This window comes from Nostoc sp. T09 (assembly GCF_002154695.1).
Classification (GTDB): domain Bacteria; phylum Cyanobacteriota; class Cyanobacteriia; order Cyanobacteriales; family Nostocaceae; genus Aulosira.
This window is the reverse complement of record NZ_MTAV01000135.1, coordinates 1-88,535: the sequence shown is the minus strand read 5'-3', so window position 1 is coordinate 88,535 and position 88,535 is coordinate 1. Positions and strand designations below refer to the sequence as shown.

Annotated in this window: 77 protein-coding genes and 1 pseudogene; 53 read left to right on the top strand and 25 right to left on the bottom strand. The window is 40.7% G+C overall.

Annotation, left to right across the window (positions count from 1 at the left end; all coding sequences use genetic code 11):
• Positions 1-12: 12 nt before the first annotated feature.
• Complete coding sequence (locus tag BV372_RS25630; protein WP_086689315.1) at positions 13-234, bottom strand: CTB family bacteriocin; 222 nt, start codon at positions 232-234, stop codon at positions 13-15.
• A 434-nt stretch (positions 235-668) separates the two neighbouring features.
• Here BV372_RS25630 and BV372_RS25625 point away from each other — a divergent pair, with 434 nt between their 5' ends.
• Positions 669-1,319, top strand: a complete 651-nt coding sequence (locus tag BV372_RS25625; RefSeq protein WP_086689314.1) for a response regulator transcription factor — start codon at positions 669-671, stop codon at positions 1,317-1,319.
• A 343-nt stretch (positions 1,320-1,662) separates the two neighbouring features.
• Here BV372_RS25625 and BV372_RS25620 read toward each other — a convergent pair whose 3' ends face one another.
• The 4 genes from BV372_RS25620 to BV372_RS25605 form a co-directional block, all read right to left on the bottom strand.
• A complete protein-coding gene (locus tag BV372_RS25620; RefSeq protein ID WP_086689313.1) occupies positions 1,663-2,466 on the bottom strand; it encodes a hypothetical protein in 804 nt (267 codons plus the stop codon).
• 161 nt (positions 2,467-2,627) lie between these two features.
• Positions 2,628-3,845, bottom strand: coding sequence for a M20 family metallopeptidase (locus tag BV372_RS25615; RefSeq protein WP_086689312.1), 1,218 nt, complete (start codon positions 3,843-3,845; stop codon positions 2,628-2,630).
• A gap of 144 nt (positions 3,846-3,989) precedes the next feature.
• Positions 3,990-4,685, bottom strand: a complete 696-nt coding sequence (gene bioD, locus BV372_RS25610; RefSeq protein ID WP_086689318.1) for a dethiobiotin synthase — start codon at positions 4,683-4,685, stop codon at positions 3,990-3,992.
• 452 nt (positions 4,686-5,137) lie between these two features.
• Complete coding sequence (locus BV372_RS25605) at positions 5,138-6,841, bottom strand: serine/threonine-protein kinase (protein ID WP_086689311.1); 1,704 nt, start codon at positions 6,839-6,841, stop codon at positions 5,138-5,140.
• Positions 6,842-7,925: 1,084 nt separating this feature from the next.
• On the opposite strand from BV372_RS25605, the gene BV372_RS25600 reads away from it, so the two are divergent.
• A complete protein-coding gene (locus BV372_RS25600) occupies positions 7,926-8,945 on the top strand; it encodes a ribose-phosphate pyrophosphokinase (RefSeq protein WP_086689310.1) in 1,020 nt (339 codons plus the stop codon).
• Between the two features lie 76 nt (positions 8,946-9,021).
• On the opposite strand, the gene BV372_RS25595 is transcribed toward BV372_RS25600, so the two are convergent.
• Positions 9,022-9,606, bottom strand: a complete 585-nt coding sequence (locus BV372_RS25595) for an HD domain-containing protein (protein ID WP_086689309.1) — start codon at positions 9,604-9,606, stop codon at positions 9,022-9,024.
• A gap of 157 nt (positions 9,607-9,763) precedes the next feature.
• Between BV372_RS25595 and BV372_RS25590 the strand changes: the two genes are divergently transcribed.
• Positions 9,764-10,321 (top strand): Uma2 family endonuclease, encoded by a 558-nt coding sequence (locus tag BV372_RS25590; RefSeq protein ID WP_179198231.1) that lies wholly within the window; start codon positions 9,764-9,766, stop codon positions 10,319-10,321.
• Here BV372_RS25590 and BV372_RS25585 read toward each other — a convergent pair.
• Entirely contained in the window at positions 10,316-11,623 is a 1,308-nt protein-coding gene (locus BV372_RS25585) for a serine/threonine-protein kinase (RefSeq protein WP_086689307.1), read from the bottom strand. The two genes, BV372_RS25590 and BV372_RS25585, sit on opposite strands and share 6 nt — an antisense overlap.
• 363 nt (positions 11,624-11,986) lie before the next feature.
• Here BV372_RS25585 and typA point away from each other — a divergent pair, with 363 nt between their 5' ends.
• Positions 11,987-13,777: a translational GTPase TypA gene (typA, locus tag BV372_RS25580; protein WP_086689306.1), complete on the top strand. Its 1,791-nt coding sequence runs from the start codon at positions 11,987-11,989 to the stop codon at positions 13,775-13,777.
• A 360-nt stretch (positions 13,778-14,137) separates the two neighbouring features.
• Here typA and BV372_RS25575 read toward each other — a convergent pair.
• Positions 14,138-15,016: pseudogene (locus BV372_RS25575) on the bottom strand (type IV pilus twitching motility protein PilT); the annotation flags it as partial.
• 246 nt (positions 15,017-15,262) lie between these two features.
• On the opposite strand from BV372_RS25575, the gene BV372_RS25570 reads away from it, so the two are divergent.
• From BV372_RS25570 to BV372_RS25555, 4 genes are all read left to right on the top strand, one after another.
• A complete protein-coding gene (locus BV372_RS25570) occupies positions 15,263-16,420 on the top strand; it encodes a DUF58 domain-containing protein (protein ID WP_086689305.1) in 1,158 nt (385 codons plus the stop codon).
• A gap of 223 nt (positions 16,421-16,643) precedes the next feature.
• On the top strand, positions 16,644-17,009 hold the full coding sequence (locus BV372_RS25565) for a ferredoxin thioredoxin reductase catalytic beta subunit (RefSeq protein ID WP_086689304.1): 366 nt from the start codon (positions 16,644-16,646) through the stop codon (positions 17,007-17,009).
• A complete protein-coding gene (locus BV372_RS25560) occupies positions 17,006-17,404 on the top strand; it encodes a DUF309 domain-containing protein (protein ID WP_086689303.1) in 399 nt (132 codons plus the stop codon). The genes BV372_RS25565 and BV372_RS25560 overlap by 4 nt, the downstream gene beginning before the upstream one ends.
• A gap of 565 nt (positions 17,405-17,969) precedes the next feature.
• Entirely contained in the window at positions 17,970-18,869 is a 900-nt protein-coding gene (locus tag BV372_RS25555; protein WP_086689302.1) for a polysaccharide deacetylase family protein, read from the top strand.
• A gap of 178 nt (positions 18,870-19,047) precedes the next feature.
• On the opposite strand, the gene BV372_RS25550 is transcribed toward BV372_RS25555, so the two are convergent.
• The 4 genes from BV372_RS25550 to BV372_RS25525 form a co-directional block, all read right to left on the bottom strand.
• Positions 19,048-19,650, bottom strand: a complete 603-nt coding sequence (locus BV372_RS25550; protein WP_086689301.1) for a glutathione binding-like protein — start codon at positions 19,648-19,650, stop codon at positions 19,048-19,050.
• Between the two features lie 769 nt (positions 19,651-20,419).
• Complete coding sequence (locus tag BV372_RS25540) at positions 20,420-21,784, bottom strand: pentapeptide repeat-containing protein (protein WP_256973448.1); 1,365 nt, start codon at positions 21,782-21,784, stop codon at positions 20,420-20,422.
• Between the two features lie 647 nt (positions 21,785-22,431).
• Entirely contained in the window at positions 22,432-23,874 is a 1,443-nt protein-coding gene (locus BV372_RS25530; protein WP_086689297.1) for a pentapeptide repeat-containing protein, read from the bottom strand.
• A gap of 238 nt (positions 23,875-24,112) precedes the next feature.
• Positions 24,113-24,889 carry a pentapeptide repeat-containing protein gene (locus BV372_RS25525; protein ID WP_086689296.1) on the bottom strand — a complete coding sequence of 259 codons (777 nt, stop codon included), beginning with the start codon at positions 24,887-24,889 and terminating at the stop codon, positions 24,113-24,115.
• Positions 24,890-25,110: 221 nt separating this feature from the next.
• Here BV372_RS25525 and selD point away from each other — a divergent pair, with 221 nt between their 5' ends.
• The 20 genes from selD to BV372_RS25425 all read left to right on the top strand — a co-directional run bounded on the left by selD (position 25,111) and on the right by BV372_RS25425 (position 43,704).
• Positions 25,111-27,384 (top strand): selenide, water dikinase SelD, encoded by a 2,274-nt coding sequence (gene selD, locus BV372_RS25520; RefSeq protein WP_086689295.1) that lies wholly within the window; start codon positions 25,111-25,113, stop codon positions 27,382-27,384.
• Between the two features lie 94 nt (positions 27,385-27,478).
• Entirely contained in the window at positions 27,479-28,975 is a 1,497-nt protein-coding gene (locus BV372_RS25515) for a glycosyltransferase family 87 protein (RefSeq protein ID WP_143845278.1), read from the top strand.
• 208 nt (positions 28,976-29,183) lie between these two features.
• Positions 29,184-29,786: a TVP38/TMEM64 family protein gene (locus BV372_RS25510; RefSeq protein WP_256973447.1), complete on the top strand. Its 603-nt coding sequence runs from the start codon at positions 29,184-29,186 to the stop codon at positions 29,784-29,786.
• Between the two features lie 7 nt (positions 29,787-29,793).
• Complete coding sequence (locus BV372_RS25505; RefSeq protein ID WP_086689292.1) at positions 29,794-30,783, top strand: glycosyltransferase family 2 protein; 990 nt, start codon at positions 29,794-29,796, stop codon at positions 30,781-30,783.
• A 263-nt stretch (positions 30,784-31,046) separates the two neighbouring features.
• Positions 31,047-32,291, top strand: coding sequence for an ABC transporter substrate-binding protein (locus BV372_RS25500; RefSeq protein ID WP_086689317.1), 1,245 nt, complete (start codon positions 31,047-31,049; stop codon positions 32,289-32,291).
• 7 nt (positions 32,292-32,298) lie between these two features.
• Positions 32,299-33,249, top strand: a complete 951-nt coding sequence (locus BV372_RS25495) for a branched-chain amino acid ABC transporter permease (protein WP_086689291.1) — start codon at positions 32,299-32,301, stop codon at positions 33,247-33,249.
• A 7-nt stretch (positions 33,250-33,256) separates the two neighbouring features.
• Complete coding sequence (locus tag BV372_RS25490) at positions 33,257-33,859, top strand: Uma2 family endonuclease (RefSeq protein WP_086689290.1); 603 nt, start codon at positions 33,257-33,259, stop codon at positions 33,857-33,859.
• A gap of 37 nt (positions 33,860-33,896) precedes the next feature.
• Positions 33,897-34,829 (top strand): branched-chain amino acid ABC transporter permease, encoded by a 933-nt coding sequence (locus BV372_RS25485; RefSeq protein ID WP_086689289.1) that lies wholly within the window; start codon positions 33,897-33,899, stop codon positions 34,827-34,829.
• Positions 34,826-35,338 (top strand): hypothetical protein, encoded by a 513-nt coding sequence (locus BV372_RS25480; RefSeq protein ID WP_086689288.1) that lies wholly within the window; start codon positions 34,826-34,828, stop codon positions 35,336-35,338. The genes BV372_RS25485 and BV372_RS25480 overlap by 4 nt, the downstream gene beginning before the upstream one ends.
• A 3-nt stretch (positions 35,339-35,341) precedes the next feature.
• Positions 35,342-36,127 carry an ABC transporter ATP-binding protein gene (locus BV372_RS25475; RefSeq protein WP_086689287.1) on the top strand — a complete coding sequence of 262 codons (786 nt, stop codon included), beginning with the start codon at positions 35,342-35,344 and terminating at the stop codon, positions 36,125-36,127.
• Between the two features lie 15 nt (positions 36,128-36,142).
• A complete protein-coding gene (locus BV372_RS25470) occupies positions 36,143-36,892 on the top strand; it encodes an ABC transporter ATP-binding protein (RefSeq protein WP_086689286.1) in 750 nt (249 codons plus the stop codon).
• Between the two features lie 68 nt (positions 36,893-36,960).
• Positions 36,961-37,281: a hypothetical protein gene (locus BV372_RS25465; protein WP_143845276.1), complete on the top strand. Its 321-nt coding sequence runs from the start codon at positions 36,961-36,963 to the stop codon at positions 37,279-37,281.
• A gap of 152 nt (positions 37,282-37,433) precedes the next feature.
• On the top strand, positions 37,434-37,997 hold the full coding sequence (locus tag BV372_RS25460) for a Uma2 family endonuclease (RefSeq protein ID WP_086689284.1): 564 nt from the start codon (positions 37,434-37,436) through the stop codon (positions 37,995-37,997).
• A gap of 18 nt (positions 37,998-38,015) precedes the next feature.
• Entirely contained in the window at positions 38,016-38,447 is a 432-nt protein-coding gene (locus BV372_RS25455) for a DUF2262 domain-containing protein (RefSeq protein WP_086689283.1), read from the top strand.
• Positions 38,448-38,649: 202 nt separating this feature from the next.
• A complete protein-coding gene (locus BV372_RS25450) occupies positions 38,650-39,297 on the top strand; it encodes a histidine phosphatase family protein (RefSeq protein ID WP_086689282.1) in 648 nt (215 codons plus the stop codon).
• 89 nt (positions 39,298-39,386) lie between these two features.
• Complete coding sequence (locus tag BV372_RS25445) at positions 39,387-40,439, top strand: glucokinase (RefSeq protein ID WP_086689281.1); 1,053 nt, start codon at positions 39,387-39,389, stop codon at positions 40,437-40,439.
• 42 nt (positions 40,440-40,481) lie between these two features.
• Positions 40,482-41,084 (top strand): hypothetical protein, encoded by a 603-nt coding sequence (locus BV372_RS25440; RefSeq protein WP_086689280.1) that lies wholly within the window; start codon positions 40,482-40,484, stop codon positions 41,082-41,084.
• Between the two features lie 260 nt (positions 41,085-41,344).
• A complete protein-coding gene (locus tag BV372_RS25435; RefSeq protein ID WP_086689279.1) occupies positions 41,345-43,039 on the top strand; it encodes an alpha/beta hydrolase in 1,695 nt (564 codons plus the stop codon).
• 159 nt (positions 43,040-43,198) lie between these two features.
• Positions 43,199-43,423, top strand: coding sequence for a hypothetical protein (locus tag BV372_RS25430; protein ID WP_086689278.1), 225 nt, complete (start codon positions 43,199-43,201; stop codon positions 43,421-43,423).
• The gene (locus BV372_RS25425) at positions 43,420-43,704 is read left to right on the top strand and encodes a type II toxin-antitoxin system mRNA interferase toxin, RelE/StbE family (RefSeq protein WP_086689277.1); all 285 of its coding nucleotides are present in this window, start codon (positions 43,420-43,422) and stop codon (positions 43,702-43,704) included. Before BV372_RS25430 ends, BV372_RS25425 begins: the two co-directional genes overlap by 4 nt.
• Before the next feature lie 171 nt (positions 43,705-43,875).
• On the opposite strand, the gene BV372_RS25420 is transcribed toward BV372_RS25425, so the two are convergent.
• Positions 43,876-44,463: a hypothetical protein gene (locus BV372_RS25420; RefSeq protein ID WP_086689276.1), complete on the bottom strand. Its 588-nt coding sequence runs from the start codon at positions 44,461-44,463 to the stop codon at positions 43,876-43,878.
• A gap of 559 nt (positions 44,464-45,022) precedes the next feature.
• Here BV372_RS25420 and BV372_RS25415 point away from each other — a divergent pair.
• The 5 genes from BV372_RS25415 (at position 45,023) to BV372_RS25395 (ending at position 49,059) form a co-directional block, all read left to right on the top strand.
• Positions 45,023-45,904, top strand: a complete 882-nt coding sequence (locus BV372_RS25415; protein ID WP_086689275.1) for an SDR family oxidoreductase — start codon at positions 45,023-45,025, stop codon at positions 45,902-45,904.
• A 122-nt stretch (positions 45,905-46,026) separates the two neighbouring features.
• Positions 46,027-47,526, top strand: coding sequence for a glycosyl hydrolase family 57 (locus BV372_RS25410; RefSeq protein WP_086689274.1), 1,500 nt, complete (start codon positions 46,027-46,029; stop codon positions 47,524-47,526).
• Positions 47,527-47,714: 188 nt separating this feature from the next.
• Positions 47,715-47,993 (top strand): pentapeptide repeat-containing protein, encoded by a 279-nt coding sequence (locus BV372_RS25405; protein ID WP_218776768.1) that lies wholly within the window; start codon positions 47,715-47,717, stop codon positions 47,991-47,993.
• Positions 47,994-48,287: 294 nt separating this feature from the next.
• The gene (locus tag BV372_RS25400; protein WP_086689273.1) at positions 48,288-48,773 is read left to right on the top strand and encodes an allophycocyanin; all 486 of its coding nucleotides are present in this window, start codon (positions 48,288-48,290) and stop codon (positions 48,771-48,773) included.
• Positions 48,774-48,879: 106 nt separating this feature from the next.
• On the top strand, positions 48,880-49,059 hold the full coding sequence (locus BV372_RS25395) for a chlorophyll a/b-binding protein (RefSeq protein WP_086689272.1): 180 nt from the start codon (positions 48,880-48,882) through the stop codon (positions 49,057-49,059).
• Between the two features lie 353 nt (positions 49,060-49,412).
• Here the strand turns inward: BV372_RS25395 and BV372_RS25390 are convergent, their stop codons facing one another.
• Positions 49,413-50,771 carry a sensor histidine kinase gene (locus BV372_RS25390; protein ID WP_086689271.1) on the bottom strand — a complete coding sequence of 453 codons (1,359 nt, stop codon included), beginning with the start codon at positions 50,769-50,771 and terminating at the stop codon, positions 49,413-49,415.
• Positions 50,772-51,343: 572 nt separating this feature from the next.
• Here BV372_RS25390 and BV372_RS25385 point away from each other — a divergent pair.
• The 4 genes from BV372_RS25385 (at position 51,344) to BV372_RS25370 (ending at position 57,019) form a co-directional block, all read left to right on the top strand.
• Positions 51,344-52,399 (top strand): permease, encoded by a 1,056-nt coding sequence (locus BV372_RS25385; RefSeq protein ID WP_086689270.1) that lies wholly within the window; start codon positions 51,344-51,346, stop codon positions 52,397-52,399.
• A 134-nt stretch (positions 52,400-52,533) separates the two neighbouring features.
• Positions 52,534-53,328: a TIGR03943 family protein gene (locus tag BV372_RS25380; protein ID WP_086689269.1), complete on the top strand. Its 795-nt coding sequence runs from the start codon at positions 52,534-52,536 to the stop codon at positions 53,326-53,328.
• A gap of 70 nt (positions 53,329-53,398) precedes the next feature.
• Positions 53,399-54,895 (top strand): Ig-like domain-containing protein, encoded by a 1,497-nt coding sequence (locus tag BV372_RS25375; protein WP_086689268.1) that lies wholly within the window; start codon positions 53,399-53,401, stop codon positions 54,893-54,895.
• A gap of 525 nt (positions 54,896-55,420) precedes the next feature.
• Positions 55,421-57,019 carry a hypothetical protein gene (locus BV372_RS25370; RefSeq protein WP_086689267.1) on the top strand — a complete coding sequence of 533 codons (1,599 nt, stop codon included), beginning with the start codon at positions 55,421-55,423 and terminating at the stop codon, positions 57,017-57,019.
• A 102-nt stretch (positions 57,020-57,121) separates the two neighbouring features.
• Here the strand turns inward: BV372_RS25370 and BV372_RS25365 are convergent, their stop codons facing one another.
• The gene (locus BV372_RS25365) at positions 57,122-59,263 is read right to left on the bottom strand and encodes an NAD(P)/FAD-dependent oxidoreductase (protein WP_086689266.1); all 2,142 of its coding nucleotides are present in this window, start codon (positions 59,261-59,263) and stop codon (positions 57,122-57,124) included.
• A gap of 160 nt (positions 59,264-59,423) precedes the next feature.
• Here BV372_RS25365 and BV372_RS25360 point away from each other — a divergent pair, with 160 nt between their 5' ends.
• Positions 59,424-59,657 carry a hypothetical protein gene (locus BV372_RS25360; RefSeq protein ID WP_086689265.1) on the top strand — a complete coding sequence of 78 codons (234 nt, stop codon included), beginning with the start codon at positions 59,424-59,426 and terminating at the stop codon, positions 59,655-59,657.
• A gap of 179 nt (positions 59,658-59,836) precedes the next feature.
• Here BV372_RS25360 and cimA read toward each other — a convergent pair whose 3' ends face one another.
• Positions 59,837-61,531, bottom strand: coding sequence for a citramalate synthase (cimA, locus tag BV372_RS25355; RefSeq protein WP_086689264.1), 1,695 nt, complete (start codon positions 61,529-61,531; stop codon positions 59,837-59,839).
• Between the two features lie 486 nt (positions 61,532-62,017).
• Here cimA and BV372_RS25350 point away from each other — a divergent pair, with 486 nt between their 5' ends.
• From BV372_RS25350 to BV372_RS25335, 4 genes are all read left to right on the top strand, one after another.
• A complete protein-coding gene (locus BV372_RS25350) occupies positions 62,018-62,383 on the top strand; it encodes a hypothetical protein (RefSeq protein WP_086689263.1) in 366 nt (121 codons plus the stop codon).
• 118 nt (positions 62,384-62,501) lie between these two features.
• Positions 62,502-64,475 carry a glycine oxidase ThiO gene (thiO, locus tag BV372_RS38230; protein ID WP_086689262.1) on the top strand — a complete coding sequence of 658 codons (1,974 nt, stop codon included), beginning with the start codon at positions 62,502-62,504 and terminating at the stop codon, positions 64,473-64,475.
• Positions 64,476-64,653: 178 nt separating this feature from the next.
• Positions 64,654-64,833 (top strand): photosystem II assembly protein Psb34, encoded by a 180-nt coding sequence (gene psb34 / locus BV372_RS25340; protein WP_086689261.1) that lies wholly within the window; start codon positions 64,654-64,656, stop codon positions 64,831-64,833.
• A 716-nt stretch (positions 64,834-65,549) separates the two neighbouring features.
• Positions 65,550-67,064 carry a tetratricopeptide repeat-containing serine protease family protein gene (locus BV372_RS25335; RefSeq protein ID WP_256973446.1) on the top strand — a complete coding sequence of 505 codons (1,515 nt, stop codon included), beginning with the start codon at positions 65,550-65,552 and terminating at the stop codon, positions 67,062-67,064.
• Between the two features lie 97 nt (positions 67,065-67,161).
• Here BV372_RS25335 and BV372_RS25330 read toward each other — a convergent pair whose 3' ends face one another.
• Entirely contained in the window at positions 67,162-67,782 is a 621-nt protein-coding gene (locus BV372_RS25330; protein WP_179198230.1) for a COP23 domain-containing protein, read from the bottom strand.
• A gap of 323 nt (positions 67,783-68,105) precedes the next feature.
• Here BV372_RS25330 and BV372_RS25325 point away from each other — a divergent pair, with 323 nt between their 5' ends.
• Together BV372_RS25325 and BV372_RS37880 are read left to right on the top strand one after the other, a co-directional pair.
• Entirely contained in the window at positions 68,106-70,316 is a 2,211-nt protein-coding gene (locus BV372_RS25325; protein WP_086689259.1) for a tetratricopeptide repeat protein, read from the top strand.
• 322 nt (positions 70,317-70,638) lie between these two features.
• Complete coding sequence (locus BV372_RS37880) at positions 70,639-70,833, top strand: hypothetical protein (protein WP_256973444.1); 195 nt, start codon at positions 70,639-70,641, stop codon at positions 70,831-70,833.
• 118 nt (positions 70,834-70,951) lie between these two features.
• Here BV372_RS37880 and BV372_RS25315 read toward each other — a convergent pair whose 3' ends face one another.
• From BV372_RS25315 to BV372_RS25305, 3 genes are all read right to left on the bottom strand, one after another.
• On the bottom strand, positions 70,952-71,869 hold the full coding sequence (locus BV372_RS25315; RefSeq protein WP_086689258.1) for a hypothetical protein: 918 nt from the start codon (positions 71,867-71,869) through the stop codon (positions 70,952-70,954).
• Between the two features lie 98 nt (positions 71,870-71,967).
• Positions 71,968-72,630 (bottom strand): RES family NAD+ phosphorylase, encoded by a 663-nt coding sequence (locus BV372_RS25310; protein ID WP_086689257.1) that lies wholly within the window; start codon positions 72,628-72,630, stop codon positions 71,968-71,970.
• A gap of 451 nt (positions 72,631-73,081) precedes the next feature.
• Complete coding sequence (locus BV372_RS25305; RefSeq protein WP_086689256.1) at positions 73,082-73,699, bottom strand: antitoxin Xre/MbcA/ParS toxin-binding domain-containing protein; 618 nt, start codon at positions 73,697-73,699, stop codon at positions 73,082-73,084.
• Positions 73,700-73,902: 203 nt separating this feature from the next.
• Between BV372_RS25305 and BV372_RS25300 the strand changes: the two genes are divergently transcribed.
• A complete protein-coding gene (locus tag BV372_RS25300) occupies positions 73,903-75,393 on the top strand; it encodes an NACHT domain-containing NTPase (protein WP_086689255.1) in 1,491 nt (496 codons plus the stop codon).
• Between the two features lie 67 nt (positions 75,394-75,460).
• Here the strand turns inward: BV372_RS25300 and aroQ are convergent, their stop codons facing one another.
• From aroQ to BV372_RS25285, 3 genes are all read right to left on the bottom strand, one after another.
• A complete protein-coding gene (gene aroQ, locus BV372_RS25295) occupies positions 75,461-76,183 on the bottom strand; it encodes a gamma subclass chorismate mutase AroQ (protein ID WP_218776767.1) in 723 nt (240 codons plus the stop codon).
• Positions 76,184-76,343: 160 nt separating this feature from the next.
• Positions 76,344-77,222 carry an NAD(P)-dependent oxidoreductase gene (locus tag BV372_RS25290; RefSeq protein ID WP_086689253.1) on the bottom strand — a complete coding sequence of 293 codons (879 nt, stop codon included), beginning with the start codon at positions 77,220-77,222 and terminating at the stop codon, positions 76,344-76,346.
• A 343-nt stretch (positions 77,223-77,565) separates the two neighbouring features.
• Entirely contained in the window at positions 77,566-78,774 is a 1,209-nt protein-coding gene (locus tag BV372_RS25285; RefSeq protein ID WP_086689252.1) for a class I SAM-dependent methyltransferase, read from the bottom strand.
• 412 nt (positions 78,775-79,186) lie between these two features.
• Between BV372_RS25285 and aroC the strand changes: the two genes are divergently transcribed.
• From aroC to BV372_RS25255, 6 genes are all read left to right on the top strand, one after another.
• Positions 79,187-80,275: a chorismate synthase gene (gene aroC, locus BV372_RS25280; protein WP_086689251.1), complete on the top strand. Its 1,089-nt coding sequence runs from the start codon at positions 79,187-79,189 to the stop codon at positions 80,273-80,275.
• Between the two features lie 130 nt (positions 80,276-80,405).
• Positions 80,406-82,196: a hypothetical protein gene (locus tag BV372_RS25275; protein ID WP_086689250.1), complete on the top strand. Its 1,791-nt coding sequence runs from the start codon at positions 80,406-80,408 to the stop codon at positions 82,194-82,196.
• Between the two features lie 108 nt (positions 82,197-82,304).
• Positions 82,305-82,559: a SemiSWEET transporter gene (locus BV372_RS25270; protein ID WP_086689249.1), complete on the top strand. Its 255-nt coding sequence runs from the start codon at positions 82,305-82,307 to the stop codon at positions 82,557-82,559.
• A 157-nt stretch (positions 82,560-82,716) separates the two neighbouring features.
• Complete coding sequence (locus BV372_RS25265) at positions 82,717-84,363, top strand: radical SAM protein (protein WP_086689248.1); 1,647 nt, start codon at positions 82,717-82,719, stop codon at positions 84,361-84,363.
• Between the two features lie 11 nt (positions 84,364-84,374).
• Positions 84,375-84,563: a CPXCG motif-containing cysteine-rich protein gene (locus tag BV372_RS25260; protein WP_086689247.1), complete on the top strand. Its 189-nt coding sequence runs from the start codon at positions 84,375-84,377 to the stop codon at positions 84,561-84,563.
• A gap of 19 nt (positions 84,564-84,582) precedes the next feature.
• A complete protein-coding gene (locus tag BV372_RS25255; protein WP_086689246.1) occupies positions 84,583-85,029 on the top strand; it encodes an SRPBCC family protein in 447 nt (148 codons plus the stop codon).
• Between the two features lie 36 nt (positions 85,030-85,065).
• Here BV372_RS25255 and menH read toward each other — a convergent pair whose 3' ends face one another.
• A complete protein-coding gene (gene menH, locus BV372_RS25250; protein ID WP_086689245.1) occupies positions 85,066-85,899 on the bottom strand; it encodes a 2-succinyl-6-hydroxy-2,4-cyclohexadiene-1-carboxylate synthase in 834 nt (277 codons plus the stop codon).
• 70 nt (positions 85,900-85,969) lie between these two features.
• The gene (locus tag BV372_RS25245) at positions 85,970-86,374 is read right to left on the bottom strand and encodes a metal-sensitive transcriptional regulator (RefSeq protein WP_086689244.1); all 405 of its coding nucleotides are present in this window, start codon (positions 86,372-86,374) and stop codon (positions 85,970-85,972) included.
• Between the two features lie 475 nt (positions 86,375-86,849).
• On the opposite strand from BV372_RS25245, the gene BV372_RS25240 reads away from it, so the two are divergent.
• Positions 86,850-88,064, top strand: a complete 1,215-nt coding sequence (locus tag BV372_RS25240; protein ID WP_086689243.1) for an HhoA/HhoB/HtrA family serine endopeptidase — start codon at positions 86,850-86,852, stop codon at positions 88,062-88,064.
• A gap of 109 nt (positions 88,065-88,173) precedes the next feature.
• Positions 88,174-88,416 carry a type II toxin-antitoxin system Phd/YefM family antitoxin gene (locus BV372_RS25235; protein ID WP_086689242.1) on the top strand — a complete coding sequence of 81 codons (243 nt, stop codon included), beginning with the start codon at positions 88,174-88,176 and terminating at the stop codon, positions 88,414-88,416.
• Positions 88,417-88,535: the final 119 nt, after the last annotated feature.

The window sequence follows — 88,535 nt, the reverse complement described above, 5'->3', positions numbered from 1 at the left end:
TACTCTTGAGAGTTAGAGACCTAATCCAATAAAGTGAACAGCACTAGTATTGATTTTTTGTTTTGCTACTGTGGAAGTTGTCGAACTACCGCCAGGTCCAGACTGGGTATTTTGTGCAACTAGTAAAGTGTCGGACTTGAAATTTGTAGTATCAAACAAAATATCTGCACCACCTGCAACTACATCTAATTCTTGTTCAGATAATTCGATAGCGGCTTGATTTTCAACTGACATGATTTTGACTCCTTTATTTGTATGATTTAGAGTTAGTTAGAATCGAGGTAAAACAAATTTTTTATTGCTTTGTTTGTTGCCCTCTGTTTTGTTTGTTCTAACTGTATTCATAGTAGGATGGCTGCCAGGAATAAACATCTGAAAAACGTCTTGAATCCCAACTCTGCAAAATAGCTAACTTATCTAAGACCTTCGTTGATACCATAGGTATATATATCTAAAACTTTCGTCATAGAGCCGCTGACAGTCTCTCTACTGCTTGACCACTCGAATTATCCATAGCAAAGGCATAGAGGCTGTTGAGTGCCACTTCAGAAATTGTTCATGTTGCAGTTGAAGATAATACTTTAAGGTGCATTACAAACCACGATAGAGTTACAACTGCTTTAAAAGGCGCTTTTATCTAACTTTTTAGTTCTTCTGAGGTGTCCATTATGATTCGTGTATTACTCGTAGAAGACCAAGCTCTGATCCGCGAGGGAATCAAAGTTATGCTCAATTTGGAGTCAGACTTGCAAGTAGTCGGAACTGCTGATAATGGTGAAACTGCTATTGAGCAAGCTACAGTTTTGCAACCCGATCTTGTTTTGATGGATATTCAAATGCCTGTAATGGATGGCAAAGCTGCTACACGCATTATCTGCGATCGCTTTCCCACTATTAAAGTATTAGTCTTAACCACCTTTGATGACGATCAAAATATTGCCGAGGCAATGAAAGCAGGAGCTAAAGGTTATCTACTAAAAGATATGCCATCTGAGGAACTGGCGCAGGCGATTCGGTTTGTGCATAAGGGTTATACCCAAATGGGACCAGGGCTATTGGAAAAAATGCTTGCCAAAGTACCAGCTTCAGCGTCAGTTAGCCAAGAGAAAACACCACAGCAGAACTTAACTGCTCTTACTAATCGAGAACAAGATGTTTTGCGCTTGATTGGTATAGGTGCAACTAACCGTGAAATTGCCGAGAAACTTTATATTTCCGAAGGTACGGTTAAAACTCACGTCACCCACCTATTCAATCGTTTGAATTTGAAAAACCGATCGCAACTGGCAATTTACGCTAACTCTATCTTTGGAGAGTGATATTTATATAGTAATCAGGTTTGATTAGTGAAAAAATTCCCGACACTTGCCCTTTAAGCACTACCACGCTGTCGTCTTATTTCTTGCCTAATGCTTACCTCTGGGACTAATTTCACACATCAAATATGACTGCTAAACTGCATCTACCTTTAAAACCGTAGTTTTTTGTCATGTTAGTCTAGTTCAGTAAACTTTAACTATTAGCCTTGGTGGTGTCAATTCCAAAACGGGATGATGAAGAAGCAGGATATTCAAAATATGTGGGTAATGACAAGGCTTCCAGGCTGAGGGGTTAATGTCTAGCTTCACAATCAAGCGAGAATCCTATAATCAGCCAGCATAATTACATTGAACCCAATACCACACCCCAAAAATAATCCTCAAAAGGACCTTTACCCAAGTCGATGTGATATTTATTCTCCCAAGAATAAACATCCATGTTGAAACGTCCCGTATCATTTGACCACAATAAACCCCTTTGGGTTGAGATATTCCCTAATATAGTTATCCAATGATTGGGGTAAGGCAAAAAGGGTTTATCACCACTGCCAAGTAAACCTTCAGCGGTAATTAAAGCAAAAGCTACACCACCAGAGGCGATAACTTGTGCCGCTGTATTCAAAGCTTCAGTTTCACCATATATATATGTATGGATGTACTTGACTTGGCGATAGCTTAAAACTTCACTCGTCCAGCCTTTAATTTCCCAAGATTTCGTCATCCCAGCCAAATTGCGGAGAATATCAGGTGCATCTGGTTCAACAGGGAAAATGAGATTTTCTGACTCCCGTAATGTTGCCAATACCATCCAATCTGCTTGACTCATCCGCAGTCTACCTTGACTTCGCCGCAATCTTTCTGTAGCTTGAATACGTTTAGTTTGCCCTTGAAAACTGCCAGTTTCAAACAAGCTACGGCAAATTTGCACATATCTCAGTGGTTGTTTGCGAATCAGTTCAAACAAAATTGATGCTGGTCCGCAAAATGGTTGTCCCCCTTGGTTAACTTGAAATGGATCGTTGAGGCGAATTTTAATTTCCGCCAGCACTTGCTTTTTATCCAAATTAGCCCACACACTAGGGGCATTGGATTTTTCAAAGTCTCCTAGTGCAGCAATAATAGATGGATTTAAGGATTGGGAAGCCATGATATTTAGTGAAAAAAAGTTAGGGATTAAGTCCTAATAACTTCACAAGTTTCAATACCTTAGTTTTTCATTAGCCCACGGAGATGGGCTTGGTTTGTATAGTCAAGCCAGTGCGATGAACAACTGGCGTGCGAACTCCATTCGGTAAGGCTTCAATTGGCTTAATTTAAAAACTTCTCCACGCACCTAATAAATATTTCTACACCCATTGGTAATGCAGTTTCATCAAAATCAAACCGGGGATGATGATGAGGATAAGCCAAGTCTTTTGCAGGATTAGCAGAACCAAGGAAGAAATAACAGCCAGGAACTTCTTGTAAGAAGAAGGACATATCTTCACCACCCATCGTTTGGCATTCTGGCACTATACCTACAGGGGTTTCTACCACTTCTACTGCAACCGATCGCACTAATTCTGCGATACCTGCATGATTAATTACTGGGGGATAAAGTGACACATATTCAAAGTCATAACTTGCACCATGACTTTGGCACACTCCAGCAATTATCTGCTCAATACGCTGTTTAAAAAAGCCTGCAAAAGCTGGGTTAAAATACCGAACTGTTCCTTTCATATTTGCTGTATCAGCAATCACATTGTGTGCTGTGCCAGCATGTAACGCGCCTATAGTCACAACAGCTGAATCAATTGGATTCACGTTACGTGCCACGATGGTTTGTAAGGCATTGACAATCTGGGCTGCAACTACAATCGAATCTACAGTTTGATGTGGTATTGCGCCGTGTCCGCCTTTGCCCAAAATTGTACATTGGAATAATTCTACAGCTGCCATCAATGCACCAGCCCGGACACCCACTGTCCCCAGGGGCAAATTATTCCACAGGTGTAACCCAATAATGGCATCCACATCAGGGTTTTTCAGTACCCCAGCCTCAATCATCGGTTTTGCACCTCCCGGCCCTTCTTCTGCTGGCTGGAAGATAATTTTGGCAGTGCCGCCAAAATCCTCACGATGCTGTTGTAGATAGTAAGCTGTACCTAATGCGATCGCTGTATGTCCATCATGTCCGCAAGCGTGCATTACTCCATCATGCTGGGAGCAATAAGGCACTTCATTAAGTTCTTGAATTGGCAAAGCATCCATATCTGCCCGAATTGCCAAAACCTTTTCGCTAGCGAGTTTGTTACCTTTGATAATCGCAACAATGCCAGTTTGAGCAATACCAGTTTGATGCTCAATTCCCCATGCTTGTAACTTCTGTGAAATAAACTCGGCTGTGAGTTTTTCTTTAAAACCCAACTCTGGTTTTTGATGCAATTGCCGCCGCCATTCTACCAGTTGAGCTTGTAATGAGCGAATCGAGAGCCGGACGTGAGATAAGTCAACAGAAGCAGGATTTGGGAAGATGGAAACCATTGTGAAGAAAAGCTTAGGTAAACACAGCTAACTTAGGCTATGTTTCCAGTGTGACATTCTGCAATACTTACTGCAAGCGAAGTCAACCCCTACGGGAAATTCAAAATTCAAATCAATCTCCGCGTCATCATAGTAATATTTCCCCTAACTATGAAAAGCAGAGATTTCTGGAATAATCCCTAAATCTAAATCTGAGGCTACTTGCGCTAGTTTATCCAAATCAGCCAGGTTATCTAGATGAGGTAAGCAGCCTAAAACGGGGATGTTGGTGAGTGATTGAATCAAATCTAGTGGCGTTAAGTCCGCTATTTCTGCATCCGAACGCGGTTGTACGCAGTTAAGAACAATCCCTTTGAGATTTACCCGTGCTTGTCTAGCTAATGCTACATTAGCCACTGCATGAGCGATCGCTCCTAACTTCACTGGCACTACTAAAACTGTTGGTAAATGCCAATCTCCTGCTAAATCTGCTACTGTCAATTCTTCAGTAATTGGTGAGCCTAAGCCCCCTAAAGATTCTACTAGGACGAAATCGCGACGCGATCGCAAGTTAGACAAAGCTTGCCAGACTACAGATAAATCTACTCGGCGATTTTCTTTGGCGGCGGCGATCGGAGGTGCTAGCGGTGCTTGAAAGTACAACGGTGTAATTTCTTCCGCCGTTTGCTTCAGGGAAAACAGCTTTTGATACCATTCGCGATCGCCTTCTCCCGATTGAATCGGTTTCATAATTCCCCAATTACGCTGAGGAAAGTACTTTCGCCAATAGGCTGCTAACGCTGTTGTTAAAACAGTTTTGCCAGCCTCAGTATCAGTGCCAGTAATTAGTAGTGTATTCAACAATTTCTTTTAGAAGAGTCAGTTATTAGCTTGTATACTTATTGTTTATAATAGTTAAAATTATGTTTTTTTACAACTAATTTATTAGTTAAAATCTGCAAACTTTTAATAAATAACAATTATTGTAATTTATTTTTATTATCTCCTTCTTAAATCAAGCTAATAGTTTTCAAATACTCACTAATTGTCAATATTTTGGGTTTAGCCAATTGAAGCAGACCTTTACTAGTAAAACTGCTTTGTTTTGCTAACTCCGAAATAAATATATAATCTGGGATTTAGCTGTGCTGCCCTTACATTATCTTAGTAGCTACTGCCGCTGTTTCTTTGGACGGGCAATAGAAATAATCTGGAATTCACCTATAACTTGCCTCCTTCTCCATATGTGACCCACATAATTTTATAGATAATTCAAAACTCTAAATTACTGTCTTTAAATACTACATTGATATTTAAGTTCCTGGGCTAGTAATTGGATTAGGTATGTTATTTGGTTGCTCATTAGAAGTAGGAGTTGGGGTTGGTGTAGGAATGAGGATGGGTGTCTGTGTAAGAGTTGGTGTTGGGGTTGGTGTAGAAGTAGGTATAGGTGTCTGTGTAAGAGTTGGTGTTGGGGTTGGGGTAAGTGTCAGCGTAGGAGTTGGTGTAGAAGTAGGTGTATCCCTAACTAGTTTTTCTAATGCAACATTGAGACTGTAATCACTCTCGGCAATTCCTGGTTCTAGACTTAATTGAATGGTATATCTACCAGTCACAGGCAATCTGCCTTCATAGGATTGAACTTGATTAGCCAGATTATCAATTGGTTGTTTCCTAGCATCTAAAACTGAAAGAACAATGCCAGTACCTTGCTGAAGAACTGTAGCTAATTTTTGCCCTTTTTGCCCAGAAAAACTGTACTGAACTATTTGATTTTCTTTAAGCGTATTTTCTACTATAGCTGTATTGGATGCTCCAAAATTGAGGCGCTTACTCAAGACAACAGGTTCAGTATTAGTAGGTGTAGGTGTAGGTGTTAATGTATTGCCACCAGAAATCACTGGTGAAGGGAAAGTTTGTCCTGGTGTTTCTTGTGGTGCTTGGGACTGGCTGCGAATAGAACTCACCAACGCCCATGAACCAACTCCTGCTAAGATAACTACTGCACTGCCAATTGCCCCAATTGCTAAAGGGTTATCTAAGACAGAGCTATGATTGTTTGGTGGAATGGCAGGTGCAGGCCTATTAGGCGAAGGCGATGGTGCTGGGTTCGGCTGACGACCACCACCAACAGCAACTGTCTGTATATTGGAGACATTAGGGTGAGGGACATTAGTTTGACCAACTGCTTGTAATGCTTGGATGACCTCAGCAGCACTTTGATAGCGATCGCTTGGTCTATAATTCAACATCCGATTAATAACTTGGGCAAATTTGGGATTAACTCTGGCCCATTGTTGCCAATTCCAAGTTAGTTGATTGTCATTAAATAATTCTGAGGGTTCTCGACCAGTTAGCAGAACTATCGCTGTGACTGCTAGTGAATACAAATCGCTATTAGGATAAGCTTGCCCTGTTTGCATTTGTTCACTAGGAGAATAACCTAATTTGCCTACAGTGGTGACTGGCGCAGTGCTATTTGGGGATTGCATTCGAGTTGCGAGTTCTTTAACTACCCCAAAGTCAATTAATACTGGTTTAGCATCACTATCTCGTAAAATGATATTTTCTGGTGAGATATCTCGGTGAATAATTCCTCGACTGTGAATATGCTCCAATACAGGCAGTAAGGAAAGCATCAACTGTACTACTTCTTGTTCTGTCAAAGTTTGATTAACAGCTTGGCGTTCCGATAGTATGGTTCGGTAGGTTTTACCTGCAATATAGTCTTCTACCAAAAACAAGCGCTGATCTTGTTCAAATCTTTCCCGGAATTTCGGCACTTGCGGATGCTCTATTTGATATAAAATCGCCGCTTCTCGGTGGAAAAGTTCTTGTGTCTTTTCCCAGACAGAGGTTCCAATTGTTATGGGAATTAATTCTTTAATTGCACAAAGTTCATCAAAACGCCTTTGGTCTTCTGCAAGATAGGTTCTGCCAAATCCCCCTTGTCCAAGAATCTGAATAATCCGGTAACGGTTTTGTAAGACAGTGCCAACTGTAATAGGTGGTTGCATAATCGAATAATTAAGTGTTATGGCAACTAACTGAGAAGGAAGTCTCCACAAAGATCGGTCTAAGCAGTGACAACATTTACTTGCGGCGATATTCTACCCTAGCTTATAGGTAGTTATGGTAACGGCACTCTGCTTCATCCATTTTGTACAGAGTTTGCCAACCCAGAAAACTTTCCTCAACCTGCTTAGCTATGCAATACATGGCGCGTCGTCAACTTCTGTTAGCCAACCTCCTGTAGGGTAAGCTTGAACTTCCCTACCAGCCTGATTAATACTATCTCAACTTTATTTATACACTCTTTTCTCAGTACCTAAGTGTGAACCATCTGAGAAAAACACAAGCTAAAGTTGCTAGCGTGTGACTGTGAATATTACAAAGCAGTCATTAATAGTATAGGAATCTGTGATGATTTTTGAAAAAAAAACGACCTACTGTTTAATATTCCATAACAGTATTGCTTATTGCCTGCCTATCGCGCTGGCGCTGCGCGAACGCGCAGCGTCTCGCAGAGAAGCGCACCACACAAGTAACTTGATGAATCGAATCGGACTACTATAGTACAGTGCGGCAGAAATAACTAACCAGATGAAAATGTCTCAAAAGCCTGTATTCATATTGTATTTTTAGACACTTAAAAGCTGGCTTCTGCGTAGCGTATTCGATATTCTGAGGATTTTATTGTGTAATTTATTACCAATTAATAAACCAAATTTGCAGATTGTATCATAAAACATTTGCCTGCTTCTTTGATGTTTTTTTATTAGGGTGCGACTATATAATATCCCGGAGTAATTTCGCTGAAACTGTAAAAAGTTTATTCTCAGCCACAACAATAGGTGCGTAAAAGCAGCAATCTCCCAAACCAACCTCGGAAAGCTGGTGTTTTTATTCTACACAGCAAAAAATCCGAATAATGGGCCTAGTTAATATAGTTGTTGTTCAGTTAAGCTATCAGTGGTTTGTTTACCAAACTTACTCAAAAATTAGCAAATCATAATTTTTAGGAGAAATGTTTTAACTTTTACAGATATTTTTTTACACTATTCCGGTTAAATTTGCTAAATTGCTGATGTTAAGATTGCCATGAATGCACATCGAGGATCTGCTGTGCTCAGTTCTGCAACTTTGTCCAAATTGCAGCCATCTGCAACAGGACTGAATGAAAATAATCGCCTGCGGCTGTTTTCTGGCTCTGCCAATGTACAACTGTCTCAAGAAGTCGCTCGTTACCTGGGCATGGACTTAGGTCCCATGATCCGTAAAAGGTTTGCGGACGGCGAACTGTATATTCAAATCCAGGAATCGATTCGGGGTTGTGATGTTTATCTCATCCAACCAAGTTGTCAACCTGTGAACGATCATTTAATGGAATTGCTGATTATGATTGACGCCTGTCGGCGGGCTTCTGCACGCCAGGTGACAGCGGTAATTCCTTACTATGGTTATGCCCGCGCTGACCGGAAAACGGCAGGACGAGAATCAATCACTGCTAAATTGGTTGCTAACCTGATCACTCAAGCAGGTGCCAACCGTGTTCTGGCAATGGATTTACACTCAGCCCAGATTCAGGGATATTTCGACATACCTTTTGACCATGTTTATGGGTCACCAGTTTTACTAGATTATCTGACGAGTAAGCAACTGTCAGATCTAGTAGTTGTTTCTCCTGATGTTGGTGGTGTAGCCCGGGCAAGAGCATTTGCGAAGAAACTGAACGATGCTCCCCTAGCGATTATTGATAAACGTCGCCAAGCTCACAATGTCGCCGAAGTCTTGAATGTAATTGGTGATGTCAGGGGTAAAACGGCAGTACTAGTGGACGATATGATTGACACTGGGGGCACAATTGCCGCTGGAGCAAGGTTACTGCGTGAAGAAGGGGCGCGTCAGGTATATGCCTGTGCAACTCATGCGGTGTTCTCTCCACCAGCCGTTGAGCGCTTGTCTAGTGGCTTGTTTGAGGAAGTGATTGTCATTAATACCATTCCCATACCAGAAAGCAATCGTTTTCCGCAACTGGTAGTGCTTTCAGTGGCTAACCTACTCGGAGAAACCATCTGGCGGATTCACGAAGATAGTTCAGTAAGTAGTATGTTCCGCTAGCAAAAAAAGGACTGTTACCCCTGTTACAGTTGTGCGTAAAAAAGTATGAAGTATGAAGTATGAAATTTTCCCAGCTTCATCCTTCAGCTTCATTTTTGTGGAATACCAAAGCTTCTAACTCTAACACCACCCGTTCCAATTCTTCCGCAATTGCAGGTGACCCGATACTCTTGAAGGTATCGACAACTGTCCGATAGTACCAAAGAGTACCTTCTTTACCTCCCTGAAAGCATTGCCAAAGTGAATCGTTTAACACGCGGTAATCTTTGAGAATTGACCGGGCGTTATAAAGTTTATCCGCGGCTGACACCAGCAGCACTGATGAAGATGCCGTGGGAAGATGAGCAATATATGCTTCTTTGCGCTGTCGCCAAGGCGGTTTGGGTGTAGTGTCGGCATCAGTACAACCATCGACAATTGCTGTAACATTGTCTCCAAAACGGCGGCGAATTTCTTCTCTAGTTGCTGCACCGCCTTGGTCTTCAATCGCATCGTGTAAAAGGGCGGCGATCGCTTCATCTTCATTTGCGCCGTATTCTAAAGCAATACTGGCAACACCTAATAAATGAGCAATGTAGGGGATACCAGAACCTTTACGTAATTGCTTGGCGTGGAGTTCGGTAGCGTAGGTGAGGGCTGCGGTAAAGCGTTCGGAAAGCATTGTATTTTAAAAAGTTTTATTGATCGCACTGTAGCGGAAAAATTGGGCGATCGCATCAAGCAAACCGTCAAGTTGCTGAACATGCCGTGTAGGATATTCAGCTTAAAATTAAAGTGTCTATCAAGCTTGCCCTAGCATTATGAACAGCGAAAGAGTAATGTTGCAGTCTTTCTATACTGTGACAGATGACCAATTAATGCTGATGAGTTCGCAAAACCCAGAACTGCGGTTTGAACGTAATGCTGATGGAACAATAGAAACTATGCCACCAACTGGAGGAATTTCTGGTAATCGAGAAATCAAAGCCGGAGCTTATTTGTTAAATTGGGTAGAAAGTCAGGATCTAGGTGAAGTTTTCAGTTCAAGTACAGGTTTTAAATTACCAAATACTGCTGTGCGTTCTCCTGATGCGGCTTTTGTAGCTAAAGGACGCTTACCAGAAAAGTGGGATGAGCAAGAAGATCAGTTTATTAATTTAGCACCCGACTTTGTGATTGAAATTCGTTCTCAAAATGACAGCCTGGAGAAACTCAAAGCCAAAATGGCAGAATATATTGCTAATGGTGTGCGTTTAGGATGGTTAATTGACCGTCAACATCAGCAAGCTTTAGTGTATCGTCAAGATGGTTCAATTACTCAATATCCAGCGACAGCAACTTTGAGTGGTGAAGAGGTTGTAGCTGGGTTTACGTTGCTTTTAAAAAAGTCATTATAAATTTGCACTCTTACAGGCTTTATCCATCATTTCCTTTGCTAATGGGTGATAACCATTGTTATTTAAAAATGCTAAAGGTGACTTTTTTACTTGATAGCTAATAGCTTCATCTGTTGTTACCAACCTAGCGAAGTGCTCACAATTCCATCCTAAAACCCCATAATGCCAGTCCTTAAAGAGTTCATAAGCAATTAAGCATCGATCAAGCACTTCCTTTCTATCTAAGAATTTTACATTTCTTGCTGTTTTAGCCTTGTGTGGAATTGGAAATACAGCAAATCCGTTTCCACCAAAGTTAAACGCGTGAGTGTTAGAGATAGTTATGTGATAGTGCAATGTAGGATCTTTTCGATGATCTTTGTGATGTATGAGTAATCCGGCCTTGAGGCTGTCATAGTCTACATGACCAGAAAATTCCTTGATAATATGGTCTGTTGATTGAGAATTAACAATTTTGATAGTAGGAAAGTTGACATTAGCACTTTTAAGACTGTGAATATTCAAAAGTGAAAGCCACTCCTTAATGGACTGAGGGCGATTTTCTAGATTTACCTCCATACCCTTGAGAATTGCCAGATTAACTCTTTCACTGAGACTAGAATTAATACTTTTTGGTTCTTCTAACAGCGTACCAATTGCTCTGATTGGAGCGATTGTTGGTATTTCTCCAGTTAACAAAGAATACAGTGTTGCAGCCAAAGCATAAACATCTGTAAAAGCACCTCGTTTTGCGCGCTTGTCATATTGCTCAATTGGCGAAAACGCATCAGTTACCATTTGTGTATGAGTCTGAGTCAAATTCTGAGAAAATTCCCGCGCAATCCCAAAATCAATTAATACCGCTTCTGATTTACCACCACGCAACATAATATTTTGCGGTTTCACATCCCGATGCAGCAAACCATTATTGTGAACTACAGTTAGCGCCTCACCAATCTGTTGAATGTATCGTAATGCTTCCGCCTCTGGCAAAATACCTTGATGCTCAACTCGATGGGCTAAATTTTCCCCATCTATGTATTCCATAACAATGCACCATATGGTATTCTCATGGATTACCTCATCAATTTGCACAATATGGGGATGATTGCATTTAGCTAGTTTTATCGCCTCATTAAGAAAGTCTTGCTGAAACTTGTCAAAGTCGGGGCGGCGTTGAACTTTATCATTCAGGGTTTTGATAACTACGAAGCGCCCATTGTTACCTCTAGCGCGGTAAGTTATACCAAAGCCACCTTCACCCAATTCTTTTTCAATTGTGTATTTACCGCCCTGCAACTGCTGTCCTGATGCCCAAACCATAATTAAAAATATCGAACTTATGCTGTCAATTTTGGCACATCGGTAAATAATTGTCTGTTAGCCTAACTTTTCCATACTCAGAAGTTAAAGGGTAATTACTACTGTCATAAAAATCTACTTACTTTTAAATCACGAGAATTATTACTGAGTAAATATTCAAAAGCTAAATACACAATCCAGCCTGCCTAATTTTATGGCTGGGAAAAAGATGTAAAATGCCCCGGAATTGTGACGATTACGCTAGAATTGTTAAAGCTTCTTTACAGAGTTTGTACTTTATCCTCAATTCTGTTAAAACAGCCTGGCATCCTAGCATTAAGATGTACATCTAAAAACCCTTTCTAGAGTTCACCAAAAGTTTCTATGACGCTCCCAATTCGTAACGTCGCCATTATTGCCCACGTTGACCACGGCAAAACCACCCTGGTTGATGCACTCCTCAAACAATCCGGCATTTTCCGAGAAGGTGAAGACGTTCCGGATTGCGTCATGGACTCCAACGCCCTGGAACGAGAACGGGGAATTACAATTCTGTCTAAAAACACAGCGGTTAGATATAAAGACACCCTAATCAATATTGTCGATACTCCTGGACACGCTGACTTTGGCGGTGAAGTTGAACGAGTACTTGGCATGGTAGACGGATGTCTCCTGATTGTCGATGCCAACGAAGGGCCTATGCCCCAAACACGCTTTGTACTGAAAAAAGCTTTGGAAAAAGGTTTGCGCCCCATCGTTGTTGTCAACAAAATTGACCGTGGCCAAGCTGACCCCCACGTTGCTGTTGATAAAGTGTTGGATCTGTTCTTGGAATTAGGAGCAGATGAAGACCAGTGTGATTTTACCTATCTGTTTGCCTCCGGTATGGGAGGTTATGCCAAAGAAAGCATGGAAGCAGAAGCGGTAGATATGCAACCTCTGTTTAATGCGATTCTGCAACACGTTCCACCACCAGTAGGCGATATCAACAAGCCCCTGCAATTGCAAGTCACAACCCTAGATTATTCTGAATACCTGGGACGGATTGTAATTGGCAGAATTCACAACGGCACTATCCGTGCTGGACAGCAAGCGGCTCTAATTACAGAAAATGGCACAGTTGTCAAATCCAAAATCACTAAGTTGATGGGCTTTGAAGGCTTGAAACGGGTGGAAATGGAAGAAGCGACCGCAGGTTATATCGTGGCGGTGGCTGGTTTCGCTGATGCTTACATTGGGGAAACAATTACCGATCCGAATGAACCGCAAGCTTTGCCACTCATTAAAGTGGATGAACCAACCTTGCAAATGACCTTCTGGGTGAATGATTCGCCTTTTGCAGGTCAAGAAGGTAAGTTGGTGACATCAAGACAAGTGCGCGATCGCTTATTGCGTGAACTCGAAACCAACGTTGCTTTGCGGGTTGAAGAAACCGATTCTCCCGATAAATTCCTAGTTTCCGGTCGTGGAGAACTCCACTTGGGTATCTTAATTGAAACCATGCGTCGGGAAGGTTTCGAGTTTCAGGTATCTCAGCCACAGGTAATTTACCGCGAAGTCAACGGTCAACCTTGTGAACCTTACGAACTTTTAGTGTTAGACATTCCTGCTGATGCTGTGGGTAGCTGTATTGAACGCCTGGGACAACGCAAAGGCGAAATGCAAGATATGCAACCAGGTAGTGGCGATCGCACCCAGTTAGAGTTTGTTATTCCCGCCCGTGGCTTGATTGGTTTCCGTGGTGAATTCATGCGGATGACTCGTGGTGAAGGCATCATGAACCACAGCTTCTTGGACTACCGTCAACTCAGTGGCGACATTGAAGCCCGTAACAAAGGCGTTTTAATCTCCTTTGAAGAAGGCGTTTCTACCTTCTACGCCATGAAAAACGCTGAAGATAGAGGAGCATTCTTTATTACTCCTGGTACAAAGGTTTACAGAGGTATGATTGTGGGAGAACACAATCGTCCGCAAGACTTGGAACTAAATATCTGTAAAACCAAGCAGTTAACCAACCACCGGGCTGCTGGTGGCGATGAACTAGTACAACTGCAAGCACCGATCGACATGAGTCTAGAACGTGCTTTGGAATACATTGGCCCAGATGAATTGGTGGAAGTTACACCCAAATCGATTCGCCTACGGAAGATGTCGAAGAAATTGGTTAAACGCTAAGTAAAGCCATAACTGAATTAAGTTTAGAAAGCCCACATATGTGGGCTTTTTGTTTTTGATTTATTTTGAATAATGCAACTAATTTACCAACTTTTAAAGAGGTTTTTTAAACAAAACTATTCAGTAGAATTACGTTTTTTTAAGAAAATAGATCTATTGCATTTGTAATACCAATTCAAATAATGTTTGCGATAGATAAATTCTTTGTAGGGGCACGGCGTCAGTAAGATAATTTGATATACCAAAAGATTGTGGGTGCCGTGCCTCTACTCATCTGTCGCTTTTTTCAAAATGGTATAAGAATTAACAGTCGAATTAAATTCGTATTAAGAAATATTACTTTTAATGTTATTGAAAATTAATAATAGCGACCAGAGAATCAAGAATTTGCACACGCATGATTGCTTGCTCATCAGGATTATAGAGATTGAGTAAGCGATTAATTGCGCTAATCGTATCTTTAGAGTGGAGAGTTCCCAATACTAAATGACCAGTTTGTGCAGCTTTAATAGCTGTATCAACAGTCATGCGATCGCGCATTTCTCCAACTACAATTACATCTGGATCTTCTCGCAATACCGACCGCAAAGCATCATGAAAATCATGGGTATGCAAACCTACTTCACGTTGGCTGATTAAGCAACTTTGGGAGGTATGAACATATTCAATTGGGTCTTCAATAGTGATGATATGTTTTTGTGCTGTCTCGTTAAGATAGCGAATCATTGCCGCTATTGTGGTGGACTTTCCCGATCCAGTCGGACCTGTAACTAAGATTAATCCTTGTTTTTTATTAGTAATATTTTTAAGAATGGATGGTAGCCCTAAATTATCAATGGTTGGAACATGCAGTGTAATTAACCGCAGTACCATTGCACCCCCAGTTAAGCTATCAAAACAGTTGACACGACAGCGCAAAAATCCCGGATAAACAATTGCCGTATCCAGTTCTTTAGTTTCTGCAAATCGCTGTTTTCCAGATGGGGTCAGAATCTCGCTTAAGTACGCCTCAAATATTTTTGGCGTTACTACTTCTCCTAACTCATAAACCTCCATCTGACCGCGAATCCGGAATCGAGGCAACTCTCCAACGCGAATATGAATATCACTGGCTTGCTGGATATGAGCATCGCTTACCATCTTTTGAATGGAGACCACCTTTTTCTGTGCTTGAAAAGGGGGAGGAGGTGGTGGTGGTAGTTGGGGAATAAGAAACTCAGATGTCAGCGTGTTTTCCATTAGTGCTTCCTGTCGCAAATATCAGGTAAAAAGCAACGGTTAAACTTAGCCTAGACACAAAAACTAGTCGGTTACCCAAACTAATAGATTAACCGATTCTACTTAAGTCAACCGTATACTTACTTAGATTTTCAATCTACAACATACTTAAGTAATATTTTTGCTTTTGAAATGGTCTTCACCAATTCTTTAGTGAAACCATGAATTTCTATGAATTTCAGGCATGGTTGGGCTAGAAAGGAAATTATGAAAATCATCACACCCACCAATAACTGGTTACAAACCCGCGCTTGTGCCCCTGCATACAGCGGTTGGGTTCTAGCAGGAATAGCTATCTGTTTTTTTGGGGCTGCTATCAATACAATGGCTGGTTGGCTATATGCTATTAGCGGAGTCAGCTTTGCCCTGTTGACTGTAGCAGCTATCTTACCACCGCGATCGCTTGTAGGTTTGACTGTCAAACGCCGTCCCATCCAGCCTGTGACCGCCGGAGATGAACTAACTGTAGAAATAGAAATCCACAATCAGACACAGCAGCCTGTTAACTTGCTGCAAGTCGAGGATATGTTGCCCTTCGTTTTGGGCAAACCAGTACAAAAGGCAATAGAAACAATTCCTCCCCAAGACCATCATCGTTGGGTATACTACCAACCAACCCAGCGCCGGGGTGTCTATCGCTGGCATACAGTCGAACTGGTCAGTGGTGCGCCTTTAGGATTGTTCTGGTGTCGCCGTCAGCGTGAATGTGCTGCCACAGCGATTGTCTATCCTAGTGTGTTACCCATGACTTACTGCCCCCTAGTTGATGAAATGGGGCAAGAAGAAAGCTATACCAGTCACCTGCGTGGCCGACCCCAACAGACAGAGACAACAGGGCTGGTGCGATCGCTACGTCCTTACCGTCTAGGTGACCCGATCCGTATGGTTCACTGGCGTACCAGCGCCCGCTACGGGGAATTACGAGTACGGGAGCTAGAAATTGTTACCAGTGGGCAGGAGATAATTATTGCCCTGGACAGTGCAGCTAACTGGGACGCAGAAAATTTTGAACAAGCCGTAATCGCCGCCGCATCACTGTATTTTTATGCCCAGCGTCAAAATATGCAGGTACAACTGTGGACAGCATCTACAGGTTTAGTCAAAGGCGATCGCATAGTTCAAGAAGCCTTAGCAGCAACTACAGCCCAAGAAGATGCTAACAGACCTATCCTGGAAGAGTACCCTTTGATTTGGCTGACTCAAAACCCTCTCAGCCTCTCTTCCTTAGCTTCAGGCAGTCGCTGGATTTTGTGGCAGAATACCTCTTCACCAGCAGAACCAGTAGGAGTTAATCGGGATTATCCTGGCATCATTGTCCAAAGTGAGCAAGCACTGCAACCTCAACTGCAAAAATCATGGCGTTAAGTAGGGGTTGCAAGTTTAATTTGTACAAAATTTTAATATATGCCGCAAGTTAAGCTTTTCTGATTACTCAGATTCTTTTTGATCCCAGTAACCCAGACATACAAGCCTTAGAGCAAATGTTAGTCAATTTTAAAAAATCAGGTTGGGGAAAAACACCCACTAATAGCCCTATGAGGCTGATGTACAATGCAAAGAAATGTTTAAATTATGAGTGGCCGATCTAATGATGTCATCAGAAGTTAATACAAAATCCAGCGATAAAAGCCTAGAGGCAATGCGGCATTTTTCTGAACAATACGCCAAGCGTACTGGAACCTACTTCTGTTCTGAACCTTCTGTGACGGCAGTTGTGATCGAAGGGCTAGCCAAACATAAAGACGAACTTGGTGCGCCTTTGTGTCCTTGCCGCCACTATGAAGATAAAGAAGCTGAGGTACACGCCACCTATTGGAACTGTCCTTGTGTGCCAATGAGAGAACGCAAAGAATGCCATTGTATGCTGTTTCTCACCCCAGACAACGAGTTTTCAGGAGACAAGCAAGAAATCACTTTAGAAGCAATCAAAGAAGTACGAGAAAGCATGGCATGAATGAAACTATGCCCCAAGAGTTTTGGCAAGGTGTAGAACAGTTCAATTCTGGACAGTTCTACGCCTGTCATGACACTTTAGAGGCTTTGTGGATTGAAGCCAGCGAGCCGGAAAAAAGCTTCTATCAAGGGATACTACAAATTGCTGTAGCGCTTTATCATTTGGGTAATCATAACTGGCGAGGTGCTGTAATTCTACTGGGAGAAGGCAGCAATCGTCTGCGACGCTACCCGTTAGATTATGCTGGCATCGATTTAGAAGCATTATTGAACCATAGTTTGGCATTGTTGCAAGCATTACAGCAAACAGGCCCAGATAAGATTGCTGCTGAGGACCTGGATGAAGCTGACACATTGCCTTTGCCCAGGATTGAGTTAATCAATGACGAAAAATAAGCAGCAAAGATGCGAGATCTAACAAGTGTAGTTTTTTAGAATAACTCTGTTGCCAGGAGGACAAGGGAAAGCGAGGAAGAAACCTCTACAAGATTTCCCTAATGTCCTCCTTATCTTCACCAATTTTTCCTATGCGAAAGTTAGCTTTTTGCTACTTGGGAAGCTCAAGAGAATTTTACCCAAGTTTTAAAGGCGATCGCTAGTTTTATTAAAAGGTCTGTCCTATACCGTCGTCACTTAATTAGGTCATATCTTCGCCATAAGTTTGTGATAACTTCGTCAATAAGACGTGCAATATTTAACCTATCTAAATTTATTCCTTTTAATAAGGTGCCTGTACCTGGCTTTTACAGATAAATAAATAACTTATACACCCCATGTTCCACAAATTTTCAGATGAAAGTTTTATTTATAGATATTAGCTGGTCTCTTGAGTAAGGTAGGTTTTCAAAGTCAGGTGTCTACATTTGAAACAAGCACACCAATTATCCTATGGCTTGTCAGCCAAGGCTGATAAAAGTGAAAAAAATGCTCAAAATATAGATGACTATTTATGGAGATATAAATGCAAAAAAATAAATCTTTTCTCTATTCACAAAAAATATTAATTACGCTGCTTATATTGATCGTTAGTTTTAGTTTTGGTTTGCTAACACTTATCAAACCAAAACTTTCAGCAGCACAGAGTAGACAACATCATGATACAGCTGACTCCGACGGAATTCAGCAGCGTCTTGAGGAATTCAAGGAGACAATGCTCACAATTTTACAGCAACAAGCACAAGTAAAGGGCTTATCTTATGTTGTACCATCACGTTTTCAAAGAGCAACAATTGAGGCGGCAAAACTCACTTCATCTGAGAAAGTAATTGCTCTCACATTTGATGATGGTCCTTGGCCTGAAAGTACCACTCAAGTGCTAAATATTCTCAAAAAAAATAATATCAAAGCTACATTTTTTGTTATTGGGCAGAACGTAAAAAATTATCCAAACTTATTGAAACGAGAAAATGCCGAAGGTCACGTAATTGGCAATCATACTTGGCATCATTGGTATCAATTCATGAATCCACAGACAGCAGCTTATGAAATTGACCACACAGCAGACTTAATTAATCAGATTACCGGAGTTAAAACAAATTTATTTCGCCCACCAGGGGGATTTATGCACAATGGAGTGGCTGATTACGCTAGAAATAGTAAATACGCTATTATTCTATGGTCATCTGACTCTGTAGATTACTCACGTCCTGCTGTACCAAGGTTAATCAATAATGTGTTCAGGAAGTCTAAGCCTGGTGGTATTGTGCTGATGCATGATGGCGGAGGTAATCGCTCAAGAACTGTGCAAGCTTTACCAGAAATTATTGCCAAATTTCGCAAGGAAGGTTACCGCTTTGTAACTATTCCTGAACTGTTACAAATGGAAGATAAAGACCAAAGCGTTATTGCCAAGAAAAAATAATTTTTGATACTACAAGGTACTCTACCTATATCTCAGTAATTTAGATTAGCGATCGCATCTGTAGTCAAAACATTTTGACATTTTATAATTCAAGGTTATTTAAATTAATCAGAATATTAGGTTAATTTGGGTTGGGAGATTAAATAATAGTATTTATCTCCCTTATCTTCTATTCTGCTTAAGGCACGAGCATTCCACGTTGCACGGCTGGACGCTGTCCTACAGTTTCAACCCACCTTTTAAGATTTGGATGATTGTCTAAGGTTAAACCTTGCATTTGATAAATTGCCATCCAAGGATAAGTTGCAACATCTGCAATCGAATAGTCACCGCAGATAAATTCATTGTTTGCCAATTGTTGATCCAAAACGCTATAAATTCGTAGGGTTTCCTTTTCATAACGTTCAATGGCATAGGGAATCTTTTCTGGTGCGAACCTTTTAAAGTGATTGAGTTGTCCAAACATTGGCCCTACACCCGCCATTTGGAACATTAGCCACTCCAACACTTGAAAGCGGTCTTTTTTGTCAGTTGGTAGTAATTTAGCTGTTTTTTCTGCTAAGTAAATGAGAATAGCACCGGATTCAAAAACTTTGATATCGGTTTCTTGGTCAACAATCGCTGGAATTTTACTATTCGGATTAATTGCTATATATTCGGGTGCAAATTGCTCTTGTTTTGTGATGTCGATTTTGTGGACATTATAAGGCAATTCTACTTCTTCCAACATAATGGAAGCTTTACGCCCGTTAGGTGTGGTGAAGGTATATAAGTCAATCATGCGATCATACCCTGGAATATTCGCGATCTCCGAGGGTAGTGTACCTTAAATTTAAGTTATCTATATCTAAAAACTACATATTCTTTAATTAAAATAACAAAATATTTGCTAAAGAGTTTATATACAAAGCTTAATTAAAAATTTTAGATATTTTTTTGAATAAATATAAAGATTAATTCATGATTTTCATAGACAATTACGTGGCACAATGACCAGAGGAAATAATTAATTGCAATCTCATTATTTTTAAATTGATAAATTTACTGACAAAAGCTTACCGATTATAAAGATACAAAGACTGACTTATCGTTTTTCTAGCATTTGAATTTTATAGTACTGTTTGTTGCTGCTATTTAGAAAATCGAAAATAGTTATGTACGAGCGCTCAGATGGGGAAAAAAGCCAGTTTTATTTCAAAAAAATTCGCAAACTTCTTTTATTAATTGTATTTGCCATCATAGTACTGGCTTGTGGCTTTAATACTGCCCTTGTACTATTCTCCTATATCGATGGAAATTCAATTTTTACTAATCGCTATCCGACTTCAATTCCAGGCATAGACGACCAATTTCAATGTGAAAACAGTAATAGAACCTGGCGTAATCATAAGTGTTGGGACTATAAACACGATCCTTCCTTCTGATGGCAAGTGTAGCGCTACCCTACTGTAATTCCTCTAAAAGGAATGTACAAGTCAGCCTGTGAAATCAGCAATATACCTTCGTTTGCTATCTACTTGCTTAGAGGAGAATTTCCTTTAAAAGCACATTCAAGTTTCGGCTTCTGAGACTGAAAGATCAGCTATGTGTTGGCACCAATGTTCAGGTATTTCAAGATTTGCTGGCAGAAGAGTTGTGCGATCGCCAAACGCTAATTCAAGCTGCTGTGATTCTAAGTTTTCACATCTAGTCATATCGGCTCCAAAAATTCTAGCTTTTTGAAGAATTGCCTGATTTAAGTTAGTACCTGTTAGGATTGCATCTTGTAGGTTAGCTTCATAGAAATTTGCTTGCTCTAAATTAGCTTCATAGAGGTTAGCTTGCTGTAGGTTAGCTGTGCTGAATAATACACCTTCTAAGTTAGCTCCAATCAGTTTTGCACCTTGCAAGTTACTACCAATCAGGTTTGCTCCTAATAGGTTGCTTCCCTCTAAATTTGCTCCTTCTAAATTAGTGTCGCAAAGAATAGCTTCTTCTAAATTAGCGTTATAAAGGCTCGCTCCTTGTAAGTTGGCATCATAAAGAATTGCACCTTGCAAGTCAGCTTCATACAGTACTGCTTTAGATAAATTAACTTTTCTCAAAACAGCTTCTTGCAGATTAGCTTCTGGGAGTATCGCTTTTTGCAAGTTTGCTTCATAAAGAACTGCCCCACAGAGATTTGTTTCTGTTAAGTTTGCCTCAGATAGATTAGCTCCTATCAAGTTTACCCATTGTAAATTGGCTCCAATTAAAATGGCTCCAGCAAGATTGGCTTCCATCAGATCAGCGCCACTGATATCTATATCGCGTAAATCTAATTTTTTATTTGCCAAATCATGCAGTGTATTGCGTCTGCCAATTACGGTCAGGGCTGTTTGAATATCTGTAGGAATTTTTTCTGGTAAATTATCCTCGCCTTTATCCTGTGTAGAGGCATTTTCTCTAATAAAAGCAGCAAGGATTTCCATAATTGTCCAATGATTTTTGGGGCAATCTCTGGCAATTCTTTCTAGTGCATATATCGCAGCAAACCGTGTTTCTATTTTTTCATTGCCTAGATGTTCGATAGCTTGATAAAACCTTTCTGTAACTAAATTTTCTGTTTTTTGCTCTGTATATTTGATATCAATTTCTATTTTTTTATCATGCTCCATAACATCCGAGAAAATTTGTGCTATTTCAATTCGATCCATTGCTAGAGAGAGTTTAGAGGTATAGTAGGCATTGATACTGATTGCTATTACCCAAGAAAATATAGCAATTAATGTTATTACTTGAGTGATAGCTGCAATTTTTTGATGATTTGACAGCAAGGGAAAATTAAAAAATAAGAAATAATTTAAACTAAAAGAAAAGCTAAATATAGCTGTTATATATATGAAGAAACTAGTGAGTCCATCTGTCTTGAATAAAGACATATAATTAGTCTTCATCTCTGACTCCTTATGTAATTTAGCTTATCTATACTATTATTTGTAGTTCTCTTTTAGTACAGTAAAAACACGGACTTAATTAACTAATCAATTTGTTGTCAAAAAAATCTATATAGATTTACTTACAAATAACAGTAACTACTATAATTTTGCAAAATAAAACCCCTTTCCACAGAAAGGAGTTAGTATTGAGTGTTTGCTGATCAATAGTATGCAGAACTATCGCCAATGCGATGGGGCTTGTATATCATCTGCTAGACGAGTTGTGCGATCGCCTATTGCTAATTGAATCTGCTGTGATGTTGATTTTTATCGCCCTGAAGGTTTGCTGCTTGTAGAGAGCATCTATCTAGGAACGTGTTAAAGCTTTAGTTCTATAATCTAACCTTTGCTTTATTGATAACCCTTGAGTATTGAAAAATGCAAAATCAGAAAATAAAAATATAAATACAACAGCCGCTAAAAATAGAATAAATATAACTGCTAAAATTATCAACCAACCTTTAAGAGTGTCTGTATTGTTATCAGACATATATTTAAGATTATTTTTGAAGTTCCCAATTACTACGGGGAAGTTCAGTATAAAGTATACCTTTTGTTTGCAAATGGCAAGATGCATCCTGATAACTAATTGATGCGGAGTTACGTTAACCAGGTTGCCGCCAGTGAATTGGGGTTTCGACATAATCGGGTAGACGAGTTGTGCGATCGCCAACTGCTGCTGTAATTTGTTGTAATTCTAAATTTTTAGCACCTGTCAAAATTGCCCCTTCTAAATTGACATCACAGAGATTTGTCCCAAAGAAGTTAGCTCCCATCAGATTTGCCCCGTGGAGGTTGGCTTCATAGAGGATTGCTCTAGAAAGATTTGCTCCTATAAGGTTTGCTCGATGCAAATCAGCTTCCGCTAGGCTGGCTTCGGAGAGGTTGGCAAAAAATATTTCTGTCTGCTGGAGTTTAGCTGCGTTCAAGTTAGCCCCTTGTAGGTTGGCTCCATTTAAGTTAGCTCCTTGTAGGTTAGCTCCAATCAGACCTGTAAGGTATAAGTTAGCTTTACCAAGCTTTGCTCCTTGCAAGTTAGCGAGAAATAACTTCGCTCCAGAAAGGTTGGCAACTTTTAAGGTTGCTTGTTGTAAGTTGGCTTTATAAAGATTTGCCCCTTGCAAGTTAGCTACACGCAGACTCGCTCCTGTAAGGTTAGCTCCCCGCAGGTTAGCCGCAGACAAATTGGCTCGATTAAGATTTGCCCCTTGCAGGTCGGCTCCACGCAGGTTTGCTTTGAGTAAATTGGCTTCATAAAGAATAGTCCCTGAGAGCTTGGCACCACTCAGGTCTGTACCTGCTAAAGCAGCTCCACGCAAATCTGCACCACACAGGTCAGAGCCTCGCAAATCCATTCCTTCTAAGTTAGCTCCTAGCAAGTCTGCCCGTTTAATATCTATATTGCGTAAATCTAGTTTCTGATTTACCTTGTCTTCCAGATAATTACGCCTACCGATAACTGTCAGAGCTACTTGAATATCTGTACGAATTTTTGGTGATTCTTCATGGAAATTCCGATCTAACTGCTGTGTACGCAAATCTATGGGTGCTACATCTTCTTGCCTTGCTTTACCTTCATAGATAGGGGTATTCTCACGCACAAAAGCAGTGAGAATTTCCATGATTGTCCAGTGTTCTTCGGGAAATTCCTGCGCGACTCTTTCTAAAGCATAAATTGCACCTGTGCGGGTTTCAGTCTTCTCGTGCCCAAGCTGTGCAATTGCTGTCATAAACCGTTCTGCAATTAGCTTATCTTGAGATAGTTTGGCATTTTGGATGCTAAGTTCAATATTTTTTTCAGCAGCGATCGCACTTTTATGTAAAGCTTGGGCACGCTTGGCTCCATAGTAAGCATTAGCAATCAACCCTAATCCTGAAAAAATTATTGCTGTCGTCGCTAATGCTTGAATTCCATATTCTATTTGTTGTGGAATTGACAACTCCCGAATATTGGAAAACGCAAAGACAATGACAGTCAATAAGAGAGCAAATATAACTGTTATCACTATCAACCAATTCAAGAGTACGCCTGTCTTCTTAGCAGACATAGCAGAAATATTCCTCACTACTCAGGATTATTACTTATATTCTGAGGTTTAAGAGTATAGCATTTAGCTTAAAATTTGTATATGTATCATAAGGCTTAATTGATCCTACTATTACTTAAGGAGTTAGATATTAAGCAATAGGCCAATTATGCGATCGTCTACTTTGCAACCACTTAATAGCTAAAATACTTGATTTAATTCAGTTTTTATTTAAAGTTTAGGCAAAATTTTAAATTTCTTAGGCATCACCAAGTTGAGTTCTTGGTATATTTACTCCAGAAAATTCTATCTCCCTCAAGTTTGCCTCATTGAGTATGGCATCATTGAGAATTGCTCCATCTAGCTTTGCTCTATATAAGCTTGCGCGATTTAAATTAGCTCCAGAAAGGTTTGCACCAGAGAGATTAGCTGCACTCAAAATTGCCTCTTTGAGGTTAGCGCCAGAGAGGTTAGCTCCAGAAAGGTTAGCCGCAGTGAGGATTGCTCCATGCAGATTGGCACTACAAAGGTTTGCTCCTGCAAGATTAGTTTGATAAAGGTTTGTCTGCTCTAAATTTGCCCCAGAGAGGTTAGCTCCTCTAATGTCTGTGCGGCTCAAATCCAGTTGGTTACTTTCTATATCTTGTTGAGCATTTCTTTTGGCGATAAGCGTTAGGGCTGCTTGAATATCAGCACGAATTGTTAATGCTGGGTTTTCGTTAACTTCTTCTTGAGGCTGATAAGGAACATTATTTCGGACAAAATTTGTGAGAGCTTCCATGATTTTCCAATGGAATTTTGGCTCTTTCTGGGCGATTTGGGCTAAATCATCAAATACAGCCAGATTGATTTCTCTATTTTGGCGTTCAAGCTGTTCAATTGCTAGTTTCAAGCTTTGTGTATAAGAATAATTTGGAATAAGTTCTAATTTTTTCTGGTTAGCAAATATCGCTAGATAGATTTTTTCTAAAATTATTATCTTTCTAGGGATGTAATTTTTTGCCGTATCGTAAGCACTTGTAACTACTTTGAACATACCCAAAATTATTTTTAATAATTAGATGTTACTTACTACAAAAACACCAATCTAAATACTAAGTAAGTATACCATTAATCAATGCAAGTACTCTTTATACTTTGTTTAGCAATAATCAGTAATATATAGTAGTCAGAGAAATAAATCACATAAACGAAGATTTTAATGACGTGACTTATGCGCTCACAATAGATAAACCAACATTTTACTAAAGTGTCCAGATGCAGCAAGATAAAGAGCCAATATTGAAAGATTTAGTACTGATTGGTGGCGGTCACAGCCATGCAATTGTGCTGAGGATGTTTGGTATGAAACCTCTGCCTGGTGTGCGTTTGACCTTGATAACTACAAATTCAGATACACCTTATTCAGGAATGTTGCCAGGACATATTGCTGGTTTTTACAGTCACGATGAATGTCATATAGACTTACGACCATTAGCCAAATTTGCCCAAGCACAGTTATACATTGATCAAGTTATTGATCTGGATTTAAAAAATAATAAAGTAATTTGTGCTAACCGTCCTGCTGTCGATTTTGATGTGCTGTCCGTTGATATTGGCAGCACTCCAACTCCAATATCTGTATCAGAGGCGGCAGAATATGTAATTCCAGCAAAACCAGTGTCAAAATTACTGCAACATTGGTATCAATTATTGAAAACTGTAAGAGAAAATCCTCAAGAACCGATTAGCATTGCGATCGCAGGTGGTGGTACAGGCGGTGTAGAATTGGCGCTGTCAATGCAAGCACACTTACAGCAAATTTTACAGAATTCAGGGGCTTGGGAAATTCATTTATTCCAGCGCGATCGCCAACTGATGCCCAAGCATCATCCATCAGTGGGGCAGCAAGTTAAGCAAATTCTCATGAACCAGGGTATAAAACTACATTTAGGAGAAACTGTCTGTCAAGTCGCGCCTCTTACACAGAAGGGAAATCAAGAGGTATTGCAAATTAAATGTGAATCTGGGTTGACAGTAGAGTGCAACAAAATTTTTTGGGTAACCCAAGCAGCTGCACCTCAGTGGTTACAAAAGACGGGGCTGAGGACTGATGAGCAAGGCTTTATTTTGGTACAGGACACATTACAATCGCAAACTCACCCCCATGTATTCGCCGCAGGTGACATTGCGACAATCGTCAATCATCCTCGTCCAAAAGCTGGGGTATTTGCTGTGCGACAAGGTAAGCCTTTGTTTGAGAACTTGCGAAGGTATTTATTAGGTAAACCTCTCAAACCGTACAAACCACAAAAAAAATATCTAAGTTTAATTGGTACAGGACATGGACAGGCGATCGCAACAAAAGGTGCATTCACTTTACCACCTCATAAACTATTGTGGCGCTGGAAAGATTGGATTGACCGCCGCTTTATGGAACGCTTCCATAACCTGCCAGAAATGAAGCAAAATTCTCAAAATTCAACTCCTCACTCACTCAGCACTCAAATACGTTGTGCTGGATGTGGTTCTAAAGTTAGCAGTAACATTTTACAAAGCGTTCTGTACCGCATTCAGCAAGAACAGCCTATTAGAGAAGTTAGAAAAGATATCATCATTGGTTTAGAAGCACCAGATGATGCAGCAGTAGTGCAGATATCAACTGGTCAATTGATGGTGCAGACGCTAGATTATTTTCCGGCTTTAATTAATGACCCTTATATTTTTGGGCAAATTAGCGCCAATCATTGCTTGAGTGATATTTTTGCAATGGGGGCTGTGCCTCATAGTACATTAGCGATCGCTTCTATTCCCTACGCTGCACCAGAGAAAGTCAGCGAAACTCTCTACCAATTATTATCGGGTGCTGTCAAAGTAGTTAATCAAGCAGGCGCACCTCTGATTGGCGGACATACCAGTGAAGGTACAGAACTAGCTTTTGGCTTAACTTGCAACGGTGTTGTCAATCCCCACAAGTTGTTGCGTAAAGGCGGTATGCAACCCGGACAAGTCCTGATTTTAACCAAAGCACTGGGAACCGGAACTTTATTTGCTGCTGATATGCGTCGCCAAGCTAAAGGTCGTTGGATTGATGGCGCTGTTGAGTCAATGCTGTTGTCAAATCAAGCTGCTGCTATATGTTTATTGCAACATGGAGTAACAGCTTGTACTGATGTCACAGGCTTTGGTTTATTAGGTCACTTGATGGAAATGGTGCAAGCATCTGGTGTTGCAGTGGAATTACAACTTGACGCTATACCAGTATTAACTGGCGCAACCAACACATTAGAAGCAGGAATTTTTAGCTCCCTGCATTCAGATAATTTACAAGCATCAAGTTATATTCATAATCTAATGGCAGTTGAGTCTCAGCCCAAGTATCCCTTGTTATTTGACCCACAAACATCTGGCGGTTTATTAGCTGCTATTCCAAAAGCACAAGCTAATAGTTGTTTAGCTGCACTTCAAGCTTTGGGATATAAGCAATGCAGCATTATTGGGAGTATCAAGCCACAAGTGGTTCAGACACAGCCAATTACCGTAATTACTTAACTTTGCGCAAATAGAAGTTAATGAACAGCAAACGTTTATAAACTAGCCAGTAATTTTCCTGATGACTTATGTATAAATATTTATTACTGTATTAGTGAAGAAAAAACCTAATTATTCAATTCCTATGATCAGTTTAGGATTTTGGAATCTAATTATATTAATTGCAGTAGCTTTAGTTCTTAAAAGTAATTGGCGGCTAGATGATGAAAAGCAAGGCTGGAATAATTCGTTATTTTTACAATACCCTTTTATTAAACAGCTAGGGCAATTTTTGCATAAACCTATTGTTAACTTTATAATTCAAGCTTTTGTCGTATTAATTGTTACAAGGCTTCTTATTTATACAGGTTGGCTTGTTCATTTATTTGCGACTTATCCAGAGCCACCTTTTTGGGATTTTAAATGGTTTTATGTGGCAAGTAAATTAGCTCACGAGCATTTAAGCCCTTTTAAACCCGAGATTTTTAGTGAATGGTTCTGTAATTTAACAAAAGCTTGTGGGAGCATTCCACCGTTTGTCTATCCACCGAATATTATTCCTATTATCTGGTTTCTGGGTTATTTTTCGATCAATACTGCATTCACCATCTGGACTGTCATGCATTTGGTAACAATCGGGTTGATTTTATGGGGAGCAGATATCCTGTTGGAATCACGCTCGCGGGCTTTTAGGACAATTTGCATGATCGCAGTTGCGTTAATTTATGGAGTAATTCGTGATCTTCAAGTTGGGAACCTTGCTATTTTCATTGCAGCTCTGGTTTTATGGATGTTTATCTTGGCTAAGAAAAATCAAGATATTCCAGCAGGAATTTTTTTGGGCGTTGCCGTTTGTAAACCAACGTTAGCTGCTTTATTCGTTTTGTATTTTCTTCTAAAAAGAAGATTTACTCTAGTTTTTCTCTGTGTTATTACATCAAGTTTTCTGATATTTATAGGCCTATTATTGACAGGCAATTCCGTAACAGAATTTCTACCTGATGCTGCGCGGGGATTTTCAATCTGGATAAATGATCCGTCAAATAGCCCATATCTTTCGATGAGTCGCATTGATTTAAAGGTCATTGGCCCTAGATTTTTCCCTAATAACCAATTCATTGCAAAGCTTTTATCTAATTTAATTGTGCTGCTAACATTTGGTTATGTGGGTTGGTATTGGTACAAACAACAATCACAAATCGGCTGGTCAAAAAATATTTATCTATCGGAAATTGTATTAATTTCATGCTTGAGTATTGGCATGAATTATTCACAGCAAACTAGTTCTGTGATGTTAATACCTGCTGTGGTTTACTTGCTCAATGATTTGCTGTTTCAGATCAGGTATGAAGTATTTGCATGGAAAAGAATGTCTGCTTGGTTAGTAGGTGTTTGTTGCTTACTAGTGCAAACAGGCTTCATTCATGATTGGGTGCTCATCCCTCTAGCAAATAATTGGAAATGGAAAGCAGGCGAGTTACCCTACATCCTGAAAGTGACTATATTGGCACTACCAAGCTATGCTGTTTTAGGGATCACACTTAGTATTTTAGTCTTAGCAATTACATCACTGAATCAAAAACAGTTTTCTGAATTTGATACTTTGAAGTAGGTTCCAAATTATAACCTTAGTACTGCTAATACGGGAATACCTATGCTTAAAGAGAAAGTCAAAAATCACAAAAATCTGGTTTCATACTTTTACACTGTCTTGAATGGTAGATTAATTTACGCCAAGCTGTACTAGCATTAATGTATTTATGCTAAATTTTAAAACCAGTTTTATCTTATTGTTTTTAGTTTGCCTGGTGGCAACGATATTGACAGGATATTTTTTAGGAGGAATTAATCCAGATTTAATTCAGTCGTGGTTGAAAAACTCTGGCATTTGGGCACCCGTTACTTATATTGTGATTTATGTAGTAGCAACCATTCTAGTTTTACCTTCTACGGCGCTGAATTTAACCGGAGGAGCGATTTTTGGTCCTTGGCTGGGTACATTTTGGACAAGTGTTGCTGCGATTGTGGCTGCGATCGCTTCTTTTATATTTGCACGGACAGTTGGACATGAAGCCGTTGCTAAAAGACTAGCAGGACGTTGGCAAGCGATTGATGCGGAAGTGCAGCAAGGAGGAGTATTTTATATGTTTGCCATTCGCCTAGTGCCAATTATGCCCTATGGTTTGGTAAATTTTGCTGCCGGTTTGACATCAGTGAGCTTCAAAGATTACTTGATTGGCACGATTTTAGGAACAGTTCCAGGAGTATTACCATTTGTTTTATTAGGTAGTTCTGGCTTAAAAGCAATCCGTACCGGAGAGGTTATGCCATTGGTTGGTGCTTTGGCATTGCTAGGAATATTAGTGGCTGGATCTACCTGGTATCGCCGTCATCGCAGTTTTCCCTTTCGTCGCAAACCTTAAGATAATCATGCTACCTAAATACTCTTTTATCGTACCGATCTACAACGAAGAAGAAACTATTGAAGAAATGTATCGCCGGATTTCCCTGGTGATGAATCGGATGGATGGTCCGGTAGAGTTGTGTTTAGTGAATGATGGTAGCCGCGATCGCTCTTTACAAATGATGCGAGAATTGCATCAAAAAGATCCGCGTGTGGTTTACTTAAGTCTGGCGCGGAATTTTGGTCATCAAATTGCTGTAACAGCAGGGCTAAATTTTGTTCGGGGACAGGTGGTTGTGATTCTGGATGCCGATTTACAAGATCCACCAGAATTGATTCCAGACATGGTAGAGAAATGGCGACAAGGATATCAAATCGTTTATGCCCAACGCATCCAACGTCGTCAAGAAGGTTGGTTTAAGCGCTTCACAGCCTATGCTTTTTATCGGATTCTCAAAAATCTGGCAGATGTAGATATTCCCACAGACACGGGGGATTTTTGCTTATTAGATCGTAAAGTTGTAGACGTCCTGAATGCAATGTCAGAGCGCAACCGCTACATTCGGGGATTGCGAGCTTGGGTTGGTTTTAATCAAATAGCTATTAAATTTGAGCGAGATCCGCGTTTTGCAGGGGATGTGAAATATACATTTCGTAAATCTCTAGCACTGGCAATTAATGGATTGGTTTCTTTTTCTAAAGTACCGTTGCGGCTTTCAACTTACATGGGATTTTTAGCCGCGATAGTTTCATTGTTCATGTGTGTGCTGGTTTTGTACTGGCGACTTTTTGTACCTCATTCTCCCTTAACAGGAATGGCCATTATCATGATGGTTATTTTCTTTTTAGGAGCAGTACAACTATTTAGTATTGGCATTTTGGGTGAATATATTGGGCGCATTTATGAAGAAGTTAAGCAAAGGCCCCTATATACCTTAGCGGAAGTGGCAGGTTTTTATGAAGAGCATGAGGATAGCCAAAAACCCATGAGTGTGGTTAAAGAAAAATTGTTCTAAAAAGAATAGCAAATAAGACTTACGCACACTCTACGAATTCTTGGCGTTCTTGGCGTTTTGGCGGTTCGATAAATTAAGGTTTTTGGTGATTTTTGCGTAATTCCTGGTAAATTACCAATGTGACAATCGTGCGATCGCCACTAATATCAAAAAAGCGATCGCCAAACTTTGTTCATCAAACTTTAGGCATACATAACTACTTGGAATCTGCATCTGTCTGTGGTCAAATAAAGATGATTCCAGAAATAGATTATCTTTCAGCCATGAAAAAATCCGCTGCGCTAACAACTACATTTTTTGCCACTTTGACTATGGTGCTAACAGCCTGTGGTGGAGCTAACACTGGGTCGAATGTAGGCAATAATGCCCAAAATCAGGCTACAAATAACAATACCTCCACAACGAATACATCTGGTGTAATTCCTATAGGTATTGCTTTTGCCCAAACTAGTAACGTAGCTTTACTTGGTCAAGAACAAGTTGCTGGAGCCAAAATCGCTGAGAAATATTTTAATGATAAAGGTGGTATTAACGGTACTCCAATTAAATTAGTATTTCAAGACACTAGCGGTGATGAAAATGGAGCAATTAATGCCTTTCAAAGTTTAATTAATAAAGATAAAGTTGTCGGTATTGTGGGACCAACTTTGTCACAGCAAGCTTTTAGTGCTGACCCTGTTGCTGACCGTGCTAAAGTACCAGTGCTGGGAGCATCAAATACTGCTAACAAGATTCCGGAGATTGGTGATTACGTAGCTCGTGTTTCTGCACCAGTTTCTATTGTCGCGCCTAATTCAGTTAAAGCAGCACTCAAGCAGAACCCCAAAATTAAAAAAGTTGCTGTTTTCTTTGCTCAAAATGATGCTTTTAGTAAATCAGAGACAGAGATTTTTCAGAAAACTGTGAAGGATCAGGGTTTGGAATTATTAACAGTACAAAAGTTCCAAACTAGTGATACAGATTTCCAAAGCCAAGCTACAAATGCGATTAATCTTAAACCAGATTTAGTAATTATTTCTGGTTTGGCTGCTGATGGTGGTAACTTGGTCAGACAACTACGGGAACTGGGTTATAAAGGCTTAATTGTTGGTGGTAATGGTATGAACACTTCCAACATTTTGCCAGTATGCAAAGCACTTTGTGATGGTGTACTGATTGCTCAAGCTTACAGCCCAGAACATCCAGGCGAAATTAACTCGACATTTCGTAAAATCTATACTGACCAATACAAGAAAGAACCACCACAGTTTAGCGCTCAAGCTTTTGCCGCAGTTCAAGTTTATGTAGAAGCACTCCAAGCTTTAGATAAAAAAACCAAAGTCAACAAATTAGCACTGCCACAATTAAGGAATGAATTAAACAAACAGCTACTAGCTGGAAAATATAATACACCTTTAGGCGAAATTGGGTTTACTCCCGTCGGTGAGGTTGTCCAAAAAGATTTTTATGTAGCTCAAATCAAAATGGACAAAGATGGTAGTCAAGGTAAATTCGCATTTTTAAAATAGTTGCTATATGGATATAAATCTGTTTCTGCAACAATTCTTAAATGGGCTATCTATTGGCAGCGTTTATGCAATTTTTGCCTTGGGATACACCCTCGTTTATTCGATTTTGGGCATTATTAATTTAGCTCATGGGGCAGTTTTTACGCTGGGTGCATATTTCACCTATGCACTCATGGGCGGGACTTTTGGATTTAATGGCTTGCTGGCTAATGCCACACTACCTATAAAATTACCATTTGCGATCGCCTTAATTTTAGGCAGCAGTCTAGCCGGATTGGTTGGCATAGCTATGGAACGGATTGCTTTCCAACCTCTACGCCGTAAAGGATCTGACCCCTTGCTGACGGTGGTTTCCAGCTTAGGTGTGGCGGTAGTAATTGTTAACCTCATCCAATATTTAGTAGGTGCAGAAAGTTACACCTTTCCCGCAGGCGCTTACGGAAATTTACCAGCTTCGATTAACTTTGGTAGTCCAGAGAATCCAATCCCCATCCGTAGCGTGCAGATAGTAATTTTTGCTGTCTCTGTGATATTTGTAGCAATCCTTACCTATTTTATCAATAGCACTAAATATGGCAAGGCAATGCAGGCGATCGCAGAAGATCCAACTACCGCCAGTTTGTTAGGAATTAACACCGATGGCTTTATTGTGCTGACATTTTTCATCAGCAGTTTTTTAGCAGGTTTGGCGGGAACTTTAGTGGCTTCTAGCGTCAGTATTGCTGGGCCATATTTTGGCATTGCTTTTGGTTTAAGAGGTTTAGCAGTGATTGTCTTAGGTGGTTTGGGTAGTATTCCTGGTGCAGTGCTAGGAGGTTTATTAATTGGATTAGTGGAAGCATTTGTACCTGGTGAATACTCTGGTTATAAAGACGCTGTAGCATTTGCAATTTTGTTTGTCATGCTATTAGTTAGACCCCAAGGTTTGCTAGGAAGACGATTTATTCAGAAGGTTTAAAGATTATATGACGACATTTACTAAACAGAAATTAACTTTTGATCAGTTTCTTGAACAGTGCCCAGAAGAAGGTTTTTATGAACTTGTAGATGGAGAAATTGTAGAAGTGCGTTCAACAAGAAATCATGATGATGTTGCTAACTTGCTTTTATTTGCTTTCAATGATGAAATCAGGCGACTAAATTTAAATTATGTTGTCAATAACACAGCAGTATTTAAAACTAAAACTGCTGAAGGCGTAGAACAAGGACGCAAGCCTGATGTCAGTGTCATAGATAGAGATATGTGGCGATCAAATCGTGCTGCTTACTCTGCGCTTGAAGAACCTATCCAGTTAGCTGTAGAAGTGACATCAACTAATTGGGAAGATGACTATATTGATAAATTGGACGAATATCAACGTTTAGGTATCACAGAGTATTGGATTGTAGATTACTTAGCAATAGGACTAAGAGAATATTTAGGCAATCCCAAAGTTCCAACTGTATTTGTTTTTCTATTAGATGCTAATGGAAAATACCAACGCAGTCAATTTAGAGGTTCTGACAGGATATTGTCTGTAACTTTTCCCGAATTGACATTGACAGCAGAGCAAATATTAACAGCTTAAACGTTAACTTTATTCAGCCTCATCACAATGTTTTAAAATGTCTGAATTTGTCTCTACTTACGGTTCGCTAATTGTCTCTATGGTATTAGGGGCATTATTGGGGCTATCACTTTACTTACCATTGATGGCTGGACAACTATCTTTGGCAAGCCCCGGATTTTATGCTTTAGGTGGTTATATTGCCGCCATTCTATCTACAAAAGTTTTTACATCTAGCAGTAGTTTTTTTCCGATTCCGCTGTTATTAATCGAGATGGTAATTGCTGGTGTAGTGTCCGGTTTATTGGGTGCAGTCATAGGGATTCCGACATTACGGTTACGAGGAATTTATTTAGCGATCGCTACTATTGCTTTTGTAGAAGTTCTGCGAGTTCTCTCCCTCAATTTGGAAATTACAGGCGGTGCTGTTGGGATTTTTGGCATTCCTCAACCCTTCCAAACTCAAATCGAATATTTATGGATTGCTTTGCCATTACTTATAATTGCAATGGTATTGTTTTACCGTTTAGAACGCATTAAGGTAGGTAGAGCATTTACTGCTATTCGTGAAGATGAATTAGCCGCAGGTGCAATGGGTATTAATCCCACTTACTACAAAGTTTTAGCATTTACATTAGGGGCAATCCTTGCAGGCGTTGTGGGGGCAATTAGCGCTCACTTTCTCAATACTTGGAATGCTCGTCAAGGTACTTTTGATGCGAGTATTATCTACTTAACTTTTGTCTTAATTGGTGGTTCTAGAACTTTTTTAGGTTCGATAGTAGGAGGAATGGTATTTACAGCCTTACCAGAAATCTTACGCAGCTTAGCCGATACAGGTGGATTACCTAATTGGGTAGCACAATTTTTGCGTGACGGAAGATTAATTATTTTTGGATTACTAATTGTAGTGGGAACTATATTTTTTCCTCAAGGTCTGGTAACACCGGATGTCTTCAAAAAACGCAAAGTAAAAAATAAGCAAGTATGAAAAAATTTAAAAAACTCCATAAACTAAAAGCCTTATTAATAGCTGCGATCGCTTTACTATTCTTATGCACCACAACCCAGGCTCAACCAGTTAAACCTGTTGCCAATACTTCAGCCAATCCCGATTATGTAAGGGCATTATTTACAGCAGATAAATTTTTATATGCCTGGAAAACCAGAAATGTTACAGAAGGAGTAACTTTTGTTTCTCCTGCACTTAAAAAGAAAATATCTAATGATGAGCTAGCTAGTTATATATCTGGTACATCCAGCCCCAGTCATGCAGCTTTTGAAATTAATTCTGGTAAAAAAATATCAGATAGCAGATATGCTTTTGAAGTTAAACTTTATGAATATCTTTACTCAGCAACACCTGAGTCTCAAAGCTGGAAGTGTCCGCAGTCATCCAGAATTGTGCTGATTAAAACTGGAGTTGATAACCCTAAATTCCGTGTCGGGAATTGGTTAGTTGATGAACTACCTGCAACTTGTGAATTACAATTACGCTAAACAATGTCTGAAATTATTGCAGAAAATAATATTGTCTTAGAAGCAAAATCCTTGACTCGTAGGTTTGGTGGTTTAGTGGCTGTAAATAATGTATCTTTTGCAGTCAAAAAGCATGAAATTTTCGGGCTAATTGGCCCTAATGGTGCAGGGAAAACAACTTTATTTAATTTGATCACAGCCTTAATTCCACCTTCTGATGGTAAATTAATTTATAAAGGTATAAATATTTCGCAATTACGTCCTTATAAAATTGCTGGTTTAGGTATCGCTCGTACCTTTCAAAATATTCGCCTGTTTGGTGAATTATCGGCGTTAGAAAATGTCATCATAGGCGGGCATTTGCATACCAAAAGTAATATGATTAAAGGAGTTTTAAAATTACCACCAGCACCTATTGAAGAATCTAAAAGTAGAAAAAAAGCTTTAGAATTATTAGAACTGGTGGGATTGAGCGATCGCGCTGAAGAAAAAGCCAAAAATTTTGCTTACGGCGATCAACGACGCTTAGAAATCGCCCGCGCATTAGCCTTGGAACCGCAGATTTTACTCCTTGATGAACCAGCTGCGGGGATGAACCCCAGCGAAAAACAGTATCTCAGCGAATTTATTCGCAGTCTTAGGGAGCGCTTTAACTTAACGATCGTACTGATTGAGCATCATGTACCCTTAGTTATGGGATTGTGTGATCGCATTGCTGTTTTAGATTTTGGACAATTAATCGCTTTGGGTGAACCCGCCGTTGTTAGGGACGATCCCGCCGTAATTGCAGCTTATTTGGGAAGTGGATGAGGATTTTAACCGCCGATGAACGCCGATGAACGCCGATATTTAACTGATAAAGAAGATTTTACGATTTTAGAGGTTCAAGACCTTGATGTGAATTATGGCGGTATTCAAGCTCTAAAAAAGATTAATTTAATCATTAAAAAAGGCGAGGTAGTAACTTTAATTGGTGCTAACGGTGCTGGTAAAACTACTACTCTCCGGGCTATATCCAAAATAGTTAATCCTAGAAGTGGACAAATTATCTACAGTGGACGGAATATTACTCGCCGTCAAGCTTATGAGGTGGTTAAACTTGGTATCGCCCATTCTCCTGAAGGACGGAGAGTATTAGCTAGACAAACAGTTTTAGATAATTTGTTATTAGGTGCTTATATTCGCAACGATCAAAAAGAAATTAAAGCAGATATTGAGCATCAATATGAGCTATTTCCGCGTTTATCCCAAAGACGCAATCAACTAGCAGGAACTCTCAGTGGTGGCGAACAACAAATGTTAGCGATCGCTCGTGCTTTAATGAGTAGACCACAACTATTACTTTTAGATGAACCTAGCTTAGGTTTAGCACCTGCGATCGTCCGAGAAATTTTTACTATTATTGAAAATCTTCGCGCTACGGGCGTAACTATTTTATTAGTTGAACAAAACGCTAACTTAGCTCTACAAATTGCCGATAGAGGATATGTTTTAGAAGCAGGTTCTATTACTTTAACGGGTGCAGCATCACAATTAATTACTGATGAGCGAGTTAAAAAAGCTTATTTGGGTTAGTATCATATTTTGTACCAAGCCATTTGTAATCGATTCGTCTAGATGCCACCTCTGAGGTAATTAGAATTGTGTCTACTTTGTTCAAGTATTCAACATTTGAAAGTTTCCTTGAAATAGTACGTTCACGACCAGGTTTGTATCTTGGCAGAAAATCTTTATCGGCTTTATGGTCTTTGCTGCTAGGTTATGAAATGGCGGTTATTGAACATAATATTCCTGAATCAGAACAATTTAATCGGAAGTTGGAAAAAGATTTTAATAATTGGTTATGCAAAAATTATTCTATGGGTAATTCTATATGTTGGTATATATTCGTCATAACTGAAACTAAATCTGAAGCAGAAGCATTCGATAGATTCTTTGAGCTTTGGGATGAGTTTCGTAAATAAATGATACCGTTTCTCAATGAAGATGCGCTTAATTAGCCCACGTAGGTGGGCTTTGTTGAAGTAGCCCCAGGCTTCTAGCCTGAGGGCGAGATAGCGCAACTTCACATAGAATTAGTATGACATCTGTATAGTAGTTTAAGCGGTACGAGTATATGGTACAGTTACCAACCAAACCTCTAACTTTAGAAGAGTTTTTAAAACTGCCAGAAACTAAGCCAGCTAGTGAATATATCAATGGGCAAATTATTCAAAAACCTATGCCACAGGGAAAGCATAGTAGACTTCGATGTCAATTATTTAGTTATATCAATGCTTTAGTCAAGCCTCAAAAAATTGCTCTAGCCTTTCCAGAATTACGCTGTACCTTTGGCGGACATTCAATTGTACCTGATGTCGCTGTATTTGCTTGGGAAAGAATTCCTGTAGATGCAAATGGAGATGTAGCGAATGTCTTTGAAACCCATCCAGACTGGACAATTGAGATTCTCTCACCCGATCAAAGTCAGACTAAAGTAACTGGAAATATTTTGCATTGTCTAAAATATAGTACTAGTTTAGGTTGGCTGATCGATCCAGATGAAAAGTCTGTTTTAGTCTATCCCCCAAAACAGCAACCAGAACTTTTACAAGCAGAAGAGGAAATCTTACCAGTTCCTAATTTAGTTTCTAACCTGCAATTGACTGTAGAACAGTTATTTGCATGGTTAAAGTTATAGGCTAATCAGAAACTAGTAATGTCTAAAAAAACAATAAAAAATGAAGTTTTAGGTGAATTAGTTTGGGATAGCGACCTCGATTGCTGGTCTAGTAAAGTTGAAATTACCCCTGGAAATATTGTCAATTTGAGTGTTGACATTGAGGATGTAGAAACATCTGCTGTTATCGAACGTGCTTCTCATTCTTTCACCCGAATTCAAAAACAAGAAGTCAACCTTCGTCGGTGTGCAGCCAACCAACTTCTCGACCTATACAATCATACCTGGAATGATGGTGATGAAATTGACTGCCCAACTTTCATGAAACTGATAAAGCTGGAAGAAGTCCACTTTAATTCCAACGGTAGCGCCAACCTTTACTATGATGATGGCGATCTATTTTGGGGGCACACAATTATTTTATCGATTGATTGTGACGGAGCTTTTAAAGACGCTAACATTGCAGGCTAATACTACTACGTGGAAATTAAAATTGGTTTTTTCCTTCTATGCTGTGTTTTTGCGTAAGAAAAATTGATATACGTTTGATATTCCGCCAAGTTAATTAACTTTTTACAAAACATTACAATATTTATCATATATTTAGATTTGTAGCCCAGTTTTTGGGTGTCAACTTCTGTTGCGAATTATATTTGCCTGAATAATCAAAGCCATGAGTCAAATCATCTGGATCGCAAGACACGCCAACCGCCTCGATTTTGTTAACCCTGATTGGTTTCTCACCGCTGAAAGACGCTACGATCCACCTTTATCTGAGGATGGTTTCATTCAAGCAAAGCAGCTAGCTAACCGCCTGAAAAAAGAGAAAATCAGCCATATTTTTGCTTCTCCCTTTCTGCGAACTGTACAAACAGCGAACGCAGTTGCAGAAGTACTAGATCTACGGATTAAATTAGAAACTGGTTTGAGCGAATGGCTAAATCCCGCTTGGATGACAGAAGAACCCGAAAGACTCTCAACTCCAGCTTTAGCAGAATTATTTCCCAGAATTGATCTTACCTATACTCCGCATATTGCAGCCAAATATCCCGAAACACAAGCACAAGTACGGGGACGTTCTGGGCAAACAGCTAGATGTCTAGCGACTGAATTCTACCCCGCTAATATCCTGTTGGTAGGTCATGGCGCTTCTGTGCTAGGCGCGGCTATGGGATTAGTAGGCGAAATTGCCAAAATGGAAGTGAAGGCTTCTTTATGTTCTTTAGTCAAAGTAGTGCTTCAAGACTCAGAATGGTTATTAGAACTTAAAGGGGATACTTCTCATCTAGTCGAGGTAGAAGAAGTAATTCGATTTGTTTGAATCCCTGATAGAGATTTTAAATCCTGGCTTCCGCTAATCTAGATACATTGCCATGTACTGAGAAAGTCACTAAATTACTGATAAATTTTATGACATTATTACTAGCGGGAGATATTGGCGGTACGAAAACTATTCTGCGGTTGTCTGAAACCACAGATTCACCAGGATTTCATGAAACCTCAGATTCGCATCTGTTACGCAATATTTACGAGGAAAGTTATCACAGCCAGGACTTTCCCGATTTAGTGCCAATAGTTCAGCAGTTTCTAGCCAAAGCTAAGGCATTGACACCGCAAAAGGCTTGCTTTGCGATCGCCGGTCCAATAGTTAACAATACTGCCAAGCTGACCAATTTAGCTTGGTATTTAGATAGCGAACGTCTACAACAAGAATTGGGGATTGCCTCTGTTTCCCTGATCAATGACTTTACTGCCGTTGGCTACGGTATTTTCGGCTTAAACAACAAAAATTTGCTGACTTTACAAGCTGGGAAACCTAAACTCGAAGCGCCTATTGCCATTATTGGTGCTGGCACTGGCTTAGGGCAAGGATTTTTAATCAAGCAAGGAGAACACTATCATGTCTTTCCTTCAGAGGGCGGACACGCCGACTTTGCCGCGCGTACCGAGTTAGAGTTTCGGCTGATGAAATACCTGATGGATAAACATGATATCCAACGCGTTTCTGTAGAAAGAGTCGTTTCAGGTCAGGGAATTGTCTCAATTTACCAATTTTTACGCGATCAAAAAATTGCTGCTGAATCACCCGATATTGCCCACATCGTTAGAATCTGGGAAGAAGAAGCAGGAAAAGCAGAGAAAAGCGTCGATCCTGGTGCGATTATTGGCACTGCTGCACTACAAGGACGCGATCGCCTTTGTGAACAAACCATGCAACTGTTTGTAGAGGTTTATGGTGCAGAAGCCGGAAATCTTGCCATCAAACTTCTACCTTACGGCGGACTATATATTGCTGGTGGCATCGCTCCTAAAATCTTGCCTTTAATGCAACAGGGTAGTTTCCTATTAAATTTCACCCAAAAAGGAAGGATGCGTTCCCTCCTCGAAGAAATACCGGTGTATATTATTCTCAATCAACAAGTTGGGCTAATTGGTGCTGCTTTGTATGCTGCTAGGTTATAACAGCTGGCATCGGTGATATCAGCATCATCAAAAGCCAAAACTATGACAATCAAAGTTTTATTGCCCCTACTTGCTGCCACACTTGTATGCAGCGGATCTTTACTGGTTGATGCACGTCAACCCAAACCAAAGGTTACTCAAGCTAAACCAAAGGTTACTCAACCAGTGCAGCCACAATGGAAGTTGTTCACTGGCCCAGATGGACGCTTTAGTGTTTTGATGCCAGGAATGCCCAAAAGGAATACCCAAGCCCAAAAAACCTACATGGGGGAAATCAATTTAGAACTATTTATAGCTCAACCACCAAAACAGGAAGTAGCTTATGTAGTTGCTTACAACGATTTTCCTTACAGTTATGGTCAAATGGCGAACCCTCAAGCAGTACTTAATAATGCCAGGGATATAGCTTTAAAAACTACGAAAAGTAATTTAATTAGCCAACGAGATATTCGTAGTACCAATGGTCATCCTGGTAAAGAAATTGAGTATGTCAATTCTGGTGGCAAAGTTACTAAAAGCAGAATGTATTTTGCTCAAGGGCGCTTATATCAAGTAATGGCTATAACCACAAGAAAACAGCGGCAGACTTTAGCTAAAACCATTAATGGTTATTTAAATTCCTTCCATGTGGTTTTAAAAGCTTGAAAAAATCTCTCAGCCTTAGACCTAAATCTAAGGCTGATAAACAGTATTTGTCTGGTTAAAAAAGTTTCATCAATAACGAAAAAATTGCAAAATTTAAGGTAAAAATTCAGCAATTTTTGTAGGATAACCTATTAGATATATGTGCAGTAATAGCTCATTTGATATATCTAAAGTAGGTAAACAGGAAAGCGGCACAGATCCCGCCCCGCTTTCCTCGCCGCCCAAATTTGTGTGGACGGGGTAAACAGCGGGTTTTGCTGATGAAAAAATTTCTGAAATACCTCAGTTTAGGTATATTGTCTACGATTTTGACTGCAACGCCTGGACTGGGAGCCGAGCGTATTAGTTTTTTTTACCCTCCCTTTGGGGAGTTTTCTTTATCTGCTGAATCTCTGGAAAAGTTTGCCAAGGAAGGCAAAATCAACAGTGAATTAGGATTTTACGCCAGTCGTGCTACTCCTCAACAACTTGCTCAATTACGGCAACTACTGCAACAAAGATTTGCTATCACTCCTGTTTTAGTCTCTCAATTTACCTACTCACCTTTAGGTGAGGCGGTAGTGCGACGTTTAGGAGAATTGCTGCTTACCGACTCTCGGCAGAATGGTTTTTATGCGATCCGTGCTGCTTTAATTTTATCTGCGGCCGATCCAGAGGGCTTAACAGTTGTAAATTTGTTGCGTAAATACCCTAGCGAAAGTTTGCGGTTGAATTTTTCTGAGGGGCTACAGATAGTTAATAGCTTGTTAGAGTTGGGCAAAGCCAAAGATCAAATTTTTGCGTCTATCAAACAACAGACGAGTGCAGAAACTACTAATGCCAAGGTTGACTTCACCCAACAGCCAGATTTGCGATCGCCGGGAACTTTCAGATGGCAGATCACTAGCCTAAAACTCAATGACAATTCCCGGAATCGCAGTCTACCAGTTGATGTCTATGTGCCGCAAACATCATCGCAAACCACAGGAGATACACCTAAACCTCCCTTTCCTCTAGTTGTAATTTCTCATGGTGTCGCTTCAGACCGCTATGCCTTCGTATACTTAGCTGAACATTTAGCATCTCACGGTTTTGCCGTTGCTGTATTGGAACATCCTGGTAGTAATGCTGAACGCTTTCAGCTATACTTTTCCGGCTTGGCTGGGCCGCCAGAAGCACAAGAATTTCTTAACCGACCTTTAGATGTTAAGTTTGTACTCGATCAACTCCAGCAGTTAGATAGGACTGATCCTAATCTCCGAGGTAAACTCAATTTCCAACAAATTGGAGCGATTGGTCATTCCTTCGGTGGTTATACTGTTTTGGCTTTGGGTGGAGCAAAGATTAACTTTGACAAACTGCGCCGCGATTGCAATCCTAATAGAACTTTGAATGTATCAGTATTTTTGCAGTGTCGCGCCTATGAGTTACCTGTAGCAAATTATCCGCTTCAAGACCCTCGCATTAAGGCTGTGATGGCGATTAATCCGATTGATAGTTCGGTCTTAGGTGAAAGTGGAGTGAGTCAAATTCAAGTACCGACAATGCTAGTAGCAGGTAGTGAAGATATTTTTGCCCCACCAGTAGCTGAACAGATTTACCCTTTTACTTGGCTGCCTAACCCCAACAAATACTTAGTTTTAATCGAAAATGCTACACACTTTAGTGCGATCGCTGAACCAACTGCTAACAATGATGTGTTACCTGTACCAGAGGCATTGCTAGGACCAAACCGTGCGCCTGCTTATTCTTATATCAAAGCCTTAAGTCTAGCTTTCTTAGATACCCATCTTTTAAATCGCTCCGAATACCGCTCATATTTGCAGCCATCCTATGCCCAGTACATTAGTCAGGCTCCTCTCAATCTCAGTATTTTACAGTCCTTGACAACAGAGCAGTTAAAACAAGCATTGAATGGCTTAGATCCCCAACCAACAGTACCAGCACCAAAACCAACTCCTACTCCGTCGCCGTGAGGGGGATGAGGGGAGCCACTGCGCCCTTGCGGGTTCCCAAGGCAATCCTTTGGGCGGCTTTGCAGACACTTGGTTTAGTTCACCAAAGTATCCGTCCGTAGATAACAAGGAAGTTGAAAGCTATTCTTTATAATGAGATTTAGACTATGTTATTCATCTATGTCTCAACTCCCTACTTTGCAAGCAATTATTGAGTCCGTGGAAGCTCTCTCAGAAGATGAGCAAGATATACTATTTGACTTGATTTACAAACGCCGCATTGCTAAACGCCGCCAAGAAATTGCTCAGAACGCTAAGGTAACAATGCAAGCCGTCAGCAATGGCACTGCTCAGAGAGGTACCGCCACTGAACTGATGGCTAGTGTATTTGGGGATGAGGAATGAGGGTGTTAATTTTCGATGAAAGTTTTCGCCGTGCCCTTAAACGCCGTTGTAAAAATCGTCCTCAACTTCAAGCCAAAGTTTTAACAACCCTAAGTCTGCTTGAGATTGATCCATTTTCCCCTACCCTCAAAACCCACAAGCTGCAAGGCGAACTTCAAGATCTCTGGTCTTGCTCTGTGGAATATGACTTTCGGATTGTCTTCTATTTTCAGAAGTTTGAGGATATGGAAGAAGAGGCAATAGTCTTAGTTGATGTAGGTACGCATGATGAAGTCTACTAATATCAAGTTCGGATAATCACTTATTATTAAAATCTCCGCGTCCTCCTCCGGGTTTGCAGTTCCTTCAACGGAGGGAACCTCCGCAACGGACTGCTCACCGCGTCTTTGCGTCAGCCCTAATGATAAGTCTTCAAGCGAACATGATATAACGTACCGCGAATTTGCTATACATTACAACAAATTGAATATTTTTTTAATCAGATAAAACCTGAAATATGCGCCCCAGTAAAATAGATTGACTGCTAATAATAGTCCTTTACTCCAGTATGAGCGCATGGTGGGAAACAGATATATACTTGCCATCAACACTAATGAAATTTCTACAAAAGCTACGATCCCGCCGTAATGGTTGCGATCCCAGTAAGAAATGGGGCTGATAAAACGGTAATCGCTAAAGGGAAAAAAGTGCCGATGGGCATCGTTGTTGTGGACTGGTAAATCTAAAAGTGAGTGCAGCACCATACTAATAAACCCAACTTCTATGACTTGCCAATTGAGAACATGGGCAATTATTACCCCAATCAGTGCTAGAGGAATGGAGTGAAAAGTACTGATAATTGCTTGCCAAAAGGGCTGATAGTAAACCTCTGACCAAATCTGATGTGACGGCAGACGATACACGAACTTCATCAAGAAGTAAAACACAAATATTGGTACATCAGGCAAGATTGCGCCCAGAAAAATTGCGTGGCTTGCCTGATTGCGCATTTGTTGGCTGAAAACAACCAGATTGAGAATGGCATGGCTGGGAGTATTCATTACTTGGATTTAGTAAATTTGCTGACATAAATCATTACTGCGATGTTTCCAAAACTATATGTACAGTTAATGTCTAAGCGATGACGCAAGCTGTCACAATTGGGGCTAAATAGCTGATTTTATTGAATTAATGCCAGCAATTTACACCGATTGTCAAGAAATTTCTATATTGCTCAAGTAGTATTAATCAAAACTTATCCCAAAAATCTTGCCTATATATATACTGGTTGTAAACAAGTATTAAGAAATGCTTATTAATAAATGTTGCCATACCTTGATTAAATTGTTAACGTGTGTATGACAACTAGCTGGTGAATGCTCTGATGAAGGAGATGTAAAAACCTATGAGCTATATCCATTCAGCCAATTGAGGAAATGGTTGAGTTTTCGATAGAAAGTGAGAAATTTCTGCTGTTTAGAGAAAATGAGGGATTGTAGATTAACGCAGAAATATCTCCTTGTGAAAGGCTTAGTTTTGATTTGAATTACGATTACTAATTTGTCTTACCCTCCGGATGCGAGAACGCGGTAAGACTGAAGATTTTGGAGGTAAAAACTCATGAAGATTCAAGGTAAGGTTGCCTTAATTACTGGGGCTTCTCGTGGCATTGGGCGTGCGATCGCTCTCGAACTAGCACAGCAAGGCATCAAGCGTGTGATATTATTGGCACGCGATCGCCAAAAGTTAGCGGAAGTAGCCGCCCAAATCGAGGCGATGGGAACAGCCGCTACAATCGTACCGATAGATTTAACTCAAACAATTGAAGTAAATATCGCTGTTGCTCAACTTTGGCGCAATTATGGCCCGATTCATTTACTGGTTAATTGTGCGGGAGTAGCATACCAAAATTCGTTTTTGCAATCTAAACTTCCCCAAGTTCAAGAAGAAATCTCCATAAATCTATTGGGGATGTACAACCTAACTAGTCTGGTGGCTCGACGTATGGCGAACCACAGACAAGGAACAATTGTCAATGTGTCCAGCTTGATGGGTAAAATAGCTGCACCCACAATGGCAACTTATTCAGCTACCAAGTTTGCAATTTTAGGATTTACGCAAGCCTTACGCCAGGAACTAGCGCCATACAATATTCAAGTGCAAGCATTACTGCCTTCGCTCACAGACACAGACATGGTGCGAGGCTTTCAATTATTTCGCTGGGTGATACCGACGACTCCCCAGCAAGTCGCACAAACTTTTGTAGCTGGGTTGCAAAGAGATTCACCAGAAATTTTAGTTGGATGGCAAAGTCATCTGGCTGTTTGGTGTCAGCGCCTTGTACCTTGGTTGTTAGAGCCGATTTTACAAATGGCAACTCCGCCAGCTTTTAGAAGCAAACAGCCTAACCTACTGAGCACACTTACCCAAAAACTTAGCCTGATAACACGCGATTTGCTTTTATCGAGAAACATGGTTTCTTTTGTATCTGCACGTAAGTAGAATACAGGAGATAACTGCTGGAGATCCCCGACTTCTACCCTTCGGGAAGCCACCCTCCGGGTGTCTACAAGAAGTCGGGGATCTAGAGAATTAAGATATACCTCGTTTCGGAGCAACCAGAAATGCTGACATTGCCTCATACTCTCCCCGCTTTGCCCGAAATTATAGATGGCTTACCGAATATTTCTGGTTGGGAAACAGAGGTTCTCTCGGTAGTGAACCATGATGCACCAGTATTTTTACCAAAAACAAATCTCCGTTTAGAAGATATTAACGCTGGATTTGCGATCGCCTTACATATGCACCAGCCAACTATACCTGCTGGGTATGATGGTGGATTGATTAGCAATCTGCAATATATGTTTGATCATCCAGGCGAAGGTGATAATCACAATGCCGGGCCTTTTGCCTATTGTTACAGCCGCATGGGAGATTTCATTCCCGAACTCGTCAGTCAAGGTTGCAATCCTCGCGTCATGTTGGATTACTCTGGTAATCTTTTTTGGGGACTCAGGCAAATGGGACGCAGTGACATTATAGATAACCTCAAGCGCATCACTTGCGATCCCACCTATCAACCTTATGTAGAGTGGCTGGGGACAATGTGGAGTCATGCTGTGATTCCTTCCACTCCCATAGCAGACATTAAATTGCAAATCGTGGCATGGCAACAGTATTTTGCCGCAATTTTTGGTTGGGAAGCATTAGCCCGAGTTAAAGGATTTTCTCCACCAGAAATGCACTTGCCAAATCATCCTGATACTCTATTTGAATTTGTCAAGGCACTCAAAGAATGTGGATATCGTTGGCTACTGGTTCAAGAACATTCTGTAGAAACAATTAGCGGACAACCTCTTAGCTACAAACATTTACCACACCGTCTAATTGCCCGTAATTCTCAAGGTGAGACAATTAGCATTACCGCTTTAATTAAAACCCAAGGTTCTGACACTAAATTAGTTGCTCAGATGCAACCTTATTATGAAGCCAAAACCCTATCTAAACAACAAGTAGGAAATGCATTAGTACCTCCAATTGTCAGCCAAATAGGAGATGGAGAAAATGGGGGTGTGATGATGAATGAATTTCCCAGCGCTTTCAAACAAGCTTGGTGGGATATGGTGAATCATGGTGGTGGAAAAGCAGGCGTAGTCGGAATGTGTGGTACAGAATATATGGAATTAATAGAAGCTGCTGGCTGTAAAGCTGAAGATTATCCCACTTGTCAGCCAGCAGGACAACATTATATTTGGGAGCGAGTTTCACCTGATAATGCTCAACCTGAAGCTGTAGAGAATGCCATTCTAGAATTAAAGCAAACTAACCCCAATTTTCATCTAGATGGAGCTTCATGGACTAATCACATAAGTTGGGTGAAAGGATACGAAAATGTTCTCTCTCCGATGTATCAATTAAGTAGTTCATTCCATGAAAAGGTGGATAAATTATTAGTTAATTCAACAGCAGAATCGATAACTAGACAATCCAGTTACCGCAATCTTCTTCTACATAACTTATTACTGCAAACTAGTTGCTTTCGTTATTGGGGACACGGTACTTGGACTGACTATGCCAGAGAAATTTACCAACGTGGGGAAAATTTACTGCAAGCGACATTGTAAATAATGTAATTTTGATAAAATTAGAAGACCGCCATAAGCATAGTAAACAAGTGTTTTAGCTTGAACTCTCAAACATATTTTTTCTTTAAATATGTGTAAGCAACCTGTGCAGCTAAAAAAATTCGGTGGTCTTCTAGAATCTTAATATAGACGAATATTTGAGCAGTCAGTTTATATGAATCTGCAATTTGAGCAAAATTGCAGATTATGACATACAATCAAAGGTAGACAAAAGCGATAACGCTACACGTTGCGAGGCAGCCAATTTGGATGCCAAGGAAATTTTGAATTTATATGCAGCCAGTAAAAGAAATTTTAGGCAAGCGGATTTGAGAAAAATAAGCCTAATTAAAGCCAATTTCAGGGAAGTAAACTTTACTGGATCAAATTTGAACAATTCAAATTTAGGTAGTGCCAATCTAAATTGGTTGAACCTGAGAAGAAAAAATATCACAGGCTTAATCTAAGTGATACAAAAATATCCAATGCTGGAATGCACAAAGACAATTTAATTTCAGCAAATTAGTTTTTTGAATTTTGCCAATTACTTTAGTTATTAGATGAAAAAATTTGCTTGTTGGTTGAGATGCAGATTATTTTGCTGATGACTATAAGCACTATTTTAGCGTCTAGGCTTCTAAGCCTTAATCAAAAGTAACTGAAACTTTCACTAGCAGCTTTTTTCTCAGCTTACTAGTGAAGCAGCTTTATGGAATTCTGAGCAAGCAAATATAATTTTATTTTTTTGGAGGAGGCTGTTAATGAGTTTAATCATGAAGTCAATTTTAAATGCAGACTCTGAAGCTCGCTATCTCACACCTGGGGAGACAGAACAGATTAAAGACTTTAGCACAAATGGTGGCCGTCGTCTGCGCCTTGCCAAAGTTTTAACAGAGAACCGCGAGCGCATTATTAAGCAATCTGGGAACCAACTATTTCAAAAGCGTCCAGATATTGTCTCGCCTGGTGGTAACGCCTACGGACAGGAAATGACTGCGACTTGTCTGCGGGACATGGATTACTACCTGCGCTTGGTAACTTATAGTATCGTAGTTGGTGATGCCACGCCGATTCAAGAGATTGGTGTTATTGGTGTCCGCGAAATGTACAAATCTCTTGGTACTCCGATTGAAGCCGTTGCTGAAAGTATCCGTGCGATGAAGAACTTTGCCACTTCCATGATGTCTGCTGAAGATGTTAGTGAAGTTAATTCTTACTTCGACTTCATAATCGCTGCTATGCAGTAAGGTAATAATCTTTTGCGGCTATAGCTTTCTGTTAATAGCCTCGCAAAATCTTTGATTTATTCGAGACTAAAGCCTACAAGAAATTGAAAAATTTGGAGTCATATTGATGCCAAACACAACAAAAGTAAAACAGTTGAATTCAGAGCAACGCAATGCTTGGTTTGGAGGTTTTACTCCTCAGGTGGAAATTTTGAACGGTCGCCTAGCAATGATTGGGTTTTTAGCCATCATCTTAATTGAAGTATTTTCTGGTCACGGCTTTCTGCACTTTTGGGACATTCTGTAATTTGAAGATATCTGGACTGGAAAATACCTGATTGGCAATCTAGCCATTTTACTCATTAATTTATTTGGAGAAAAATAATGTCGAAAGAACAAAAGGGTAACAGAGAAGCTAAGAAACCCAAAAAAGATCCTGATAAAAAAAAGGAGAAAAAAGATCCAAATAGATATGATGGTTAAGCTGATAAATGTCATGAGCTTTCGCATCTAGCACCAAAAATTGCCAAGATGTAACCAGAGCAAACTCTAGCGATCGCCCATAGTTGATCAACAAACTATGAGATAGTGAACTTATCGCTAATCTAAGGTGCGATCGCTAATCCTATCTTTATCAAAGAGTATTGTTTCCCAGTTTAATTACAGCAAGGGTAATAAGATTTCAAATTCAGTACCCTGGCCAAGTTGCGATCGCAATTTTAATTTACCTCCATGTTTGGCAGTAACAATTCGATAACTCACAGCTAAACTAGTTGTTTTATCAGCCCTTTTCTCCATCGAGAAAGATTCAATAATTTGCTGTTGTAACTGCTGAGACATACCAGGACCATTGTCAGCAATGCAAATAGAAATCCAGCGAGAATCTGGCGCTCCTGATTTAGTTGCTTCCTGGGAAATAATTTTTGTAGTAATCTCAATTCGTGGTTTGTCAATACTGTTTGTATTTTCTGGATGAAACTGATGCCGCACGATCTCATTCAGCAAGCTATCTATAGATTCACTAAAAATATTCATTAATACTTGGCTCAATTGCCCCATAAAGCAATAAACTGGTGGCAAGTGTCCATAGTTTCTAACTATCTCAATTTCTCCTTGAATCCGACTATTAATTAATAAGACAATACTATCTAGACAAGCGTGTAAATCTCCTGGCTTGGGATAAACGTCATCGATATGACAGAAGTTTTGTAAACTAGTGACGAGTTTTTTTAATCTTTCAGCCCCAGTACGTATACTAAGTAGGGCTTTTGACAAATCTTCTTCTAAAAATTCAAATTCAATCTCTTCTTTAAGATTATTGATGTAATTGAAAGTACCAGATGACTCTTGGTCATAAGCTGCTATAAGTTTGAGCAAGTCCTGGCTATAGTTAGAGATATAAGTTAAGTTACCCCAAATAAAATTCACGGGGTCTAAAATTTCGTGTGCCACTCCATCTACTAAACGTCCCAAACTCGCCATTTTATCATTTTGAATCATTTGGGTTTGGCTGCGTTCATAGCGCACTTGAGTTTCTATGCCGCGAATTTGCCAAGAAGCAAGATTCAGTTCGTATATATCTAACAATTTATAAGTATCAGATGCAGTTTGTACCACCACCGGTTCTGCTACAAGTTCAGGCGATCGCCTTAAGGTAAGTTGCATCGCTGTCAAAACTGGTGTCGTATCTGGAAGCTGCAAAATTGATGTGCGTGCATAGCTGTAGAGCATACTCAATGGTTCTCGGAAAAACAACTCTTTTCCGTAGGGACGAATCCAAAATTCTAGCAGTCGTCGCCGCGAAATCATCCCGATGAACTTTCCCTGTTCTCGTAAGATTGCGCCTGGTAGCAAAGGGTACTTTTCAAAAATTCGTGCAACTTCTATAGCGGTACAGCTAAGTTCCACTTGGAAGTTGTACATTGACAGTTCCTGGAGAGTTGACTCTAAACCGAGATCGCGATCGCTACCCTGAGATAAAAGTGGTGGTGATATTTGGGAACTGAAATCTTGTGGCACTGGAGACTCTTAACTTTGTATAAAATCTGGCAATCAATAAGCTAACATTTTAGCCTCTGCTCGCCTTTGTTCAATACCTAACTTGAGCTACAGTAACTCAGCACTACGGAACGTATTATGTTAAATATTTGTCTAGCAACTGGCTCTAGGATGAAATGTTGCTAAAAATTAAGAAAATTCAGGATCGCTGGCTAATAACATTGCTCCCCAAATGTTTAAAAACTGTGAAACCTTTATAAAAATGCGTGGAAGTCAACACACTAACTAACAAAATTGCAGTAAGTATAAACATAGGGAATTAAATATAGTACATTAGGTGATTACCCTATATAATTGGAACCATTTAACAAGACAGATATTCTTAAGAATGGTAATTGTCAGTATATCCACCCAAGTAAACATAATTAACTTTAAGCAACTATGGCTTTTTAGTGCGGAAGCGCTAGTATAAACCCCAGATCAACTTTTGGCTTAAATGAGCTTAAATTGCCTCCATCTGCTTTTGATCCCCATTTCGATAGAATGACTAGGCATAATCTAAAAACTCCAAACCGCTTTTGACTGCGACACCCATGAATCAACTGAACAATGGTTTCACCCTATTTCTGAGTCTGCTAGTCGAGGCGATGCCTTTTTTGCTTCTGGGAGTTTTATTCTCCAGTGTGCTGCTATTTTTTGTAGATGAGCGCAAACTGGTAGAAAAAATGCCCAAAAATCCACTATTAGGAGCTTTATTTGGTAGCACAATCGGCTTCTTGTTTCCGGTGTGTGAGTGCGGTAATGTGCCGGTGGCGCGGCGCTTGCTGATGCAGGGAGTACCCACACCAGTGGCAATTGGTTTTTTGCTAGCAGCGCCAACAATTAACCCGATTGTGATTTGGGCAACTTGGACGGCGTTTCGAGATCAGCCAGAAATAGTGGTATTACGCGTCGTATTTTCTTTACTGATCGCGACAATTGTTGGTTTTGTTTTTAGTTTTCAAAAAGACTTGAGTCCCATTGTCCAACCAGCGATCGCTCGTTACCTCAAGTTTAATCCCCCAGCACAGACTGAACCGACACGCCGTGGACGACGTTATCAAACACAACAGGATACAACAGGTTCTACTTTGTTGAAGTCTGGAACTTATTTACTGGGAGGAAAAGCTAGCTTAACTACGCGAATAGATAGTAATTTAATCCCAGGAACCACCCCATCATCTCCTGGTAATAAACCCCTCTCAGATAAACTGCGTTTGGTAGTAGATAATATCGTTCAAGAACTACGGGAATTAGGCGGAGTAATGGTTCTCGGAAGTGCGATCGCAGCTACAATTCAAGTGCTAGCACCAAGGGAAGTAATTCTCAGTCTGGGTGCTGGCCCAATTAGTTCAATTGTGGCCATGCTGATATTAGCAGCAGCAGTGTCAATTTGTTCTACAGTCGATTCATTCTTTGCCCTTTCTTTCGCCTCGACTTTTACTAGTGGTTCCCTGTTAGCTTTTCTAGTCTTTGGTCCGATGATTGATATCAAAGGTATTGGTTTGATGTTATCAATTTTCAAAGCAAAGGCTTTATTTTATCTATTTGCTTTAGCAGGGTTACTAACATTTCTGTTTACCTTATTCTTGAATTTGCACGTTCTGTAAATTAATTAGTCAAAAGTCAGTAGGGACGGGTTTTATGAAATATTCAGTTGGCAATGAGATCTATCGATTAAACTCGCCCCTACAAGAAGCAATAAGCAATAGGCCAGAGTCCAATGACAAAGGACAAATGACAAATGACAAATGACTCTTTACCCCTAAATTCCAACCCAAATCCCAAATCCAAACTCCGAAATCTGTTAATGCCTTGGCTGGATGTTTGGGCAATCATAGCTTGGGGAGTTTTAATCTTAAAATATTGGGTGAGTGGCAAATTGAACTTATTGATTCACCCCGATTATTTTTGGTTAGCAATTTTGGGTGCTATTGGTTTGTTAATTGTGGGTTTTTTCAAGGCTGGGCAACTTTGGCAGCGACGACCTCGAGATGAGGCACCCAACCCCCAGCATTTAACTTTATTTCCTCCTGGTTGGGGTAGTGCTTTGATGTTAACCGCAGCAATTTTAGGATTAACAATTACCCCCCGTGTCTTTGCCAGCCAAACCGCCCTCGACCGTGGTGTGACAGAGTTAGTCGCTGCAACACGCGCCCAACCTCAAGCATTTCGGGCTACCATTCGCCCAGAGGAGCGATCGCTCGTAGATTGGGTACGCACACTCAATGTCTATCCAGAGCCGGATGCATATACTGGACAAAAAGTCAAGGTGCAGGGATTTGTGATTCACCCACCAGAACTAGGAAAAGAATATTTGTTCTTGGCCAGATTTGTCATCACTTGCTGCGCCGCAGACGCCTATCCCGCAGGATTACCCGTAAAACTTCCAAACACCAGCAATCAATACCCAGCGGATACTTGGCTGGAAGTAGAAGGACAAATGATCACAGAAACTCTCTCAGGTAAACGCCAACTCACTATCGCTGCTAATTCCCTAAAGAATATTCCCCAACCCAAAAATCCTTATGTTTATTAGTCATTGGTCATTAGTCATTAGTATTTACCACTGACCAATGACAACTGACAACTAACAACGGACACCTGTAATGACTAAATCTAAAGCATTTATCCAACCACTCGATCGCGTGGCGATCGCATTGATGCTGTTGCTGAGTTTGCTGATTGGGTTGGTGATCTGGCAAGGTGATGCAGTAAAGCCAAGGGTACGCAACTTCACCTGGCAGAACCAGCAAATTGGCTCAGAAGATGTATCCTTCACTCTGACCTTTAGCCGCCCAATGGACACGAAAAGTGTAGAGGATAACTTGAAAATTGAGCCGCCTCTAGCCGGGAAAGTAAGTTGGGCAGGGCGGCGGATGGTTTATACACTTTTGACACCCGCACCCTACGGCACGAATTATAAAGTCCAGTTGCAGGGAGCGAAAGACCAATTTGCCCGGAAAGAAGGCAAAAACAGGGGAGTTCAGGCTTTTACAGGTAACTTTCGCACGCGCGATCGCGCCATTCTTTATATAGGAGTTAATCCAGAAGAACAGGGGCAGTTAATTCTCTACAACTTGACCCAAGAGCAAAAAAAGGTACTTACCCCCAAAGATTTGATTGTTATGGACTTTGAGCCATTTCCAGATGGGGAGAAAATTTTATTTTCGGCTCGCACTAGTAAAAACCAAGACTTACTTTCGGGTCAGCTATACACAGTCACAACAGGTATTGCTAGCCAAGCTAGTGAACAAGCACAAGCCCCAGGTAGAGTTGACCTAATTTTAGACAGTAAAGACTACCAAAACCTCAAATTTGACTTATCGCCAGATGGGCAAACAATTGTCATCCAGCGAGGAAACAAATCTAATCCCGGCGAGTTTGGGCTGTGGGTGATGTCAACAGTTAGCGATACATCTGGAGAAAAACCCACTGCTAAACCCCTAAAAAGTCAACCTGGGGGAGATTTTATGATTACACCTGATAGTAAAGCTGTGGCAGTTGCCCAAGGACAGGGAGCCGCAATTCTACCTCTTGTGGGGGATGCTAGTAAACCCTTAGACTTTTTACCGCAGTTTGGGTTAGTTCAAGCTTTCTCTAAAGATGGCTCGCAAGCAGCAATGGTCAAGTTTAATACAGATTACACGCGAGATTTATTTTTAGTGACTAACCAAGGGATTCAAAAACCCTTGTTAAAAACAACAGGCGAAATTCTCAATTGCCAATTTGATCCGTCCTCTCCCACCCTTTATTGCTTGCTAACACAGTTAGTATCTAAAGAACAATACATAGAACAGCCTTATTTAGTAGCAATCGATCTGAAAACGGCACAACAGAAACCACTGTTGGTACTGCCCATCGCGCAGCGAAATGTGCAAATGAGTCTGTCGCCAGATGGTTTAGGCTTATTATTTGACCAAGTAGTAGCCCAGCCACCTACTGCACCAGTATCTAACAGTCCTTTAAAAACTGATGATGGAGAAGCGATCGCTACTAGTAGCCTATGGTTAATGCCTCTAATGCCCATCGCTGATACTACTACTGTTGAAATTAAGCCAGAGAAGCTTCCCCTTGACGGATTCGCTCCTCATTGGCTGCCCTAACAAATTAAGCCAGAGAAGCTTCCCCTTGACGGATTCGCTCCTCATTGGCTGCCCTAACAACTCAAATTCTCACCTTCCTGCACCGCTTTCCCGATTTCTCAGATTATTTGCAGCTGAGGGCAGGCTGTTTGCTAAATTAGATACAGTGCTAAAACTTCCCTAGTGCATGACTTCGTGCAAGTCAGTTATTACTTAATAACTATTGATTAAAATCAAGCAGGATCGCACCTGTAATCAGCATCTGAACTGGTTTTCCCGTCATCCTCATGTTGGCGGGGAAGAACCTTGTAATGTTATAACGTCATCAGTTCTAGATGCAAAATGGGGAACACTGAAATCAATGATTAATTACTCATGCTGGAGGAGCAGCTACACTTGGCTTCTAGAGTAACTCTCCCCACGGCTACAGCCAGGGACTTCTCAGGTTTCCCCCAGCTACTCGCGTCAATGCCGATTCGGACACAATCGATAAGCAATGCTAATGCCAGCACTGCTGAACAATTTTAAGCAGGTGGGTCAAGAGTGATGAATGAAGCTGAACCCTCAAACAATGGGGCTTTTAGTGAATCCTTAAATTCTGCTAATTCGCCACAACAAGAGCAGGCGAATTGTCCGTTTTATGCTGTTGTGCCTCATGACAATATGGCAATTCAAAAATTGCCACTTCTTCAGCCAGCAAAAGACGAACAGCGTGAAACTCAAGTTCCAGATATCCCAATAGATGCAACTAAGCAGGACTGGGTTGCTGAACCTGATATTAAAAAGCAAGCCTTGATAGATTCTGAATTTCAGAAACTGCTGACATTGAATGAAGAATTGCGTTCAGCTAACAATGGCTTGTATGAACAGGTAGAAAAACTCAAAGATGACTTAGCTGGCTCAGAAAAGGCTGTGCAGTGGCAGAAAAAACGCGCTAGCGTCACCGAGTCAATGCTCAACCAACAAACTCAGGAACTGGCCGCAGCTCAAGAACAAATAAAATCTTTATTCCAACAATTAGAAACTGCTGTACAAAACGTTCAGCGTCAAGAAATTTTCATTGAAACTTATAAAGCACAGTTACAAATTAGCCAACAACGCCTTGCCCAATTAGAGAGGGAATGTTCGCTACTGCAAACTAACTATGGTGAACAGTCTCAACAGCTATTGCAGTCAGAAACTTCCTGTCGAGAGTTGCGTACTAGGCTAATGCGGCAACAACGCCAGACACTACAATTTAAAGCGGCTCTGGAAAAGTGTTTGGAGACACCTGTCCCTGGTGACGATTCCTTAGAAGATACTGCAAGTCATCCCCGCGATAAAAATACTAAGCAATCAAGATTCTCAAAAAAAGCTCGGTCTTTGTTTCCTAATGCACAGCCAATTAAACCTTGGTCAGCAGAACCAGAATCTTTAACTGATAATTTAGATACTTCCCGGAAGGAATCTTCAGCACAACCCTCACATCATAAAACTGAACCTCCTACTACTCCATCCTCGCCTTGGGATTGGCCAGGCCGGGAAGACAAGTCAACCCCAGCACAACCAGATACTTTACCAGAAGCCGTTCCACTTTTAGAGTCATCCCAGATCATTGACGATTCTCCTACTCAGGCTGAAGTAGTTTCAGCTTTAGGGTCATCAAACATTGATGAGCAAATCGATAACCTCATCCAAATGTTTTTCGCCTCTCAGCCAGCATCTATATCTTCACTATCCGCTATTGAGCCAGATGTAGATAGCAATCAAGCTGATGATGATGTATCTATTTGGGAAACTTCGGCAACAACTGTTGTAGATGATGAAGAACCAAACGCTGTAACGGAAACGCAGTATGCAAACGAAATCAATTCCTCTATCAGTTGGGTAGTAAATAACGCTTCATCAGCTAACAAATCATCAGCGTCCCCAACTTCACCGATCGCTCAAACAACTGTAACAGTAGAAAATGAAGACTATTGGTCAGAAATTTCTCAATTGAGTCAGGTTGATTTGCCTTTGGCAGATGTAGGTCAAGATTCATCTGATGACTCTAATACCGACAATAAATCACCCTCACCAGTAATTTATCCCAAACGTCCACCCAAGGGGCGCAAGTCTTTGGCATCTGTGGAGTTACCAAATTTTCGTCAGAAAAATCAGTAGTCAAGGGGAGCCAGTGCACTGCGCGGGTTTCCCGTAGGGTAGCAACTGGCGTTCAAGGGTCAAGGGTCAAGAGTCCAATGACCAATGACCAATGACCAATGACTAATTGAGAATTCTCGCTTCTGATTTTTGAATTGTGTCTTCTTTGTTGACTTTTACTAGCTGATTTGGCGATCGCGGTTTACCTGCGGTGATAGCGTAGTTAATAGCTAATAGTTGCAACCACAGTGACGGATTGCGGGGTTCCAGCCAAGGACTTATTTGATTGAGAAACCGGGGAAACCAACCACTTAGCACAGCACTGACGAGGGCATGACGACTAAAGTTAAAATAATTGCCAAGCCATCTTACTAAATCCCTCGGTCCGGCAAGTTCCCAAATCCACAATAGCAGGGCAGGGTTTTTACCTGCTGCTTTGATTGCTAGGCGGTTAAAGGTTAACCAATCGCACCGATCCTTAATGAAATTATCTGCTACCTCTGGGGGTTCATCTGCCAATAGCCCAAAGAAGGTATTGAGCATAGAGTTGATTCTTTGGGGTGGCAAAAATTTACCTGTTGGCACCATCATGCCTTTAGAAAATAGCCAAGTCACAGAAACGTTACTTTGGTAGGCACGAATTCGGTTTAAGTGGCGGAAACTCAACAGGTTATGCTTAAGGGCGGTATCCAAAAGTTTTGTTAGGCGTTCTAAGTTGCGTACTAGGGAACCAAAGCCAGTAAAGACAAGGGGAGACTGGAGTGATGCGGCGTCACCAATCGCAATTAAGCGGTCAAAAGCAACTGTGCGATCGCTACTTCCTACACTAAAATGCCCTGGTATATAGCCGAAGGTCGGTTTTTTCCATACCAGTTTATCTACATCGCACCGCCGATACTCTGGCAAAATCGTGAAAAAGTCCTCGTACATCTCTAACAAGGAACCAGGATTTTGCGGATGGACTTCGTGGTAATGAAACAAATAAATTGTTAATTCTTCTTCGATTCCGGGAAACAATTCCCAAATTAATTGTCTCCCACGAGAAATATCCCCGTGGCTGTAGAGAACGTCTCCATACTGCGAATCCCAGACTTGGGCTTCAAATCCCTTGTCAATTACTGCCCCCACTGTAGGACATACGCTATCAAAAGCCCGACCACCATTTAATTGCCAAGCAATTGGGGAGGCTGTACCCATCGCATCTACTAGCAGTCGTCCGCTTACTTGCTTTTCTTGTTGACTAGGTAAATGCTTGACAGTAATTAAAACTTGAGATTGGTCAATATCTGCACGCAAAAACTCTGTTTCATCCCAAATTTCACCACCTGCGGCGCGCATCTTTTGACCGCACATTTGCAGCCATTTATCAGAGTCGAGAGCGATATTTAAAACTGTAGGAGTATGCAAAACAGGCGATCGCAATTTAGCTGGATTATTACCATCAAAAAATTTATTAAACCCGTCTTTATACTCGCGCGCAATCACAGTTTCTAGTTCGCTATTAGTCACCAAACCTAAATTAACTAAGCTTTGGAGTTCATCACGAGAAATATTCCATTCCCGGTTCATCCGCCCAAAGGGCATTCGTTCCACTAGTAGGACTTTATATCCCAATTTCGCCATAACAGCTGCATGAATGGCACCTAACGCGCCGCCAATGTAGATGATGTCGTAGGTAGGGGATGAGAGAGATGAGGAAGACACTACTTTCTTATCTCCCCTGCTTCCCTGTGCCCCTGCGCCCCTGCTATTTGAGAACACCACCTGACGGGGCTGCTGCGGATTGCGTACACCTTCACGCCATCGTTGCTCCCACCAATAGGCTCGTTTTAAGTCGTATTCCCCATTGGGCATTTTCTGAAAATATTTGACTGTAAGGGGGTAATAGGGTGCTAGGGCTTCAAAAATCGATTGTTGGGATAAATCAATTGCTGGGGGTTCAGGGTAGTTAAGAGGAAAGCGGCTTCTGATGTCAGCAATCAGGCGGTGTATGATTTGCCCTTCTTGGGGAAAGGGTTTATCTGCCCAACGGAACACTTTTAAATAAGTAGTTCGCTGCACCGACCAGACAAATATTGAAAGTTCCCTCGGTAAATTTTCGGAAATAGCCATCCCAGCAGTTGTAGTTTCAGCAGTTACTCTGAGGCGAAATCCGTCTGGAGTGATTATTTTTTCACCAGTTCCCGGTTGAAATTCTTCTTGCAGCCAACCGCATACAGCAGCCGTATTTGGAGTCGGAATTTCTAAATAAAGTATTTCTTTCATTGGTTTCTGACGTCTCCGCTAAATCTACTCACTAAGACAGATTTCAAGAAGGTATGAAATACGCTAAACTCCGCCCTATCAGTTGCATAAAGATTTGGTAAAGAAATTTTAATAATTTGTCAAACATATTGTTCATTCTGAATTTCTGTAAACCCACGCCATGAATTATCCCATCCCAGACAGCCCCCAAGACATTGTTGCCCTGCAACAAAGACCTGTTGATGAAGAACTAGTTGCATCTGCGATCGCCGGAGTTATTAAAATTGTGCGATCGCAGGGTCAATCTTTGGAAGAGCTAACCGCGCAAGTGCTAGCCGACGATCCCATGCTCGATAAACAGCAACGGCGCTGGCTCAGCAAATTGGTTGCTCAAGCCTGGGATAGTTTCGCGTAAAAGCAGTGCTAGCACAGATTAGTGATTGGGATGTCAGACTGTGGCTAGCGGTAGAATTTTCTTGGTATTCCCCAGATTACCAAGCAGATTTTTAAGGTGTGGGAATGATCAAAGATGCTCTATCTGGGAATGGCAATTAGGCTGCGGATGATTGATATGCAGGCGACCAGCTAACACTTTTACTCAGAAATTCTTGTGTTTTCAGCTTTCGACTTCTGGGTAGAGATAAATACGGGTTCCGTTTGCGAGTGCAGCAACAAACCATACTCCAATCCTTCTACTACAGCTTGATAGGAAGCCTCCAAAATATTTGTCGAAACTCCTACGGTGGTCCAGCGTTGATGGCCATTACCTGATTCTACCAGTGCCCGTGTTTTGGCTGCTGTACCTGTGTGTCCATTAAGAATACGCACTTTATAATCTGTTAACTCAAAAGCTGCTATTTGGGGGTAAAAGTTTAACAAAGCCTTGCGTAAAGCAGCATCCAAAGCCGCCACAGGGCCATTACCTTCCGCAGCCTCCAAAATATTCTGACCGTTGACAGCTACTTTAATTGTCGCTAGAGCGCTGCTTGTTTGTTTGCCTTCAATCAAATCGCAGTGGACTTGGAAACCTTTAATTTCAAAAAACTGCTGGCGTTCTCCCAAAGCTTCGTACATCAAAAGTGCAAAACTGGCTTCGGCGGCTTCAAATTGATATCCTTCACTCTCCAAGTCTTTCATCCGTTGCAGAATTTGCCGTGCTTCTGGTTGATGCTGATCTAATTCGATACCAAAAGTCCGGGCTTTCGCTAAAACATTGCTGAGTCCAGACTGTTCAGAAATTACAATGCGGCGACGATTTCCTACTTGTTCTGGCTCAATATGTTCGTAAGTCAGGGGATTGCGTTCCACTGCGGATACATGAATACCGCCTTTGTGAGCAAATGCTGACCTCCCGACAAAGGGTGCGTGTTCATCAGGAGCCAGGTTTACTACTTCGCTGACAAAGTGGCTGGCTTCTGTAAGTTGCGCGAGCTCGTCTTCACCTATACAGCTATAACCCAACTTCAATTGTAAATTGGGAATTAACGAACAGAGGTTAGCATTACCACAACGTTCACCGTAACCGTTGATTGTACCTTGTACCATCTTCGCCCCGGACATGACAGCAGCTAAGGCATTGGCAACTGCCATATCGGAGTCATTATGAGTGTGAATGCCAATTTGGGGTATTGTCCTTTGTCCTTTGTCATTAGTCATTAGTTCTTGACAAATGACCAATGACAAATGATTGTTGACTGCTTGCACAATTTGGCTAACTTCATGGGGTAAAGTACCGCCATTAGTATCACAGAGCACTAGCCATTCAGCACCAGCTGCGATCGCAGCCTCTAATGTCTGTAAAGCATAATCCTGATTTTGCTTGTAGCCATCAAACCAATGTTCTGCATCGTAGATCACGCGCCGCCCTTGGGCACAAAGAGACTCAATCGTATCGCGGATCATGGCTAAATTCTCGTCTAGAGTCGTTTTGAGACCTGTTGTGACGTGTAAATCCCAAGACTTGCCAAAAACTGTTACCCAGCGTGTCCCCGCCGCCAAAATGGCTTGGAGCATCGGTTCAGATGCAGCAGTGGTGTTAGGGCGGCGTGTTGAGCAAAAAGCTACAACTTCTGCTTGTTTGAGCGGATCTTCCTGTAATTGCCAGAAAAATTGTACATCCTTCGGATTGGCGCCAGGCCAACCACCTTCAATGAAGGGAATTCCTAGTTGATCGAGTCTTTTGGCAATGCGTAACTTATCTTCTATAGACACTGATAGTCCTTCGCGCTGAGTACCATCCCGTAGCGTAGTGTCATAGAGCCAAAGTTGAGGTGAGGGATTTGTGGTCATAAGACTGGAACTTGCGAGACAACTTTCAAGGCTATGTGCCAACATACAACAAAAAGCCAGTTTGCTAATTCAACAATGCCTAAGCTACTAGCTAAAGAGCAAATCTAATGAGTATATGCGATCAACAAAGCAGGTTATGTTACCCAAAGACTAAGGCAAATAGTGTCCATTGCGGAGCCAACTAAAGAAGAACTTTGCTGCACAATAGTATTGAACTCTAAAATAGCGGTGTTAAGGTAATAAATTATCGCTGGGTTGGCGATGTGGTAGCTGTACAGTTAAGGTAGAAGGCGAAGTATCAGCAGCGAATCAGCGTAATTAAACGCAGCGTTCGCTTCCTCCCATTCTCCTACAACAGACCTGCGTTTAGCCTGACGTACTGACTGAGGTTTATATGGCAATCAATATCAGAGAACCAAAATCTGTCAAATTTTGGCAATTTCTCAAATAAAGTGGACAACAGTAAGGTTAATAAGGAGCAAAAAAATGGGTAGATGGACACCGCTAATTCTAATGGCTGGAGGCTTGGCGATATTGCTGGGTACATTGCTAGGCATCAACTTTCCTATGGGCGTACAAAGTGCCAGCGTTCCTCCCGGTGGTAGAACCTCAAAAGTTCTCCCAGCTAATATTAATGTTAATAGTACAGCTGCGGGTAGGAATAACGATTCTACAACTGAAAGCAGACGCAGCGTTGCTCAAAATAATACCTCGACTAACGACTCAACTTCAGATACAGAAAACTCTTCAGACACAAACACTACAGATACTCAATCCACGGACACTCAATCTACAGATACCCAATCTAGTGATGACAATCAAAACTCACAACCGATTCGTGCCTTGTGGTAGAGGTTGCTAGTCATTGGTTGCGAGTTATAAGTTATAAGTTATGAGTGATGAGTTATTAGTTATGAGTTGTTAGTTATGTACTAATGATAAATGGCTAATAATGTATGACTAATGACTAATGACTAGTGACATTTTAATTATTGGCGGCGGCGTTATTGGCTTGGCGATCGCCGTAGAACTGAAACTGCGCGGGGCAAATGTCACCGTGCTTTGCCGTGATTTTAACGCTGCTGCAAGCCATGCGGCGGCTGGGATGCTAGCACCAGATGCGGAAAAGATCACAGATGAAGCCATGTATGCTTTATGCTGGCGATCGCGTGCTCTATATCCAGACTGGACGCGCAAGCTTGAAGAACTCGCTGGTTTATCTAGTAGTTACTGGCCCTGTGGCATCTTAGCTCCTGTTTACGAACAGCAAGACCAGAAAAATGCGGCTTTGCTACCATCAGCCCGTGAATCACCTGCTTACTGGTTAGATCAAACAGCAATTGGGCAATATCAGCCTGGATTGGCAGCAGAAGTAGTTGGTGGCTGGTGGTATCCCGAAGATGGACAAGTAGACAATCGTGCCTTAGCACGCGTTCTGTGGACGGCGGCTGAGGCTCTTGGTGTTGAACTCAAAGATGGCATCAGCGTCGAAGCATTTTTACAGCAGCAAGGCAAAGTGCTAGGCGTGCAAACCAGTATGGGAGTAATTCACGCTGATCATTATGTATTAGCCACAGGTGCTTGGTCAAACGAATTATTACCCTTACCCGTGCGTCCGCGAAAAGGGCAAATGCTGCGGGTGCGGGTGCCAGAATTTGAGCCAGAATTGCCTCTAACAAGAGTTTTGTATGGGCAAGAGATTTACATTGTCCCTAGAAGGAATCGCTCGATTATTATTGGCGCGACTAGCGAAGATGTTGGTTTTACTCCTCACAACACCCCCGTAGGTATTCAAAGCCTACTGCAAAAAGCTATCCGCCTCTATCCGCAATTGCAGGATTATTCTATAGAGGAATTTTGGTGGGGATTTCGTCCAGCTACCCCTGACGAGTTACCAATTCTGGGTACCAGCCCGTGTAAAAATTTAACTTTGGCTGTTGGTCATTATCGCAATGGCATTTTGCTAGCACCCGTAACCGCCGCTTTAATTGCCGATTTGATTTCCGAACAAAAGTCAGACCCCTTACTTTCTCATTTTCACTATTCGCGCTTCCTCCCCAAAAAATCTACCTCCATGCTCACTCACTCTGCCAATTTCTCCAATGGGCATCATCCTATTGTTGCTTTAGACAATTCTCTACTCCACACTCAAGACTCAGCACTGACTATTGCTGGCAAAACCTTTCAATCTCGCTTAATGACTGGTACTGGTAAATATCGCAGCATTGAAGAAATGCAGCAGAGTATTACCGCAAGTGAGTGCCAAATCGTTACCGTAGCAGTGCGGCGAGTACAAACCAAAGCTCCCGGACACGAAGGTTTAGCCGAAGCACTGAATTGGCAGAAAATTTGGATGTTACCCAATACAGCAGGTTGTCAAACCGCAGAAGATGCAATTCGAGTGGCGCGTTTAGGGCGAGAAATGGCAAAACTGTTGGGACAGGAAGATAATAATTTTGTCAAGCTAGAAGTCATTCCCGATCCTAAATATTTGCTACCAGACCCCATTGGGACACTAGAAGCAGCAGAACAATTGGTAAAAGAAGGTTTTGCTGTATTACCGTATATCAACGCTGACCCGATGTTAGCTAAGCGCTTAGAAGAAGTTGGTTGTGCCACAGTCATGCCTTTAGCATCGCCCATTGGTTCCGGGCAAGGATTGAAGACAACCGCCAACATCCAAATCATTATTGAAAATGCTGGGATACCAGTGGTAGTAGATGCTGGTATTGGTTCGCCATCAGAAGCAGCGCAAGCGATGGAATTAGGAGCAGATGCTTTATTAATTAATAGTGCGATCGCTCTGGCAAAAAATCCCGCCGCAATGGCACGGGCTATGAATCTAGCCACAGTCGCCGGTCGTCTGGCATACCTGGCTGGCAGAATGCCTATCAAAGATTATGCCAGTGCTAGTTCACCACTCACAGGCACTATTACTAAATAGTTATCTATCATTTGTCATTAGTCATGGAAATCTTACTATTGATTCTTGACTTTTGACTCTTGCCTATTAGCTGTTCTCTGTGACTTTTTAAGAATGTAACAAATTTTTAAGTTTCGTGAAAGTGTAATATAAAGTTTATGTAACAATTAAAAAAACGATAAGAACAAGGAATTACTTCATGCCCTATACAACTGAAGAAGGCGGTCTTCTCAATAATTTTGCTCGCGAACCTAAGATTTATGCAGCAGAACCTCCCAATGCAGGGCAAAAGCGAACCTATCTTTTTGTGGGAATCGCCGCTACAGTTTTGGTTGGTGGATTGATTCTAGTCGCCTTCTCTGTCTCCCACATCAGTTGAACGGAAAGTTTTTAATACAAATTTAATTTTTCTGAGATTTCAGGTTTCCATTTTCTAGAAGCCTGATTTTTTCGTAGTGGCGTGGCAAGGCTAAAATGTTGCAATAAAAAATGTTTGTAGTTGCGCTTTAGCGCCTTCCAATAAATAAATCTAATGCACAAATTTAGGCTTGCCACGCCAGTAGTAGACTGACACGCCTAAAATGGTGCATTAAAAAATCCATTTTATCGGTGTTCATCGGTGGTTCATTTTATCTTCCCTAATGCACTAAATTAGCTGTGTCAGTCCAGTAGGGTGTGTTATGGCGTTAAGCCTAACGCACCACCAACCCAGGAACAATGGTGGTTACGCTGTCGCTAACCCACCCTACGTTAAAAAACTTCCGTATTGATTCAGCCTGAAAGAATTCTGGCAAATCTCCACTCCAATGGCTGCTACACACAGATAGTTGTCATGAGTGCGTGAATTACCGAAATGAGAAAGCAATCGCAAGGACATAAATATTTTTGAATACGCAGTTACCTCTTTTTGTAAATAAAAATTACTAAAAAATGTTCGGTAGTTTTATAAAGTTAAATACAGCACTCTAGAATGGGTAATTATAGCGGTTCTCAGTTGTGGGAAGTACAAAACCCTTCTTAGTAGCAATGTACGTCACTTAAGTAAGAACCGCTATTGTAGTCAGTACAAATGTTTCCCATTATTTGTGGTGCAACATGATATCTTGGCGTTGGTTGGTTGCCTATGGCTGTGCAACTTTATTTCTCACTAGTTGTAACAGCCCAAAATCAGCAGGAGAGATTGGTAAACTAGCAGGGGAAAGCGTAGTATTTATTAACTACACAGACCAAGCAGGACATGGAACAGGGTTTTTCATCCTAGGTGAAAAAGAAGTTTGTACTGTAATCACGGCCCGTCATGTTGTACTACCAAGTGCAAAATTACAGTTACAAACTAAAGACCAAAAAATCTGGAAATCTTTTGAAGTTAAACGCTTTAACAAACAAGATTTAGCTGTTATCACCTTTAAGCCTAATGCTGGAAGTTGCCCCTATCAACCGCTAAAGTTAGGAAATTCTGACAAAGTAAATTTAGGAGACAAAATTTATATAATTGGGTTTCCCGGTACTAGTTTAGGCAAACAGTTTGTCTCTGGGGAAGTTTCATTGATTGACAGCCAAACCGAGGGTTACGGTATTTCCTACACAGCAATAACTGCTGGGGGGATGAGTGGCGGGCCTGTGATCAATACAATAGGGGAAGTGGTAGCTGTACATGGACGTACTGATATAGAACTAGCGAGAGCATCTGAGATTAAAGGTGAAGATCCCCCACCACAACAGCAGTCTACAAAGGGTGCGAGTTCCAAAACTGGCGATGCAGTTGGTACATTCAAATGGGGTATCCCAATTAATACTTATGTAGCAAATATTGCTGAAGCTCGCACAGATAGTCAGATAGCACAAGACTTTGTTAATGAAGGTAATGATTTAGGGGCTTCTAAGCGCTATAAAGAAGCCATTGCATCTTATGACAAAGCGATCGCTCTCAAACCTGATGATGCTGATGCTTGGTATGGTCGAGGTTTTGCCTTAAATGAATTGCAACGCTACTCTGATGCTTTAGTGGCATACGACAAAGCGATCGCTCTCAATCCAGATCATGCTGATGCTTGGTATAACCGAGGTATTGCCCTAGATGACTTGCAACGCTACTCTGATGCTGTAGCATCCTACGACAAAGCGATCACTCTCAATCCAGATCATGCTGGTGCTTGGAATAATCGAGGTATTGCCCTACGAAAATTGCAACGCTATTCGGATGCTGTAGCATCCTATGACAAAGCGATCGCTCTTAAACCTGATCATGCTAATGCTTGGTATGGTCGAGGTTTTGCCCTAGATGAATTGCAACGTTATTCGGATGCAGTAGCATCTTACGACAAAGCGATCGCTCTCAAACCTGATAATGCTGATGCTTGGCTTGGTCGAGGTCTTGCCCTACGAAAATTGCAGCGCTACTCTGATGCAGTAGCATCTTACGACAAAGCGATCGCTCTCAAACCTGATAATGCTAGTGCTTGGAATAATCGAGGCTATGCACTAGAACTGTTAAAACGTAATGATGAAGCACTTGAATCTTATAACAAAGCTATTAAATTCGACCCTAATTACCAAAAAGCAATCAACAATCGAAAGGAATTGCTAGTTAAGTTATGGCGAACACCATAGGTACAAATTTCAAAATATCAAAAAAGGGTTTAGATCCCCGACTTTTTCAAAAAGTCGGGGATCTGATTTCTTATAAGTGATTTATGGAAGCAAGAAATTATTTATTAGCAGATACTCCAGCTTTTGTATCCTCAGTAGCTAACTGGTCTTCAAAGCTAATAAATTTTGGTCTTGTAGCTGACATACTGACAGTATTTGAGTCATTTGAGCCTTGGTCAACAGTCGTACCATTCTTTTTAGCTTCTATCATGCGTCGCAGCGACTCGTAACCATCAACGCCTGGTTTAAGCGTTACCAAAAGATTACAAGTACTGCGATCAAGCCTTGTTACTGCACAAATCACAGATTGGTTTAGGGTTTTGGGGTCAGTGCGATGACTAAAGCCAATTAAACCATCTTGGCGAAAACCTTCCAAGCGTTGAGCAATAGCATCGCAACGTTTCTGAGTATTCCACTCATCGCCAAAATTATTAACCATCTTCAACCAAGGCTTTTTCGTCTGGTCATTGCGGTACATTACTGTCCAGACTTCACCCCCGTTTTGTGTGTCGGGTTGCAACGCGCAAGAAAAACGGTCTTTTGAGCTAAAGCCTGGTAACTCAGGAGTCCAAGCAGTGATTTGAGCGTATGCAAAAATTGCACCAAAAACACCTGCTGCTGTACCGATCGCAGCTAGAGCCAAATTGATGATGTTAAATGTATGCTGTCCCTTAGGCACGGGATATACTCTCCCATAAGCAAAAATCTCTAATATTGATAAACTACAGCAGCTATCTGGGAGATTACGGAATTAAATAAATTTTTTATGATTTTATCAAAAATTGCGATTTACACCTCAGTCAGGAGCGTGCAAAATTCAATGCAGATAAAAAAAGATAAACTTGAGATAGGTTAGGCAAAAAGCCTAACCTATTAACCAGCAGTATCATTATATATATTTAATAAGGATGATAATTTTGAGCTTTGAATCCCCCAAAGGGGTTGACTGCTGAGATATACCCTTGAAGAAAATGTAAACTGTGTTTTGGCTTTGTAGCCACTATGAGCGTGAATGATACTGCACACACAGATAATTTTGCTTGGAATCGGCAAGTATATCACCGCCTAAAACTTGCCTTGAGTCTGAATTTACGAAGACAACTGTTTTTGGCAGTTTGTGATGATTTACACTTGCGAAACCAAGTAGCAGCCCGTTTGCATTCTACCTTGGCTTATCCTGTTGGGCAAGTGCTATATCAGCCAGAAGATAGCTTGGAAAGTAGCACACCAGCTTATCCACGCTTAGCTACCTTGCGTTTAAATTTAAGCGACCCTAATCCCATAGCGCAGATAAATCAATGGCTAACTAATTATCCACCGCCAATTGTTGGAGGATCAAAAGACACCCCAGGACGACCCTTACCAATACCTGCATTTCAAATTGTTGGTGTAGAGCTACTAACCAGACAACCAGTAGCGGTACAACGTTTATTTTTACATTATCTCCGCCTAAGCGAGGAGTATTTGTCTACCCAAGAATCCAGCCGCTTCCTAGAATCTAGCTTGCTGTTGTGGGTACCCCGTCCTTGGTTATCAGCTATTCAGCAGTCAGCACCACAGTTTTGGGATTGGCGTACAGGTGTGTTTTTCTTCGCGGGAGAACCGACACCAACGACCCACAATGCAGGCTATCCAGAAAGGTTTGCTAGCTCTAGAAGTCTGGATTTTGAAAATTTTGAACCATCTATTTTGGAACAAGCAGTCGCTCAGGCAGAACTAAAAGCAGCAGAGGAAAGCGATCTGAAATTTGAGGATGATTTCGATTTTCAACCAGAAACACGAGTAAATCATAGACGACAACCACAGGAAGTCTCTATACCAATAGAGCTATTGAAAGTTGAGACTAAGCAGGAACAAGCTCCAGTTAGATCCAGCGAAAATAATCTACCATCACTGCCATCTTTGAGTAATATTAGCAAAGAGTTAACTGATTTAGTATTAGCAACAATTAATACTAAGATTATTCAAGATGAAGATGAAATTTCGCAAGCGCAGCACATGCTTGTAGAGATTGAACAATTACACTCACAGAATGCTTCGGGGGAGATACTAGCAGCCGCTTATCATCGTTTAGGAAACTTTTATCGTCTTCGGATTGAACAAGGGCAGGTAAATTTAGAGAACCTGATGGTAGCAATTATTTCCTACCAAGAGGCAGTATCCTTTGATGATACCTCACCACAACTGCCAGATATCTTGAATGACTTGGGTACACTTTACTGGATGCTATACCGCACACCACCCAATTCTGAAGAAGGGCAAACTTATATAGAGCAAGGAATTGAATTTTATAAGTTGGCTTTAAAGCTGATATCACCACAGACGCACCCAGAAACTTACGCTCGTGTGCAAAATAATTTAGGGACAGCTTACGGAGATTTAGCTCGTTTTTCTAATCCCCCAGAGAGTTGGCAGCAAGCAGTTTTAGCTTATAACGAAGCTCTGCGCTACCGTACAGTGGCAATGGAGCCATTAAAGTATGCAGCTTGTCAGAATAATTTGGGGACTGCATACTGGCACCTAGGGCAATACAATCAACCTGTAGTGAATTTAAAACAAGCGATCGCAGCTTATAACCTAGCACTTGCTCACTACAGCCCTGAAAATGAACCGCTCAAGTATGGCATGATTCAAAACAACATCGGCACTGCCTACTGGAATCTTGCACAATACGAGCAACCAGGGCACAATCTTCAGATGGCTATTGATGTTTATTGTGACGCTCTCAAGTATCGCACAGCCGCGGCTGTGCCTAGCGGCTGTGCTGCCACACAAAATAACCTTGGTACTGCTTACTGGCATTTAGCAAATCTATCACAGACAAATAAAGAAGATAAGCATAAATATCTGCAATTGTGCATCGCTGCTTACGAAGAAGCCTTAGCCCTGGCTCACTCACTTCATGCTAGTACTTTAAGTTTTGATTTGTTAGCTACTCACAATAACTTAGGACTTGCCCATTATCAAGTTGCTACAGATAAATATTTTAATGGTGATAAAACAACACGTTCTCAACATTTAGAAGCAGCATTAGATAACCATTTGCAAGCCTTAAATGGATTGAGTAAACAACCAGAAGCCTATCAAACAACCTTTTCTTATGTGGTGAAAACAATTCGCGCTTTCCACAATGAATTAGGAATACAAGGACAAAATCTGGCTTTATCAAAAGTTCCGGGACAGATGTTAGCAGAAATTTTACCTAAGTTGTAGACGTATCTATAGCAATCTGATTTGATTCCTGAACTTACAAAGTAGAGGTAGGGAACGTGTGAACTGATGGCTTTTAGCCAAACGATAGGGATTAACCACGACCAGCGTTCGTTTTATTGGGAATATCACTCGGATAGACTCTAACATCCCATCCAGCAATAATAAAAATATTCACAGGCACTATATATTGATATGACACAAGTATCCCACCCACGACGCACCCGCATCTTGCCACCATCCCTTGTAGCGCCAGAAGAAAAAAAAACGCCGCCAAGAACAATGTGATGCTCTAGCCATAAGGTGTCGTGCAATTTTTGCGCGCTTGTGTCCGCAACTAATCGAGACACATTACAACTGGCATATTGCCATCAACCCCGACACAGAACAGTACCTCATTGACCCCACTCTCAAAGGGATAACGCAAAAAATTCGTGAGGTCTACGGCAATACTGGGGAGGTAAAACTAACAATCTTCCGGCTCAATGACACAGGAACCTGCGGTAGATTATGGGTGTAGGCTCGTTTGGAGACAACGGTGAGCTATACTTTGAAATTCAGCTTGTAGCGTTGTTGGGTTAGTATTTCCCAACATTAATCCTTCTTTCTTTGTGCCCTCTCCTTTCTTTGTAAATTGGCTATTGTTCTAAGGCTGTCAAAATGCGATCGCTCAATGCCCAACGATTAGAATTAGGCCTAATCCAACACTTTTCCGCTTCATTGAAATTGCGTTGATGTAGCAGTACTGAGTGCAAGTCTTTTTTCTGTTGAACATTGAGTTTAGTTACCATCTTCTCCGCAGCTCGTAATGCACAAGTCTGCTCAAAGGCTGTTTCCGAACTATTAATGATATTGAGTACTGCATAAAAATAAGTCGAATCTCCAGACCATTCTGTTACAGAAAGTCCTAGTAATCGCTTACCTTGATCATTGGATTTGATCAGATTATTTACATCTTGTTCAGAAAAATTCACTTCTGGTGCTAGAGCACGCATCCTACCGGCAATAGACTCCATCTCAAATGTGCGTTTTGCTCCTCGTGGTAAGGAACTTCTGAGTTCTTTATAACGTTGGCTTAAGCTCTCAATTTGTTTTCGTGCTTCCGACGAAGGCACCCGTGATGCATAAGCTTTCTGCCATTCATGGCGCATTTGCCGCATTTCTAGCTGTTGTTGTGGCGGTGCAACATCTTCTGCTAGCTTAGTATGCTCAATCAAAAATCCTAGGGTATCGCCAGTTAATGACTGTAGCATCGGCATCATACTAGAGCCAGTAATTTCCCCTGCTGGCGTCTTGATAGCTCCTCCCGTTAAAGCAATTATTTTTAGTAGAGATGGTAGCCAGATTAGCGCTAAAAAAACGGCTGTTGTATTTGTTACTTCAAATTTAAACGTTAATTTTTCACCGCCAGTTACTTGAAAGGTACTGAGAAGGATAAAAAGACTACTAATAATTAACCAGTTTTTAGGGATGTGAATGATTCGTCTAAGCAACCAATCCACTGCTTCCCTAGAAATCTGGTTGTTAGCTAGCTCTTGATCTGATTTGCCAATCATATTTTTATAACGATTCAGTTAATGATAGTGATATAGAAATTCTTGTAAAGTAAAGGGCGGGAAATTCCCGCCCTTACGGGCATTTGCGTTAACCAGAATTACCAATAGGGTATGACTTCTAAATTATTCTCATCTGCTGCTTTTAAAATCGGACCCCGTAACAATTCGTGTTTGAGCGGTAATACATTTTCTGGTCTACAGTTGAAGAAATGTTCTGCACGTTCATAGATAGCGATCGCATCTTCATTATTATGAGCATTGCAATAAATTAACCCATGAATTTGGGTGTAAATTGCTGGCTGCTCATAAAAATAGCGCGACCAAGCTTGACTCAGGGAACGCTTTTCTGTCTTGGCTAGGGTGGCTTCGTTCGCACCAGCCCGCATCGCACCCGTACCCCGTAGATCTAATAATTTTAAATCCCTAGTAGCAGTAACGATCGCAATTTGTTGGTCGGTAATTTCTATACAACCGAGATCGCCAAAAACTTCTACTAGACAACTGGAAAGTTTTGGTGCAAGGTAGTATATACCACGTTCTCGATCAATGGCTTGTTGATAATCGAGCGGCTCGTAGGAAAAACTGGGAAAGTTGCCACGATGATGATCGAAACGATAAAGTGGACCCCACACCCGAAAGCTCAGCGCAGTAGTACCAAAGTCTGTCCGGAAAATTCGCAAAAGTTCCGTGCCCTTTTTCAAGCTATAAAATTTTGGTTTTGGCCTGCCAAAGCGAGGTGGCGGGACAATTAGTTTGACCACCTTTATCACTCCTCATCTGGTTGACTGACAAAATAGGAATACTTGATGTTCCAGACTTTTACGGTGTCTGTCAACAAGTGCTAGTGTACGGAATTCAAAATCGTCTGGAAAAGTTTTTGAGATTGGGTTAACCTTTCTGAAAACTTTTCGTCAACTGCAAAAAGCTGATTACTTAGGCTTTTCGTATATTCTGAATAGTAGCTTGATTTTTGCCGTGCTGTACTAGTACATAAAAACTATATTTACAGCAAAATTCAAGAGTCAGCTACGTGTTTCCGGACATTTTTATCTATAAAAGTGTAGCTCTTGTAACTTTTGTCAATCAATCAGTAGATTTGTTGCCAGGATTTATACTGAGATATTTGTGAAGAAGACAAGGGGACGCGGAGAATGAAAATTTCCCCGCGTCCTCGCATTGATTCTTCTGCATGATTTGTTGTCTAACAGACTTCTACAAAACTCCTACAGTCCTGGCTTCGGCAATTACGTCATCTATTTGCCCAAACTTCAAGGCTTCTATAGGGGTTAGACCATTTAAAGCGTTGTTTGGTCGAGTCAGCCAACTTATTTTTGAGAAAGCAGGAACATTCAGAGCTTTTAAAACATCTGGTAGCCCAGCGACTACACCATCTGGCCCCTCAGGATCGAATTGCCAAATGGGAAATTTCCAGACTCCGTTATCTTGAACAGCAATTAAGCTATTCTTTTTTAAGCGATCGTGTGGTGTCTGACGGGTTGTATTCAATAAATCGGCTACTTGCGGTGCTGTTAATGAAGATTTAAGTAATTCTTGTCTCCACCTAAAATTTCTCGTCAGCGCAGCAAGTTCTAATTTACTATGCTCTTCATCACTGATTTGATCGGCACCAAGTTTGGCAGCAAAGTCAAGTTCAGCTTGAGAATACTTTGGCTTAGTATGAGTAGGAGCCAATCTTTCTGCTAAACATTTAATCTCCTCAGGTTGTAGAGAATTGAGATAATCCTGAAATTCTAGTGCGATTCGCTCTAGTGCTTGTTTCATAACATGTTTTCCGGAAGGAGCATCAATTGAGACGTTAATTTCGCTCATAATCCCTCCTAAACCGACCACTTAACATAATAATTTACTTCTTCATGTAAGAGATGTCAAATACCTAGATCTATAGATTCGCACTCTCATGTATGTTTTACAATCATTCTTGAGAGTGATTTAAGTATGACTTTTGCATGAGATGTGTATGACTTTTTGCTAAAGTAGCTATATAAATCACAAAATAATTTTAGATAGAGGTAATGACTAGGCGATCGCTTCAGGCATCGGCCAAGGGAATTAGTAAAGCCGAAGCTGCCCTGATCCGTAATTCCTTGACACAGCAAGGGTTAGCCGGAGAACTAGGCATTAGCCGTCAGCCAGTTACCAAGTTTTTTCAAGGCAAACCAGTTGACCGCTACATTTTTGTCACAATTTGCGAAAAGCTCAACCTGAATTGGGAAGAAATTATCATTTCCTCATCCTTCCCCAATGAAGAACAGCCAGCCAGCGTTAGCCAAATTCAGAGTTTGGTGCAGAATGTCCGTGAAAAAGTTCATGACAGCATTCAAAGGCGTTGTGGTGTCATCCGGGTGCTAGATATGGAACGTCCAAGAAGGCTGGATACTATCTACACTCATGTCAATATTTTGGAACGGGTGGCTGGACGCAGGCGGCTGGATATTGCGGAGATAGTACGGGATTTTAACCCTAAGAAGTTTAACTGTTTTAATTTGGGTATTCTAGAACAACCGCGCTGGCCAGCCCTAGAAGCCGTAGAACGCTACGACAAATTGATGATTTTAGGGAAACCAGGAATAGGGAAGACAATATTTTTAAAATGGCTGGCAATTCAGTGTAACTTGGGTGAGTATCGAAGCGATCGCGTCCCTATATTTATTGATCTTAAAGACTTTGCAGAGGTTAGAGAGCAACCAAACTTACTAGAGTACATTACAGAACAGTTTGAAGATTGTGGGGTTGTTCCAAATGCAGCGCTAACCCTTCTCACTCAAGGGCATACAATCGTTTTATTAGATGGGTTAGATCAAGTTAGGGATGCCGATTTTAACCGAGTTGTGCAGGAAATTCGCAGGTTTACAACGCGATTTTATGCTAATTCCTTTGTTATTACCTGCCGAGTTGCCGCAGCTAATTATATCTTTGAACAATTTGCAGAAGTAGAAATTGCCGATTTTGATGACCAACAGATTACTGAATTTGTAATCAAGTGGTTTCAGGAAAAAGCAGCGATCAAAGCGCAAGATTTTTTACAAAAGCTACAAGAAAATCAATCGCTGAAAGAACTAGCGACTAATCCCTTATTATTAAGTTTTTTATGTTTATTTTTTGAAAAAATAGCAGATTTTACCAGAATTAAATCTGAAATTTATCAAGAGGCATTGAATATATTGCTTAAACAATGGGATGACCAGCGTCATATTCAACGAGATGGGATTTATCAGCAACTTTCTCGACGACAAACACAAGAATTATTGAGCGAACTTGCCAGAAAATATTGGGAAATAGGTGAGTATTTCTTCAAGCAAGAAGCTATTGAAAAGCAGATTACCGAATACATTCGTAGCTTAGCTCAGGACCAAAAAAATTTGGATTTTTTAGAAGAAATTGATAGTGAAGGGTTTCTAAAGTCTATTGAATATCAAAATGGTTTATTGGTTGAGAGAGCAAGAGGTATTTACTCTTTTTCTCATATTACTTTTCAAGAATACTTAGTTGCTAAAGACATTTAGACTATAAAAGAGCTAAAGATTTACTTCTATGTTGAAGATTCCAATGATTCTCATACTCCTCATCTAGCTAGTTACGGGTGTTGCTAGCCCGATCAACTTTGGAAACAACTGTGCAAGAACCACTTTTAAATTGCAGGAGTGGTGAAATTGCTAGGCTCTGCACATGTTGATCAATACCACGTCCTTGAATAATCACCTGGGAACGTGCATGAATTAATTCCCTGATCTGTGGACAACCCATAACAGGAGTCAGTTCTGTTAAAGCAAAGAGAAATTCTTTATTTAATTTATTTAACGATGGTCTTAATGCCTGGTTTAAGTCTGGCACGTTAGAAAAAGATTTAATTCCTTGCTTTTGCCAGTTTTGAAAATCATCTGTTTGGATGAGTTTTCCTGCTTCTATTTGTGCTTGAAAAAATCCTGCAATTATATCGGGTTTTAGACGATACTTTTTTGCTTGTAGCCTAACTTCCAATAGTAACTCTTGTTCACGCTTTAGATCCTCAATAGGACGTTTATGATTCCATTTCCAACGGGCCACATCATGTGCAATTAGCAATCGCTGCTGGATCAATTTTAGTAATTTATCTACAGGTATTTGTTGATCAGCGATAGTAATAGCTTGGGAATTTACTAATTGTAATGGACTAGAGTTATGAGCAGCTAAATATAATTTTAACTTTGCAGCAACTACTGTACCAGGAAAAAAAATCCCAAAGCAAATAATTATGACAAATAGCAGTGGATGTTTTCTCAAAAAACTTAAATTCATGTCAAAAAGTTTATACACATTGCTACCCATCAAAATTCTACACTAAATTGATAGAAATACAGTACTTAAATTTAATAAAAAACTTTCATATTTCATGATTAGCAAGCTGATACACATTAAAATTGCATATTTTTAGACAAATCTAGCAATTCAATGTCTAACAGCTTACTATTTCGCGCTACTCCCACCGTCCTTCTTCCCATGCTTTAATTGCATAAAATACTGATGAGTAATCATCATTAGCGAAGGACATCTTCATCGCTGCTTGCAAGATTTGCCTGACACCTTTAATACTACTAACATCTAAATCAACCGCTTTAGCTTCATTGATAAATAAGTCTGTATCTTTCACCAAATGTTTAGTGGGAAAATTCGGATTGGCAAAATTGCCATCTAACATTCGTGACAGTTTTTTATCAAAAGTAGGAGCGTAAAGCGTACTTTCGCGCAGGATTTGCATAAATGCTTCCACGTCAATATTCTGACGCTGGACAAAAGCTAGACTCAGAGAAAAGCTAGTTGTCAGGGAAGCAATTAGTTGATTTAGCGCCAGTTTAATGGATGCCGCAGCACCTACAGGCCCTACTAATCGAGGCTCTGGGCCAAAATGTTGTAGTAAATTTAAGTGGCGCTGAAATTGCTCTTCGTGAGCGCCTACCATGACAATTAGTTTGCCAGCTTGTGCTTCGGGAATACTTCCTAAAACTGGCGCTTCTAGATACTCACCACCAGCGGATACCACGGAATCTCGAATTTCTTGGCTTTCTGTGGGAGTAATTGTCCCCATTTGGATGACGGTGCGTCCTGAGAGAGTTCGCCACGAGGTATCTGAAAGCAACACACTATAAATAGCAGCAGCATTTGTGAGCATCAGGATTATGCAATCAGCAGCGCGAATTGCATAGCGGGGATGTGTCGCAATTTCTGCACCAGCTGCTTGTAGTGGTGCTAATTTTTCTGGGGTGCGGTTGTAGGCAACTAACTCTATATTTGCTGCTAATAGCCTTTGAGCCATCGGTAGCCCCATCAGTCCAGTTCCCAGAAATGCCACCTTCATTGTTTATGTTCCTTTGGTACAGCGTAGGCGAAGCCTGTCTTAGACATCGCGTTTCCATCTTTTGAATTGAATATTTAGTTATCAGTATCCAGAGATAACTGTTTACTGATAACTGTTTACTGACTATTAACTCCTAGATATGGTATTAGCCACCTGCGGCAAAAGTTGCCAGAATTAAAACTGACAGTAAGATACCAGGAGTGAGTAGTGTCACTAGCATTAACAAGTCATGGGTACTCATAATTTTTGATTTCCTTAGGTTTTTAGTTGTCACTGTAACAGTGTTACGTTAGTCTATTGAGACTAATACGGCATTAATAGAGTTTTAACTTTTCACTTACTTTTACTCTGGCACAATCAATCCTTTTAGCGGTTGAGACAGTTGTTTTCCCTTTAAGCCTTTGCTTTGAACTAAAACACCAAAGCCACCTAGTCCCAGAGGATTGAGGAGTTCGTGCAGTGACTCTCGGCGCTGCAACAACTGCGAAATAGATTGTTCTTGGTAAGAAAGAGCAGCAATGCGACTTCCCAAGCCTAACGCCATCAAAAATAATCCCTGCTGGGTAAAACCCACTTTATCTAAACCGCAGCGATCGCCCCATCGTTCCAAAGCAGTAAAATCAACATGGGCTGTAATATCTTGCTGGCCGATATTGATATAAGGGTTGTCGTGGTGGCGATGGTGGTAATAACACTTTAAGGTTCCTTGCGATCGCCTGGGGTTATAGTAACGACTGGCAGGGTAGCCATAATCAATTGTTAACACATACCCGCACTGCAAGCGGTCTGCCACTATACTCAACCAATCTAGAGCCGCTAAATTGATTTCACTACGGTAGCCATCTGTATAACCACTTTGAGCAAAATCAATTCCCACTAAATCCAAATATTCAACCAATCGGGGAGTAGAAAGTTCTCCTGTGACTTCCACAAATGATGACATAGTAGCAGCGAGACTAGAGTCAGTTTCTCCCTTAATTCCCTGCTCTTTTGATGTTGTCACATAAATTTCTCGCAATTTCCCCGCTTCTAAAATAAACTGATGTACTGGCAAAGCATCCACCAATTCATTAGAGAAAAAGCAACCTGTAATGGAATTGAGTGGTATTTCCTCTAGATTGCACCAACGTACAGAAAAATCTTGTAAGCGTTGCTGCTGTTCTTGCCTAAGAGATGGGGATTTCTCGACAATTAGATATTCTAAAACAGCGAAAAAATCCGGGTACTGCTGCTGACAGTACTTGAGGATATGCGAGGCCAACAATCCTTGACCTGCTCCCATTTCTACCAGGCAAAAGGTCTCAGGCCGCCCTAAAATCTCCCACATTTGGAGAAATTGTTCCGCTAGTAATTCACCAAAGTCTTGGCCAAGGTGGACAGAAGTGAAAAAATCACCACCCTCAAACCCAAGTTTTACGGCATTGCTGGAATAGTAACCATGTTCAGGGTGATATAACACCATGTCCATAAATTCAGCAAAAGTGATTCGCTGTTGAGGATTTGTGGCAATCACAGAGGCTATGGCCGCACACAGCACCGGATTAGAATCCATACAATTTCAGATTTGATATATCATAATTGGACAATGGAAAACGGGAAACAGGTTAAAAACTCGGAATAATTACCAATTTTCAATCCCAAATCCACAATCACAATTTTCCTAATTTTTCTGGCTTAGCCTATCTATAATTTATTGTAGGGTCGGCGTCTCACCCACATTCTTGGCTTCCCGGAAGGTAGGCGCAAACAAAGAAATACAGATATCAGCACCTGGTCTAAATACATAAAGACTGCTGTAAATCAGCATTTTGATAGTTGATTGTGAACAACTGTAGTTCATCCAATTACAAATGCATTGAGGTACTAACTGGATTTACGGCGTTTGGTTAGGTGTATAGCAAAAATTCACTTTTATCAGAACTTATAGGTAGAATACATAAGCCTGATTCTATTCCTCGACTATCATGGGCAACACTTTTGGTCATCTATTTCGCATTACTACTTTTGGTGAATCCCACGGCGGTGGCGTGGGAGTTGTGATTGATGGTTGTCCACCGCGACTGGAAATTTCTGCTGAGGAAATTCAAGTAGAACTAGATAGAAGGCGTCCAGGACAAAGTAAAATTACAACGCCTCGCAAAGAAGCTGATACCTGCGAGATCCTATCTGGAGTGTTTGAAGGAAAAACCTTAGGAACGCCGATCGCAATTTTGGTGCGCAATAAAGACACCCGTCCCCAAGATTATGACGAAATGGCTCAGACATATCGCCCTTCACACGCTGACGCAACTTATGATGCCAAATATGGGATTCGTAATTGGCAAGGTGGAGGTAGGTCTTCGGCGCGTGAGACAATTGGACGAGTAGCAGCAGGTGCGATCGCGAAAAAAATTCTTCGTCAAGTCGCCAATGTGGAAATTATCGGTTACGTCAAGCGCATCAAAGACTTGGAAGGCGTTATCGATCCTAATACTGTCACCTTAGAACAAGTTGAAAATAACATCGTCCGCTGTCCCGATGCTGAATCGGCAGAGCGCATGATTGAATTAATTGAGCAAATTGGCAGACAAGGTGATTCCATCGGCGGCGTAGTAGAATGCGTAGCGCGGAATGTCCCGAAGGGTTTAGGGGAACCAGTATTCGATAAATTAGAAGCAGATATTGCTAAAGCTGTAATGTCTCTTCCTGCTAGCAAAGGTTTTGAAATTGGTTCAGGTTTTGCAGGAACCCTGTTAACAGGAATTGAACATAACGACGAATTTTATATAGATGAACAAGGTGAAATTCGCACTGTAACCAACCGTTCCGGTGGAATTCAAGGGGGAATTTCTAACGGCGAAAATATTATTCTACGAGTTGCGTTTAAGCCGACAGCAACAATTAGGAAAGAGCAAAAAACTGTAACTCGTGAAGGTGAAGAAACTCTATTAGCAGCCAAAGGAAGACACGATCCTTGTGTGCTACCTCGTGCTGTTCCAATGGTGGAAGCGATGGTTGCTTTGGTGTTATGCGACCATTTATTACGTAATCATGCACAGTGTAAAGTGTTATAAGTAATACGCAATTTTTGACAGCAAATTTTACTGATGTGGGGTGGTAATTATGCCATTCCTGTTTTTTACTAAGTGTTGTTATAGTATCGGATAATACAATTAAAGTAGTGCGATCGCGGTATCTATCAACATGGACATAGAGTTTCAAAATTGTTTACAACACTTTACTGCTTTAAAGTCCAAGTACCAAGCCAATAAGTATGAAGATTCATCACCTTCTAGTCCATTGTATTTAATTTTGCGAAAAGCTGACATTGGAATTAAAATCAGTGATTTAGAATTGCAATGGTTGTCAACAAATCAACTTATTGAAACAATAAACATTCTTAAACAACAGCAAAAAGATAGAGCAAAAGAATTATCTTCTTTAGAAGTTGAATTTTATAGATTAAAATCTAAGTTTAAGGCTAAAAAACATGATGTTTCATGGCAATCAAGTAATTTATATTTTATACTTGCAAAACTAGATTCAGGAATTACCTTAAGTGATAATGATTCAAATTGGTTAGTATCAAGTGGGTTGTTTGAAGTAAAAGAAGTTGCTCAAGAAATAGAGCAGTTTACACAACTTAAAACTAAGTACAAAGCTACTCAAAGTAAAGAATCAAATATTGAAAATTTACTATATCATATACTTGAAAAAATAGACACATCACAAAATCTAATTGATTCCGAGTATGAGTGGCTAATCAATAAAAACCTTTTAATAACAGCAGAAATTTATAATAAACAAGAGTTAGCAAAGGAAGATAAATTTGCTCAACTACAGGTTAAGTATAAAGCCACTCAATACCCAGAAAAATCTATATACAACCCACTGTATCCAATTTTGCAAAAACTTGATGCAGATGAAAAGCTAATTTATACAGAATTTAATTGGCTGGAAAAGCAAGGGCTTATTGAAACAATTGCTATTGCTCAAAAATTAGAGCAAATCCGAGAATTTACAATTTTGAAAGTTAAATATAAAGCAACTCAATATAATGATTCATCGCCTAAGAGTCACCTATATAAAATTCTCACAAGACTTGAAGTCGTAAATCAGTTGAGTGAGCAGGATATAAACTTTCTGAAAAAACGCAAGCTGACTGAGACTATAGAAATTGCAAATGAAAAATACGCCTTCACTCTTAAATCTAAAATAGATTCAGGAGAATTTCTTAATGATTCAGAAATTGCATGGCTGAAAAATAATAGACGTAAAGATATCATTACATTAGCTCAACAAAAGCACTTTGCTGTACTCAAAAGAAAGTATGGATTGATAGAGCCTAAATTGCCTATGGAGCCTTTCTATACAATCATGGTAAAACTTGAGAAAAAAGAACGACTAGACCCTCTGCTAGTGATTCAGTTTATAGAACAAAACCTATTATCTCGTGAAGGAAAAATTGCTCTTGCACATTATAAGCTAGAAGCAGAGTTTTACGAACAGGAATTGCAACGTACTGGACATAAGTGGAATATTCCTAATGCTAGTAGTTATTGGCGTAAAGCAAATGAACCAGAACAAGCTTTAAAAATTACTAACTTGGACTTAGGAAAAATCAAGAATAGTAATCTCAAATCAGCTATTTTGGTTACTAGAGGAGCAGCTTTTAGAGATATAGATAACTTATTTTATGCCGAAAAATGTGCTATAGCAGCTATTGATTGCCATCCAGATAGTTATCAACCTTATACTTTAATGGGAGCAATTGCCTATGACAATGGTGACTATCCAAAAGGTGATTATTGGTTTGAACAAGCTATCAAACGTGGGGCTAAAACTGAAGATATAGATGATGAAATTAAGCGAGTACTCAACAGTACGAAAGATGATGAAAAACGGCATGAAGCAGCCAATTACTTGCTGAAAAAAGATTCACATCGCTATAGCTGGGCTAAGTCTTATCTCAAAAAACCAAAAAATGAGTGTTAACTAAAAAGTTAGAGCTTTATTAAAAAACTTATAGATGAAAGTTTCTTTTATGTAATTTAATTTTAAATTTTGATTTAGAGTATAAGTTAGTGTAAAGTTGTGCATTCAATGGATTTTATTACAATCTTAGGACTACTAGCTGCTACATTAACTACTGTTGCTTTCTTGCCACAAATGTTTCAAACATGGCGAACAAAGTCAGCTAAAGATGTTTCTTATGTCATGCTGATTACATTTAGCAGTGGTTTATTTTTATGGTTAATCTATGGCATTTATCTCAAAGCTTTGCCAATTATTCTTGCTAACAGCGTGTCATTATTTTTTAACCTGATAATTCTATCGCTTAAAATGAAATATAGATAACCCTGCCGCGTGCCCCTCAGATTAGAAGTCTGAAGCTACACAAACAAAGTCTACCTGAGCGGACTTCAGAATTTGCAACCCACGGAGGTGGGTTTTGTCTGTGTAGACGCGAATTTTATTCGCCCGCATTATTATAAACACCCCCAAGCGATCGCCTGTGACATCCTCTGTATTTTCTGCTGAACGCCTGCTATTCACCCCCAACACCCCTAACACTGATGCTATTCCAGTGATTTTCGCCTTTCCTAATGAGTACAGCGTGGGAATCACTAGCTTGGGATATCAGGTGGTGTGGGCAAATTTGGCAATGCGTGATGATGTGCAGGTAAGCCGCCTGTTCACTGATATTCACGAACAGCTTCCGAGAAAGCCGGAAATTGTAGGATTTTCCATTTCTTGGGAACTAGATTATGTGAATATCTTAAATTTGCTCGAGTATTTGGAAATTCCGATTCGCGCATCTTTGCGTAACGCTCATCATCCGATAATTTTTGGTGGTGGTCCAGTTCTCACTGCTAACCCTGAACCTTTCGCAGATTTTTTTGATGTAATTTTGCTAGGAGATGGAGAAAATCTGCTGGGAGATTTTATTGAGGCGTACAAAGAAGTTAGAAACGCTTCTCGACAAACTCAACTTAAAGCACTTGCACAAGTACCTGGAATTTATGTTCCGAGTTTGTATGAAGTGGAATATCAAACCTTAGATGGTGCTGTAAAGTCAATTAAACCTATTTCCGCAGAAGTTCCGGCAATAGTGCAAAAGCAGACTTACCGGGGAAATATTCTCTCTGCATCCACTGTCGTTACCGAAAAGGCAGCGTGGGAAAATATTTACATGGTGGAAGTGGTAAGAAGTTGTCCAGAGATGTGTCGCTTCTGTCTAGCTAGTTATCTCACATTGCCATTTAGAACCGCGAGTCTGGAGGGTTCGTTAATTCCAGCTATTGAAAGAGGCTTGCAAGTTACAAAGCGGCTAGGATTATTGGGTGCTTCTGTAACTCAACATCCAGAGTTTGAGACATTGCTGGATTATATCAGTCAGCCTCAATATGATGATGTCCGTTTAAGCATTGCTTCAGTGCGCACCAATACAGTTACAGTGCAGCTAGCCCAAACTTTAGCGAAACGTGACACGCGATCGCTTACGATTGCGATAGAAAGTGGTTCAGAAAAATTACGCCGCATCATCAACAAAAAGCTGCATAATGACGAAATTATCCAAGCCGCAGTTAACGCCAAAGCTGGTGGCTTAACAAGTTTGAAACTCTACGGAATGGCGGGAATTCCCGGCGAGGAACCAGAAGATTTAGAGCAAACTGTGGCGATGATGCGCTCTGTTAAAAAAGCTGCACCCGGGTTGAGATTAACACTGGGATGCAGCACCTTTGTACCCAAATCACACACACCATTTCAATGGTTTGGAGTAAATCCGCAAGCCGAAAAGCGGTTGCAAATGTTACAAAAACAGCTAAAACCCCAAGGGATAGAGTTTCGCCCTGAAAGCTATAATTGGTCTATAATCCAAGCTTTGTTATCGAGAGGCGATCGCAGACTCTCCCATCTTTTAGAACTTACCCGTGACTTTGGCGATTCCCTAGGCAGTTACAAACGTGCTTTTAAGCAACTTAAAGGTCAAATTCCTGAGTTAGATTTCTACGTCCATGCAAATTGGTCAACAGAGCAAGTTTTACCCTGGAATCACTTGCAAGGGCCTCTACCACAGTCTACACTACTGAAACACTTGGCTGAGGCGACAAGTCATTTTGACTCATCCCCAAAAGAACTTCAGCCATTAAATTCGTAGCTTACAAGTTAATGCAAACAACAGCTGAGTATTACTGTGCTTATTGCGGTGAACCAAACTTAACCTTTGTTGATTTGAGTGCTGGGGGACAGCAATCTTATGTAGAAGATTGTCAAGTTTGCTGTAACCCCAATATTTTGTATGTACGGGTTGATGAAGACACCCTAGATATTGAGATTGATACCGAATCTGAAAGCTGAATTTTAGGTTTCTGTTTCCATGCTGCACTTTAAACATTCCTCTGTGATTAATGCACCACCAGAAGTAGTTTGGAAATTTCACGAAAGATCAGATATTTTGCAAATGCTAACTCCACCTTGGCAACCAGTTAAAGTAATGCGCCGTGACGCAGGACTGGAGGTGGGTGCTATCACAGAATTTCGTCTTTTTCTCGGCCCATTACCCTTGACTTGGTTAGCGCGTCACACTCAATGTGAAAAATATCGCCTGTTTGTCGATGAACAAATATCTGGGCCTTTTGAGTCTTGGGTACACAGACATGAATTTGAAGCTGAAAATGGTAAAACTAGATTAACTGATACCATTTCTTTTTCCATGCCTGGTGCACAAACAGTAGAATTTATTAGCGGTTGGCTAGTGCAAGCACAACTCGAAGCTATGTTTCGCTACCGTCATTATGTGACTAAAAGAGAGTGCGAAAATTAATTTGTAGTAATAGCTTAAGTACTTACTAAGCAACAATCAAAGTTTTTTTGATGAAGTACCCTGCTGTAAAAATATTCTGAGATTGTGTATAAATTCTCTGGTATTTTCAAAGTGAATATTATGCCCAGCGTTTTTAATGACTTTTAGCTGTGCATTTTCACAAATATCTGCCATTTTTTGATTAATATCTCTAAATTTTCTATCATATTCCCCAACAAGTAAAAGCAAAGGATTCTTGTTTTCTTTGAGTTTATCCCACAAAGAAGGTTGATATCCAGTACCCATAAAGCGCAGGGATTTATCCAATTCTAAAGGGTGATTTTCCAATCGACTTTCTAGCATAAACTCGTATTTTGGATGATTTTTGATATTTCCAAAAATCTGCTGAGTATACCAATTTGATAAGAACGCTGAAAAATCATCGTTTTCAAGACTTCTGATTAATTTTCTACCTATTTGATAATCGCGTTGAATGCGTTCTAATCGTTCTGTTTCTGTTGCCAAACCTGGAGAAGCTGATTCTAATACAACTTTAGAAAAACGTTCTGGGAAATGCAGGTTAAGGTATAAAGCTAATCGTCCACCCATTGAATAGCCAACTAAAAAGCATTGAGGAATTTGCAACTCATCTAATAAGTTAATTAAAGCCTGAGCAGTGTTTGGCACTGTATAGCATTCCTCACTACCCAAAACTTGAGTTTTGCCATGTCCAGGAAGGTCAATAGTCAAATAAGAAAAATCATCAGATAGTAGTATTATGGCTTCATCAAATTCATCGATGTTACCCATAAATCCGTGCAAGAAAAGAATTAATGGCTTATTGGAATTGCTAATTAAAGAGTAGTTAAATTTATAGTTAGTTAGAGACATCTTTTATTCATATTTAAGAAACCTGGCGATTTCTATTCACCAGGGTTGATTGTTTATAATTTGCTACTTTCTAAGGCAAAAACCGATCTAAAGCTGCCTTAAGTTGTGCAATTTCAGTATCAATATTGCCCTCTTGTGCGGCTCTGGCAATACACTCAGTTAAATGTTCATCCAAAACGATTCGCGCTACCCGATCCAATGCACCTCTGACTGCGGCAATTTGCAATAAAACGTCTGGACAAGGGGTATTTTGCTGAACCATTGTTTTTATACCTCGAATATGCCCTTCTATACGTGCAAGTCGATTCACAATTCGCCGTAAAGACTCTTCACTATGGACGTGAGGATGAACCGAGTCTCCTTGCACAGCATGATCTGGATGTTCGTGTTCGTGGTCTGTGCTGTGATTGTGGGAGTGTTCTACTTGCTGGGATGTAGGCAAGGATTCTTGAGAGGATCGGTTTAATCCGTTCATGGGTTATCAAAGTGCTGGTCTAACTAAGATACTAGCCTAGAGGGGAAGGGGGACAACGGAGATGAGGGGGATGAGAAAGCACAGGAAACAGAGGAGAAATCACAAATATTAATTGTTGGGTAAAATCCGAACCTGCCGAGGGGTAATCTCCATAATAGCTTTTGAGGTAAATATACAATTAATTTGATTACAGGTAGTTTACGCAATGCCCCAACTAAACAGTAAGTTGAAATTAAAGATAGTAATTTAATGATGAAGACGATGAGAGGAAATCATAATTTGTCAACTATTTATCTCCTCCAATTCTTCTAACTTTCATGAGCTATCCGAAAACACAACTTACGGGAGCAGGCGAAACCTGAACAAGAGTGCTCGCGTCAATACGCAGGTATTCTCATCGATTCTGTAAAAATAACTTTAGATAGATTTGTCACGACTAAGTAAAAATTACGCTTCTAGATTTAGGTTGTGATTTATGAGATTTCCCAAATTACCTCGGTCTATACGCCAACTCAGTTCCCATGTTTTAGCCATAATTCTAGGAGTTGTGCTAACTTTTACCACCCTGCGGGTGTTACCCTCCCAAGCAGAACCAGCGCCAAAGCCTGCAACTGCCAATACACCAGAATTGCTTGCTCAACGACAATCACCCACCTCGGCGGCGATAGGTAGTAGTAGCTTTGTGACAGCAGCCGTCAATCGTGTAGGACCAGCAGTGGTACGGATTGATACTGAACGCACAATTACTCGTCGGAACGATCCATTTATGGAAGACCCCTTTTTCCGCCAGTTTTTTGGTGACAGTTTCCAGCAACAGCCATCTAGGGAGCAATTACGCGGTCTGGGTTCTGGTTTCATTCTTGACAAGAGTGGGTTAGTTCTCACCAATGCTCACGTAGTCGATAAAGCTGACAGAGTAACAGTGCGGCTTAAAGATGGTCGCACCTTCGACGGTAAAGTTCAAGGTATTGATGAAGTTACAGATTTAGCGGTAGTTAAAATTAACGCTGGTAATGATTTACCAGTGGCCCCCTTGGGTTCTTCTAGTAATGTACAGGTAGGAGACTGGGCGATCGCAGTTGGTAATCCTTTAGGATTTGATAATACCGTAACTTTGGGCATTGTCAGCACCCTGAAGCGTTCCAGCGCCCAAGTCGGGATTACAGACAAACGCTTAGATTTCATTCAAACTGACGCAGCGATTAACCCTGGTAACTCTGGTGGGCCGTTATTAAATGGTGCAGGTGAAGTAATTGGGATTAATACAGCGATTCGTGCTGACGCGATGGGGATTGGATTTGCTATTCCCATAGATAAAGCAAAAGCGATCGCAGCGCAACTGCAACGTGAAGGTAAAGTTGCTCATCCCTATTTAGGCGTGCAAATGGTATCTTTAACACCGCAGCTAGCCAAGCAGAACAACACAGATCCCAACTCTCCCATTCAAATACCAGAAGTTAACGGTGTTCTAGTAATGCGAGTTGTACCCAACTCCCCAGCCGCTTCTGCGGGTATCCGACGCGGGGATGTAATTGTTCAAGTTGATGGACAAGCGATTACCACTGCGGAACAGTTACAGAATTTTGTCGAAAACAGTCGCCTTGGTCAAGTGTTGCAGGTGAAAGTCCAACGCGGTAATCAAACACAGCAGCTATCGGTACGCACGGCTGAATTGCAAAATGCTTCATAATCAGCGCTGAGTATTAAGTTGAATTATGATGCTGCGGGTATGCTGAGGCATACCCTTTATTTTTGGTTATCACTGCTAAAGTAAAGTTATCGTGAGCTAAAAAAGCATGATGTCTTCGCTTCCTGTCAACGACGCTCAACATAATTTACAAGAACTGATAGATCAAGTGGCAGAACAAGGTAAACCTGTGATTATTCAGGGTGAACGGGGTAATGCGGTTTTGCTTGCAGAAAAAGATTGGTCTGCAATTCAGGAGACTCTTTACTTGCTATCTATACCTGGAATGCGAGAATCTATCAAAGAAGGACTAGCAACCCCAATCCAAGAAGGCGATGAGGAGTTGGATTGGTGAGTCAGGGTAGTAATGGAGAGTCAATTCTAATTCAAAATTTTAGTGGATTACAGATTATTGTAGGGGCAAGGCAATGCCCATTGGTGTCAACTTAAGAAGATAAAGCCCAAATTTGTTGG

What these genes read in the sequence shown, in the direction of transcription:
- BV372_RS25630 (WP_086689315.1), bottom strand. Translation starts at nt 234, where the DNA reads ATGTCAGTTGAAAATCAAGCCGCTATCGAATTATCTGAACAAGAATTA.
- BV372_RS25625 (WP_086689314.1), top strand. Translation starts at nt 669, where the DNA reads ATGATTCGTGTATTACTCGTAGAAGACCAAGCTCTGATCCGCGAGGGA.
- BV372_RS25620 (WP_086689313.1), bottom strand. Translation starts at nt 2,466, where the DNA reads ATGGCTTCCCAATCCTTAAATCCATCTATTATTGCTGCACTAGGAGAC.
- BV372_RS25615 (WP_086689312.1), bottom strand. Translation starts at nt 3,845, where the DNA reads ATGGTTTCCATCTTCCCAAATCCTGCTTCTGTTGACTTATCTCACGTC.
- BV372_RS25605 (WP_086689311.1), bottom strand. Translation starts at nt 6,841, where the DNA reads ATGCAACCACCTATTACAGTTGGCACTGTCTTACAAAACCGTTACCGG.
- BV372_RS25600 (WP_086689310.1), top strand. Translation starts at nt 7,926, where the DNA reads ATGAATGCACATCGAGGATCTGCTGTGCTCAGTTCTGCAACTTTGTCC.
- BV372_RS25595 (WP_086689309.1), bottom strand. Translation starts at nt 9,606, where the DNA reads ATGCTTTCCGAACGCTTTACCGCAGCCCTCACCTACGCTACCGAACTC.
- BV372_RS25590 (WP_179198231.1), top strand. Translation starts at nt 9,764, where the DNA reads ATGTTGCAGTCTTTCTATACTGTGACAGATGACCAATTAATGCTGATG.
- BV372_RS25585 (WP_086689307.1), bottom strand. Translation starts at nt 11,623, where the DNA reads ATGGTTTGGGCATCAGGACAGCAGTTGCAGGGCGGTAAATACACAATT.
- typA (WP_086689306.1), top strand. Translation starts at nt 11,987, where the DNA reads ATGACGCTCCCAATTCGTAACGTCGCCATTATTGCCCACGTTGACCAC.
- BV372_RS25570 (WP_086689305.1), top strand. Translation starts at nt 15,263, where the DNA reads ATGAAAATCATCACACCCACCAATAACTGGTTACAAACCCGCGCTTGT.
- BV372_RS25565 (WP_086689304.1), top strand. Translation starts at nt 16,644, where the DNA reads ATGATGTCATCAGAAGTTAATACAAAATCCAGCGATAAAAGCCTAGAG.
- BV372_RS25560 (WP_086689303.1), top strand. Translation starts at nt 17,006, where the DNA reads ATGAATGAAACTATGCCCCAAGAGTTTTGGCAAGGTGTAGAACAGTTC.
- BV372_RS25555 (WP_086689302.1), top strand. Translation starts at nt 17,970, where the DNA reads ATGCAAAAAAATAAATCTTTTCTCTATTCACAAAAAATATTAATTACG.
- BV372_RS25550 (WP_086689301.1), bottom strand. Translation starts at nt 19,650, where the DNA reads ATGATTGACTTATATACCTTCACCACACCTAACGGGCGTAAAGCTTCC.
- BV372_RS25540 (WP_256973448.1), bottom strand. Translation starts at nt 21,784, where the DNA reads ATGAAGACTAATTATATGTCTTTATTCAAGACAGATGGACTCACTAGT.
- BV372_RS25530 (WP_086689297.1), bottom strand. Translation starts at nt 23,874, where the DNA reads ATGTCTGCTAAGAAGACAGGCGTACTCTTGAATTGGTTGATAGTGATA.
- BV372_RS25525 (WP_086689296.1), bottom strand. Translation starts at nt 24,889, where the DNA reads ATGTTCAAAGTAGTTACAAGTGCTTACGATACGGCAAAAAATTACATC.
- selD (WP_086689295.1), top strand. Translation starts at nt 25,111, where the DNA reads ATGCAGCAAGATAAAGAGCCAATATTGAAAGATTTAGTACTGATTGGT.
- BV372_RS25505 (WP_086689292.1), top strand. Translation starts at nt 29,794, where the DNA reads ATGCTACCTAAATACTCTTTTATCGTACCGATCTACAACGAAGAAGAA.
- BV372_RS25500 (WP_086689317.1), top strand. Translation starts at nt 31,047, where the DNA reads ATGAAAAAATCCGCTGCGCTAACAACTACATTTTTTGCCACTTTGACT.
- BV372_RS25495 (WP_086689291.1), top strand. Translation starts at nt 32,299, where the DNA reads ATGGATATAAATCTGTTTCTGCAACAATTCTTAAATGGGCTATCTATT.
- BV372_RS25490 (WP_086689290.1), top strand. Translation starts at nt 33,257, where the DNA reads ATGACGACATTTACTAAACAGAAATTAACTTTTGATCAGTTTCTTGAA.
- BV372_RS25485 (WP_086689289.1), top strand. Translation starts at nt 33,897, where the DNA reads ATGTCTGAATTTGTCTCTACTTACGGTTCGCTAATTGTCTCTATGGTA.
- BV372_RS25480 (WP_086689288.1), top strand. Translation starts at nt 34,826, where the DNA reads ATGAAAAAATTTAAAAAACTCCATAAACTAAAAGCCTTATTAATAGCT.
- BV372_RS25475 (WP_086689287.1), top strand. Translation starts at nt 35,342, where the DNA reads ATGTCTGAAATTATTGCAGAAAATAATATTGTCTTAGAAGCAAAATCC.
- BV372_RS25470 (WP_086689286.1), top strand. Translation starts at nt 36,143, where the DNA reads ATGAACGCCGATGAACGCCGATATTTAACTGATAAAGAAGATTTTACG.
- BV372_RS25460 (WP_086689284.1), top strand. Translation starts at nt 37,434, where the DNA reads ATGGTACAGTTACCAACCAAACCTCTAACTTTAGAAGAGTTTTTAAAA.
- BV372_RS25455 (WP_086689283.1), top strand. Translation starts at nt 38,016, where the DNA reads ATGTCTAAAAAAACAATAAAAAATGAAGTTTTAGGTGAATTAGTTTGG.
- BV372_RS25450 (WP_086689282.1), top strand. Translation starts at nt 38,650, where the DNA reads ATGAGTCAAATCATCTGGATCGCAAGACACGCCAACCGCCTCGATTTT.
- BV372_RS25445 (WP_086689281.1), top strand. Translation starts at nt 39,387, where the DNA reads ATGACATTATTACTAGCGGGAGATATTGGCGGTACGAAAACTATTCTG.
- BV372_RS25440 (WP_086689280.1), top strand. Translation starts at nt 40,482, where the DNA reads ATGACAATCAAAGTTTTATTGCCCCTACTTGCTGCCACACTTGTATGC.
- BV372_RS25435 (WP_086689279.1), top strand. Translation starts at nt 41,345, where the DNA reads ATGAAAAAATTTCTGAAATACCTCAGTTTAGGTATATTGTCTACGATT.
- BV372_RS25430 (WP_086689278.1), top strand. Translation starts at nt 43,199, where the DNA reads ATGTCTCAACTCCCTACTTTGCAAGCAATTATTGAGTCCGTGGAAGCT.
- BV372_RS25425 (WP_086689277.1), top strand. Translation starts at nt 43,420, where the DNA reads ATGAGGGTGTTAATTTTCGATGAAAGTTTTCGCCGTGCCCTTAAACGC.
- BV372_RS25420 (WP_086689276.1), bottom strand. Translation starts at nt 44,463, where the DNA reads ATGAATACTCCCAGCCATGCCATTCTCAATCTGGTTGTTTTCAGCCAA.
- BV372_RS25415 (WP_086689275.1), top strand. Translation starts at nt 45,023, where the DNA reads ATGAAGATTCAAGGTAAGGTTGCCTTAATTACTGGGGCTTCTCGTGGC.
- BV372_RS25410 (WP_086689274.1), top strand. Translation starts at nt 46,027, where the DNA reads ATGCTGACATTGCCTCATACTCTCCCCGCTTTGCCCGAAATTATAGAT.
- BV372_RS25400 (WP_086689273.1), top strand. Translation starts at nt 48,288, where the DNA reads ATGAGTTTAATCATGAAGTCAATTTTAAATGCAGACTCTGAAGCTCGC.
- BV372_RS25395 (WP_086689272.1), top strand. Translation starts at nt 48,880, where the DNA reads ATGCCAAACACAACAAAAGTAAAACAGTTGAATTCAGAGCAACGCAAT.
- BV372_RS25385 (WP_086689270.1), top strand. Translation starts at nt 51,344, where the DNA reads ATGAATCAACTGAACAATGGTTTCACCCTATTTCTGAGTCTGCTAGTC.
- BV372_RS25380 (WP_086689269.1), top strand. Translation starts at nt 52,534, where the DNA reads ATGACAAATGACTCTTTACCCCTAAATTCCAACCCAAATCCCAAATCC.
- BV372_RS25375 (WP_086689268.1), top strand. Translation starts at nt 53,399, where the DNA reads ATGACTAAATCTAAAGCATTTATCCAACCACTCGATCGCGTGGCGATC.
- BV372_RS25370 (WP_086689267.1), top strand. Translation starts at nt 55,421, where the DNA reads ATGAATGAAGCTGAACCCTCAAACAATGGGGCTTTTAGTGAATCCTTA.
- BV372_RS25365 (WP_086689266.1), bottom strand. Translation starts at nt 59,263, where the DNA reads ATGAAAGAAATACTTTATTTAGAAATTCCGACTCCAAATACGGCTGCT.
- BV372_RS25360 (WP_086689265.1), top strand. Translation starts at nt 59,424, where the DNA reads ATGAATTATCCCATCCCAGACAGCCCCCAAGACATTGTTGCCCTGCAA.
- cimA (WP_086689264.1), bottom strand. Translation starts at nt 61,531, where the DNA reads ATGACCACAAATCCCTCACCTCAACTTTGGCTCTATGACACTACGCTA.
- BV372_RS25350 (WP_086689263.1), top strand. Translation starts at nt 62,018, where the DNA reads ATGGGTAGATGGACACCGCTAATTCTAATGGCTGGAGGCTTGGCGATA.
- thiO (WP_086689262.1), top strand. Translation starts at nt 62,502, where the DNA reads ATGACTAGTGACATTTTAATTATTGGCGGCGGCGTTATTGGCTTGGCG.
- psb34 (WP_086689261.1), top strand. Translation starts at nt 64,654, where the DNA reads ATGCCCTATACAACTGAAGAAGGCGGTCTTCTCAATAATTTTGCTCGC.
- BV372_RS25335 (WP_256973446.1), top strand. Translation starts at nt 65,550, where the DNA reads ATGATATCTTGGCGTTGGTTGGTTGCCTATGGCTGTGCAACTTTATTT.
- BV372_RS25325 (WP_086689259.1), top strand. Translation starts at nt 68,106, where the DNA reads ATGAGCGTGAATGATACTGCACACACAGATAATTTTGCTTGGAATCGG.
- BV372_RS25315 (WP_086689258.1), bottom strand. Translation starts at nt 71,869, where the DNA reads ATGATTGGCAAATCAGATCAAGAGCTAGCTAACAACCAGATTTCTAGG.
- BV372_RS25305 (WP_086689256.1), bottom strand. Translation starts at nt 73,699, where the DNA reads ATGAGCGAAATTAACGTCTCAATTGATGCTCCTTCCGGAAAACATGTT.
- BV372_RS25300 (WP_086689255.1), top strand. Translation starts at nt 73,903, where the DNA reads ATGACTAGGCGATCGCTTCAGGCATCGGCCAAGGGAATTAGTAAAGCC.
- BV372_RS25290 (WP_086689253.1), bottom strand. Translation starts at nt 77,222, where the DNA reads ATGAAGGTGGCATTTCTGGGAACTGGACTGATGGGGCTACCGATGGCT.
- BV372_RS25285 (WP_086689252.1), bottom strand. Translation starts at nt 78,774, where the DNA reads ATGGATTCTAATCCGGTGCTGTGTGCGGCCATAGCCTCTGTGATTGCC.
- aroC (WP_086689251.1), top strand. Translation starts at nt 79,187, where the DNA reads ATGGGCAACACTTTTGGTCATCTATTTCGCATTACTACTTTTGGTGAA.
- BV372_RS25275 (WP_086689250.1), top strand. Translation starts at nt 80,406, where the DNA reads ATGGACATAGAGTTTCAAAATTGTTTACAACACTTTACTGCTTTAAAG.
- BV372_RS25270 (WP_086689249.1), top strand. Translation starts at nt 82,305, where the DNA reads ATGGATTTTATTACAATCTTAGGACTACTAGCTGCTACATTAACTACT.
- BV372_RS25260 (WP_086689247.1), top strand. Translation starts at nt 84,375, where the DNA reads ATGCAAACAACAGCTGAGTATTACTGTGCTTATTGCGGTGAACCAAAC.
- BV372_RS25255 (WP_086689246.1), top strand. Translation starts at nt 84,583, where the DNA reads ATGCTGCACTTTAAACATTCCTCTGTGATTAATGCACCACCAGAAGTA.
- menH (WP_086689245.1), bottom strand. Translation starts at nt 85,899, where the DNA reads ATGTCTCTAACTAACTATAAATTTAACTACTCTTTAATTAGCAATTCC.
- BV372_RS25245 (WP_086689244.1), bottom strand. Translation starts at nt 86,374, where the DNA reads ATGAACGGATTAAACCGATCCTCTCAAGAATCCTTGCCTACATCCCAG.
- BV372_RS25240 (WP_086689243.1), top strand. Translation starts at nt 86,850, where the DNA reads ATGAGATTTCCCAAATTACCTCGGTCTATACGCCAACTCAGTTCCCAT.
- BV372_RS25235 (WP_086689242.1), top strand. Translation starts at nt 88,174, where the DNA reads ATGTCTTCGCTTCCTGTCAACGACGCTCAACATAATTTACAAGAACTG.